The organism is Serratia sp. JSRIV006, assembly GCF_019968685.1.
Taxonomy (GTDB): domain Bacteria; phylum Pseudomonadota; class Gammaproteobacteria; order Enterobacterales; family Enterobacteriaceae; genus Chania; species Chania fonticola_B.
Genome location: NZ_CP074137.1, coordinates 5,517,458 through 5,631,710, shown reverse-complemented (window position 1 = coordinate 5,631,710; position 114,253 = coordinate 5,517,458). Strand labels below are relative to the sequence as shown.

111 protein-coding genes and 2 pseudogenes (2 of these 113 cut by a window edge) are annotated in these 114,253 nt (G+C 54.8%); 50 read left to right on the top strand and 63 right to left on the bottom strand.

All coding sequences use genetic code 11. The features are described 5' to 3' along the window. Nucleotides 1-1,096 carry the 5' portion of an NCS2 family protein gene (locus tag KGP16_RS26090; RefSeq protein ID WP_024527836.1) on the bottom strand. Its footprint begins 302 nt before the window's first position, so only the first 1,096 of its 1,398 coding nucleotides appear in the window; its start codon is at nt 1,094-1,096; its stop codon lies off the left edge, out of view. A gap of 237 nt (nt 1,097-1,333) precedes the next feature. Here KGP16_RS26090 and gltS point away from each other — a divergent pair, with 237 nt between their 5' ends. Further along, nucleotides 1,334-2,545 carry a sodium/glutamate symporter gene (gltS, locus tag KGP16_RS26085; protein ID WP_094981549.1) on the top strand — a complete coding sequence of 404 codons (1,212 nt, stop codon included), beginning with the start codon at nt 1,334-1,336 and terminating at the stop codon, nt 2,543-2,545. Between the two features lie 283 nt (nt 2,546-2,828). Next, nucleotides 2,829-3,428, top strand: a complete 600-nt coding sequence (locus tag KGP16_RS26080) for an ester cyclase (RefSeq protein WP_059201926.1) — start codon at nt 2,829-2,831, stop codon at nt 3,426-3,428. A 244-nt stretch (nt 3,429-3,672) separates the two neighbouring features. Here the strand turns inward: KGP16_RS26080 and recG are convergent, their stop codons facing one another. From recG to gmk, 5 genes are read right to left on the bottom strand one after another with little or no spacing between them, the layout of a single operon-like run. Next, nucleotides 3,673-5,754 carry an ATP-dependent DNA helicase RecG gene (recG, locus tag KGP16_RS26075; RefSeq protein ID WP_209523663.1) on the bottom strand — a complete coding sequence of 694 codons (2,082 nt, stop codon included), beginning with the start codon at nt 5,752-5,754 and terminating at the stop codon, nt 3,673-3,675. Beyond that, nucleotides 5,751-6,449: a tRNA (guanosine(18)-2'-O)-methyltransferase TrmH gene (trmH, locus tag KGP16_RS26070; RefSeq protein ID WP_223500552.1), complete on the bottom strand. Its 699-nt coding sequence runs from the start codon at nt 6,447-6,449 to the stop codon at nt 5,751-5,753. The genes recG and trmH overlap by 4 nt, the downstream gene beginning before the upstream one ends. Nucleotides 6,450-6,454: 5 nt before the next feature. Next, the gene (gene spoT / locus KGP16_RS26065; RefSeq protein ID WP_024482946.1) at nt 6,455-8,569 is read right to left on the bottom strand and encodes a bifunctional GTP diphosphokinase/guanosine-3',5'-bis pyrophosphate 3'-pyrophosphohydrolase; all 2,115 of its coding nucleotides are present in this window, start codon (nt 8,567-8,569) and stop codon (nt 6,455-6,457) included. A gap of 18 nt (nt 8,570-8,587) precedes the next feature. Continuing rightward, the gene (gene rpoZ / locus KGP16_RS26060) at nt 8,588-8,863 is read right to left on the bottom strand and encodes a DNA-directed RNA polymerase subunit omega (RefSeq protein ID WP_024482945.1); all 276 of its coding nucleotides are present in this window, start codon (nt 8,861-8,863) and stop codon (nt 8,588-8,590) included. A 54-nt stretch (nt 8,864-8,917) separates the two neighbouring features. After that, entirely contained in the window at nt 8,918-9,541 is a 624-nt protein-coding gene (gmk, locus tag KGP16_RS26055; protein ID WP_024482944.1) for a guanylate kinase, read from the bottom strand. Between the two features lie 284 nt (nt 9,542-9,825). Between gmk and ligB the strand changes: the two genes are divergently transcribed. Further along, nucleotides 9,826-11,550 carry an NAD-dependent DNA ligase LigB gene (ligB, locus tag KGP16_RS26050; RefSeq protein WP_223500551.1) on the top strand — a complete coding sequence of 575 codons (1,725 nt, stop codon included), beginning with the start codon at nt 9,826-9,828 and terminating at the stop codon, nt 11,548-11,550. Here the strand turns inward: ligB and KGP16_RS26045 are convergent. Next, complete coding sequence (locus KGP16_RS26045) at nt 11,547-12,164, bottom strand: trimeric intracellular cation channel family protein (protein WP_024527839.1); 618 nt, start codon at nt 12,162-12,164, stop codon at nt 11,547-11,549. The genes ligB and KGP16_RS26045 overlap by 4 nt on opposite strands. A 231-nt stretch (nt 12,165-12,395) precedes the next feature. On the opposite strand from KGP16_RS26045, the gene KGP16_RS26040 reads away from it, so the two are divergent. Beyond that, on the top strand, nt 12,396-12,833 hold the full coding sequence (locus KGP16_RS26040) for a DUF3574 domain-containing protein (protein WP_071683772.1): 438 nt from the start codon (nt 12,396-12,398) through the stop codon (nt 12,831-12,833). Nucleotides 12,834-12,878: 45 nt separating this feature from the next. On the opposite strand, the gene KGP16_RS26035 is transcribed toward KGP16_RS26040, so the two are convergent. Both KGP16_RS26035 and KGP16_RS26030 read right to left on the bottom strand, forming a co-directional pair. Beyond that, a complete protein-coding gene (locus KGP16_RS26035; RefSeq protein WP_071683771.1) occupies nt 12,879-14,063 on the bottom strand; it encodes a NupC/NupG family nucleoside CNT transporter in 1,185 nt (394 codons plus the stop codon). Between the two features lie 190 nt (nt 14,064-14,253). After that, entirely contained in the window at nt 14,254-15,333 is a 1,080-nt protein-coding gene (locus KGP16_RS26030; protein WP_223500550.1) for a linear amide C-N hydrolase, read from the bottom strand. A gap of 109 nt (nt 15,334-15,442) precedes the next feature. Between KGP16_RS26030 and KGP16_RS26025 the strand changes: the two genes are divergently transcribed. After that, nucleotides 15,443-16,330 carry a LysR family transcriptional regulator gene (locus KGP16_RS26025; RefSeq protein ID WP_223500549.1) on the top strand — a complete coding sequence of 296 codons (888 nt, stop codon included), beginning with the start codon at nt 15,443-15,445 and terminating at the stop codon, nt 16,328-16,330. Nucleotides 16,331-16,373: 43 nt separating this feature from the next. Here the strand turns inward: KGP16_RS26025 and fdnI are convergent, their stop codons facing one another. From fdnI to fdnG, 3 genes are read right to left on the bottom strand one after another with little or no spacing between them, the layout of a single operon-like run. Beyond that, the gene (fdnI, locus tag KGP16_RS26020) at nt 16,374-17,015 is read right to left on the bottom strand and encodes a formate dehydrogenase-N subunit gamma (RefSeq protein ID WP_024482937.1); all 642 of its coding nucleotides are present in this window, start codon (nt 17,013-17,015) and stop codon (nt 16,374-16,376) included. Beyond that, nucleotides 17,002-17,895, bottom strand: a complete 894-nt coding sequence (gene fdxH, locus KGP16_RS26015; protein WP_115159582.1) for a formate dehydrogenase subunit beta — start codon at nt 17,893-17,895, stop codon at nt 17,002-17,004. Before fdxH ends, fdnI begins: the two co-directional genes overlap by 14 nt. Before the next feature lie 12 nt (nt 17,896-17,907). Continuing rightward, a complete protein-coding gene (gene fdnG, locus KGP16_RS26010) occupies nt 17,908-20,955 on the bottom strand; it encodes a formate dehydrogenase-N subunit alpha (protein WP_223500547.1) in 3,048 nt (1,015 codons plus the stop codon). Nucleotides 20,956-21,421: 466 nt separating this feature from the next. Here fdnG and KGP16_RS26005 point away from each other — a divergent pair, with 466 nt between their 5' ends. Further along, nucleotides 21,422-21,811, top strand: coding sequence for a hypothetical protein (locus tag KGP16_RS26005; RefSeq protein WP_024482934.1), 390 nt, complete (start codon nt 21,422-21,424; stop codon nt 21,809-21,811). Between the two features lie 42 nt (nt 21,812-21,853). On the opposite strand, the gene KGP16_RS26000 is transcribed toward KGP16_RS26005, so the two are convergent. Next, nucleotides 21,854-22,237: a hypothetical protein gene (locus tag KGP16_RS26000; protein ID WP_223500546.1), complete on the bottom strand. Its 384-nt coding sequence runs from the start codon at nt 22,235-22,237 to the stop codon at nt 21,854-21,856. Between the two features lie 224 nt (nt 22,238-22,461). Here KGP16_RS26000 and KGP16_RS25995 point away from each other — a divergent pair, with 224 nt between their 5' ends. The 5 genes from KGP16_RS25995 to KGP16_RS25975 are packed head-to-tail and all read left to right on the top strand — an operon-like array spanning nt 22,462 to nt 25,533. Beyond that, entirely contained in the window at nt 22,462-22,884 is a 423-nt protein-coding gene (locus tag KGP16_RS25995) for a PPC domain-containing DNA-binding protein (RefSeq protein ID WP_179247017.1), read from the top strand. A 27-nt stretch (nt 22,885-22,911) separates the two neighbouring features. After that, entirely contained in the window at nt 22,912-23,490 is a 579-nt protein-coding gene (locus tag KGP16_RS25990; protein WP_021807285.1) for an ECF transporter S component, read from the top strand. After that, a complete protein-coding gene (locus KGP16_RS25985; RefSeq protein ID WP_223500544.1) occupies nt 23,490-24,200 on the top strand; it encodes an energy-coupling factor transporter transmembrane component T in 711 nt (236 codons plus the stop codon). Before KGP16_RS25990 ends, KGP16_RS25985 begins: the two co-directional genes overlap by 1 nt. Next, on the top strand, nt 24,185-24,862 hold the full coding sequence (locus tag KGP16_RS25980; protein WP_371822652.1) for an energy-coupling factor ABC transporter ATP-binding protein: 678 nt from the start codon (nt 24,185-24,187) through the stop codon (nt 24,860-24,862). The genes KGP16_RS25985 and KGP16_RS25980 overlap by 16 nt, the downstream gene beginning before the upstream one ends. After that, entirely contained in the window at nt 24,856-25,533 is a 678-nt protein-coding gene (locus KGP16_RS25975) for an ABC transporter ATP-binding protein (RefSeq protein ID WP_223500543.1), read from the top strand. The genes KGP16_RS25980 and KGP16_RS25975 overlap by 7 nt, the downstream gene beginning before the upstream one ends. 117 nt (nt 25,534-25,650) lie before the next feature. Here KGP16_RS25975 and dinD read toward each other — a convergent pair. Together dinD and KGP16_RS25965 are read right to left on the bottom strand one after the other, a co-directional pair. Then, nucleotides 25,651-25,911, bottom strand: a pseudogene (gene dinD / locus KGP16_RS25970) (DNA damage-inducible protein D); the annotation flags it as partial. Continuing rightward, nucleotides 25,906-26,291: pseudogene (locus KGP16_RS25965) on the bottom strand (IS3 family transposase); the annotation flags it as partial. The pseudogenes dinD and KGP16_RS25965, both read right to left, overlap by 6 nt. 830 nt (nt 26,292-27,121) lie before the next feature. Here KGP16_RS25965 and KGP16_RS25960 point away from each other — a divergent pair. Beyond that, the gene (locus tag KGP16_RS25960) at nt 27,122-27,601 is read left to right on the top strand and encodes an Hcp family type VI secretion system effector (RefSeq protein ID WP_094981559.1); all 480 of its coding nucleotides are present in this window, start codon (nt 27,122-27,124) and stop codon (nt 27,599-27,601) included. A gap of 248 nt (nt 27,602-27,849) precedes the next feature. Here KGP16_RS25960 and KGP16_RS25955 read toward each other — a convergent pair whose 3' ends face one another. Further along, nucleotides 27,850-28,587: a hypothetical protein gene (locus KGP16_RS25955; RefSeq protein WP_094981560.1), complete on the bottom strand. Its 738-nt coding sequence runs from the start codon at nt 28,585-28,587 to the stop codon at nt 27,850-27,852. A gap of 182 nt (nt 28,588-28,769) precedes the next feature. On the opposite strand from KGP16_RS25955, the gene KGP16_RS25950 reads away from it, so the two are divergent. Continuing rightward, complete coding sequence (locus tag KGP16_RS25950) at nt 28,770-28,946, top strand: hypothetical protein (RefSeq protein ID WP_172413921.1); 177 nt, start codon at nt 28,770-28,772, stop codon at nt 28,944-28,946. 32 nt (nt 28,947-28,978) lie between these two features. On the opposite strand, the gene KGP16_RS27615 is transcribed toward KGP16_RS25950, so the two are convergent. Beyond that, nucleotides 28,979-29,113 carry a hypothetical protein gene (locus tag KGP16_RS27615; RefSeq protein WP_256444953.1) on the bottom strand — a complete coding sequence of 45 codons (135 nt, stop codon included), beginning with the start codon at nt 29,111-29,113 and terminating at the stop codon, nt 28,979-28,981. A gap of 421 nt (nt 29,114-29,534) precedes the next feature. Beyond that, nucleotides 29,535-30,398, bottom strand: a complete 864-nt coding sequence (locus KGP16_RS25945) for a YicC/YloC family endoribonuclease (protein ID WP_179248768.1) — start codon at nt 30,396-30,398, stop codon at nt 29,535-29,537. A gap of 126 nt (nt 30,399-30,524) precedes the next feature. On the opposite strand from KGP16_RS25945, the gene rph reads away from it, so the two are divergent. Continuing rightward, nucleotides 30,525-31,241 (top strand): ribonuclease PH, encoded by a 717-nt coding sequence (gene rph, locus KGP16_RS25940; protein ID WP_024482927.1) that lies wholly within the window; start codon nt 30,525-30,527, stop codon nt 31,239-31,241. 82 nt (nt 31,242-31,323) lie between these two features. Further along, entirely contained in the window at nt 31,324-31,965 is a 642-nt protein-coding gene (gene pyrE / locus KGP16_RS25935) for an orotate phosphoribosyltransferase (RefSeq protein ID WP_059199331.1), read from the top strand. 34 nt (nt 31,966-31,999) lie between these two features. Here the strand turns inward: pyrE and slmA are convergent, their stop codons facing one another. The 3 genes from slmA to coaBC form a co-directional block, all read right to left on the bottom strand. Beyond that, nucleotides 32,000-32,596 carry a nucleoid occlusion factor SlmA gene (gene slmA, locus KGP16_RS25930; protein ID WP_021181838.1) on the bottom strand — a complete coding sequence of 199 codons (597 nt, stop codon included), beginning with the start codon at nt 32,594-32,596 and terminating at the stop codon, nt 32,000-32,002. A gap of 257 nt (nt 32,597-32,853) precedes the next feature. Next, nucleotides 32,854-33,312, bottom strand: coding sequence for a dUTP diphosphatase (dut, locus tag KGP16_RS25925; protein WP_039996197.1), 459 nt, complete (start codon nt 33,310-33,312; stop codon nt 32,854-32,856). After that, entirely contained in the window at nt 33,290-34,507 is a 1,218-nt protein-coding gene (gene coaBC / locus KGP16_RS25920; protein WP_021807279.1) for a bifunctional phosphopantothenoylcysteine decarboxylase/phosphopantothenate--cysteine ligase CoaBC, read from the bottom strand. The genes dut and coaBC overlap by 23 nt, the downstream gene beginning before the upstream one ends. A gap of 183 nt (nt 34,508-34,690) precedes the next feature. On the opposite strand from coaBC, the gene radC reads away from it, so the two are divergent. From radC to mutM, 4 genes are all read left to right on the top strand, one after another. Further along, nucleotides 34,691-35,374 (top strand): DNA repair protein RadC, encoded by a 684-nt coding sequence (radC, locus tag KGP16_RS25915; protein WP_037376444.1) that lies wholly within the window; start codon nt 34,691-34,693, stop codon nt 35,372-35,374. A gap of 265 nt (nt 35,375-35,639) precedes the next feature. Further along, the gene (rpmB, locus tag KGP16_RS25910; protein WP_004931195.1) at nt 35,640-35,876 is read left to right on the top strand and encodes a 50S ribosomal protein L28; all 237 of its coding nucleotides are present in this window, start codon (nt 35,640-35,642) and stop codon (nt 35,874-35,876) included. Nucleotides 35,877-35,887: 11 nt separating this feature from the next. Next, nucleotides 35,888-36,055, top strand: a complete 168-nt coding sequence (gene rpmG / locus KGP16_RS25905) for a 50S ribosomal protein L33 (protein WP_004392084.1) — start codon at nt 35,888-35,890, stop codon at nt 36,053-36,055. 79 nt (nt 36,056-36,134) lie between these two features. After that, nucleotides 36,135-36,944: a bifunctional DNA-formamidopyrimidine glycosylase/DNA-(apurinic or apyrimidinic site) lyase gene (gene mutM, locus KGP16_RS25900; protein WP_223498621.1), complete on the top strand. Its 810-nt coding sequence runs from the start codon at nt 36,135-36,137 to the stop codon at nt 36,942-36,944. Here mutM and coaD read toward each other — a convergent pair whose 3' ends face one another. Genes coaD through waaA form a run of 3 tightly spaced genes read right to left on the bottom strand, consistent with a single transcriptional unit; the run spans nt 36,945 to nt 39,485 of the window. Next, nucleotides 36,945-37,430, bottom strand: a complete 486-nt coding sequence (coaD, locus tag KGP16_RS25895) for a pantetheine-phosphate adenylyltransferase (RefSeq protein WP_021807277.1) — start codon at nt 37,428-37,430, stop codon at nt 36,945-36,947. A 3-nt stretch (nt 37,431-37,433) separates the two neighbouring features. Then, the gene (locus KGP16_RS25890; RefSeq protein WP_059199335.1) at nt 37,434-38,207 is read right to left on the bottom strand and encodes a glycosyltransferase family 2 protein; all 774 of its coding nucleotides are present in this window, start codon (nt 38,205-38,207) and stop codon (nt 37,434-37,436) included. Next, complete coding sequence (waaA, locus tag KGP16_RS25885) at nt 38,208-39,485, bottom strand: lipid IV(A) 3-deoxy-D-manno-octulosonic acid transferase (RefSeq protein WP_024527873.1); 1,278 nt, start codon at nt 39,483-39,485, stop codon at nt 38,208-38,210. Between the two features lie 123 nt (nt 39,486-39,608). Between waaA and KGP16_RS25880 the strand changes: the two genes are divergently transcribed. Further along, nucleotides 39,609-40,622 (top strand): glycosyltransferase family 9 protein, encoded by a 1,014-nt coding sequence (locus KGP16_RS25880; RefSeq protein ID WP_094981576.1) that lies wholly within the window; start codon nt 39,609-39,611, stop codon nt 40,620-40,622. Between the two features lie 32 nt (nt 40,623-40,654). On the opposite strand, the gene KGP16_RS25875 is transcribed toward KGP16_RS25880, so the two are convergent. The 3 genes from KGP16_RS25875 to rfaQ are packed head-to-tail and all read right to left on the bottom strand — an operon-like array spanning nt 40,655 to nt 43,959. Next, nucleotides 40,655-41,752, bottom strand: coding sequence for a glycosyltransferase (locus tag KGP16_RS25875; protein ID WP_223500542.1), 1,098 nt, complete (start codon nt 41,750-41,752; stop codon nt 40,655-40,657). A gap of 3 nt (nt 41,753-41,755) precedes the next feature. After that, nucleotides 41,756-42,883: a glycosyltransferase family 4 protein gene (locus tag KGP16_RS25870; protein WP_161711613.1), complete on the bottom strand. Its 1,128-nt coding sequence runs from the start codon at nt 42,881-42,883 to the stop codon at nt 41,756-41,758. Beyond that, nucleotides 42,880-43,959, bottom strand: coding sequence for a putative lipopolysaccharide heptosyltransferase III (rfaQ, locus tag KGP16_RS25865; RefSeq protein WP_094981579.1), 1,080 nt, complete (start codon nt 43,957-43,959; stop codon nt 42,880-42,882). The genes KGP16_RS25870 and rfaQ overlap by 4 nt, the downstream gene beginning before the upstream one ends. Before the next feature lie 215 nt (nt 43,960-44,174). Here rfaQ and KGP16_RS25860 point away from each other — a divergent pair, with 215 nt between their 5' ends. Continuing rightward, nucleotides 44,175-45,131, top strand: coding sequence for a polysaccharide deacetylase family protein (locus KGP16_RS25860; protein ID WP_065683743.1), 957 nt, complete (start codon nt 44,175-44,177; stop codon nt 45,129-45,131). Nucleotide 45,132: 1 nt separating this feature from the next. Further along, on the top strand, nt 45,133-46,227 hold the full coding sequence (locus KGP16_RS25855) for a glycosyltransferase family 9 protein (RefSeq protein WP_223500541.1): 1,095 nt from the start codon (nt 45,133-45,135) through the stop codon (nt 46,225-46,227). Nucleotides 46,228-46,243: 16 nt separating this feature from the next. Here the strand turns inward: KGP16_RS25855 and KGP16_RS25850 are convergent, their stop codons facing one another. Genes KGP16_RS25850 through rfaD form a run of 6 tightly spaced genes read right to left on the bottom strand, consistent with a single transcriptional unit; the run spans nt 46,244 to nt 52,622 of the window. Next, nucleotides 46,244-47,233, bottom strand: coding sequence for a glycosyltransferase (locus tag KGP16_RS25850; protein ID WP_223500540.1), 990 nt, complete (start codon nt 47,231-47,233; stop codon nt 46,244-46,246). Continuing rightward, nucleotides 47,230-48,462, bottom strand: coding sequence for an O-antigen ligase (locus KGP16_RS25845; RefSeq protein ID WP_223500538.1), 1,233 nt, complete (start codon nt 48,460-48,462; stop codon nt 47,230-47,232). Before KGP16_RS25845 ends, KGP16_RS25850 begins: the two co-directional genes overlap by 4 nt. Before the next feature lie 28 nt (nt 48,463-48,490). Beyond that, a complete protein-coding gene (locus KGP16_RS25840; protein WP_223500536.1) occupies nt 48,491-49,654 on the bottom strand; it encodes a glycosyltransferase in 1,164 nt (387 codons plus the stop codon). Then, nucleotides 49,651-50,616, bottom strand: a complete 966-nt coding sequence (gene rfaC / locus KGP16_RS25835) for a lipopolysaccharide heptosyltransferase RfaC (RefSeq protein ID WP_021181855.1) — start codon at nt 50,614-50,616, stop codon at nt 49,651-49,653. Before rfaC ends, KGP16_RS25840 begins: the two co-directional genes overlap by 4 nt. A 2-nt stretch (nt 50,617-50,618) precedes the next feature. After that, nucleotides 50,619-51,665, bottom strand: a complete 1,047-nt coding sequence (rfaF, locus tag KGP16_RS25830) for an ADP-heptose--LPS heptosyltransferase RfaF (RefSeq protein WP_115159603.1) — start codon at nt 51,663-51,665, stop codon at nt 50,619-50,621. A gap of 24 nt (nt 51,666-51,689) precedes the next feature. Next, nucleotides 51,690-52,622, bottom strand: a complete 933-nt coding sequence (gene rfaD / locus KGP16_RS25825) for an ADP-glyceromanno-heptose 6-epimerase (RefSeq protein ID WP_021807264.1) — start codon at nt 52,620-52,622, stop codon at nt 51,690-51,692. Nucleotides 52,623-52,862: 240 nt separating this feature from the next. Between rfaD and kbl the strand changes: the two genes are divergently transcribed. The 3 genes from kbl (at nt 52,863) to KGP16_RS25810 (ending at nt 56,529) form a co-directional block, all read left to right on the top strand. Continuing rightward, complete coding sequence (gene kbl, locus KGP16_RS25820) at nt 52,863-54,059, top strand: glycine C-acetyltransferase (protein ID WP_024482907.1); 1,197 nt, start codon at nt 52,863-52,865, stop codon at nt 54,057-54,059. Between the two features lie 9 nt (nt 54,060-54,068). After that, a complete protein-coding gene (tdh, locus tag KGP16_RS25815; RefSeq protein WP_021181859.1) occupies nt 54,069-55,094 on the top strand; it encodes an L-threonine 3-dehydrogenase in 1,026 nt (341 codons plus the stop codon). 259 nt (nt 55,095-55,353) lie between these two features. Further along, nucleotides 55,354-56,529, top strand: a complete 1,176-nt coding sequence (locus KGP16_RS25810) for an IS4 family transposase (RefSeq protein ID WP_059199164.1) — start codon at nt 55,354-55,356, stop codon at nt 56,527-56,529. Nucleotides 56,530-56,580: 51 nt separating this feature from the next. On the opposite strand, the gene KGP16_RS25805 is transcribed toward KGP16_RS25810, so the two are convergent. The 3 genes from KGP16_RS25805 to gpmM are packed head-to-tail and all read right to left on the bottom strand — an operon-like array spanning nt 56,581 to nt 60,422. Further along, on the bottom strand, nt 56,581-57,531 hold the full coding sequence (locus KGP16_RS25805; RefSeq protein WP_094981587.1) for a divergent polysaccharide deacetylase family protein: 951 nt from the start codon (nt 57,529-57,531) through the stop codon (nt 56,581-56,583). A 2-nt stretch (nt 57,532-57,533) separates the two neighbouring features. Then, a complete protein-coding gene (gene envC, locus KGP16_RS25800; RefSeq protein WP_039996198.1) occupies nt 57,534-58,868 on the bottom strand; it encodes a murein hydrolase activator EnvC in 1,335 nt (444 codons plus the stop codon). A 9-nt stretch (nt 58,869-58,877) separates the two neighbouring features. After that, a complete protein-coding gene (gene gpmM / locus KGP16_RS25795) occupies nt 58,878-60,422 on the bottom strand; it encodes a 2,3-bisphosphoglycerate-independent phosphoglycerate mutase (protein ID WP_021807260.1) in 1,545 nt (514 codons plus the stop codon). 303 nt (nt 60,423-60,725) lie between these two features. On the opposite strand from gpmM, the gene KGP16_RS25790 reads away from it, so the two are divergent. From KGP16_RS25790 to KGP16_RS25750, 9 genes are all read left to right on the top strand, one after another. Beyond that, nucleotides 60,726-61,160: a rhodanese-like domain-containing protein gene (locus tag KGP16_RS25790; protein WP_021807259.1), complete on the top strand. Its 435-nt coding sequence runs from the start codon at nt 60,726-60,728 to the stop codon at nt 61,158-61,160. A 26-nt stretch (nt 61,161-61,186) separates the two neighbouring features. Continuing rightward, nucleotides 61,187-61,435 carry a glutaredoxin 3 gene (grxC, locus tag KGP16_RS25785; protein ID WP_024482902.1) on the top strand — a complete coding sequence of 83 codons (249 nt, stop codon included), beginning with the start codon at nt 61,187-61,189 and terminating at the stop codon, nt 61,433-61,435. An 83-nt stretch (nt 61,436-61,518) separates the two neighbouring features. Beyond that, a complete protein-coding gene (secB, locus tag KGP16_RS25780) occupies nt 61,519-61,989 on the top strand; it encodes a protein-export chaperone SecB (RefSeq protein ID WP_021181865.1) in 471 nt (156 codons plus the stop codon). Then, entirely contained in the window at nt 61,989-63,008 is a 1,020-nt protein-coding gene (gpsA, locus tag KGP16_RS25775) for an NAD(P)H-dependent glycerol-3-phosphate dehydrogenase (RefSeq protein WP_071683747.1), read from the top strand. Before secB ends, gpsA begins: the two co-directional genes overlap by 1 nt. Before the next feature lie 98 nt (nt 63,009-63,106). Next, nucleotides 63,107-63,928, top strand: coding sequence for a serine O-acetyltransferase (gene cysE, locus KGP16_RS25770; RefSeq protein ID WP_021181867.1), 822 nt, complete (start codon nt 63,107-63,109; stop codon nt 63,926-63,928). Between the two features lie 185 nt (nt 63,929-64,113). After that, nucleotides 64,114-64,437, top strand: a complete 324-nt coding sequence (locus KGP16_RS25765) for a type II toxin-antitoxin system RelE/ParE family toxin (protein ID WP_024482899.1) — start codon at nt 64,114-64,116, stop codon at nt 64,435-64,437. Continuing rightward, on the top strand, nt 64,424-64,705 hold the full coding sequence (locus tag KGP16_RS25760; protein WP_024482898.1) for a helix-turn-helix transcriptional regulator: 282 nt from the start codon (nt 64,424-64,426) through the stop codon (nt 64,703-64,705). Before KGP16_RS25765 ends, KGP16_RS25760 begins: the two co-directional genes overlap by 14 nt. Nucleotides 64,706-64,745: 40 nt before the next feature. Continuing rightward, nucleotides 64,746-66,251 carry a PLP-dependent aminotransferase family protein gene (locus KGP16_RS25755; RefSeq protein WP_094981590.1) on the top strand — a complete coding sequence of 502 codons (1,506 nt, stop codon included), beginning with the start codon at nt 64,746-64,748 and terminating at the stop codon, nt 66,249-66,251. A gap of 100 nt (nt 66,252-66,351) precedes the next feature. Continuing rightward, the gene (locus tag KGP16_RS25750; RefSeq protein WP_071683744.1) at nt 66,352-66,807 is read left to right on the top strand and encodes a GNAT family N-acetyltransferase; all 456 of its coding nucleotides are present in this window, start codon (nt 66,352-66,354) and stop codon (nt 66,805-66,807) included. 68 nt (nt 66,808-66,875) lie between these two features. On the opposite strand, the gene trmL is transcribed toward KGP16_RS25750, so the two are convergent. The 3 genes from trmL to cpxR are packed head-to-tail and all read right to left on the bottom strand — an operon-like array spanning nt 66,876 to nt 69,472. Further along, nucleotides 66,876-67,349, bottom strand: a complete 474-nt coding sequence (gene trmL, locus KGP16_RS25745) for a tRNA (uridine(34)/cytosine(34)/5-carboxymethylaminomethyluridine(34)-2'-O)-methyltransferase TrmL (protein ID WP_021807233.1) — start codon at nt 67,347-67,349, stop codon at nt 66,876-66,878. Between the two features lie 57 nt (nt 67,350-67,406). Next, a complete protein-coding gene (cpxA, locus tag KGP16_RS25740) occupies nt 67,407-68,777 on the bottom strand; it encodes an envelope stress sensor histidine kinase CpxA (RefSeq protein ID WP_021181872.1) in 1,371 nt (456 codons plus the stop codon). Next, the gene (cpxR, locus tag KGP16_RS25735) at nt 68,774-69,472 is read right to left on the bottom strand and encodes an envelope stress response regulator transcription factor CpxR (RefSeq protein ID WP_021181873.1); all 699 of its coding nucleotides are present in this window, start codon (nt 69,470-69,472) and stop codon (nt 68,774-68,776) included. The genes cpxA and cpxR overlap by 4 nt, the downstream gene beginning before the upstream one ends. Nucleotides 69,473-69,621: 149 nt before the next feature. On the opposite strand from cpxR, the gene cpxP reads away from it, so the two are divergent. The 4 genes from cpxP to KGP16_RS25715 all read left to right on the top strand — a co-directional run bounded on the left by cpxP (nt 69,622) and on the right by KGP16_RS25715 (nt 73,718). Further along, nucleotides 69,622-70,116 (top strand): cell-envelope stress modulator CpxP, encoded by a 495-nt coding sequence (cpxP, locus tag KGP16_RS25730; RefSeq protein ID WP_024482887.1) that lies wholly within the window; start codon nt 69,622-69,624, stop codon nt 70,114-70,116. 334 nt (nt 70,117-70,450) lie between these two features. Then, nucleotides 70,451-71,353, top strand: coding sequence for a CDF family cation-efflux transporter FieF (fieF, locus tag KGP16_RS25725; protein ID WP_021807232.1), 903 nt, complete (start codon nt 70,451-70,453; stop codon nt 71,351-71,353). Nucleotides 71,354-71,586: 233 nt separating this feature from the next. Then, on the top strand, nt 71,587-72,549 hold the full coding sequence (gene pfkA / locus KGP16_RS25720) for a 6-phosphofructokinase (protein WP_021181876.1): 963 nt from the start codon (nt 71,587-71,589) through the stop codon (nt 72,547-72,549). A 179-nt stretch (nt 72,550-72,728) separates the two neighbouring features. Then, nucleotides 72,729-73,718, top strand: a complete 990-nt coding sequence (locus tag KGP16_RS25715; RefSeq protein ID WP_021807231.1) for a sulfate ABC transporter substrate-binding protein — start codon at nt 72,729-72,731, stop codon at nt 73,716-73,718. Between the two features lie 65 nt (nt 73,719-73,783). On the opposite strand, the gene tpiA is transcribed toward KGP16_RS25715, so the two are convergent. After that, entirely contained in the window at nt 73,784-74,551 is a 768-nt protein-coding gene (tpiA, locus tag KGP16_RS25710; RefSeq protein ID WP_021181878.1) for a triose-phosphate isomerase, read from the bottom strand. A 127-nt stretch (nt 74,552-74,678) separates the two neighbouring features. Then, a complete protein-coding gene (locus tag KGP16_RS25705) occupies nt 74,679-75,266 on the bottom strand; it encodes a DUF1454 family protein (RefSeq protein ID WP_094981607.1) in 588 nt (195 codons plus the stop codon). A 195-nt stretch (nt 75,267-75,461) separates the two neighbouring features. Here KGP16_RS25705 and KGP16_RS25700 point away from each other — a divergent pair, with 195 nt between their 5' ends. Then, nucleotides 75,462-75,881 (top strand): DUF805 domain-containing protein, encoded by a 420-nt coding sequence (locus KGP16_RS25700; protein WP_021181880.1) that lies wholly within the window; start codon nt 75,462-75,464, stop codon nt 75,879-75,881. A 1-nt stretch (nt 75,882) separates the two neighbouring features. Here the strand turns inward: KGP16_RS25700 and fpr are convergent, their stop codons facing one another. Together fpr and KGP16_RS25690 are read right to left on the bottom strand one after the other, a co-directional pair. Next, nucleotides 75,883-76,629, bottom strand: coding sequence for a ferredoxin--NADP(+) reductase (gene fpr / locus KGP16_RS25695; RefSeq protein ID WP_021807228.1), 747 nt, complete (start codon nt 76,627-76,629; stop codon nt 75,883-75,885). Nucleotides 76,630-76,633: 4 nt separating this feature from the next. Beyond that, the gene (locus tag KGP16_RS25690; protein ID WP_021807227.1) at nt 76,634-77,257 is read right to left on the bottom strand and encodes a metalloregulator ArsR/SmtB family transcription factor; all 624 of its coding nucleotides are present in this window, start codon (nt 77,255-77,257) and stop codon (nt 76,634-76,636) included. A 308-nt stretch (nt 77,258-77,565) separates the two neighbouring features. On the opposite strand from KGP16_RS25690, the gene emrD reads away from it, so the two are divergent. Next, nucleotides 77,566-78,750, top strand: a complete 1,185-nt coding sequence (gene emrD, locus KGP16_RS25685) for a multidrug efflux MFS transporter EmrD (RefSeq protein WP_223500534.1) — start codon at nt 77,566-77,568, stop codon at nt 78,748-78,750. A gap of 32 nt (nt 78,751-78,782) precedes the next feature. Here the strand turns inward: emrD and glpX are convergent, their stop codons facing one another. The 3 genes from glpX to KGP16_RS25670 form a co-directional block, all read right to left on the bottom strand. Next, nucleotides 78,783-79,793, bottom strand: a complete 1,011-nt coding sequence (gene glpX, locus KGP16_RS25680; RefSeq protein ID WP_059199387.1) for a class II fructose-bisphosphatase — start codon at nt 79,791-79,793, stop codon at nt 78,783-78,785. A 121-nt stretch (nt 79,794-79,914) separates the two neighbouring features. Beyond that, a complete protein-coding gene (gene glpK / locus KGP16_RS25675) occupies nt 79,915-81,423 on the bottom strand; it encodes a glycerol kinase GlpK (protein WP_021181885.1) in 1,509 nt (502 codons plus the stop codon). 43 nt (nt 81,424-81,466) lie between these two features. Continuing rightward, nucleotides 81,467-82,312, bottom strand: a complete 846-nt coding sequence (locus tag KGP16_RS25670) for an MIP/aquaporin family protein (RefSeq protein ID WP_223500532.1) — start codon at nt 82,310-82,312, stop codon at nt 81,467-81,469. A gap of 521 nt (nt 82,313-82,833) precedes the next feature. Here KGP16_RS25670 and zapB point away from each other — a divergent pair. After that, a complete protein-coding gene (zapB, locus tag KGP16_RS25665; protein WP_021181887.1) occupies nt 82,834-83,073 on the top strand; it encodes a septal ring assembly protein ZapB in 240 nt (79 codons plus the stop codon). Nucleotides 83,074-83,127: 54 nt separating this feature from the next. Here zapB and rraA read toward each other — a convergent pair whose 3' ends face one another. From rraA to priA, 7 genes are all read right to left on the bottom strand, one after another. Then, nucleotides 83,128-83,613, bottom strand: coding sequence for a ribonuclease E activity regulator RraA (gene rraA, locus KGP16_RS25660; protein WP_021181888.1), 486 nt, complete (start codon nt 83,611-83,613; stop codon nt 83,128-83,130). Nucleotides 83,614-83,717: 104 nt separating this feature from the next. Then, entirely contained in the window at nt 83,718-84,635 is a 918-nt protein-coding gene (locus KGP16_RS25655) for a 1,4-dihydroxy-2-naphthoate polyprenyltransferase (protein ID WP_021807224.1), read from the bottom strand. Nucleotides 84,636-84,732: 97 nt separating this feature from the next. Further along, nucleotides 84,733-86,067 carry an HslU--HslV peptidase ATPase subunit gene (gene hslU / locus KGP16_RS25650; protein WP_021807223.1) on the bottom strand — a complete coding sequence of 445 codons (1,335 nt, stop codon included), beginning with the start codon at nt 86,065-86,067 and terminating at the stop codon, nt 84,733-84,735. A 12-nt stretch (nt 86,068-86,079) separates the two neighbouring features. Continuing rightward, nucleotides 86,080-86,610, bottom strand: a complete 531-nt coding sequence (gene hslV, locus KGP16_RS25645; protein WP_021807222.1) for an ATP-dependent protease subunit HslV — start codon at nt 86,608-86,610, stop codon at nt 86,080-86,082. 102 nt (nt 86,611-86,712) lie between these two features. Further along, on the bottom strand, nt 86,713-87,642 hold the full coding sequence (gene ftsN, locus KGP16_RS25640) for a cell division protein FtsN (protein ID WP_223500530.1): 930 nt from the start codon (nt 87,640-87,642) through the stop codon (nt 86,713-86,715). A 195-nt stretch (nt 87,643-87,837) separates the two neighbouring features. Continuing rightward, the gene (gene cytR / locus KGP16_RS25635) at nt 87,838-88,866 is read right to left on the bottom strand and encodes a DNA-binding transcriptional regulator CytR (protein ID WP_024482873.1); all 1,029 of its coding nucleotides are present in this window, start codon (nt 88,864-88,866) and stop codon (nt 87,838-87,840) included. A 280-nt stretch (nt 88,867-89,146) separates the two neighbouring features. Continuing rightward, nucleotides 89,147-91,342, bottom strand: a complete 2,196-nt coding sequence (gene priA / locus KGP16_RS25630; protein WP_223500529.1) for a primosomal protein N' — start codon at nt 91,340-91,342, stop codon at nt 89,147-89,149. 199 nt (nt 91,343-91,541) lie between these two features. Here priA and rpmE point away from each other — a divergent pair, with 199 nt between their 5' ends. Further along, nucleotides 91,542-91,757, top strand: coding sequence for a 50S ribosomal protein L31 (rpmE, locus tag KGP16_RS25625; protein ID WP_021181895.1), 216 nt, complete (start codon nt 91,542-91,544; stop codon nt 91,755-91,757). Between the two features lie 72 nt (nt 91,758-91,829). On the opposite strand, the gene metJ is transcribed toward rpmE, so the two are convergent. Further along, on the bottom strand, nt 91,830-92,147 hold the full coding sequence (metJ, locus tag KGP16_RS25620) for a met regulon transcriptional regulator MetJ (protein ID WP_006317756.1): 318 nt from the start codon (nt 92,145-92,147) through the stop codon (nt 91,830-91,832). A 317-nt stretch (nt 92,148-92,464) separates the two neighbouring features. On the opposite strand from metJ, the gene metB reads away from it, so the two are divergent. The 3 genes from metB (at nt 92,465) to metF (ending at nt 97,178) form a co-directional block, all read left to right on the top strand. After that, entirely contained in the window at nt 92,465-93,625 is a 1,161-nt protein-coding gene (gene metB / locus KGP16_RS25615) for a cystathionine gamma-synthase (protein WP_021181896.1), read from the top strand. Nucleotides 93,626-93,628: 3 nt separating this feature from the next. Beyond that, on the top strand, nt 93,629-96,064 hold the full coding sequence (locus KGP16_RS25610; protein WP_021807218.1) for a bifunctional aspartate kinase/homoserine dehydrogenase II: 2,436 nt from the start codon (nt 93,629-93,631) through the stop codon (nt 96,062-96,064). Between the two features lie 214 nt (nt 96,065-96,278). Further along, nucleotides 96,279-97,178: a methylenetetrahydrofolate reductase gene (gene metF / locus KGP16_RS25605; protein WP_021807217.1), complete on the top strand. Its 900-nt coding sequence runs from the start codon at nt 96,279-96,281 to the stop codon at nt 97,176-97,178. Nucleotides 97,179-97,214: 36 nt separating this feature from the next. On the opposite strand, the gene rihC is transcribed toward metF, so the two are convergent. The 4 genes from rihC to argE form a co-directional block, all read right to left on the bottom strand. Further along, nucleotides 97,215-98,150, bottom strand: a complete 936-nt coding sequence (gene rihC / locus KGP16_RS25600; protein WP_223500528.1) for a ribonucleoside hydrolase RihC — start codon at nt 98,148-98,150, stop codon at nt 97,215-97,217. Nucleotides 98,151-98,214: 64 nt separating this feature from the next. Then, the gene (gene dcuC / locus KGP16_RS25595) at nt 98,215-99,585 is read right to left on the bottom strand and encodes a C4-dicarboxylate transporter DcuC (protein WP_037376433.1); all 1,371 of its coding nucleotides are present in this window, start codon (nt 99,583-99,585) and stop codon (nt 98,215-98,217) included. A gap of 331 nt (nt 99,586-99,916) precedes the next feature. Next, nucleotides 99,917-102,553, bottom strand: a complete 2,637-nt coding sequence (gene ppc / locus KGP16_RS25590; protein WP_021807214.1) for a phosphoenolpyruvate carboxylase — start codon at nt 102,551-102,553, stop codon at nt 99,917-99,919. Nucleotides 102,554-102,868: 315 nt separating this feature from the next. Further along, the gene (argE, locus tag KGP16_RS25585; RefSeq protein ID WP_037376432.1) at nt 102,869-104,014 is read right to left on the bottom strand and encodes an acetylornithine deacetylase; all 1,146 of its coding nucleotides are present in this window, start codon (nt 104,012-104,014) and stop codon (nt 102,869-102,871) included. A gap of 218 nt (nt 104,015-104,232) precedes the next feature. Between argE and argC the strand changes: the two genes are divergently transcribed. The 4 genes from argC (at nt 104,233) to argH (ending at nt 108,723) form a co-directional block, all read left to right on the top strand. After that, a complete protein-coding gene (argC, locus tag KGP16_RS25580; RefSeq protein WP_021181907.1) occupies nt 104,233-105,237 on the top strand; it encodes an N-acetyl-gamma-glutamyl-phosphate reductase in 1,005 nt (334 codons plus the stop codon). 20 nt (nt 105,238-105,257) lie between these two features. Continuing rightward, on the top strand, nt 105,258-106,031 hold the full coding sequence (argB, locus tag KGP16_RS25575) for an acetylglutamate kinase (protein WP_021181908.1): 774 nt from the start codon (nt 105,258-105,260) through the stop codon (nt 106,029-106,031). A gap of 26 nt (nt 106,032-106,057) precedes the next feature. Next, a complete protein-coding gene (locus KGP16_RS25570) occupies nt 106,058-107,275 on the top strand; it encodes an argininosuccinate synthase (RefSeq protein WP_021181909.1) in 1,218 nt (405 codons plus the stop codon). A gap of 74 nt (nt 107,276-107,349) precedes the next feature. After that, nucleotides 107,350-108,723 carry an argininosuccinate lyase gene (gene argH, locus KGP16_RS25565; protein ID WP_021807213.1) on the top strand — a complete coding sequence of 458 codons (1,374 nt, stop codon included), beginning with the start codon at nt 107,350-107,352 and terminating at the stop codon, nt 108,721-108,723. Between the two features lie 29 nt (nt 108,724-108,752). On the opposite strand, the gene KGP16_RS25560 is transcribed toward argH, so the two are convergent. From KGP16_RS25560 to KGP16_RS25545, 4 genes are all read right to left on the bottom strand, one after another. Beyond that, nucleotides 108,753-109,079 (bottom strand): type II toxin-antitoxin system HicB family antitoxin, encoded by a 327-nt coding sequence (locus tag KGP16_RS25560; protein ID WP_021807212.1) that lies wholly within the window; start codon nt 109,077-109,079, stop codon nt 108,753-108,755. Further along, entirely contained in the window at nt 109,066-109,326 is a 261-nt protein-coding gene (locus KGP16_RS25555; protein WP_021807211.1) for a hypothetical protein, read from the bottom strand. Before KGP16_RS25555 ends, KGP16_RS25560 begins: the two co-directional genes overlap by 14 nt. Nucleotides 109,327-109,497: 171 nt before the next feature. After that, nucleotides 109,498-110,946 (bottom strand): dihydrolipoyl dehydrogenase, encoded by a 1,449-nt coding sequence (locus KGP16_RS25550; protein WP_223500527.1) that lies wholly within the window; start codon nt 110,944-110,946, stop codon nt 109,498-109,500. 133 nt (nt 110,947-111,079) lie between these two features. Beyond that, a complete protein-coding gene (locus KGP16_RS25545; protein ID WP_021181914.1) occupies nt 111,080-111,811 on the bottom strand; it encodes a glutathione peroxidase in 732 nt (243 codons plus the stop codon). Between the two features lie 153 nt (nt 111,812-111,964). Here KGP16_RS25545 and oxyR point away from each other — a divergent pair, with 153 nt between their 5' ends. Then, on the top strand, nt 111,965-112,882 hold the full coding sequence (gene oxyR, locus KGP16_RS25540; protein WP_021181915.1) for a DNA-binding transcriptional regulator OxyR: 918 nt from the start codon (nt 111,965-111,967) through the stop codon (nt 112,880-112,882). On the opposite strand, the gene sthA is transcribed toward oxyR, so the two are convergent. After that, a protein-coding gene (sthA, locus tag KGP16_RS25535; RefSeq protein ID WP_021807209.1) for a Si-specific NAD(P)(+) transhydrogenase crosses the window boundary here: on the bottom strand, nt 112,865-114,253 show its 3' portion. It continues 9 nt past the right edge of the window; the window shows 1,389 of its 1,398 coding nt (coding positions 10-1,398); its start codon lies off the right edge, out of view — the gene reads right to left on this strand; it ends in the stop codon at nt 112,865-112,867. The two genes, oxyR and sthA, sit on opposite strands and share 18 nt — an antisense overlap.

The window sequence follows — 114,253 nt, the reverse complement described above, 5'->3', positions numbered from 1 at the left end:
GCCCCAGCAGGATCAGCATCAGTGCTACCACAAAACCGACGTAGCGGCTGGCAACGCCGGTCAGCTGGATCACCCCGTTGTTCTGGCCAAAGCAGGAGTTCGGGAAGGTGTTGAATACCGCAGACAGCATTGAGTTCAGGCCGTTGGCCAGCACCCCGCCTTTCAGGCGCTTCATATATAGCGGGCCACTGACCGGCTGTTCAGAAACGTCGGAGGTGGCGGTGATATCGCCGATGGTTTCTAGCGAAGTGACCATAAAGATCAGCATCAGCGGCAATAACAGGTTCCAGTCAAAACCCAGGCCGTAATACAGCGGGGTAGGAACGGTGATCAAGGTCGTTTGGGTAGCCGGTTCGGTTTCCGGCAGCATACCCATCGCCCAAGCTAGCAGATAACCTATGGCCATGGCGATCACCAACGAAGCGACGCGCAGGTAAGGGTTACGTTGGCGGTTAAGTAGAATAATCACCACCAGCACCGCGCCTGCCAGCAGCAGATTCTTGGGCGCGCCGAAGGTGTGATCGCCCATCGCCGCATAGCCACCACCGATAGAGGTCAGCCCGACCTGGATCAGCGACAGGCCGATAATCATCACCACAATGCCGGAGACCAGCGGGGTAATGATGCGGCGTGCCAGGTGCAGCACGCGTGACAGTAGGATTTCGGTACAAGAAGCCACCATCAATGTGCCGAACAGTGCGGCCATCATGGTGGGCACGTCTGCGCCGCCGTTTTTCAGCGCCAGCCCGCCCATAATCAGCGGTGAGACAAAGTTGAAGCTGGTGCCCTGAATGGACAGCAGGCCAGACCCCACCGGGCCCCAGGTTTTGATTTGCAGTATCGAGGCCAAACCGGAAGCGAACAGCGACATGCTGATGATGTGTTGCGTATCCTGCGCTGGCAGGCCAAGCGCCTGGCAGATCAACAGGGCCGGGGTGATCACGGCAACAAACATCGCCAGCAAGTGCTGACTGGCGGCAAACAGCGTTTGCGGCAGTGGCGGGCGGTCTTCCAGGCGGTAAATCAGTTCACTATTGTGTGAAACGGGGGCTGATGCTTTTTGCGCGGCATCAAGCTCGGCGGTTTGGCTGGACATGGTGTGGCTTTCCCAAAGGCGGCAAAGAAGGCATTTTAATGATCTGTCTCACAAAAGCAAACGGTTGCGCATTAATATTTTTTACGATGCTGAACCCATTAATGTCGCATTTTCGTTCATTTTTTCTTGTGTTATTAGCCGTTTTTACTTTTAATCCCCCCTTCATCAAGTTAAAAAACTGAGTAAATTTTATAACTTATTAATTTATTGGATTTAATCACTACACGGAGTAGCTAGATGTTTCATCTCGATACTTACGGCACGTTAGTTGCCGCTACGCTGGTCCTGCTGCTTGGGGGCAAATGCGTACGCTCCATTCCTCTGCTGAGAAAATATACTATTCCTGCTCCTGTTGCCGGTGGTTTACTGGTGGCGCTCCTGCTCTTGGTTTTGAAGAAAACGGTGAACTGGGAAGTCGGCTTTGATATGTCGCTGAAAGACCCATTAATGCTGGCCTTCTTTGCCACTATCGGCCTGAATGCCAACCTGGCGCGCCTGCGGGCGGGGGGCAAGGCACTGGTCGTGTTCCTGTTCGTGGTGCTGGGTCTGCTGTTGGTACAGAATGCCATCGGTATCGGCATGGCGAAAATGCTGGGCCTGGATCCATTAATGGGGTTGATTGCGGGCTCGATTACGCTTTCTGGTGGGCATGGCACCGGGGCGGCCTGGAGCAAGGTGTTCATCGAGCGCTATGGGTTTGAAAATGCCACCGAAGTGGCCATGGCCTGTGCCACCTTTGGTCTGGTGTTGGGTGGCCTGATTGGTGGCCCAGTGGCTCGCTATCTGGTGAAACACTCCTCAACGCCGGAAGGCACACCGGATGACAGCGTGCAGCCGAGCGGCTTTGAGAAGCCGGAAAGTGGCCGCCTGATCACCTCGCTGGTGATGATCGAAACCATCGCCATGATCGCCATCTGCCTGAGCCTCGGTAACTTTATTGCCGGGTTATTGAATGGCACGGCCTTCGAACTGCCGACTTTTGTCTGCGTGCTGTTTGTTGGCGTGATCCTCAGCAACACCCTGTCGGCAACGGGCTTCTACCAGGTGTTTGAGCGTGCGGTCTCCGTACTGGGTAACGTGAGCCTGTCGCTGTTCCTGGCGATGGCGTTGATGAGCCTGCGCCTGTGGGAGCTGGCTTCGCTGGCCTTGCCAATGCTGGCTATCCTGGCGGTGCAGACGCTGGTTATGGCGTTGTATGCCATCTTCGTGACCTATCGCGTGATGGGGAAAAACTACGATGCTGCCGTGCTGGCTGCGGGGCACTGCGGTTTTGGCATGGGGGCGACGCCAACGGCCATTGCCAACATGCAGGCGATCACCGATCGTTTCGGCCCTTCGCATCTGGCATTTTTGGTGGTGCCGATGGTGGGCGCGTTCTTTATCGATATCGCTAACGCCATCGTGATCAAGCTGTACCTGATGTTGCCGGTGTTCCCGGCGATCGGCTGAATCATCAAGTAGTGGCAGCCCCTCTTCAGGGGCTGTTTTTTATGCGTGCCTCGAACAGCTTTAGAAATTGAGCCTGTGTTCTGCCTACGATGTATACCTTCAATAGCGTTAACCCCACTGCTTATTTAGCCATTTCTCCGTTTGAATATCCCTTCATTATTTTTGAATGACTCAAGCAAATTTACTTGGTAATTTTTTTGTATCGTCTGCTCTACTATATAAATTCAAAAGGAAGTTATCGTATATATAGAGTTAAATGATAAGGAAGATGGAAGGTACCTTTATGAAAAATGAACATCATGTATTAAAAGCAAGCATTGCCTCTCTGTTTATATTAAGCCTTGCCGTGAGTGCAGCAGCAAATAAACCTGATGATTTCTCTTCAATGTCCGATTCCCATGCTGAACAACGCATCAATAAGAGTTTGGAGGAGTTTAAAGCAGAAAGGAAAACTGTCGAAAAAAATCTGCAAAACTTTGATGATCTGGACTTTAATGTCTACAGCCATCAAAAGTGGGATGAAATGCACAGAAGTCATGCAGAGGATATCATTGTTCATTATCCAGATGGTTCGGTGACCCACAATCTAAAAGAACACTTAGAGAAATCCAAGAAGATTTTCGCTTTTGCCCCTGACACCGAGAACCCTATACACCATATACGTATCGGCCAGGATAAGTACACGGCGGTCACCGGCGTATGGCGAGGAACGTTCACCAAACCAATGATACTGTCAGACGGTACGGTTATCCAACCCACAGGTAAACGTTTTGAGATAGAGATGGCCACCATAGGCCGTTGGAATGACAAAGGCACCATGGATGAAGAGTGGCTGTTCTATGACGATTACACCTTTATGAAGCAATTAGGGTTGTTGAAATAATATGTAGAGTCACCTTTAATTATTAATATTACAAAAGCTGGTGCTCCTGATGGGGCACTCTTTTGTATGTTAGTTAAGATTACAAGGGGTACAATTTCTGTATTGATCCAATAATAATATTATTGTTCGTTTTTTGAATATAATGGCTAGACATAACAATAAAGACAAGTTTGGCGTAGGGTAATTCTCCATTTTTCCAAGCGGGCTCCGGTATAGGCCCCCTCTTTCATTAGGGGGAAGATGCTTAAGCGTTTGAGTAGCGAGCCGTTTCTGGTAACCAGCGCTCAATTAAGGCATGTGCATGCTGCGGATACTGCTGGTGAATATGGCGTGCTACGCGCTGGACTTCGGGGATCATGGCCTGATCGCGTAACAAATCGGCCACTTTAAACTCTGCACTGCCGGTTTGGCGCGTTCCCAATAGCTCACCCGGCCCACGGATCTCCAAATCTTGCTGGGCAATAACAAAGCCGTCGTTACTGTCGCGCAGCACCTGCAGGCGTTTTTGGGCGGTTTTGCTGAGCGGGGTTTTATACAGCAGCACGCAGTGAGAGGCTACCGCACCACGGCCAACCCGGCCACGCAGCTGATGCAACTGGGCCAAACCAAGCCGCTCTGGGTTTTCAATGATCATCAGGCTGGCGTTTGGTACATCAACGCCCACTTCAATCACCGTGGTGGCTACCAGCAATTGCAGTTCACCCTGTTTGAAGGCCTGCATTACCGCCTGTTTCTCCGCTGACTTCATGCGGCCATGCACCAGCGCCACCTTCAGTTCCGGCAGTGCAATCTTCAATTCTTCCCAGGTTGCCTCTGCGGCCTGGGCTTCCAGTAAATCAGACTCTTCGATCAGCGTGCAGACCCAATAGGCCTGGCGACCTTCTTCGATACAGGCGCTTTTTACCCGCTGGATGATATCGGCCCGGCGCGTATCGGGGATCGCCACCGTTGTCACCGGCGTACGGCCCGGCGGCAATTCATCGATCACCGAGGTGTCCAGATCGGCGTAGGCGGTCATCGCCAGCGTGCGCGGGATTGGCGTGGCGGTCATGATCAACTGATGAGCATGGAATCCTTGTTCTTCGCCTTTCTCCCACAGCGCCAGCCGCTGATGCACACCAAAGCGGTGTTGTTCATCGATAATCACCAGGGCCAGGCCATTAAACTGCACCTGCTCCTGGAAAATGGCGTGCGTCCCGACCACCATCGACACCTGACCGCTGGCAATGGCTTCCTGTTGGGCGAGGCGTGCTTTGCCCTTTTGCTTGCCAGCCAACCAACCCACCTCAATCCCCAAGGGTTCAAACCACTGGCGGAAGTTATTGGCGTGTTGTTCGGCGAGTAATTCGGTGGGGGCCATCAGCGCCACCTGTTTGCCGTGAGCAATGACGCGTAGTGCGGCCAGGGCAGCAACCAGAGTTTTACCTGAGCCGACGTCGCCCTGTACCAGGCGCATCATCGGGAAACCTTTTTGCAAGTCCGCTTCAATATCTGCCACAACCCGAGTCTGAGCACCGGTAGGAGAGAAGGGGAGCTGGTCCAGGAAGCGGTTTTTCAGCCGATCGTCAGGCGTTAGCGATAATGCCCGGTAGCTTTGCGCACCGGCACGGACGGCCAACATGCTGAGGTTATGCGCCAGCAGCTCTTCAAGGATTAGGCGTTTCTGTGCCGGGTGCTTGCCCTGTTCCAAATCAGCCAGTTGGATATCCGGCGGTGGACGGTGCAGCATATGCAGCGCCTGTGGCAGGCTCATCAAACCGCCGCTTAATTCTGGTGGCAGCAGCTCGGCAATCGCACAGGTATCCAGCAATTCCAGCGCCTGATCGGTCAACTTGCGCAGCGTGGCTTGGCGGATCCCTTCGGTGGTGGGATACACCGGCGTCAGGGCTTCTTGTAGCTCGACCTCACTGTTTTCCCCCTGGACACGGTATTCCGGGTGGATAATTTCTGCTCCGTGGGTGCCGCGTTTGACTTCGCCATAGGCCGTTACGTGGCGGCCAGTAGCCAGGCTGTTCTTCATCGCCGCGTTGAAGTTGAAGAAGCGCATAGTCAGGATGCCGGTGCCGTCGCTGATCTGGCAGGTGAGCATGCGGCGGCGGCCAAAACTGATATCGCTGCGCAGCACTTCCCCTTCCACCGTGGCAAAAATGCCCGGCAGCAGATCGTTGATTGGGTAGAGGCGGGTACGGTCTTCGTAACGTAACGGGAGGTGCAGCAGCAGATCCTGGATGGTATTCAGGCCAATTTTGGCCAGTTTCCCCGCTTGGCTGGCTCCAACCCCGGAAAGAGTAGTGAGTGGGACGGCATCCAGCAGGCGGCCTTTCATCGGCGTACCGTCGTTGCCTGCATGGCTGCCCACCATTCGGCGTCGGCAACCACTTGGCCTTGATCGTCAATCTGCGGGCGCGGCAGCTTTTTGCGCTTGGCCACGTTGGCTAACACCGGATAGCCGCCTTCAAACAGCAGGCGTTGCTGTTCCTGCCCATCTAACGCGCTGAGATCGCGGCGATACATACCGGCGTTTTGCCGCTGGCGTTGGGCCTCATACAGGATCAGTGCCGCAGCGACAGAGACGTTCAGCGACTGCACCATACCGATCATCGGAATGATAATGTCCTGATCGGCGAGGGCTAGCGCCTCTTCGGTGATGCCGGTTTTTTCCTGCCCCAGCAGTATGCAGGTAGGGCGGGTATAGTCTATTTCGCGAAAATCGACGGCGCGGGCAGAAAGGTGAGTTGCCAGGATCTGCATCCCTTGGCCTTTCAGATGCGTGACCGCATCGGCGATGGTGGGGTGGGTTTTGACACTCACCCAGCTATTGCTGCCCGCAGCGGAGGAGACCAGGGTACGCATCCGTGGAGTAGGCCACACGGCATGCACCTGATGTACGCCGACGGCATCGGCGGTACGGATAATCGCGGAGACGTTATGCGGTTTGTGAACCTGTTCCAGGCAGACCGTCAGATCGGGCTGCCGGGTAGCCAGCATTTCACAAATCCGCGCATAGCGTTCGGGGCTCATAGGCGCTAGTTTCGGTTACGGTTAACTTTAATCACATCCGGCATGATACGGATCTTACGCATAATATTTGCCAGGTGGATGCGATCGCGGGTGGTCAGGCGGATAAAGGCGCTGTAGACCCGGCCATCTTTCTCTTCGGTATTCAGGCTTTGAATATTCGATTCGGCCGCGTTAATCGCCGCCGTGAGGTTGGCCAACGCACCCTGATGGTTGAACATGTCCACTTTGATTTCCGCAATGAACTCCTGCTCGGTTTCCATATCCCACTCGACCGCCATGAATTTCTCTGGCTCTTTCTGGTAGCCGCGGATATTACGACAGGATTCATGGTGAACCACCAGGCCCTTGCCCGGGCTGACATGGGCAATAATCGGGTCGCCTGGAATTGGGCGGCAACACTTGGCAAAGGTGATCAGGACGCCATCGGCGCCTTTGATAGCCAGGTTGCGCACGCCGTTCGAGGAGCCCAGGCTGGACTGATCGCCCTGCAGGTTCTTCGCGACTACCACGCTCATGGCGTTACCGAGGCCGATTTCTGCCAGCAGATCGTCCAGCGTGGCCAGCTTCATGCGATCCAGCTCATGCTGGATATTCTCTGGCGGCACTTCCGAAAGTTTGCGGCTGCCCCCGAGTGCATGGTTGAGCAAACGGCGGCCGAGGCTGACGGAATCATCGCGCTTGAGGTTTTTCAACATCTGGCGGATCTTGGCGCGGGCTTTGGAGCTCACCACAAAGTTCAGCCAGGCGGCATTTGGCCGGGCACCCGGAGCGGTGATGATCTCTACCGTCTGGCCACTGGCTAAAGCTTGTGACAACGGATGCGGCTGGCGATCGACACGTGCGCCAACGCAGGCGTGGCCGATATCGGTATGCACGGCGTAGGCAAAGTCGACCGGTGTAGCGCCGGCTGGCAGTTCGACAATACGGCCTTCCGGGGTGAAAACGTAAATCTCATCGGGGAACAGATCGGATTTTACGCTTTCAATAAATTCAAATGAGCTACCGGCGCTTTGTTGCAGCTCCAGCAGGCTCTGCATCCAGCGCTGGGCGCGGATCTGTGCGGTGGTGCCGCCGGTTTCGCCCTGTTCCTTTTCTTTATAGGCCCAGTGCGCGGCGACCCCCATTTCGGCCATCTGATCCATATCTTCGGTACGGATCTGTACCTCAACTGGCACGCCGTGCGGGCCGATCAGTGAGGTATGCAGCGATTGATAGCCGTTGGCCTTGGGAATGGCGATATAGTCTTTTACCCGGCCCGGGCGCGGCTTATACAGGCTGTGTGCCTGGCCCAGCACCCGGTAGCAGGTATCCACTTCTTTGACGATCACCCGGAACGCGTAAATATCCATGATGGAATGGAAGCGCTGTTCTTTCAGATGCATCTTGCAGTAGATGGAGTAGAGGTGCTTTTCCCGCCCGCTGACGCGGCAGGGGATACCCGCTTCGGTCAAACGACCTTCGATCTCGGAGAGGATTTTCTGGATCATCTCCTTACGGTTACCGCGCGCGGCTTTCACCACTTCTTTGATGACGCGGTAGCGGTTCGGGTAAAGCGCTTCAAAACCCAGCTCTTCCAGCTCGGTTTTCAGATGATGAATACCCAGTCGGTGGGCCAATGGGCTATAGATTTCCAGGGTTTCACGGGCGATACGCCGCCGTTTGTCTGGGCGCAGCGAGCCAAGCGTTCGCATATTGTGGGTGCGGTCCGCCAGCTTGATCAGCACGACGCGGATATCCTGCACCATCGCCATGATCATCTTGCGGAAGTTCTCCGCCTGCGCTTCTTTCTTATCCTGGAACTTTAATTTGTCTAGTTTGGATACGCCCTCAACCAGTTCGGCAACGCTTTTGCCAAACAGTTGTTCCATATCCTGATAGGTGGCCGGGGTGTCTTCGATGACGTCGTGCAGCAGGGCTGCCATCAGCGTCTCATGATCGAGACGCATTTCCGCCAGAATACAGGCCACGGCAACCGGGTGAGTAATGTAGGGCTCACCACTGGAGCGTGTCTGTCCCTCGTGAGCATCACGTGCGACGAGGTATGCCTGTTTGAGGCGCTTAATCTGCTCCTCAGGCAAGTAACGTTGAATCAGCAGATTCAGGCTTTCAAACAGGTACAAGGCAGACTCACAGTCTAATTAACGACGACCTTCAGCAATCGCGGTAACCGCCTGGATCTCTGCGGCTTCCTGCTCTTGCTGCTCCTGGCGCTCACGAACATCGAGGATCTGGCTGTTGATCAGGCCTTCTTCGATTTCGCGCAGAGCGATAACGGTGTACTTATCATTCTCTTCAGGTACCAGTGCATCCTTACCACCGGTCTGGATTTGACGTGCCCGACGAGCAGCGACCAACACCAGGTCAAAACGGTTACCAATTTTCTCTACAGCGTCTTGAACAGTTACGCGTGCCATATTTGTGCTACTCCACAGGTGACGAAAAGACTGGGCATAATACTGAAACTGTCTTCAGTCTGCCAATAGTTTGCTGATTAAAGCATCATGCCGCAGCATTTGACGGCCCAAACGCAAGCGTTCGGCGCGAATAATGGTCTTCAGATCGGACAGGGCCAGATCGAAATCGTCATTCACGATTAAATAATCATACTCCGCGAAGTGCGTCATCTCCGCGACGGCCTGCGCCATGCGCTTGGCGATCACGTCATCCGCATCTTGCCCACGGCCACGCAGGCGGCGGCCAAGCTCTTCCTTCGACGGCGGCAGAATAAAGATGCTGCGCGCCTGGGGCATTTTGGCACGGATCTGCTGTGCGCCCTGCCAGTCGATATCCAGGAAGACGTCAACGCCGGTCGACAGTACCTGCTCGATGGCCGCGCGGGACGTGCCGTAATAGTTGCCGAACACTTCTGCGTGCTCAAGAAACGCATCCTGCTCAATCATCCGGCGGAATTCGTCTTTGGAGACGAAAAAGTAGTGCTCGCCGTGATTTTCACCCGGGCGGCTATCGCGCGTGGTGTGTGAAACCGAAACCTGCGTATCGTACAGCGGTTGCGTCTTTAACAAAGCCTGAATCAGACTTGATTTCCCTGCGCCACTTGGGGCAGAGACAATATAAAGCGTGCCTTGAGCCATGATGATGTTCGTTGCTAGCGGTTGATGAGTCAGTGACAGCGGATGTGTAAATTCTCCGCACAGTATACACGGCTAACGGGCGGTATGCAGCGTTAGCTCGCATTTTGGCCGTCGCTTTCTGCTAAAAACAGCGTGAAAAAGTCAATTTGCACGGCGGATCGGGAAATTTTTGCCGTTTTCAGCAAATACGCATTCCTTTTGGGAAGCGTTTCGCACCTCCGGTTTTTGACGTTAGCCAGCAAAGGCGATTGAGTATTTACTGCCGGGAAGCAAGGAGGTACTCAATGTGGAGAGGTATTTATCGGGCGCTTGTGTTGGTTGGAATGCTGTGTAGCACGGCATGGGCTGGAGACTGTCCAGTGTGGTCGCCAGAGCGCTTACAGGTGGAAATTTTTGCGCTGGATGATCAACTCGGGCGCTGGGATGAGGCTTATTATCGCCTGGGCAACAGCCCGATCGACGATGAACTCTACGACAGCCTGCTGCAGCAACTGCAAGATTGGCGGCGTTGTGTCGGTGTAGCAGAAGACGGTACGCGGCCATTGCCAGCGGGCAAAGTACCGCATCCGGTGGCGCACACCGGATTGCGTAAACTGCGCAACTCGCGTGCCATAGAACAATGGATGCAGGGCCGCCACGATCTGTGGGTGCAACCCAAGGTTGATGGTGTGGCGGTCACTTTGGTCTACCGGCAAGGCGTATTGGTGAACGCCATTAGCCGGGGAGATGGGGAGAAGGGTGAAAACTGGCTGGAAAAGGTCAAGGCGATCCCCGCTATCCCCAACGTTTTAGCGGAGGTTACGGCCAATTTGGTACTGCAAGGGGAGCTGTTCCTGATGGTGAACGATCATCACCAGCAAACCCAAGGGGGCATTAATGCCCGCTCCAAGGTTGCCGGGATGCTGATGCGTAATCCGCGCACTGCGCAACTTGAGCAGCTTGGCCTGTTCGTCTGGGCGTGGCCCGATGGCCCGCCAACCATGGCCGAACGCTTGCAACAGCTTGCCGCCATGGGTTTTACGCTGCCGCAGCAATATTCACAACCGGTCACCACGTTGGCTGAGGTGGAGCAGTGGCGGGCAGCTTGGTACAGCGGCCCTTTGCCGTTTGTCACCGATGGCGTGGTGATCCACCAAGGGCAAGAACCTCGGGGGCGCTACTGGCAGGCCAAACCCAATGACTGGGCGGTTGCCTGGAAATATACCCCGGTCCAGCAAGTGGCCAGAGTCACGGATGTTGAATTTGCCATTGGTCGCACTGGCAAAATTGCCGTGATGCTACGCCTGGAGCCGGTGCGTATGGACGATAAATGGATCCGGAGGGTGAACGTGGGCTCGCTGGCCCTGTGGCAAAAATGGGACATCGTGCCAGGCGATCATATTGCGATTAGCCTGATGGGGCATGGCATCCCGCATTTGAAACAGGTGGTCTGGCGTGAAGTTGCCAGGGCGACACCCATTGCGCCAAAACCGGAGGATTATCATGCTTTGAGCTGCTTTACCTTGCAGCCCGGATGCCGCCAGCAGTTTCTGGCGCGGTTGGTTTGGTTGAGCAGCTCCAATGGGCTGAATATCACCGGGTTGAATAAAGCTGGCTGGCAGGTGCTGATCGATCAGGGATTGGTGAATAACCTGCTGGATTGGTTGGAATTAACCCCAGAACAGCTCAGCGCGGTGCCCAGCCTGGGGGCGAAGCGTGCGCAGGCGCTTTATCGTCAATTTCGGCTGGCGCGGCAGCAACCTTTCGAGCGTTGGCCGATCGCCCTCGGCGTGCCAATTTCGTCATCACAGCTGGCAACGTTACAAAATTGGCCGCAGGTACAACAGATGACGTTGGCACAGTGGCAGGAACTTGCTGGCTTGGGTGCGCAAAAAGCCAGAAAAGTGCAGGAATTTGTGCAACACCCTGCCTTTCTGGCACTGGTTCAAACCTTGCAGCAGCACCATATCAGCGGCTTCGATGCGGTTCCCGATCGTGCCGAACCGCTTGGCGATGCGTTCGCGAATTAATGATCGGGATGCTGATAGTTAAACACCGGTAAGCCAAGGCGAAAGCGCAGTGCGATCAGACGAGCGCTGAGGCCAGCGACCAGGGTAATAATTATCACCATGTTATGCGGCAAGTTAAGATATTGCAGGCCGATATACAGCCAGGCAGCGGCAAAAGCGATGCCTGCATAGATTTCCTTCTGGAAAACCAGCGGGATACGGTTGCAGAACATATCGCGCAGCACCCCGCCGAAAACGCCGGTGATCACGGCGGCAATGGCTGCGATCAGTGGGGCATGGCCCATATCCAAAGCCACCTGCGCGCCGATGATCGAAAATACGATCAGCCCAATGGCGTCCAACACCAGGAACAGATGGCGCAGGTGGCGCATCAGCGGAGCCATCCAGGTGGTGATAATTGCCGCTATGGCTATGATAACAATATACTCAGGGTGTTTAACCCAGCTCAGCGGGAAGTGCCCAAGCAGCATATCACGCACCGAGCCCCCGCCAATGGCGGTAGCGGAGGCGATAAAAATCACGCCAAACAAATCCATTTGGCGGCGGCCTGCGGCTAACGCGCCGGTCATGGCTTCTGCGGTGATGCCGATGATATAAAGAATGCTCAGTAACATAGGGAATTCACAGGGTCGGAGGGCTAGAGTGTCAACGCCGGAGGGTAACGAGCCTGGTGGCAACGCACCACTGAGTTTTTTTGTTGGTGTCGCTTTCGAATTACTTTACCTAATGCTAAATAGGTGATTTTTGCTTACTACTAGTCTCTAGTGCTACTTGTGATTTTTACAGCACATTAGAAATTTATCGTTAGTGTCTGTTGATGATTATTTAAGGAATATGAAAGCGAGATGAAAAACACCCCGATATTGGCAGTCGCCGTCGCCATAACCTTGCTGTTGAGCGGCTGCGTAGCGCCAGTGCAACAGGCGTCACCGTTAAAACCAGAAGCAACGTGCAGCATCGGCGAGCCGATGACTCAAACCACGCTCTATTTTGGTTTGAATCGCCCGGCAGGGCCGGTAATTACGGCGGTTGAATGGCAGACCTTTGTCGATCAGCAGGTAACCCCGCGTTTTAAAGATGGGTTATCGGTCTTTGATGCCAAAGGGCAATGGCTGGGGAACGATGGCAAGCTGGCACGGGAAAACAGCAAGGCGTTGATGTTGATCCATAGCCCTGATGCGGGCAGTGAGCAAAACATTGAGGCGCTGCGCACTCACTATAAACAACAGTTTGCCCAAGACTCGGTGATGCGTGTCGATGCGCCGGTGTGCGTCGCGTTCTAATGAATACCCGGCTTGCCGCAACTACAGCAAGCCGGGCTATTGTTTTTACAGCACCAGCCCGGCAACCGCTGCCGAAAGCAGGCTAACCAGCGTGGAACCGTAAACCAGCTTCAGGCCGAAGCGGGAAACCACGTTGCCCTGGCGTTCGTTTAATCCCTTGATGGCCCCGGCAACAATGCCGATGGAAGCAAAGTTGGCGAAGGACACCAGGAACACCGAGAGGATCCCCAAACCACGTGGGGACAGCTCTGCCGCGATTTTTTTCAGTTCAATCATCGCCACAAATTCATTGGCGACCAGCTTGGTGGCCATAATGCTGCCAGCCCGAAGCGCATCAGGCGCCGGAATGCCGATTAGCCAGGCTAGCGGGTAGAACACGTAACCCAGGATCTGCTGGAAACTGATGCCAAAAATGGCAGCAAAAATGGCGTTCACGGCGGCGATCAGGGCGATAAAGCCGATCAGCATGGCGGCAATGATCATCGCAATTTTGAAACCCGCGAGAATATATTCCCCCAACATTTCAAAGAAGCTCTGCTCTTCATGCAGTTTATTCAGCTTGAGTTCCGGCTCGTCGTCTACCTGATAAGGATTGATGATCGAGAGAATGATAAAGGTGCTGAACATATTGAGGATTAACGCGGCCACTACGTATTGTGCGTCGATCATCGCCATATAGGCACCCACGATCGACATCGAAACCGTCGACATCGCGGTGGCGGCCATGGTGTACATCCGGCGTGGGGAGATATCCGCAATGATGCCCTTATAGGCAATAAAGTTTTCCGACTGGCCCAGCACCAACGTGCTGACGGCGTTGAAGGACTCCAGCTTGCCCATGCCGTTCACTTTTGAAAGCAAAGTGCCCACAACGCGGATCACCAACGGCAAGATGCGGAAATGCTGCAAAATACCGATCAATGCAGAGATAAAGATAATCGGGCACAACACGCCGAGGAAGATAAAGGCCAGCCCCTGGTTGCTCATGCCACCGAAAACAAAGTCAGAGCCTTGTGCTGCAAAGGCCAGCAGGATGCCAAAGAAATCGGCCACATGCTTGATAACGCCCAGTCCGCTGGCTGAATGCAGGAAGAAATAGGCCAGTGCGGCTTCAATCACCAGCAACTGAATAATATAACGTGGGCGGATTTTCCTGCGGTCATTACTGACCAATAACGCGAGAACGACAATCACCACCAAGGCTAAAATAAATTGCAAAATTTGCGACATAAACAATCCGAACGGCATACAGGCTAGGAAAGCGCTATTTAGCCACAGCCCGTGGTGCCTTTCATTACCCCGCATGACGATTAGAACAAAATACTTTGGTCGAGAGTTATGCGTTCAGATTATTGCTGGCCATCGGCGGCCAGCAGCGTTTCATCGTGAAATTGCCCCTATAACAATAGTGGGTTAAGCGTTATTTCGCCTGGCCCAGCACGTTACCCTCCCAGCCCTGTTGGGCATAGTCGTTAAGATGGGCGATCTTACGCACCGGCTGCCCTTGGCTGAAGTTGATGTCATGCAGCGGAACCCAAACCTGCGAGGCCGCAAAGGCGGACTTGAAGTGATACTCCGCATGGCTCAGATCCGAAATCGCCGTCCAGTAAGTCCCGATGCCTTTGTTCTGGTCCGGGCGCTTGCTGTATTTGGCATACATGTCGGTGACCTTTTGTTCGCTTGGCTCAGCCGGTGAACCGATCGGATAAGCCACGTTATTAAGCACCGATAAGATAAAGCCCTGTGCCTGGTTTTTATTGTCCGGCTGCGGCAGGTTTTTCAAATCATAGCTGGCGCGCACCAGGCGCTCATCCGCTTCCAAGCCACCAGGGATCTCGCTGCGCTTGGCATTCTGATACTTGGCCAGGTTCTGGAGTTGTTTATCGTAAGACGGGGGATTGGTCATCACCCGATAATTTTTGTCGTGATAGATATTCACTTTACCGTTATCGATCTCAATGATGGCCGAATCACCGCTAACGTCCTCGAGCGCGATGTGTTTGGTGTCTGAAGCGTAATCGATAGGCATATGGGCGGCGGCCAGGCGTACGTCGCTACGGATGGCTTTAACCGCATCATCAACGGTGGCGTAATTATCCAGGATATAGCTCAACCAGGCGCGGCTTTCGATCACCGGCTTGTCCTGATTGTCCTGCTGCACCTGGCTGCCGTTCATATAAAACAGCGTATGGCCCGCTAGCCCCTTTTCATTCATGCCGTCCATTGGGAACACGCCATCGGCGTAAACCACGACGCTGCCGTAGTGGGTTTGCCATTGGGCGGCATTCTTCGCATCCCCGCCGTTATGCGCAATACCGCGTGGTGTGATCACCAGTGAGGGATCTACCGGCCCGAAGAAATCCAGATTGCGTGCGCTGACCATATAGCCTGGGTACATATTCATAAAGGCGCGGGTGCAGGCTTGCGCCCCGGTTGCCAGGCTGGCGCTAAGTGCGGCACCTACCAGTAGGGCTGATACGCTGTGTGTGAACTTTTTCATGGTTATTTTCCTTACCTGAATGAGGTGAACAAAATAATGGTAAGCCCGCGAACTCATATCGTAGAGTGGATGAACGGGGGGAAATCCCCCGCAATTTTGTGGAGGAGAGATGGGGAAGATAGGTTTTTCGTTGGCGCAGATTGAAGCTTTCGCCAGCGTTTGCGAGACCGGCAATCTCACTCAGGCCGCCAAGCGGCTGGGGAAGGATCGCACCACCGTCAGTGAACTGATCGAAAATCTGGAATTGGATCTGGGCTATTCTCTGTGCGATCGCCGTACCCGCCCATTGCAATTGACCGAGGCGGGCCAGCGCCTTTACCGGCAAGCTCGGCTGTTTTTGCAGGAGGCAGAGGCCCTTAGCCTGCTGGCTCAGCATATTCCGCAGCAGGTGCGGCAGAAACTGACGCTGTGCTATGACCCGTTTACTCCGCGCGCTTTTTTAACGGAACTGGCGATGTTTTTGGGCCAGCGTGGCATTCAGCTTGATTTGCTGATGATGGAGCGTGGCGAGGGTGAGCAGGCGTTGGCAGACGATGTGGCGGATATTGGCGTTTATCAGGCGATCAACCGTTCGATTGGCGAAAAATTTAAGTGGCGAGCCTTAGGGGCCATTGAGCTGGCCGTCTATGCTCGCGAGGGTTTTTTCCCCGTGGGTAGCCCGGTCACCTTGCTGTCGCTGGCATCCAGCACCCAACTTATTCCCTTTTATGATCTGCCCGAGCCGATGGCGAAGCGCCTGCAAATCGCCGATCGCATCCAGGTCGTCAATGAACCGGCTTTGCTGCAAACGTTGTTAACCGCCGGGCTGGGATGGGCATTCCTGCCAACGCATCTGAACATGCAGCACTTGCCGCAGGTTGAGCGGCTCGATACGGAATTGGGGAAACAAGGGTTGATGCACCCGATGGTGGCACTGTGGAAGCCTGGGGCCAATAGCGAGTTGCTGAGCCTGATCGAAAGCATGCAGCAGATCTTTGATGGTTCAGTGGTCGCTTGAGGAGAGAGTCGCCCCTTCATGCGAAGGGGCGAATTTCAACGGGTTACTGCTCGTCTTTTTGCTCTTCAGCCTCGACCTTACGGTACCAGCGCGGGTGATGCTTCTTCGCCCAGCGGCGGCTGACCTTGCCTTCAATCATGCCTTTGATCGAGCCTTTCACCCAGAATGCCATATACATATGGATCAGAATGGCGTGGATCAGCACGATCGCCGATGCAGCGTGGATCAACAGCGCATAGCGGATCACCGGGATCGGGAAGTTGTGGGCGAAATAAGGGCGCCAAATGATAATACCGGTGATCAACAGCACGAAAATCATGCTCATGATGCTCCAGAACATCATCTTCTGGCCGGCATTATATTTGCCGACGTCAGCGACCTTATGCTCATTACCCTTCAGCACTTCCACGATGCCTTTGACCCACGGCAAGTCCTCTTTCTCGGGAATGTTATGCTTCACAAAACGGAAGAACATAAACATCAGCGCGATAAAGATCAGTACACCAAAGAAAGGATGCAGGATGCGGCCCATCTGCGGCGTACCAAAGGTCTCGGTCAGCCATTGCAGCGTGGGGAAGAACAGCGCAATGCCGGACAGCGACACCAGAAAGAAGCAGATGACCACCGTCCAGTGACAGGCCCGGTCGATAAACTTGGTGCGAACGATCATTTTACTTTTGCTCATGATGGTCCTCCTCGTCTTCATCATCCACTTCCTTGTTCGGGCCAATGCCGATGTAGTGGTAAATCAAACCGGCAAAGGTGGCGATGAAACCCGCCACGGATAAGGGTTTGAGTACGCTTTTCCACAACCCGATCGACAGATCGATATGCGGGTCTTTTGGCAGATTGTGGTACAGCTCGGGGTTATCGGCATGGTGCAGTACGTACATCACGTGGGTGCCGCCAACGCCTTGCGGGTTATACACGCCCGCATGCTCAAAGCCGCGTTTCTTCAGCTTTTCGACCCTCTCCTGTGCCACGTCCAGCATTTCTGCCTTGGTGCCAAAGTGGATTGCGCCCGTTGGGCAAGTCTTCACACAGGCCGGTTCCTGGCCCACGCTGACGCGGTCAACGCACAGGGTACATTTGTACGCCCGGTTGTCTTGCGGGTTCAGCCGTGGAATGTTGAACGGGCAGCCGCTGATGCAGTAACCACAACCGATGCAGTGCTCGGACTGAAAATCCACGATGCCGTTGGCATATTGGATAATCGCCCCGGCAGACGGGCAGGCCTTCAGGCAACCCGGATCTGCGCAGTGCATGCAGCCATCCTTGCGGATCAGCCATTCCAGCTTGCCGTTCTGCTCCACTTCCGAGAAACGCATCAGCGTCCAGGATTTGGCACTCAGATCGGCGGGGTTGTCATAAACCCCAACGCAGTGTCCTACTTCATCGCGAATATCGTTCCATTCGGAACAGGCCACCTGACAGGCCTTGCAACCGATGCACGTGGAAACGTCAATCAGCTTGGCGACCTCGGCCTTGTAATCACGCGCTTGCGGAGGCGGCGTCAGGGTGTTGGTGGCCGAACGTTTGATAATGTCTTGGGATTGCATGGACATAAATTCGGCTCCTTACACCTTTTCCACGTTAACCAGAAACGCCTTGTATTCCGGCGTTTGCGAGTTGGCATCGCCAACAAACGGCGTCAGGGTGTTGGCCAGATAACCTTTGCGGGCTGCCCCTTCAAAGCCCCAATGCAGTGGAATACCGATGGTGTCGACATCCTGCCCGTTAACCTTCAGGGTTTGCAGACGGCGGGTCACCACGGCTTTCGCCTTGATAAAGCCGCGTTTGCTACTGACCTTGACGGTATCGCCTTGCTCAATCCCTTTCTCCTTCGCCAGCCGTTCACTGATTTCCACGAACTGTTCCGGCTGCATGATCGCGTTAAGGCGCGCGTGCTTGGTCCAGGTGTGGAAATGCTCGGTCAGACGATAGGTGGTACCGACGTAAGGGAACTCGGATTTATCACCCATGCGCTTGGCATCGGACGGATAGAGACGGGCCGCCGGGTTAGAGATCACGTTTGGATGCAGTGGGTTGGTGCCCAATGGCGTTTCAAACGGCTCGTAATGTTCCGGGAACGGCCCTTCGGCCATTTTGTCGAGGGCAAACAGCCTGCCAAGCCCTTCCGGTTGCATGATGAACGGCCCAACGCCGCTGCCCGGTGCGGCGGTGTTGTAGTCTGGAATATCATTCCCGACCCACTTGCTACCGTTCCATTCAATCAGCATGCGTTGCGGATCCCAAGGTTTACCCATTGGGTCGGCGGAGGCGCGGTTGTAGATAATGCGGCGGTTCAGTGGCCATGCCCAGGCCCAGCCCAGCGTGTTGCCCAACCCTGACGGATCGCTGTTATCACGGTTGGCCATCTGGTTGCCCTTGCTGGTCCAACTGCCGGTATAGATCCAACAGGCTGAAGCCGTGCTGCCGTCATCGCGCAGCATTGCGAAGGAGTCCAGCAACTGGCCTTTTTTCGCCAGCAGGTTGCCGTTGGCGTCATACAGATCTTCCAGCGCGTAGCCGTTGCTGTCTTTGGCCACTTCCTCGGATTCAGGGTGATCTGGCCGTTCATAGTGCCAGCCCATTTTCAGTAACGGTTCGACACCTTTACCGCCTTCGCTGCCGTACATCTGGCGCAGGCGATGGTACAGACCGGCCAGGATCTCGCCGTCGGTAATCGCTTCACCTGGGGCATCGCCACCTTTCCAGTGCCATTGCAGCCAGCGGCCGGAGTTGGCGATCGAGCCGTCTTCTTCGGCAAAGCAGGTGGATGGTAGCCGGAACACTTCGGTTTGGATCGACGCGGTATCGACATCGTTCATCTCACCGTGGTTCTGCCAGAAATTGGAAGTTTCCGTAACCAACGGGTCGATGATCACCAGATACTTCAGCTTGGCCAGTGAGGCGACCACCTGATTCTTATCCGGGAAGGAGGCGACCGGGTTAAAGCCCTGGCAGATATAGCCGTTGACCTTATTCTGATCCATCATCTGGAAGTACTTCATGACGTCGTAGGACTGATCCCACTTCGGCAACCAATCAAAGCCCCAGTTATTCTCTTTCTGGGCAGCGTCGCCGTAGAAGCTCTTCATCAGGCTGACGAAGAATTTCGGGTAATTGCTCCAGTAGTTAACCTGGCCAGGTAAGGTAGCTTTTGGCGTATTGGCGGTCAGATAGGTGGTCAGATCGGTCTGTTTATCCGAAGGCAACGTCAGGTACCCCGGCAGGCTGGTGGACAGCAGGCCAATATCGGTTAACCCCTGAATGTTGGAGTGACCGCGCAGGGCGTTGATGCCGCCGCCCGCCATGCCCATGTTGCCGAGCAGCAGCTGGATCATCGCCATGGTACGGATGTTCTGCGCGCCAACCGTGTGCTGGGTCCAACCCAGGGCATACAGGAAGGTGGTGGTACGGTCTGCTGCGCTGGTGGAGGCCAGGACTTCACACACCTTCAGGAAATCTTCCTTCGGGGTGCCGCAGATGTTTTCCACCACTTCAGGCGTGTAGCGGCTGACGTGTGCTTTCAGCAGGTTCCAGACGCAACGCGGATGCTGGAGCGTATCATCACGCAAGGCATAGCCATCTTCACCAAACTGGTAGTTCCAGGTGGTTTTGTCGTACTGACGTTTGTTGTCGTCATAACCGCTGAACAACCCGTCTTCAAACGTAAAGTCATCCCGGACCAACAGGTTGGCGTTGGTGTAATGCTTCACGTATTCAGCGTTGATCTTGTTGTTGGAAATCAGGTACAGCAACACGCCCGACAGGAAGGTAATGTCGGTGCCGGAGCGGATCGGCGCGTAGATATCGGCGACCGATGCGGTACGGGTAAAGCGGGGATCGACGACGATTAACGTGGCGTCGTTGTTGTTTTTGGCTTCCATCGCCCAGCGGAATCCCACCGGATGCGCTTCAGCGGCGTTGCCGCCCATCACCATCACAACGTTGGCGTTTTTGATATCAACCCAGTGGTTGGTCATCGCACCGCGACCAAATGTTGGAGCAAGACTTGCTACCGTTGGTCCGTGTCAGACACGCGCTTGGTTATCAACTGCCAGCATGCCCAGCGATCGGACAAACTTTTGTGTCAGCATGCCGGTTTCGTTACTGGCCGCAGAGGCGCATAACATCCCGGTAGAGAGCCAACGGTTTACCGTCACGCCAGCGGCGTTGGTGGCTTCGAAGTTGGCATCCCGGTCATTTTTCATCAGCCTGGCAATGCGGTCAAAGGCATCATTCCAGCTGATGCGCTGCCATTTATCTGAACCAGGCGCACGATACTCTGGGTAACGCAGGCGGCTATCGCTGTGGATATAGTCCAGCAGGCCCGCGCCTTTCGGGCACAGCGCCCCGCGGTTTACCGGGTGATCCGCGTCGCCTTCGATATGGAAAATCGTCGATTTGGCGTTTTTTGCCCCATCGCCCAGGCTATACATCAATAAACCGCAGCCTACGGAACAGTAGGTACAGGTGTTGCGGGTTTCTTTGGCGCGCAATAATTTGTAGTTGCGCGTTTCCGCTAACGCAGCCTTGGGCGCGAAGCCTAATGCTGCCACCGTGGTCCCAGCCATCCCGCCAGCGCAGATTTTAAAAAACTGTCTGCGATTGACGTCCATTGCTTTCCCTAATGCTTATCAGTGGTTTTTTAGTCATGGCAAACTAACAGCAATAACCCAAGCGTTATTGAGGGAAATCAACATAAGGGAGAGTTAGCGGGAAAATACTCCTTAATAAGTAGCCAGCGGTGCGGTGAGTAATCCTTAATTTATCGCGTTCGGTATAAATTGGGTAAGTGGTTAATTTACCTTATTAATTTCAAGTGAAAACTATCTGTAAATATTGAAGATAAACCTGTTTCACCGATTGCCGGGAGAATTATCGACGGCATTGAGTTACCCATTTCCGAATGGGTATTTTTTTAAGTGGTTATTTTCTTGCAAGAAATAGAGTTAATTTGGAATTTGCTTCGCAAAGTTAATACGCGATCCGATCGAATCGTTGAATAGTTCGTTTTATGAGCAATAATAGGCAGGGAACTAGCCGCGAGAATGACGGATAGATTTTTTAAGGACGGAAACCATGATGCAGACCTACCTGACGTTACGTGCGTTAGCGAGGGGGATTAACCCAGAAACGGGGGAGTTTTTGAATCATACCTCGCTAGTTCATTCTCCAGAGACGATCCGGATGCTGTTTGCCCTGGCAGATGAGTTTTACGCCGAGCGAGAACGGGTGAAAAAGGCGAAGTTATCGCCCGAGGAGCGGCGGCAGAAAAATATTGCCGAGGGTCGGCCTGCCAACTTCAATTTCCCCTGGTCGGAAGAAGACAGGAAGCTATTGGAGGAAGGCTACAGCGCTGGTAAAACGATAGAGGCGTTAAGCGTGGAGTTTGGGCGCTCACTGCGCGGCATTGCGGTTCAGCTTGAAAAAATGGAGCTGATCACCGAAGAGCAGGCCGCCGCTTATAACTGACCGGGTTAAGCCTCCCTTCAGGAGGCCACTTGTCAGCAAGCTTCAATCCACAGGCGAAGTAGGTAGGCGAACGATGTCCTGATTGTCGTTCCCCATCCAATAAACACCTTCTTTTGCCCAGAATGGGCCTTCGACAAAGTCGAGCAGGTCGGAATACTCTTCGTAGAGCAGCTTGCCGTTGCGGTCATAAACCCGCATGTAGCCGGAGTAATGCCCGCCATCGCCAGGCATGGTGAAGCGCGGAATAAACTCGAAGGTTTTATAATTGCGCACCACATACTGTTGGTTGGGGCTCCACTCTTCGTATCGCAGTGTCCCTTGTTTCCACCACTGGTAACAGCCAGCAATGATTATCACCAGTATCGCTAGCACCACCCAGCGCTTACGCTCGCGTACCAGAGTTTCTTGGCTTTTTATTTTTGGCATCAGTGTTCTTTCAGACCCATTCCAATTTCGCTTTTGGCCAGCATACCAGCACCGCCGCTTTTACTGACCTATGTCACATACATAGGCCGCATCAATCTTTATCATGCTGCATAACGTCCGAGGTTCGGAGTTATTTGGAGTCACATCCCTCATGCAGCATCCTACCTTCCCGACGCCATTTCCCTCTTTTCCGTATCACCCAACCCACTGGGGTAAAGGATCTTATCGTGGAGACATCAACGCCGTCTACGGCACGGTTTTATGCCTTGCGTCTGTTACCGCAACAAGACTTGCTGGCTGCACTTCGTGATTTTATCCGGCAGCAGGATTTGCGTGCCGCCTGGATCAGTGGTTGCGTCGGCAGCTTGAGCGACGTGGCGTTGCGTTTTGCCGGTTGCGAAGGCACCACGTTGTTGAGCGGAAAATTTGAAGTGGTCTCACTGATTGGCACGTTGGAGGCCGGAGGCGAACATCTGCATCTGGCCGTGGCCGATGAGCATGGCCATATGACCGGCGGCCATGTGATGGCAGGCTGCACCGTGCGCACCACGCTCGAATTGGTGATTGGGGAATTGAACGATGTCGTATTTAACCGACAACCTTGCGCGCTTTCGGGCTATGACGAATTAAACGTCGAGCAACGCTAATTTTCCTACTAGTTGAGTGAGGTTGTTATGGCACGTAATGGGTTATCGAGTCAGACGTTGGTGTTGATGGTGATTTCAATTGCTATCAACATGATTGGCGGGCAGTTGGTATCGATGCTGAAGCTGCCTATTTTCCTCGATTCTATCGGTACCTTGCTGAGTGCAATTCTCGCCGGGCCGATTATCGGCATGTTGACCGGTTTATTGACCAACCTGATCTGGGGCCTGCTCACCGGCCCGATTGCGGCCGCATTCGCGCCGGTGGCGATGGTGATTGGTTTGGTCGCTGGCTTATTGGCTAGCATCGGTTGGTTCCGGACGTTACCGAAAGTGATCCTGAGTGGCGTAGTGATCACCTTGGCCGTGACGATTGTTGCCGTACCGATCCGAACCTATCTGTTCGCCGGGGTCACTGGCAGTGGCGCAGACTTCTTTGTCGCCTATGTGCATTCAATGGGTAGCAATCTGATCGAATCCGTCGCAATGACTGTGTTGGGGATCAACTTGATAGATAAAGTGCTGGTTGCCATCATCGTCTGGCTATTGGTGCGTAATATGTCGCAGCGAACCTTGCGTAATTTCCCCGCAATGGCTGCCGTGCGTTAATGCACCCGTTCACCTCGCTGGCTCTTTGGCTGGTACTGGGTACCAGCAGCTTGCTGATGCCGTTTGGTTATCCGTTGCTAGCCTATAGCCTGGCGAGCTTTCTATTGCTGATCCTGATGAAAAGTACCCGGCATCGCTGGCGCTATGTGGCGTGGATCATGTTACCCATGGCGGGTGGCTTATGGCTGGTGCATAGCGGTTGGCTGGCATGGTGGCTACGGGGGGAGGCGCGTGATGATAGCGAAATGCTCAACGCTGCCGCGCTCTGGCTACGCTTGTTGGCGTTGCTAAGTTTTGGGCAAATCTGGCTGCAATACGTGCCGCCGCAGCATGTTATTCGCGCTCTGTTTGCCAGCCGTTTGCCGCTCGGGCTGGTCTACCTGCTGGCAGGGCCGCTGCTGGTTGCTGAACAACTGCGAGCGCAACTGGCCGCGATTTATCAGGCACAGCTGGCGCGAGGCGTGCCGCTAGACGGTTATTGGTATCAACGATTGCGCTACATTCCGGCATTGGTTATCCCGTTAACCCACAGTGCGCTGAATGATTTAACCGCGCGCAGCACGGCGCTGGATATGCGCGCTTTTCGGCTGCATCCCAGACGCACAACGCTATGGGCACCTAGCGACAGCCCGCTGCAACGTAGCGTGCGCTATGGCTTGCTGTTGATGGCGGCATTGGAAATAGGAGCCTGGCTGTGGTTGTGGCACTGAATGCGCTGAGCTTTATTCCTCAAGGTAGTCGCTGGCAGTTGGAAAGCATCGAACTACATTGCGAGGTTCCAGGTTTATATGGCATTAGCGGTGGGAATGGCAGCGGAAAAACCACGCTTGCCCAGCTGCTGGCAGGCTGTTTCCCCGACTTCTTACCCGGCACATTACAGGGATCAGGACTGGTCCTCGGTGAGGAAATAGGTTCGCGCCCGCTGGTTGAAATGGCGCAGCAGGTGCAGCTCATTCAACAGGCACCCCAGCTGCAACTTTCCGGCTGTACCTTCACGGTCGAAGAGGAGATCGCCTTCGGGCCGGAGAATCTGTGCCTGGATGAAGCCGAGATAATGGCGCGTATCGAACAGGGGCTGACGTTCACCGATTGCCACGCCTTACGCCATCGTCATCCAGCTACGCTCTCTGGCGGCGAGGCGCAACGGGTGGTGATGGCTTGTGCGCTGGCGATGCGCCCACGGCTACTATTGTTGGATGAAGCCTTTAGCCGCCTGACACCTGAAGCTACCGCCAAGCTGTTACAACAGCTGGCTACTTACGCTAATCAGCAGCAGTGCGTGATTTTGCTCTTTGAGCGGTCACTCACCAAGGTTGCCGCTTATTGCCTGCAAACCTGGGCGCTGGAGCAAGGCAGGCTTTCATTATGCTAACGATTGAATCGCTGGAATATCAGTGGCCAGGCGTGAGCGAACCCATCATTAGCGGTTTGGATTTGACCATTGAGGCGGGGGAATGGGTGGCCCTGATCGGGGATAATGGCGCCGGGAAATCCACGTTATTACGCCTGATGGCCGGGTTGCTAAAACCGACCGGCGGCAAGGTTCTCTTGCAGGGGCAGAATATTGCCACCCTAAAAGCGGCACAGCGTGCGCCGTTGCTGGGAGTATTATTTCAGGAAGCGGAACGGCAGATCTTTCGTAACCGGGTACGCGATGAGATCGCTTTTGGCTTACACCATCAGGGTGTGCGCGGCGATAGTCTGGAGCAGCGTGTTAATCAAACGCTGGCGCTTTGTGAGCTAACGGATGTTGCGGATGCTCACCCATTGGATTTACATGCCGGGCAGCGGCGTATGGTCGCCGTTGCCAGCCTCGCTGCCGTTGCGCCACCTCTGCTGCTGTTGGACGAACCCAGCCGTGACTTTGATAGCTATTGGTTGGGGGTATTTACCCGCTGGTTAGCGGTTTGCCGTTCGCAAGGCACCACCGTGCTGGCCATCAGCCATGATTATGCTTTTGTTAAAACGCACTTTCCGCGTGTGATCCGTTTGGCTGATGGGGTTATTGCGGAGGATGGCGATGCGGGTCGGATAGTGGGCTAGCCTTAAGGCGAACCATTACGAGGATATCCTCGCAATGGCTTAGGCACAGGTTACTGATGATAAGCTTTGCCCTATTCGTGTCGTAGGGGCTAAGCAAAAATGCGCCCGTTAAGTGGTCTATTTCTTATCCAGGCGTTTCGCTGCTGATTCGAGTTGCTTGATGCTTTTTTCCGGCGTAGGGAGATTTTCCGGCATGGTTCCAACTAGTTCTTCAATAGTTTGTCGTACTTTCCTACCTACATCGAAATGGGTCTGATTTGCCTGTTGTTTTGATTTTACCTGGTCGCGGCGCAGTTTTTCTTCCGCTTGGGTTGCTCGGAACAGATTGGCAGCAAGCTCAGTAGAACCCATATGGTCGAGGATTTTTTGGCTCTGTTTTTGCGTGAGGACTTGCCTGGTCGTTTTATTATGACACTGATCTCATAGTCATTTTTCAGCATGTTAACGACAGCATCAAGGAACTCCGCTTTCTGGGTGACCAGCTCAAGCTGTTCTTCAAGTTTCCTGATCCTTTGCTCAGGAGTTAAAGGGGCAGGCGGTTGGCTCATGGGCAACTCCCGGCCGGAGAGATGGGGAAGACCTAGAGCCCAGTTAAGATGGCCATGCTTGCGCGACCAGGTCAGAACGGTGGAACGTCCCTGAATACCATAGCGCAGTTGAGCCTGTTTGTAGGTCATTTCGCCTTTTTCAACCTGCTCAACAACAGCAATTTTAAAAGACAAAGGATAGTCACGTTGTGTGCGTTTAAACTCGGCCATTATCACGTTCTCCGGATTTAAGTCGAAAACGTGTCAACGCTATTCAGGACGGGTCAATCACTACAAAAAGCCCGCTAATGTGCGGGCTCTAAGGTTTTTAGCTATCCAGTGGTAGCGACTGAATTTATTCATTGAGTATTGGCGTCTAAGCCTTGTGGATACTGGATTTCTTATAATGCGTTTTTTGATCGTGTACACCCATGTGTACACGGTAAAACGGAGTGCTATACCATTCCGACTATTTTTTAACCTCAAGCTGTCGCCGCTGCCATTAGGGGGCAACCTGCCTTGCTTTGCTCAACCGATCCCGATACTGAAAATATTACCCAAAGGACATTTTTGTCCCCTGGTACATACGGGATTATCCCGCATCATGGATCTGTTGCCTTTGTGGCTCGATTACCTCTCATGGCTCTACCGGAATCTTTTTCCGGTATCCGCTAAGATAGTACCGATTTGGTGGATACCAAAGTGGATACCCCGCGCACGGATACCAGGTGCACACTCCAAAACAGCCTTTTCGGTGCGAACCAGAGCCGCGCAGATTGCGCGCATCGAGCATGAGCCGGGTAGGTATAGTGATTTCCTCTATACCTTCAAGAGCGGCCAGCACAAAGGCCTGATGCGAATGAAACTACAATTGAAACGTTCAACTCGCTAGAAGAAGCGCAAAAACATATGAACAGATAGCCAGTTAAATAGGAATTTAATATGTATTAACTTAAAGAATATCATCATTGTAAATAGTTGTTTTCATATTTATGTTTTGGCCTGGTACCGTGATAGGATAACATTGGATTTTTCAACGCATTCATTACAAGGAGTTTACCGTGAGCTTTAATATATTTTTAAGTTTATCCGGCCAGCAGCAAGGTTTAATCTCTGCCGGTTGTAACACAATGGATTCAATCGGTAATAGATGTCAAAAAAATCATCCAGACGAAATTCAAGTGCTATCGTTAAATCATGGTGTTACACGCGAACAACATTGCAACCACTTGCCTGTTGATGTCGTAAAGCCTATAGATAAATCATCACCATTAATCGCTCTTGCAGTATCCAATAATGAAAAACTCACCGCTATTTTTCAAGTCTATTGGCTCAACCAATCAGGTGTATTGGAAGTGTTCTACGAAGTAAAATTAACTAATGCGACCATTATAAGCTTAAATTCAACTTACCCGCATGTGGTTAATAGCGCTGGGGTAATGCCATATGAATCACTTTCATTAAAATACGAGTCGATTACATGGGCGCACAAAATAGCGGGAACTTCTGGCTATAGTATCTGGGATGATCGCGTTTATTGAATTGCAAGCTAAAATTAAATTGCTTGTGTGTAGGCAAGCAATTTAAAAAGTGTACATTGGCTACCTGATTTTATTTACTAACACTATGCTAATATAGAGTGAGAACAAAATACCAACAACTGAAAGTGCATAAAAAAGCTTATCAGGAAAGACACTCGCCAACGCTATGCATAATAATGAAAGAACAAGCGCCAACACATAACTTAAGATATCCAATGTAACAGAACGGATCGCTTTAAACATATGCATTACCTCTTGTAAAACACATCAGCCAAGGCAAACATCAGCGCATCTGCGTTTGTGCTGTCATTAGAAAGAGATACTTTTATTAATGGGTCTATTTTTTTTGCAATAATAAAATACAGCATCTCAACCTCTTGAGAGTACAACATATTATAAATAACTCTATTCTCCCGTCTTAGCGCCCTTGCTGCCACGGCTGCTTTATCAAAATAACTATATATTTGGAATGCTGTTAGCATTCTTGCCACGACTTGCCTAGAAGAGATAATTACATCCGGGGAGCTTGATATTCTTAATGTGATCAACTGAACTAAAACCTCTATCAAAGCAATCTTTGCAGCTGCTTTTATAGCTTGCTTCGCAATGGTGTCAGTTACTTTGTCTTCAATCTCTGATCGCCTTTCCGTTAGGTTTTTTTTTGTTCGTTCAGGCATTGTTGCAAATACAAAATTTACAATGGTCAATGTCATCTCATAGATGACATTAGGCTTTTTAACCAGAGAAAAGATAGAGCGAAGCATACGAGAATCTTCTTCACGAATCATATTGCTATGTGCTGAGATAAGATTCATGTACTGTGGGTTGGTGTACCCAATAGAAACCTGTGGCGATATAAGTGCAAGCGATCTAATCGCGCCTGTTTCAATATCTCTCACACCATCACGTAAAGCCCCACTCGCCTTTTCTATAAATGCATCAAAATATTTAGCTAACACTTCATTGGATGATTGATTGTAGTCCATCTATTCACACTCCTTATGATTTTTTAGCATGGTACCCACATCATAGCAAAAAATAACAAATGCTGGCCTATGCCATTTAAAACTTAAGCAGTTACACGTAGCATAATGTAACTATAGCCATGATAAGTCTATCCCTGATTTTAGCATCACTGACCAAGATAAGAAGCTATCGAGGTTCGAGCGTGAGCAAATCCAACTTAGTGGCGTTCCGGGTTCCGGCTGATTTACAGGATGCCTTTAATCAGGCCGTGGCGGCCTCAGGTGGCGATAAGTCGGCTTGGCTTGTCGATGCCATCAGAAGCAAGCTCAATCGCCCTGTGGCTGATTCTGATAAGCGTATGTTGGTGCTGGTGGAATGAATGGAAACGGCTGGGCATTAACGCCAGCCTGATTACTGCCGCCCTGGCGAGATAGCTACCGCCTCGGCGCTGGTGCGGAGATCCAGCAGGTCTTTGCCGTCCAGGGTAAGACCTTGCTGGCGGACTGCGCTGATTAGCGTCTGCTCTATGGCTTTATGGTCTAACATGGCGTTACCTGCAGGTGTGGCCCGTCCTTGCGGTGAGGGGGCTTGAACGTCGCAATTTGTCGCTATGACGAAAACCCTCCGAACCTTATCAAATATTATCATCCGGTGCCGGAACTGAAAGCGCCTGAACGTTATGATTTGTTACTATCTGGCGTGTTTTGTACTCCACACAAAGAGGGGCGCAAGGTAGCGGCCTTAGTTTGAGCAAGGTGTAACTTTCTTGCCTGCTCAAGATCTGCCGGGCGTGACAGCAAAAACTCCGTCTTCAGTATCCCGTTCACCCTTTCCGCCATTATCACGTTCTCCGGATTTAAGTCGAAAACGTATCAACGCTATTCAGGACGGGTCAATAACAACAAAAAAGCCCGCTGTTATGCGAGCCTCATGGTTTTATGCGGTTTTCTTGATAGTTCCTGAATACTTACTCAATGTTCTGAATTTGCTCGCGCATCTGCTCAATCAGTACCTTCAGCTCAATGGCTGAGGTAGTCACTTCGGCATTGATCGACTTGGACGCCAGCGTATTCGATTCGCGATTGAATTCCTGCATCATAAAGTCGAGGCGACGGCCAACGGCTTCTTTCTTCTTCAGGATATTGTGCGTCTCTTTGACGTGCGCTTCCAGGCGGTCCAGCTCTTCGGCGACGTCGATACGCTGTGCCATCAGCACCAATTCCTGCTCCAGGCGAGTGTTTTCCAACTGTACCTGGGCTTCTTCCAGCTTGCTGACCAAACGTTCGCGCTGCCATTGCAGGATATTAGGCATCTGGGCGCGTACTTTGGCCACTTCGGCGCTCACGCCGTCGAGGCGTTGCTCGATCAGGGCTTTCAGCGCGGTGCCTTCGCTTTCGCGTGCCACGATGAAATCATCCAGTGCGCCTTCCAGCGCCTGCATCAGCTCGTTGCTGATGAGGTCCAGATCCTGTTCCTGAGCGGACATCACGCCCGGCCAGCGCAGGACGTCGATCGGATCGATTTCCCCTTCGTCGCTCTGCATTTTGACCCAGTTGGCGGCTTCAACCAGCTGCTTGGCCAGTTTTTCGTTCAGGATCATCGAGCTTTGTGCGCTTGGGTCGAGCTCAAAGCGCAGGTTGCACTCCACTTTGCCACGCGTCAGGCGGCCACGGATACGCTCGCGGATCACTGGCTCGAGGCTGCGGAACTGCTCAGGCAAGCGGATGTAGGTTTCTAAATAGCGTTGGTTAACGGAACGCAGCTCCCAAGCTGCGCTGCCCCATTCACCCTTGATTTCACGCCGGGCGTAGGCGGTCATGCTGCGGATCATTGTGCGTACCCGTAAATAGGAAAAGATGGAACGATTATAGCGTTGCACCTGCGGGCAGGATAGGCATAACGTCACGAAGCCCGTATAATGCGCAGCCAAACGTTAATAAGAAGCCGGAGAGAGCCCATGCGTCCTGCAGGCAGAGCACCACAACAAGTTCGCCCCCTGACACTGACCCGTCACTACACGAAACACGCTGAAGGTTCAGTGCTGGTTGAGTTTGGCGATACCAAAGTTTTGTGCACCGCCACGGTAGAAGAGGGCGTTCCGCGCTTTTTGAAAGGCCAAGGGCAAGGGTGGATCACCGCAGAATACGGCATGTTGCCGCGTTCTACCCACAGCCGTAATGCCCGCGAAGCGGCCAAAGGCAAGCAGGGTGGCCGTACGTTGGAGATCCAGCGTCTGATCGCTCGTTCACTGCGTGCCGCAGTGGATCTGAAAAAACTCGGTGAGTTCACCATCACTCTGGACTGCGATGTGCTGCAAGCCGATGGCGGCACCCGTACCGCTTCTATCTCCGGAGCCTGTGTGGCACTGGCCGATGCGCTGAATGCGCTGGTTGCCGCCGGTAAACTGAAAGCCAACCCGATGAAAGGGATGGTGGCCGCAGTTTCTGTCGGCATCGTTGGCGGCGAAGCGCTGTGCGATCTGGAGTATGTGGAAGATTCCGCCGCAGAAACCGATATGAACGTGGTGATGATGGAAGATGGCCGCATGATCGAGGTGCAAGGCACCGCCGAGGGTGAGCCGTTCAGCCACGATGAGCTATTGGCGCTACTGGCGCTGGCCCGAGGGGGCATCGAAACCATCTTCCAGGCGCAGAAAGCGGCGCTGGCAGACTGATTTTTAAAGGCGACCAAGCAGTCGCCTTTTTTATGCCCGGAAAATAGAACCAAAGTTATCGACCCAATTAGGAGAAGCAGTAATGAAAGCCTACCAGCGCCAGTTTATCGAGTTTGCGCTCCGCAAGCAGGTATTGAAATTCGGCGAGTTCACCCTGAAATCCGGCCGTACCAGCCCCTATTTCTTCAATGCCGGCCTGTTTAATACCGGGCGTGATCTGGCGCTGTTAGGGCGTTTTTATGCCGAAGCGCTGGTGGATTCCGGCATCGAGTTCGATCTGCTGTTTGGCCCAGCCTACAAAGGTATCCCGATCGCGACCACCACCGCAGTGGCATTGGCAGAACATCACAATCTCGATGTGCCTTATTGCTTCAACCGTAAGGAAGCCAAGGAACATGGTGAAGGCGGTACGCTGGTAGGCAGCCCGTTGCAGGGGCGTGTGATGCTGGTAGATGACGTGATCACCGCCGGGACGGCCATCCGCGAATCGATGGAAATTATCAGTGCCCATAACGCCAGCCTGGCAGGTGTGCTGATTTCTCTCGATCGTCAGGAACGTGGCCGTGCCGACATTTCTGCAATCCAGGAAGTGGAGCGTGATTATCACTGCAAAGTGATCTCGATTATTACGCTCAAGGAGTTGATTGCTTACCTGGAAGAGCAGCCGGAAATGGCCGAAAGCCTGGTGGCCGTGAAGGCATATCGCGAGCAGTACGGGGTTTAAAATAATTGCGCCGGGTTGAACCCGGCGCGATTTGTTACTGCAGTTGTGCCGCTAACAGCGGCCAGCGGGCATCGAAATCCTGCGTTGGGCGGTAGCGGAATTCAGAGCGAATATAGCGCGACAGCATCCCTTCACAAAAAGCCAGGATCTGGCTGGCCAGCAAGGTCTCATCGACGATAAAGCCCTTTCCTTCCCGTAGCTTACGTTCCTTCAACACCTGACGCAGTTGCGCTTCAATCCGCTCGAACAGCTGGTTGATCCTACCCTGCAGGCGATCCTGCTCAAACATCAGCGCGTGGCCGGTCATGATCCTGGTAAGGCCTGGGTTGCGTTCTGCAAACCCCAGTACCAACAATACAATCAGGCGTAGGCGGTTGAACGTCTCTTTTTCATCCTGCAAGATCAGGTTGATGCGCGTTATCAGGCTATCTTCAATAAACTCGATCAGGCTATCAAACATCCGCGTCTTGCTGGGGAAATGCCGATAAAGGGCAGCCTCAGAGACACCAACGTTTGCGGCAAGCTTGGCTGTGGTAATGCGCTGGCTGCCGTCGCTGGATTCCAGCATCTGGGCTAACGCCTGCAATATCTCCTCACGCCGATTCCTTTTGGTATTTTCTTTTTCTGCCATGTTTGATTAGACCCTTGCTAAAACGGCTTATCCCCTCAATCTCTTCGGGTATAGATTTGCGAAAACCCGCGCACCGGCCGTTGCAGAGTAAACTCTGTGCGGCTTATAAGATCGCTGTTGTACGGTGTAATGGCTAACAGGTCTTTCAGACCCTTATTCTCCGTGCGTTACTCTCAATTGCCAGACCAACCGTGCCGCATTGCAAGCGGCGCGGTTGCAGGCGCCATCCCTGTAAATCATTCGGTTACGGGCAGGTTCTATTGGCGACCGGAGTGGCCAAAACCACCGGTACCCCGTTCGCTGCTATCGAACTCTTCCACCAGATTAAACTCGGCTTGCACTACCGGCACAAATACCATCTGTGCGATGCGTTCACCCGGCTCGATAGTGAAGGATTTCTGGCCACGGTTCCATACGGATACCATCAGTTGGCCCTGATAATCGGAATCGATCAGGCCAACCAGGTTACCCAGCACGACGCCGTGCTTATGGCCCAGACCGGAGCGCGGCAGGATCACTGCAGCAAGACCGGTATCGGCGATGTGGATTGCCAGGCCGGTAGGCAGTAGAGTGGTTTCGCCCGGAGCCAGCTCAACCGCGCTGTCCAGACAAGCTCGCAGATCAAGCCCGGCAGAGCCTGGGGTGGCATAGGTCGGCAGTGGGAAATCTTGACCGATACGTGGGTCAAGGATCTTAACGTCGATTTTTTTCATCATAACGGCTGACTATCTCGTCTAGTAAACGTTGGCCAAGGAGTGCCTTGTCGCTATGCGGCAGGCGCTTGTCTCCATCCTGCCAAAAAAGATGCAGGGCATTGGTATCACTGTTAAAACCGTGCTCTGCAAGCGATACATCGTTAGCGCAGATTAAATCCAGTTTTTTACGCAGTAGTTTTTGTCGCGCATATTCTTCCACATTCTGGGTTTCAGCCGCAAACCCGACGACAAAGGGACGATTTTTGCTCATCGCGGCAACGCCCGCGACAATATCTGGATTCTTGATCATCTTGAGGATGATTTCATCACCCTGCTTTTTGATTTTCTCATCGGCAATCTGTTCTGCCCGGTAATCCGCCACGGCAGCGCAGGAGATAAAGATGTTCTGCTGCGCGGCGTGTTGTTGTACCGCTTGCTGCATTTCCAGCGCGCTGACAACATCCACACGGGTTACCCAAGGCGGCGTAGGCAGGCTGACCGGCCCGGCGACCAACGTGACTTGCGCACCGCGAGCGGCGGCGGCCTTGGCGATAGCAAAACCCATCTTGCCGGAGCTGTGGTTGCTGACGAACCGCACCGGATCCAGTGCCTCACGGGTGGGGCCCGCGGTGATCATAATCTTTAAATGTTGCAGATCCTGCGGCGCAGAGAAATGAGCGTTAGCCAGTTCCACTATCGCCAACGGATCCAGCATGCGGCCAGGCCCGATATCACCACAGGCCTGGCTACCGCTGTCTGGCCCCCACAGCAGCACACCACGCCCTTGTAGGGTCTGTAGATTGGCCTGAGTGGCGGCTGCGCGATACATCTGTTGGTTCATGGCCGGTGCTGCCGCGATCGGAGCATCGGTAGCCAGGCAGACCGTGGTCAGCAGATCGTTGGCCATGCCGGCGGCAACGCGGGCCAGCAGATCGGCGGTGGCCGGAGCCAGGATCACCAGATCGGCCCATTTGCCCAATTCAATATGGCCCATGGCAGCTTCTGCTGCGGGATCCAGCAGATCGTCGAAAACCGGATAGCCGGAAACGGCCTGCAGCGTCAGTGGGGTAATGAAGGCTTTGGCAGCGCTGGTCATCACCACTCTTACCTCGGCGCCTCTGTCGCGCAGGCGGCGCACCAGCTCAGGGCATTTGTAAGCGGCGATACCGCCACTGATGCCAAGCACAATATGTTTGCCGGAAAGTCCCGTCATCATGATTGTCCGATTGAAATCCGAAAGAGGCGGACATTTTAGCATAACCGCTGCCAGGTGGAGCGATTCTGCTGTGTATGCAGCCAGTTACATGCGGGTTTTCGTAACACTTCGCAATATTATCAATCACCTGTCGCACGATGAAATTCCCCGTGACATGCTGCTGTAGCAGGCAGGGAGGTGGCAATGAGCAATCAGGATATGTCGTTATGGCCTGGGGCTTTGGCACCCAGGGAAAAATTGATGCGTGATGGCGCAGCGGCGCTCTCCGATAGGGAGCTGTTGGCAATTTTCTTGCGAACCGGGCTACCTGGGGTTCACGTCTCACAGCGGGCCGAACAGTTGCTGGCGCACTTTGGTTCGCTGTATCACCTGGTTTCGGCGGACTACGAACAGTTTCATAGTCAGAAAGGGTTGGGGATTGCCACCTATGCGCAGCTGCAGGCAATTTCCGAATTGGCCTTCCGGCTGTTTTCCGGCCCCCATTTGCTGGAAAACGCGCTGCTGAACCCGAAAATTACCCAGCATTATCTGCACAGTTTGCTGGCTCACCACGAGCGAGAGGTGTTTTTAGTGTTGTTTTTAGACAATCAGCACCGGGTTATTCGCCATCAGGAGATGTTTGCTGGTACCATCAACAGCGTCGTTGTCCACCCAAGAGAAATTGTGCGTGCGGCGTTGAAGGCTAATGCAGCAGCCCTCATTCTGGCGCATAATCACCCTTCGGGTAAGGCTGAACCCAGTCACGCCGACCGTTTGATAACCGAGCAAGTGGTTAATGCCTGCCGGTTATTGGAGATCCGAGTGCTCGATCATTTGGTGATAGGCCGGGGTGAATGCGTCTCTTTTGCCGAGCGCGGATGGCTATAAGCAACTTTTTCGCGATCCTTGAGGGATCTTTAGCTGTTCGGGACTTGAGCACTTACGCTTCAGAGCGTATACTACGCCACCTTTGAGAATCTTGGGTTTGGCGTTAAGAGCCTATCTCAGCAGGTTTCCAACCTGATGTGAGGTTTCTGACCTGATGACGAGAGTCTCCTCAGTATGAAGTTTGCTGAGATGGGCTCTAAAAGCCTGACGAGGCGGCCATACCCTATACGAAGCTCGAGCTGATTTGATTTTTGGAGAATAAGACATGTCACGAGTCTGCCAAGTTACTGGCAAGCGCCCGGTGAGCGGTAACAACCGTTCCCACGCAATGAACGCGACCAAACGCCGTTTTCTGCCTAACCTGCACTCACACCGTTTTTGGGTTGAGGCTGAGAAGCGCTTTGTAACTCTGCGTGTATCTGCTAAAGGTATGCGTGTTATCGATAAGAAGGGTATTGAGACGGTCTTGGCCGATCTGCGTGCCCGTGGTGAGAAGTATTAAGGAACTGCATCATGGCTAAAGGTGTTCGCGAGAAGATCAAGCTGGTTTCTTCTGCTGGTACTGGTCACTTCTATACCACCACGAAGAACAAGCGTACTAAGCCGGAAAAATTGGAACTGAAGAAATTCGATCCAGTTGTCCGTCAACACGTGATCTACAAAGAAGCTAAAATTAAATAATTTTAGTGGATTAATGAAAACCCGGCCTCGGCCGGGTTTTTTCATTTTATAGGGGTTGCAAACGGAGAGGGAGCCAGTCATGCCTGAATTACCAGAAGTCGAAACCAGCCGCCGTGGTATCGAGCCTTATCTTGTTGGCCATACCATCCAGTATGCGGTGGTGCGTAACGCTCGCCTGCGTTGGCCGGTCTCCGAGCAGATCCTGGCGCTGAGCGATCGGCCGGTGCGCAGCGTACAGCGCCGTGCCAAGTATCTGCTGATCGAGTTGGACCACGGCTGGATTATCGTGCATCTGGGGATGTCTGGCAGCTTGCGTATGCTGGCAGAGGAAATCGAGCCAGGTAAGCATGACCACGTCGATCTGGTGATGAGCAACGGTTTTATCCTGCGCTACACCGACCCGCGCCGCTTTGGTGCCTGGCTATGGTGTGACGATCTGGCCGCCAGCAACGTGTTGGCTCATCTTGGCCCGGAACCGCTGGGTGAAGAGTTCAATGGCGCCTACCTGTACGAGAAGTCCCGTAATAAGCGTACGCTGATCAAGCCTTGGTTGATGGATAACAAGCTGGTGGTTGGCGTGGGGAATATCTATGCCAGCGAATCGCTGTTTACCGCCGGGATCCTGCCAGATCGTCAGGCGGGATCCTTGACCAAGGCGCAGGCGGATCTGCTGGCCGAAACCATCAAGGCGGTGTTGCTGCGTTCAATTGAACAAGGGGGAACGACGTTGCGTGACTTCCTGCAGTCGGACGGTAAGCCGGGGTATTTCGCGCAGGAACTGCAGGTCTATGGCCGGGCAGGTGAACCTTGCCGCGCCTGTGGCACACCGATCGAGAGCGCCAAACACGGGCAGCGCAGCACCTTCTTCTGCCGCCGCTGCCAGCGATGATTACTGCGCGGCCAGCTTTTCCATCAGCGCTTTGGTGACGACATCCGGCAAGAACGGTGCGATGTCGCCGCCATGGCGTGCCACTTCCTTCACCAAGGAAGAAGAGATAAATGACCACTGCTCGGAAGGCATCAGAAACACGCTTTCCAACGTTGGCATCAGATGGCGGTTCATGTTCGCCAGCTGCAATTCATATTCAAAGTCGGATACCGCACGCAGGCCGCGTATCAGAATATTGGCGTTCTGATGGGCGGCGAAGTGCGCCATCAACTCGCTGAACCCCAGCACCTCGACGTTATCCAGATGAGAGGTCACCTGCGTGGCCAGGGCAACGCGTTCTTCCAGCGAAAACAGCGGTTTTTTGCTCGAACTGGCGGCAATGGCCAGGATCACGTGATCAAACATCAGTGAGGCGCGGGTGACCAGGTCCAAATGGCCGTTGGTCATTGGATCGAAGGTACCTGGGTAGATGGCTTTGCTGCTCATGGTTTACTTCTCTGAATAGTTGCGGCCCAATGCCCACAGTGCGGCATATTTATTGAAGGTATATTGCGCGTTGACCACGGCTAACAGCAAGCCCTGTTTGCCGTCGAGGAAACCGGCCCGCAGCAGCCAGGTTTTGCAGAACGCCCCCAGCGTGTGGGTGAGGATCGACAGATAACCGCAGCGCTTACCGGCCTGGTGGCGTTGGATTGCCCACTGCTCGGCGTAATGCAGTTGTTTGCGCTGGAAGGCAAAAAAGTCACGGCAGGTCAGGTGCAGCAGATCGCCTTGCAGCGGCACGACTTTTGCGCCGCCGGTGTTGAGGGATTCATGGACCAGATCGTCGTTATAGCGATAGCGCTGATTGGCATACAGGCGGTTGACTCGGTCGGGATACCAGCCGCTGTGGCGCATAAAGCGGCCAAGAAACAGGTTACGGCGGCCCAGGCTGTAGACGACGTTATCGTCGGCGTTGGCTAATACCTGTTCGATGGAGTGGCGCAATTCTGGCGTGACGCGCTCGTCGGCGTCGATCATCAGCACGTAATCCTGAGTGGCGTAGCTTTGCGCCTTCTGCCGCTGCTTGCCGAAGCCTTGCCAGTCGGTATGGGTAAACACCTTGGCACCCAGACTTTCCGCCAAAGCAACGGAACCGTCGGTACTGCCGGAGTCGAGCACGATGATTTCATCTGCCCAGGCGACCGATTGCAGGCACTCGCTCAGCAACTCGGCTTCGTTTTTGGCGATCATCACTACCGACAGGCTGTTACGGTGGCTCATTCAGTGGCTCCGTGGCGGCAGGTGTGGCTCCAACAGCTGCAGCAGGCGTTGCAACGCCCCCTGGTTCTGATACAACACTTCAACCGCGTGGCGGCCGTAATAGCGGCGATAATCTTCATCGGTCAGCAGCGTTTCTATCTCTTTCACCAAGGAATCGACATCGCTGATGGTGATCATCCCACCCGCTTCGGAGAGTTTGGCGCAGATATCTTTGAAGTTGAAGGTATGTGGGCCCATCAGCACCGGAATGGCATGGGCGGCCGCTTCCAGGGGGTTATGCCCCCCACGCTCAACCAGGCTGCCACCGACGAAGGCCAGATCGGCAATGCCGTACAGCAGCATCAGTTCGCCCATGGTATCGCCAATCACCACCTGTGTGCTGCTGGAAGGGATTTCGCCGCTGCTGCGGGTGGTGTAACTGAAGCCCGCTTTTTGCGTCAGCTCTTTGGCGGTTGGGAAGCGCTCCGGGTGGCGTGGCACCAGGATAAGTAATAGGTCGGGGTGCTTTTCCAGCAACCGGCGGTGGGCTTCCAGCAGAATGGTTTCTTCACCTTCGTGAGTGCTGGTGGCGATCCATACCGGGCGGCGTGGTGCCCATTGGCGGCGTAGCGTAACGGCTCTGGCCGCCAGCTCTGGCGTTACGGAGATATCGAACTTCAGGCTGCCGGTCACGGTCAACTGTGAACGCTTCAGGCCCAGTTCGATAAAGCGCTCGCCGTCTTCCTGATTTTGCGCAGCGATCAGGGTAATGCGGCGCAGGATATCACGGATAAAACCGCCGATTTTCTTGTAGCCAGCCGCCGAACGGGCGGAAAGGCGCGCGTTGGCAATCACCAGCGGGATTTGGCGCTGATGCAGGGCGTTAATCAGGTTGGGCCACAGCTCGGTTTCCATGATGATCACCAGCTTGGGATCCACCTGGTCGAGGAAACGGCGCATCGAACCCGGCAGATCGTAAGGCAGGTAGACATGATGCACATCTTTACCGAAAGCGGATTGCACCCGTTCGGAACCCGTTGGCGTCATTGTGGTCACAGTAATCGGCAGGTAAGGGTAACGATGGCGCAGGGCGCGAACCAGAGGGATCGCCGCCAGGGTTTCGCCAACAGAAACGGAATGCAGCATAATGCCGCCCGATACTACTTTCCCGGCGCAGAAACCATAGCGTTCCGCCCAGCGTTTACGGTAGGCTGGTGCTTTGCGGCTGCGCAGCAGTAAGCGGAGCCAGATCAGGGGTTGGATAAGGTAGAGTAGTACCTGATATAAACGGAGCAGCATTCTATCAATTTCATTTATATGGGTTATCCAGAATAGTACCATAACCGGAAGGGAAAGGCGCTAACTTGGTGGCTCGGTGTCAGGTTGGGACAACAGGCGAGAGATGTCGCCGATAGGTTTGTAATGAAGAATATTTTAATTATCCGCCGCGACAATATTGGCGATCTCGTGTGTACTACCCCGCTGATTGAAGGGGTGAAAACCGCTTACCCTGACGCCAACCTCTATCTGCTTATCAATAAAGTCAGCCAGGATGTGGTGAAAAATAATCCGCATCTCACCAAGGTGTTTGTTTATAAGAAGGCCAAACACAAGGCCAAGAATGAGACCACCCTTGGGGTCTATTTTGAACGGCTGATGATATTTTTACAGCTGAGAAAAATAAAGTTTGATGCGGCTATTCTGGCTAACCCGGTGCCGTGCAAATATAGCCTGCGCCTGGCAAAAATGGCCGGGGTTAAAAATATTATCGGCGCAGATCTTGGCACCAGTGAAATTCATCACCCTTTCCGCGCGGCGGATTTTCACGGCAAGCATCAGGTGGAACACACCTTCAGCTACCTGTCTGCCATCACCGATCGCTCCATTGCCATTCCTCCGGTGAAGGTCTTCCTCACTGCGGAAGAACAGCACCAAGCGCAGCAACGTTTACACAGTCTGCTGCCCCCGGTTGAGCGGGTATTTGCCGTGCATATCAGCAGCCGCAGTCCGAAACGGCGCTGGCCCATTGAGCGCTACGCCGAAATCATCAACCGCCTGATTGCCGATCCTACCACCGGCGTGCTGATCTTCTGGTCACCGCAGGGAACGCTAACGCCTGATGATATCGGCGATCAAAAGCGGGCGGAGCAGCTGTTGGCTGGCTGCCAGAACGAAAGGGTAGCACTCTACCCAACAGCATCGGTACGCGAGTTACTGGCCGGTTTCGAGCTATGCGACAGGGTGCTGTGCAGCGACGGTGGCCAGATGCATCTGGCCGCGGCACTGAATAAAAGCATGGTGGTCTTCTTTGGCGATACGGATAAAGAGTCTTGGCATCCGTGGAGCGGGCAATATCGGATCCTGCAAACCGAGTCGGGTGATTGCGTTGATGTTACCGTCGATGAGGTGTGGCAAGAAATACAAGCCTTGAATTAATTAACAACCAGGCAGGGTAAACCTGCCTGGACTTATTTCTTTAACGCCAGATACTGTTGGCAAATAGGCTCAAGGCCATAACTCAGCAGTTGCTGGTGATTAATGACCGGCGGCTGGGCATAAATCTCTGCCATTTTCTCCGCCAGTGAGGCTTCATTTAATTCCGCCAATGCACGGGTCAACCCCGCCTTTTCCAGAATTTCCTCAGGCCCGCCAGGGCAACGGGTGCTGACGACCGGCGTGTCGCACAGCAAGGCTTCAACCAGCACGTTACCGAACCCTTCGCTGTCTGAACTGAGCACCAGCATCGCGGCGTGTTTGATCAGGGGATAGGGATTGGCCTGAAAACCGAGGAACAGCACACGATCGCTGATGTTTAACTCTGTGGCAAGGCGTTTGGTCTCGTTGATTTGCGCTTCATTGCCGGCACCCACCAGTGCCAAAGGTGCCTGGATACCAGACAGTGCGTAGGCTTTCAGCAAGCGGTCGTGGCGTTTATGTGGATGAAAACGGCCCACGTGCACCAGATAGTCTTTGCCTGCCAGTTCACAAGGCTCTGCCGCCTGCTGTTCGATGGCGGCGATATCAAACGGGTTGTTGATCACCGCCAGCTGGTTAGGAGCAATCCCCAGATTTTGCTGGAGATCGTTGCCCACCGCTTGCGAGACGGCAACGATATTCTGCTGCTGGTAGACGCCCGCGACCTTGCGGCGTTTCAGCCAGCGATCGAGGCCGGTACGGTGACCGAGGTAGGAGGTGGACAGAATACCGTGAATGCAGAACCACAGCCGGGCGCTGTCCAGCACTTTGCTATGGCTGACGATACGATCGGTCTTATGCAGGTTGGAGAACACCAGGTCGTAGAGGCCGTGCTGTTGCTCGTTGGCGGCAACCGCGCGATCCAACATCGCGGCGCGGCGTGCCAGCTCGGTCAGTTTACGCCAAGGCGATCGACAGTTGTCGCTGAGCACCTGATAATCAATGCCGGTGGGGATCGGGTAGTTGCAGACGTCCCGTAATGAGATCAGGCTGACATCATGCCCCAACTGCTGCATGCCCTGGCACAGCGTCAGTACCACCTTTTCGGCTCCGCCGCCCGGCAGACCGTCGATAATCATCAGAATACGCATAAGTTAGTCCAGCAGTCGGTTATACAACGAGATGAGCTGTTCTGAGAGGTGTGCTGGCGTGGCAGACATGATACGCAGCCGCGCCGCCTCTCCCATGCTCGATCCCAGGGCTTGCCGTGGCAGTGCAACGATAGCCTCGGTGAGGGCGCTGACGTCCAATGCATCACAGACAAAGCCGTTTTGCCCAGGAGTGATGAACTCAGCGCCACCGCAGGTGGTGCTGGTGATCACCGGAAGCCCGCATGACATGGCCTCCAAAATCACATTGGGGAAGGGATCGTACAACGTTGGCAGCAACAGAGCGTCGGCGGCCTGATAGAACGGCAACGTCTGTTTCTGCACGCCCATGAAGCGCACCCGGTCATCACAACCCAGCTTTTGTGCCAGTGAACGGTAACGCTTTTCAGCTTTATCCTTGCCCACCACCAATAGGTAGCTGTCGGTGGCAGCTACGGCGCGAATTGCGGCAGCCAATCCTTTACGTTCAAAGCCTGAACCGACAAAGATCAGGCAATGCGCCTGTTGCGGGAGTTGATACTGCGCCCGCAACTGCTGCCGCTGTTGCTCATTCGCCGGTAAAAATTTCTGATTGTCGATGGCATTGTAGATCACCGTGATCTTATCGGCAGGCACGCCGAAATCGGCGATGATTTCCCGTTTGATCATCTCGGCGTTGCAGATCACCGCTTTCAGCTCTGGCGCGGCATACATGGCGCGTTCGGCACACATCACATAGCGGTGATAGCGGTTGGAGAACAGCCATTTGCGCCGCCACTCCGGCAACAGGCGTGCCCGTTGCAGCAGCCAGCGGCGATGGACACCGTCACCGGCGCGATAGATATCACAACCGGGGATGCGTTCATGGCTTTGTACCAGATCGAAGCTCTCTTTCTGCCACAGGGCCCGAGCCGCTTCGGCAAAACCGCGTTCGCGGCTGATGCGCCCGAATTTCATCGGGTTACACAGGTGGATGTGCCAGTTCGGGTTGACGTCCCCCTGCCACTCGCGGGTGATGACGTTCAGATCCAGATCTTGTTGTTCCAGAGCCTCCAGGGCACGGGAAACGAAACGTTCTGCCCCGCCGTCCGGGCGGTATTTTTGGCGGACAATCGCCAGGCGAAATGCTTTCATGCAAGCGTGCTCCGCGCGGCTGCAATCACCACGTCTGTAGGAATAAGGTCCAGGTAGCGCTCATCGGTACCGGTATTGATGGCATCCGGGTCCGGCAGGCTGCCGTAGTCCCCGGCCCAAATGACCTGGCCGATAACTTGCCAGGGGCGCCAGAATACCAGCTTGGATGGCCCGAACAGCGCCACGCAGGGCGTCTGTAATGCGGCCGCCATATGCATGGGGACAGAGTCTACCCCGATAAACAGTTTGGCATGGTCGATCAACGCCGCCAGCTGACGCAGGGTCAACTGCCCGGCCAGAGAAACCACCCCTTGCTGCGGACACTGTTTCAGTATTTGCGCCACCATGTCCTGCTCTTTGGCATCCGGCCCCGAGGTGATCACCAACTGGTGCCCTTCGGCCTGCAATGCGCTGATGGTGGCCGCCATTTTTTCTTCGCTCCAGCATTTAAAGAACCAGCGCGACGTGGGTTGTACCACGATATAGCTGCCGGTGACGCCATTTTGTTGCAAAAGCTGGTGGCTGGCCTGCCAATCTTGTGGGCTGTAGCTCATGGTGACCTGCTGATTTTGCTCAGGTAAACCCAGAGGTTGCAGCAGAGAGAGGTTTTGTTCAACGGTGTGCAGATGCTCGTGCCCAGCTACCGGCACCAACTGAGTGTGGCAGTAGCGCCACAGAAAACCACGGCGCTTGGGGAAATCGAACCCCAGACGAATGTGTGCACCGGTGAGGCGAGTAATCAACGCGCTGCGCCACTGATCGGCCAGGTTGACCACCAGATCGTAGCGTTGTGCCTGCAATTGACGGATCAGATGCAGTTCATGGCCCAAGTGTGCCTTGGTGCCCTGTTTTTTCCACTGGCGATCGATGACAAAGATTTGCGATAGCGCCGGGTTGCTCGCCAACATCTCCTGCGTTTCTTTGTACAGCAGGATGTCGATCTGAGCATCGGGATAGTTCTGCCGCAGCGTATTGATGACCGGAGTGGTCAGCAGCATATCGCCATGATGGCGCAGCTTGACGATCAGAATACGCTGTATGGGCGTGGCAGAAACAGGGGCTGGCGCGTCGTTCATAGTCAGTCGCTTTCAGGGAAACCAATCTTTGATTCTAAATGACCCGATTGCATGTGGCTACTGTTGCTCGGTTTTCTTGCCTGCGCAGAAAAAAATAGTGGCGTAGGGTGACAATTACGGCTCAATGTTGTCCAAACGAGGCAATAAAGTCGTTTGCCCTGAGGGATCGGGCTGCGTAACATAATGTCAATCTGTGACTATCAGGTTCCCAATGTATGACTAAACCGGCGTTTCTTATCACGATTGATACCGAAGGCGATAATCTGTGGCAAAACCACGACCGCATTTCGACCGAGAACACGCGTTTTTTGCCGCGCTTTCAGGCGCTGTGCGAAAAATACGCCTGCAAGCCGGTTTATCTGACCAACTATGAAATGGCGGTGGATACCCAGTACGTTGAGTTTGCCCGTGACGTGATAGCACGCGGCACCGGCGAAGTGGGCATGCATCTGCACGCCTGGAACAGCCCACCGTTGACGCCGCTCACCGATGATGACTGGCGGCATAAACCCTATCTGATCGAATACCCGGCCGATCAAATTCGTGCCAAGGTCGATCATATGACCAAGCTGCTGGAAGATACCTTCCAGACCAAGATGCTCAGCCACCGTGCCGGGCGCTGGGCGTTTAATGAGTTTTATGCCTCATTGCTGCTGGAATATGGCTATCAGGTCGATTGTTCCGTCACTCCGCGCGTTAACTGGCAGTATTCGCCCGGCAATCCGCAGGGCAACGGCGGGACCGACTATCGCCATTTCCCCTCGCAGGCCTATTTTATCGATCCGGCCAATATCGCCAAACCCGGTAATTCCACGCTGTTGGAAGTGCCAATGAGCATTCAGTATAAACATTCGGCGCTGATGAATGCGGTGAAACAGGGCTATGACCGCCTGCGGGGTAAAAAGCGTTCGCCGTCGGTGCATTGGCTGCGTCCCTCCGGTAACAATCTGGACAAGATGAAGCTGGTGGTCGAACGCTCTCTGGCACAGGGGCACGATTACGTCGAATTTATGCTGCACTCCTCCGAGTTTATGCCGGGAGGCAGCCCGACGTTCAAGACCGAGCAGGATATTGACGCGTTATATCGCGATTTGGAGCAGCTGTTTGCCTGGTTGCAACAGCGCACGGTTGGCATGACCTTGGCTGAATACTATCAACTGAAAGTGAATTAACATGTCAAAAAAATGGAAAATCAAGGCCGCTGACTGGTTCTTGCGGCGCTATACGGCAAAGCACGGCCGTTTCCAGCCGCCAGCGACTTTCGACAGCCGTCTCCAGTTCGAGAATATCGTGATTTATTCCACGACGGCACTGGGGGATTTCATGTTCAATACCCCGGTGTTAAGAGCGATGCGCGAACGCTACCCGGCAGCGCATATCACGCTGGTGGTACATGAAAAGAATAGGGAACTGGTAGAAAACGGCCGCTATTACGATCGCGTAGTCTACTGGAATAGCAAAATAAAGACCCTGGGGCCGCTGTTGAAATCGTTGCGTGAGCATCAGCCTGATTTGGCGCTGATCATGCATTCACATCTGCCTTATGACATTATCAGCGCCATTATGGCCGGGGCCAAATATGTCATCCGGGATAACTACAGCTCGGGGATCTGTGGGCTGGAGCCTTGGTTGACCAACTACGTATTTCATTATTACGGCCACTTTATCCGCCGTAAGCTGGAGCTGGTTTCTATTCTGGGTTGCCGTAGCGACGATCCGACCATGGAAATACCGGCCCCTTATACGCCAGGCAGTAAAAATCCTGATTTCTGCACCATTGGTTTCCAGCTAGGCGCTTCAACAGAATCACGCTGCTGGCCGGTGGGGCACTTTGCCAAACTGGCGGATATGCTGGTTGCTCGCTATGACAACATGCGCTTCGTGCTGATTGGTGCGCCGATGGAAGAAGGAAAAGCCCAGCAGTTCCAGCGGTTGATCAATGCCAATACCCAGGCTTGCGTTGACAACCAGATCGGCAAAACCGGGCTGCAAGGAGCGCTGACGCTGATCAGTAGCCTGGATGTGCTGGTGACCGGAGATACCGGGCCGCTTCATCTGGCGGTGGCCCTGAAAACCAAGACCATCAGCCTGTTTGTCACCGCTGACCCGCGCTCAACCGGGCCGATCCAGGATCACCAACTGCACCGTATCATTCATCAGTCACGCACGGGCTACACCATGTCATTGGAAGCGGAAGGCCCGGTGGGTGTCATACAACCGCAGCGGGTTTTTGATGAGATCGTGGCTCACGTACCACTGAACCCTTGAGAAAAAAACGCATCGGTTACCCGGTGCGTTTCTTCAGCCAGCGACGGATTTTAGACAGGCAGCTATCCACGCGCGCGAAGCGCATCTGGCGGACTTTCTTGTGCGGAACGTCGCTGTTGCTACACAGGGCCGCCGTTTGGCGCAGGATCGCCAGGGTTTCCGGCGGGTAGCGATAATAGCCGTAGACCGCCTTCGACATGGCCTTTAACTCCGAGAAAGCGTTGGCGAGCATCAGGGCAGCCAGCTGCCGCAGTGGCTCATCACCGCGATGAGCGTCCACGAAGCGCAGCATCTTCTGCATGGCAAACAGCATATCTTCACTATCTTTCGCCCGGATGTTGCGGGTGATCCCACGGTCATTATCCCGATATAAGTAGAGCGGGTGGTCGAGATGCGCGATGTGGCGGGTTTTGAAATATTGGAACGGCGTGAAGATAACGTCTTCATAGCGGCGGCCGTTTTCGAACGTTTCCCCAGCCAGCAGCGTACGCCGGTAAATCCGGCTCCAGACGTGCCACATTGAGTGTTCAAACAGCGGCTTCAGACTGGCCAGGCCGTGCTGTTCGAAATCGTAGCTACGGTAGCGTATCTCGCTATTGGCGGGCACTGCTGGCGGGTTTCCAGAGAATTTCTGATAGTTGAAATCAATCAGGTCATCTCTGCCTTTGAGTAACAGCGGGCGCAGGATCGCCAGATAGTCGCTGCTCAGCAGGTCATCGCCGTCCAGAAATGCGACGTAGCGTCCACTGACGTGTTGCAAACCGACGTTACGGGCGTGGGCAACGCCGCCGTTTGCCTGAGTAATGAATTTGCTATGCGGGTGCTGTCTTGCCGCCAGGAATTGGCTCACCAGGGCCGCAGACGCATCGCTTGAGCCATCATCGATAATCACCACTTCAATATCATCACCGATCTGATCGTATAACGAGCTCAGGCTGGCGATGACAAAGTCTTCATTGTTGTATACCGGCACAATAAAGCTGAGCAGCAGCGGTGACGAACTCATACCGACGGTTCCTGACGCTTTTTCACCGACAGCACGCTGGCGATGATGGCCAGGCAGAAGACTGCCGTGCCTTCGGTACTGAAGAAGATAACGTCGCTAAGCCCGTAGACAAACAGGCTGAAGGTCACCCCCAGCAACAGCGCATTGCGATACGGCTTAAATGAGGAGATGAATAGGCCGATGTACAGCGCCAGTAACAACAAACTTCCCCAAAGGCCTTTGAGCGAATAGGTTTCCAGCAGTTCGTTATGCAGATGCACGTTGATGTAAGGCGTTACCCCGTACAACCGCGGCTCCTGCGCAACGATGGCGCGGATCTCCTCCCCACGCTGTTCGGCAGATTGTCCCATTGGCGCAAGCGAGCCGGTGCGTATGGCAATGACCTGCATCGTCAGGCGGGAAATAATCGAGTTATCCACTTCGGGCTGGTCGATCATCTGCAGATTGGTTTTGAAATCGGCAACACGCTGTTCTATCTGTGACTTAAAGGCGAAACCGCAGGCCAATAGCAATAAAGGCACCGAGGCGACCAGTTGGATCTTATGCTTGCGGGTCACCAGGTCTTTGGTTGCCAACAGCGACAGGCAGATGGCAACGGGGTACACCAGTATGGCCGCCCGCGTCCCTGTTAGGATGAGAGTGGAGAAGGTGAGCAGGAAGCCAACCACGTACAGCGGGATGCGATACTTGGTCCGCAGCATCAGTATCGCCTTCATCATGACCAGGCTGATGGCGGTCATCAGGTAGGCAACGACGGTAGCCCGGTCGAAGTTAAGCTCCACGCGCGAGATATCTAACTGCAGGCCCTGATAAAGCGCATAGCCATTGACGGCCAAACCGCAGGCCAACGCCACGACAATAAAGGCACGTTGCATGCAAAGACGCTCGTTCAGTGCGATCAACAAAATAAACGCTGTGGCAATCTGCAGCTTACCGGTCGACATATACGAGCGGTAAATATTGATGTATTCGCCGGGCTGCTTGAAATGGTTCATCCAGAAAATCGTCCCCATGCCTACGCAGAAAAACAGCAGCGGCAGGATCAGGTTTCTTTTGTTTTTCAGGAAGTACCTTAAGTGCAGACAAACGGCAATAAAGGAAATATAGCTGGAGACATAAAACAGGTTACGCCCCGTGTCGAAGCCAAAAGGGATGGTACAAAAGGCAATGGCGCATCCCAGATAGATCATGTAGCTGAAAATCGGGTGCGGGGCTGTTTCTTTAAACATGGAGTAAGGTTTCCGGCTCACATTACGGTTAAGCAATAAAGGATTGCAGCGTGTCGTCGAATTCTGTTTTGAACAGAGCATAGCTGAAATGTTGAGCGGGGTAGTGCCGGGCATTCTGGCTCATCTGGTGGTAGGTTTCTGCCACCAGCAGTTTCTCTACCGCATCCGCACAATCGATATGCGACAACAGCTTCGGCGTGACCAGGCTGTCGGAGAGGGGATCGTAAACCTCGTGTGGGAAATCGACCTTGATGCCGGTTAACCGCTGGTGCTCTTCAATGGATAGCGTCGGCGTCAAGCCAATGCCGCAGTAGCCGTCTTTCACCGCTTCCGGCTGGCCGTCTACCATGGGGAAAATCACCGGTACGCCAAAATAGAGCGACTCCATGCAGGATAAGCCGAAGGGTTCGGTGATCGGCGTGCTCATATAGATTTGTGTGCGGTTGAAAAAATCTGCCACGTTATCCTGAAAGCCGCTGAAAACCACCCGCTCACCGAGCTGCAGCTTGGCTGCCAGGGCTTCAAACGCTGTCCGATCCGGGCCTTTGCCCGCAATTTCCAGATAAACGTCGTGCCCACGGCGCAGTAGCTCCTGCATCATCAGCAGAGAAACGCTGATGCCTTTCAGGCTTACCAGGCGCGAGGCAGTCCCAATCCTGATCGGCTGTACCAATGATTTTGGCGTTTCATCGATCCCGGTAGGCGTTTTGATGCGGTTGATCACCACCGGATTCGGGCAAGGCAGATTAAAGCGCAGCTCCATCACCCGTTTTGAGGCATGGGAGGCAGAAATCACGCCGTCCAGCATGGCGAAGAAGCGCAAGGTCTTGTGGTTTTTGGCGTAGCGCCATGAGCAACCATGATCATAATAGACCAGTTTGCCACGCTTGGGCTTGGCCGCCAGCCCTGGGATCAGATCCCACACGATAATGACGTCGGCGTTTGCCCGCTCGATTTTTCTTTGCAGCAGGTATTTGCGCAGGAACTGTGGGCAACGCAGAGGGAGCGAATTGAACAGCCGGTTGGCAAAGGTGACCTGCTGGTTCGGCATCTGTTGGCGGATCTCTTCGCCAACTTCGCTGCTGACGCAAATCACCTCGTTACTGCCGTCGTGGGTATCATTGATATACTGCAGGAACAGGCGCTCAACCCCGCCCATCTTGCCTAAATTGATAATATGCAGCTTTTTCATGCAATAACCTTTTGCAGTTCTGTCCAAACGGCGTCGGCGGTGAGGGTGGCCATGCTTTTTTCCGGCGAAATCAGTGAGTGCTGATTCTGCCCGTAACCGCCGATCAGCCCCGGATCGGTCGGGCCGAACAGGGTGATATTCGGGCGATCCAGCGCGGCGGTCAGGTGGCTTAATCCGGTATCGACCGACACCACGGCTTTTGCCCCAGCCAGCACTTCGGCAACCTGTTGCAGACTGAGCTTGGGTAACACTTCAACGTGTTCAAACCCTTCTGCCAGCCGTAAAGCGCGTTGGCGTTCGTGCTCAGCCCCCCAAGGTAGCTTGATGTTTATGCCGCTCGGAGCGATCAGCGCGATCAGTTCGCGCCAGTTTTCCTCCGGCCAGTGTTTTTCATCCCGCGTAGTGGCATGCAGGAACACCAGATATTGCCCGGCATCGGCGGGTGGTTGGCTTAGAAAACGAGCGGCAATGGCGTAATCACCCGTGCTCTGCGGCTTTGCATATCCCAGGCTCTTGGCGAACAGCTCGCGAATGCGTTCCACCGCATGCTGCTGCTTGTCGATCTCATGGCGATGATTATAGAACCAGCTGGCAAAAGGCTCGCGGACGCTTTTGCAGTCCAGGCCGTGTTTGCTGCCGTGCGCGATGCGCGTCACCAACGCCGCGCTCTTGATCAGGCCCTGTGCATCGATCACGATGTCATAGTCGCGCTCCTGCACCTGGCGCTTGAAATCGCAGCGCTGTTGGCGTGTTTCACTGCCGAACCAATTTTTACGCCAGCGGCGGATGGCCACTGGGATCACGCGATCCACTGCCGGATGCCAGGTAGGGATCTGGCTGAACCCCTCTTCCACTACCCAATCGAAGCGGATACCGGGGATGGCGTGCATCGCGTCGGTCAAGGCCGGCAGCGTATGGAGCACATCCCCCATCGAAGAGGTCTTTACGATCAGCACCTGCATGATTATTCCTCGCTGGCGGCTAATAACGGCGTCAGCGTGTCTAACACCTGCTGTGGCTGGATGTCGATCAGGCTCTGGTGATAGCCCTGGTCGGCATCGCCTTTGCGTACCTTGTGATAACCACTGATCAGGCGGATCACCTTGGCCTGATGGGACAGCGGCGGGGTGAAGTCCGGGCTGCTTGGCCCGTACAAGGCTATCAGAGGTTTATTCAACGCTGCTGCAACGTGCATCAGGCCGGAATCGTTACTGACCACGGCCCGGCAGGAGGCCAACAGGATCACTGCCTGTTCGAGCTGGGTTTCCCCGGCCAGGTTGAAGCAGAAATCGCGAGACTTTTCTGCCAATGCGTCACGGATCTGCTCACCGGCCTCGTGGTCTTTGGCTGAGCCAAACAGGGCGATTTGATAGCCTGCGTCGATCAACATCTGTGCCAGCGTGGCGTAATGGTAATGCGGCCAGCGTTTGGCTGGGCCGAATTCGGCGCCTGGGCAAAAACCGATAATGGGCCGGTGATCGGTGAGATTAAACGCCGACGTGGTTTCGGCAATCTCTTCGTCACTGACCTGCAACTGCGGCCAGAGTATCGGCTGCGGCAGATCTTCGGCGCGCTGTATCCGCTGCTTGTCATAAGCCAGTGCGACATAGCGCTGCACCATCAATGGGAATGCTGCTTTATCCAGTACGCGGAGATCGTTGAGCAGGCCGTAGCGCATCTCGCCGCGCCAGCCGGTACGCTGCGGCACGTTGGCAAAGAAGGGCACCAGGGCAGACTTGAATGAGTTGGGCAGCACATAGGCACGGTCATAACCATTAGCGCGTAGCGCATGGCCAAGACGGCGGCGTTCGCCCAATGCCAGGGCACCGTGGCCCAGCGGCATTGCCAATGCCTGGTTGACTTCGGGCATCCGCGCCAGCAGGGGACGGCACCAGGCAGGTGCCATCACATCGATTTCTGCCGACGGGTGCTCGGCCTTCAGGGTGCGGTAGAGACTTTGCGACATCATCATATCGCCAACCCACGAAGGGCCAATGACCAGTATTTTCATACCGTGAGTAACTTCCTTCAGCGCTTAAGCGGGACGATTCAACCAGGCCATGTATTCTTTCACGCCTTCAGCCACGGTTTTGAACGGTGCGTCATAACCGGCAGCGCGCAGCTTGGTTTGATCGGCCTGGGTGTAAGCCTGGTAGCGGCCTTTCAGCTTTTCCGGGAATTCAATGTATTCCACGGCACCGGACTGATGGTATTCCACTACCGCATCGGCCACCGCCTGGAAGGTTTCCGCACGGCCGGTACCGCAGTTGAAGATGCCGGATACGCCGTTCTTCCAGAACCACAGGTTGACCGCCGCCACGTCGCCGACGTAGATAAAGTCACGCTTGAAGTTTTCGCTGCCGGCGAACAGTTTTGGATTTTCGCCACGGTTGATCTGGTTGTTCAGGTGGAACGCGACGCTGGCCATGCTGCCTTTATGGCCTTCACGCGGGCCGTAAACGTTGAAGTAACGGAAGCCACACACCTGCGAATCCGCTTCTGGCAGGATTTCGCGTACATATTGGTCGAACAGGAATTTGGAGTAACCGTAAACGTTCAGCGGCTGCTCAAACTGACGCTCTTCGATAAAGTTATCGGTGCGGCCGCCGTAGGTGGCAGCGGAAGAGGCATACAGGAACGGGATCTGACGATCCAGGCAGTAGTGCAGGATGTCTTTGGAATACTGATAGTTGTTATCCATCATGTATTTGCCATCCCACTCGGTGGTAGAGGAACAGGCACCCTCATGGAAAATGGCGTCAATGTCACCCAGATCGTCACCGGCCATGATGCTGGCGATAAAGTCTTCTTTATCGACATAGTCAGCGATATCAAGGTCGACCAGGTTAACGAATTTGGTGCCATCTTTCAGGTTATCCACCACCAGGATATCGCGATATCCGTTTTCATTCAGTGCCTTGATGATGTTGCTGCCAATCATGCCAGCGCCGCCAGTGACGATAATCATTGGGTTTACCCCTGTGTTCTTCCCGGTGGTGCACAATGCCCCACCCTATATGCTGCCTATAATAGCATTTCATGCCATTGGGAACATCGGTACGGCTCTTAATATCCCGTGCCGTTACACTATGCGCCGGTTTGCCGTGATATCTGCTGCAATTTTCAGATTCTCTGCGGCGGAATGTCGTCAGTTTGCCGGCAACGCAGTAAAATATGCCGAAAATGCCCCTATCCTGGAGATGACCGAATGTCTGCGTCTTTTTACCAGCAGCTGGAACAGCAGCTTGCTACCACTCGCGCCGAAGGGCTGTTTAAACAAGAGCGCATTATCACTTCTGCCCAACAGGCCGATATCTCGGTGGCTGATGGTCGCCAGGTGATCAACTTCTGCGCCAATAACTATCTCGGGCTGGCTAACCACCCGGCGCTGATCGCGGCGGCAAAGGCCGGGATGGATAGCCATGGCTTCGGCATGGCGTCAGTGCGTTTTATCTGTGGTACACAGGATAGCCATAAGCAACTGGAACAAAAGTTGGCCGATTTCCTGGGAATGGAAGATGCGATCCTCTACTCCTCTTGTTTTGACGCCAATGGTGGCCTGTTTGAAACCCTGCTGGGCCCGGAAGACGCCATTATTTCCGACGCGCTGAACCATGCCTCGATCATCGACGGCGTGCGCCTGTGCAAGGCCAAGCGCTATCGCTATGCCAATAACGACATGAGTGAACTGGCCGAGCAACTGAAGCAGGCCAAGGCGGACGGGGCGCGCCACATCATGATCGCCACCGACGGGGTGTTCTCCATGGACGGCGTGATCGCCAACCTGAAGGGCGTGTGCGATCTGGCGGACCAATATGATGCGCTGGTGATGGTCGATGATTCCCATGCGGTGGGGTTTGTCGGCGCCAACGGGCGTGGGACGCACGAATACTGCGAAGTGATGGACCGCGTCGATATCATCACCGGCACCTTGGGTAAGGCGCTGGGCGGCGCTTCCGGCGGCTATACCGCTGGCAAGAAAGAGGTGGTGGAGTGGCTGCGCCAGCGTTCACGCCCTTATCTGTTCTCCAACTCGCTGGCGCCGGCCATTGTGGCAGCGTCGATCAAGGTGTTGGAATTGCTCGAAGACGGGGACGCCCTGCGCGATCGCCTTTGGGCCAATGCCAGCCTGTTCCGCGAAAAAATGACCGCAGCGGGCTTTACGCTTGCCGGGGCCGATCACGCCATCATCCCGGTGATGTTGGGTGAAGCAAAACTGGCGCAGGATTTCGCCAACGCATTGCTTAAGGAAGGCATCTACGTTACTGGTTTTTTCTATCCGGTGGTGCCAAAAGGTCAGGCACGTATCCGCACCCAGATGTCAGCCGATCACTCACCGGAGCAGATTGAACGTGCCGTTGAGGCGTTTATCCGCATTGGTAAGACGCTTGGCGTTATTGCATAAGGTAATTCGATGAAAGCATTAGCAAAACTGAAAGCGGAAGAAGGTATTTGGATGACCGATGTGCCTCAGCCTGAGCTGGGCCACAACGATGTCATGATTAAGATCCGCAAAACCGCTATCTGCGGTACTGATGTGCATATCTATAACTGGGACGAATGGTCGCAGAAAACCATTCCGGTACCGATGGTCGTGGGCCACGAATATGTGGGTGAAGTGGTCGCCATCGGCCAGGAAGTCAAAGGTTTCAGCATCGGCGATCGCGTTTCTGGCGAAGGGCACATCACCTGTGGCCACTGCCGTAACTGCCGCGGTGGCCGTACGCATCTGTGCCGCAACACCACCGGCGTGGGCGTAAACCGCCCAGGTTCTTTTGCCGAATATCTGGTGATCCCGGCGTTTAACGCCTTCAAAATCCCGGACAATATCTCGGACGAGCTGGCCTCGATCTTCGACCCGTTTGGCAACGCCGTGCATACCGCGCTCTCCTTCGACCTGGTTGGGGAAGACGTGCTGGTATCTGGCGCAGGCCCAATCGGCATTATGGCCGCGGCGGTATGTAAACACGTTGGCGCACGCCACGTGGTGATCACCGACGTGAACGAATATCGCCTGGAGCTGGCGCGCAAGATGGGCGTGACCCGTGCGGTAAACGTCAGCAAAGAAAACCTGACGGACGTGATGGCCGAGTTGGGCATGACCGAAGGGTTTGACGTGGGCCTGGAGATGTCCGGCGCGCCACCGGCGTTCCGTTCGTTGCTCAATGCCATGAACCACGGCGGCCGTATTGCGATGCTGGGGATCCCACCTTCAGATATGTCGATTGACTGGACTCAGGTGATCTTCAAGGGGCTGTTTATCAAAGGGATCTACGGCCGCGAAATGTTCGAAACCTGGTACAAGATGGCGGCACTGATCCAATCCGGTCTGGATCTGACGCCGATCATCACTCACCGTTTCTCGATTGATGAGTTCCAGCAGGGCTTTGACGCCATGCGTTCCGGGCAGTCGGGGAAAGTGGTACTGAGCTGGGATTGATGTGATACCCCTCACCCTAACCCTCTCCCAAAGGGAGAGGGGACCGATCTGCGTTTGTTGATATTCCCCACTCTTTCCGAAGCCGCGCAGGCTGATCGCGTTCGTTGGTGCTCCCCATACTTTTCGAAGCCGCACAGGTTAACTCGCGACACTGGATCAGCTCCCTCTCCCTGTGGGCTGAGGAATCCCCACAAAAAAATGAAAGGCACGATGAAGTGTGATCTACTGGTTGCGCTAACAAAACAGAAGAGACCTCATCGTGCCTTTACAAACAGTTTGCCAGAAATTTTTCTCCGCGTCTTTACGTGGTATTCATTCCTTTCGGATCAATGTACTTATCTCTATGGCCATTGCACTTTGCAACGGCGCTGACTTGACGCTAACCAGTCTCGGCCGTTCGCTTCCAGGCAGAGCTCACGTCAAAAATAAAATTAAACGTGTCGATCGGGCCCTCGGTAATACCGCTATTCATCACGAACTTCCCCTTATTCAACAGATGCTTACGCGGTCTATCACCTCACTGATGCCGTTCTGCGTTATTGCTGTCGACTGGAGCGGATGGCATGACAAAAACTGGCATCTGCTGCGAGCAAGCCTAGTCTGTAATGGCCGTTCCCTCCCTCTGATGAGCGAAGTGGTGCCCGCCTGGCTGGCACAAAACAGCCAGGTTCAGTGCGCCTTCCTTGACCGTCTCCACGCGGCCATTCCCGACGGAAAACCCGTCACAATAATCACGGATGCGGGCTTCAGAACTGACTGGTTCAGGCACATAAGCCAACTGGGCTGGTGTTTTACGGGCAGGGTCAGAGGGCTCGTCTGCTTCCAGTTGGAAGGAAGCACCCGCTGGATGAAAATCAGTGACTTGCAGGCGGAGAGCACTCCCATAAAAGTCGGTTACGGTGTACTTGCTCGTAAGCCGAGGATGCCTTGTTACGGTAGCTTTTATCTGCAAAAGCGCCCATCGGCGGGACGTCACGGAAAAGGCAGACGGTCAAAAACGGAGAAAGAGCATCGAAGTAGCGCTCAGGAACCGTGGTTGCTGTTCAGTAATGTTGAAGGCCTGGAGCCTCATCAGATAATGACCCTGTACAGTCGTCGGATGCAGATAGAGCAGAACTTCCGCGACGAAAAAAGTCCGCGCTTCGGATATGGGCTGAGACTAAGCCGCAGCCAGGGCTGGGGTCGCCTGGCGGTTCTGAGTGTAGTGGCAGCGATGGCCAGCCTGGTGATGTGGCTGACGGGGTATATGGCGGAAAAGAAACAACTTCATAGGCATTATCAGGCAAATAGTGAGAAAGGGAGACGGATCCTGTCGTATCTGAGGCTTGCTGGTGAGGTCCTGAGAGACAGAGCGGGAATAGTGAGACGGATGAATATAGTTAATATGCTGAAAAAGTTAGGGAATGAGTACAGTAATATGGTCATGGGATGCTGACCATATTACTGGGGATCACTCAGCCCTGTGGGAGAGGGTTGGGGTGAGGGGCTACGGCTTGGTTGGCTCCGAACCTACCCAGTGCTGCCAATGGCGTTTGATTATTACCACCACTGGCGACTGCGCCACGCTTTCTGCAATGATGCCCAGCGCATGGCTGGCATTCACGCCTTCCTGCGGCAATTTAACTTTGCACTGCTTGATGCCACCGGTGAACGGATTTTTCGGCTGCGGTTTGTGTGGCTTGGATGGCGGCACATAGCCGCTTCCGCTCTGCTGAGGTTCATTGAGCAGCGAGCTGGGTTTCACCAGCACGATGTCGGAGGGCAGCGTAGCCAGCATCTGTTGCAGCACTTTTACCGTTGCCGGGCGCGGGTGGCCGATAGCGATGGCCGATCCGTTGCGGCGTGCCAGCTCGACGGCACGATTAAACTGGCGGCGGATATCGTCCGGGTTGGCCGTATCGTCAAGGAACACCTTGCGTTTGATCACCTTCACGCCGGTGCCCGCCGCCGCATGCGTGGCCTGGCTGTTGCCGATGGTCATGCTGTCGAGAAAATAGAGATGGTAGCTTTCCAGCGCCTGCATGACCTTTTGCATGCCCGGCAGGCTGGAGGTCATGGCGCTGCCCATATGGTTGTTCATGCCCACCGCAAAAGGCACGTTATTCACCGCATTACGGATGATACGCTGCACTTCTTCACTGCTCATGGAGGGCTGTAAGGTATCGCGCTCCAGCGGCTGTTTGCTGAGGGGAGCCATGGGCATGTGGATCAGCACTTCACGGCCTTGGCTATGGGCTTTGGTGGCCATCAGATGGGCGTGAGGCGCATTGGGCAGCACGGCAACGGAGATCGCCGTCGGCATTTGCAGTACGGCATTTTCTTCATGTGGGCGATAGCCCACGTCATCGATCACGATAGAGAGCTTGCCTGCCTGCGCTGCGCTAACGCACAGCAGCGCACTCAACAACAGGGCAGTACGCGTTTTGCTATAGTACAAATCTATCTTCCCAACCACGGCTGTGGGTTAACGGCCTGACCCTGGCGACGGATTTCGAAATAGAGCGATGGCGTTCCCTGACCACCGCTGGTACCGACCAGGGCGATAGGCTGACCGGCACGCACCTGCGCCCCGACGCTAACCAAAGCGCTCTGGTTATAGCCATACAGGCTCATATCGCCCTTACCGTGTTCGACCACGACCACCAGGCCATAGCCTTGCAGCCAGTCAGCCAGCAGCACGCGGCCATCGGCAATGGCTTTGACTTCGCTGCCTTCGGCTGCGGAAATCACCATGCCTTTCCAGCGTAACTCACCTTGCAGTTGCTCGCCAAAGCGATGTTCGATGCGGCCACGCACTGGCCATACGGCTTGCCCCGCAGGCTTGCCCAAACCGCCGGTTCGCGCCATCAGTGAACGCTCACCTTCGCTCGGTTTATAGCTGGTGCCGGTTTTCTTTGCCTGCTGCTCTTTGACTTTGACCTGCTCACGCACCTTGGCCGCTTCACGCGCTTCGCGTTCGGCTCGGGCGCGGGCTTCACGTTCGGCACGGGCGATCTGATCGCGCAGACGGCTTTCGTTCTGGCGCAGTTCCACCAGCCGCTGTTGATCTTTTTCCAACGAGGCTTCTAACGCGGTCAGGGTTTTTTTACGGGCGATGCGCGCCTGTTCCAGCTTTTGCTGCTGGGTTTGTTGCTCGCCAAGCAAGGATTTCTGCTGACCCTGTTTGGCCACCAGTGAGCTCTTTTGCTCTGCCAATTGCTTGCGGGTCTGCTTGAGTTGTTCAATCGACTGTTGACGTGCTTCGTTCAGATAGCCGAAATAAGCCAGCATGCGCTCACTGCGCTGGGTTTCCTCGCCGCTGAGCACCAATTGCAAGGCGCTGTGTTGCCCCTGGCGGAAGGCGGCATCGAGCTGTTTGGCGAGGATTTCCTGCTGAGTGGACTGCTGTGTTTGTAGCTTGGCGATGGAGGTGTTCAGCCCGGCAATGTCTTTGCCCAGTATGTCGAGCGTACCTTGGGTATCACGCAGCGAACGGCTGGCTTGCGCGATGGTCTTTTCCTGGAGTTTGAGCTGATTTTGCAGCGAACTGCGCTGTTGTTGCTGCTGTTTAACCGCTTTTTCTTTTTCCGCGATGCTCTGCTGAATATCTTTGAGCTGGGATTTGTTATCTTCCGCGGCGTTGCTGGTGAATGGCAACAACAATGCGCCAGCGAAAAACACGCTGGCGCAGAGTGTGGTTAACTTCCGTGGCGCGGAGCGTTCAGGCAGCGGTTGGCTGCCTGAGTTTGCGCTTCGGGTTACCCTTGATAGTGCAAAATTCGCCTTCTCCCTCATGGGGAAGGATTATTCCACGATGAACAGCGGCTTACCAGTCATCTCTTGCGGGATTTCCATTCCCATCAGTGACAGCATGGTTGGAGCGATGTCGGACAGTTTGCCACCTTCCACCGCTTTGGCGGCTTTACCGATGTAGATCAACGGCACTGGCAGGCTGGTATGGGCAGTGTGCGCCTGGCCGGTGGCCGGATCGCGCATTTGCTCGGCGTTACCGTGATCGGCGGTGACCAGCAGTTGGCCGTCAACGGCTTTCACCGCTTCAACTACCTGCGCAATGCAGTTATCCAGGGTTTCTACTGCTTTGACGGCTGCATCATAGACACCGGTGTGGCCAACCATGTCGCCGTTCGGGTAGTTACAGATGATGGCGTCATATTTACCGCTGTGGATGGCTGCCAACAGCTTTTCGGTCAGCTCGGCGGAGCTCATCTCTGGCTGTAAATCGTAGGTGGCCACTTTTGGCGAGTTGATCAGAATACGGTCTTCACCTTTGAACGGTTCTTCGACGCCGCCGTTATAGAAGAAGGTGACGTGGGCGTATTTTTCGGTTTCCGAAATGCGCAGCTGGGTTTTGTCATGCTTCATCAGCCACTCACCGAAGGTGTTGGCCAGCGAGGCAGGTGGATAGGCACAGGCGGTTTTGATGTCGGCGGCGTATTCGGTCAGCATGACAAAATCACCAAACTTGACCACTTTGCTACGTGGGAAGCCGTCGAAATCGGCATTGACGAAGGCGCGGGTGATCTGGCGAGCACGGTCGGCACGGAAGTTCATGAAGATTAACGCGTCGCCGTCGTTCATCTCGGCGCTGGCTTCGCCCGCAGCCTGGATCACGGTTGGTTTAACGAATTCGTCGTTTTCGTCACGGGCATAGGCAGCCTGCAGCGCGGCCACGGCGTTGTCGGCGGTGAATTCGCCTTTGGCCTGGGTCATCAGATCGTAGGCCAGCTGTACGCGGTCCCAACGATTATCACGATCCATCGCATAGTAACGGCCGATCACCGTGGCGATACGCCCGGCACCCAGCGTGGCAAATTCGTCACTGAAACGTTTCAGTGTATTTTCAGCACTGCGCGGCGGAGTGTCGCGGCCATCCAGGAAGGCATGCAGGTAAACCGCTTTGGCACCGCGCTGTGCGGCCAGCTTGATCATCGCCAGGATATGATCTTCATGGCTGTGGACGCCACCAGGGGACATCAGGCCCATGATGTGTACCGCTTTGCCTGCCTTCACGGCCTTGTCGACGGCGCTGGTCAGCGTTGCGTTGGTGAAGAAATCACCGTCTTTAATCTCTTTATCCAGACGGGTCAGGTCCTGATACACGATGCGGCCAGCGCCGAGGTTCACGTGACCGACTTCCGAGTTACCCATCTGGCCATCAGGCAGGCCGACATCCAGACCGGAAGCGGCAATCAGGGTATGCGGCTGTTGTTGCCACAGACGGTCCATGACCGGCGTTTTGGCGTTCAGGATCGCGTTGTCCTGTTGCTCTTCCCGGTGGCCGTAACCGTCCAGGATCACCAGTACCATGGGCTTTTTCTTGCTCGACATTGCAGTAACCTCTTTATGATCGTTTTAAGTTGTGAATAGCCATCAGCCCGTGGGCACTGGAATGATGGCTATTCACCCTCTGGAACCCGATGATACTACATTGTGACCGACTAAAAAGAGCCCAAAGAGATCAAAGATGCGGTGAACAGCCTCGACTTTCTCAACGTCATGACGGTAATTTTCCAGTGTACTCCGCAGTTTCTGCATTCCCGTTTGCTTATTGGCTGTATTTGACGCATTCGGCAGGTATACTCTGAAACCTTGACTTATTTTTCCCTTAACTGACGGGAGTTGTTACACCCCATGCTGCAAGAAATTATGCAATTTGTTAGCCGGCACCCCATACTTAGTCTGGCCTGGGTCGGTCTGCTGGCTGCCGTGATCGTCATGACCTTCAAGAGCCGTTTCTCCAAGGTTAAAGAGATCGCCCGCGGTGAAGCTACTCGCTTGATTAATAAAGAAGATGCGGTAGTGGTCGATACCCGTACCCGTGATGATTTCCGCAGAGGCCATATCGCCAACGCGATCAACCTGACGGCGAGCGAGATCAAAACCGGCAGCTTCGGCGAACTGGATAAACACAAGGCCCAGCCGGTCATCGTGGTCTGTGCCAATGGCACCACCTCACGCGAACCCGCAGAAAACCTGAGCAAAGCCGGGTTTGAACAGGTCTATACCCTGAAAGACGGCATTGCCGGCTGGAGTGGGGAAAACCTGCCGTTGGCGCGTGGCAAGTAAATTTTAGTGTGATTGAAGGGGTTTCCATGGCTAACATTGAGATCTACACCAAGGCAACCTGCCCGTTCTGTCATCGCGCCAAGGCGCTGCTGAACAGCAAGGGAGCTGCGTTTAGCGAGATTGCCATCGATGGTGATAACGTCAAGCGCGAAGCAATGATCGCGCGCAGTGGGCGAACCACCGTGCCTCAGATTTTCATCGATGGCCAACATATTGGCGGCTGTGATGATTTACATGCACTTGATGCTCGCGGTGGGCTGGATCCGCTGCTGTAAACCAGCGGCGGTCCCACTGCCAAGATGTGGGTATTGCAACCACTGAGTGTCTCTAAGGATAGTTAACCAAGGGTATTACACACATGTCAGAACAAAACAGCACAGAGATGGCTTTCCAGATCCAACGCATTTACACCAAGGATATCTCATTCGAAGCGCCAAACGCTCCGCAGGTATTCCAGCAAGAATGGCAGCCAGAAGTTAAGCTCGATCTGGATACGGCTTCCAGCCACCTGGCAGACGACGTCTACGAAGTGGTACTGCGCGTTACCGTTACCGCCTCTCTGGGTGAAGAAACTGCATTCCTGTGTGAAGTTCAGCAGGCAGGTATCTTCTCCATCTCCGGTATCGAAGGCACGCAACTGGCACATTGCCTGGGTGCATACTGCCCGAACATCCTGTTCCCGTATGCGCGTGAGTGCATCACCAGCCTGGTTTCTCGCGGTACCTTCCCGCAGTTGAATCTGGCACCGGTAAACTTTGACGCGCTGTTCATGAGCTATTTGCAGCAGCAGGCGGAAGGCGAAAGCGCTGAACCTCATCAGGATGCCTGATGAATACCGTCAATGCTTCAATGACTGTAATCGGTGCCGGCTCGTACGGCACCGCTTTAGCCATTACGCTGGCGCGTAATGGCCACCCGGTAGTGCTGTGGGGGCATAACCCCGAGCAGATCCAGATTCTGCAGCGCGATCGCTGCAATCAGGCGTTCCTTCCCGGCGTTCCTTTCCCCGATACCCTGTTGCTCGAAACCGACCTTGCTCGTGCATTAGCGGCCAGCCGTGATGTGCTGGTGGTGGTGCCTAGCCACGTGTTTGGTGACGTATTGCGTCAGTTGAAACCTCACCTGCGCCCGGATGCCCGCATCGTATGGGCGACCAAAGGTCTGGAAGCGGAAACGGGGCGGCTGTTGCAAGACGTGGCTCGTGAGGCTCTGGGGGATACCATCCCACTGGCGGTCGTTTCTGGGCCAACGTTTGCCAAAGAGCTGGCGGCCGGATTGCCAACGGCGATCGCCCTCGCCGCCACCGACGAGCAGTTTGCCGAAGATTTACAGCAGCTGTTGCACTGTGGCAAAAGCTTCCGCGTTTACAGCAACCCGGATTTCATCGGGGTACAGCTGGGCGGCGCGGTGAAAAACGTGATTGCCATCGGTGCCGGTATGTCCGACGGTATCGGTTTTGGTGCCAACGCGCGTACCGCATTGATCACCCGTGGTCTGGCAGAAATGAGCCGTCTCGGTTCGGCATTGGGTGCCGATCCTTCCACCTTTATGGGCATGGCTGGGTTGGGCGATCTGGTGTTAACCTGCACGGATAATCAATCGCGCAACCGTCGTTTCGGTATTATGCTGGGGCAAGGCAAGGGCGTGCAGGAAGCGCAGGATAGCATCGGCCAGGTGGTTGAAGGCTATCGCAATACCAAAGAGGTATTGGCACTGGCGCAGCGCTTTGGCGTGGAAATGCCGATCACCGAACAGATCTATCAGGTGTTGTACTGTAATAAAAATGCCCGCGAGGCAGCGTTGACTCTACTTGGGCGCACCAAGAAAGACGAAAAGCACAGTGCCTGACCTTGGCTGCGGTGCAGCAATGTATCGCGTCACGACAATTTGATTAGGTTACCCTGCCGGGATCAGGCGGGGCAGCCTGTTTTGGCAGAGAGGAAGCGATGTCGTCAGAAGAGTTAGAACAGGTCTGGAGCAGCATTAAATCAGAGGCGAGAGCACTGGCAGATTGTGAACCGATGCTGGCTAGCTTTTTCCACGCGACCTTGCTCAAGCATGAAAATCTGGGCAGTGCGCTCAGCTACATTCTGGCGAACAAACTGGCTAATCCGATCATGCCGGCAATCGCCGTGCGTGAGGTGGTGGAAGACGCCTATCGTTCCGACGCTCAAATGATCGTCTCAGCGGCCCGCGATATTCTGGCGGTGCGGCTGCGCGACCCCGCAGTAGATAAATATTCAACGCCGTTGCTATACCTGAAAGGTTTCCATGCCTTGCAGGCATACCGTATCGGCCATTGGTTGTGGATGCAGGGCCGTCAGGCATTGGCGATCTACCTGCAAAATCAAATCTCGGTTGCCTTTGGGGTGGATATTCATCCGGCGGCCACCATCGGCTGCGGCATCATGCTCGACCACGCCACCGGCATTGTGATCGGTGAAACCGCCGTGGTGGAGAATAACGTCTCTATCCTGCAGTCGGTAACCCTGGGCGGGACAGGCAAAACCAGCGGCGATCGCCACCCTAAAATCCGCGAAGGCGTGATGATTGGTGCGGGGGCTAAAATCCTCGGCAATATCGAAGTGGGCAAAGGGGCCAAGATCGGTGCCGGTTCCGTGGTGCTACAGCCCGTGCCACCACATACTACCGCCGCAGGCGTGCCCGCACGTATTGTTGGCCGCCCGGAGAGCGATACGCCATCGATGGATATGGACCAGTACTTCAACGGTGCCAATCACGGGTTTGAGTACGGCGACGGTATCTGAATAGCTTTTCAGTCGTTATTGCTAATTATCTCTAATACCCACTAAACCCCTTGTAAACCGGCATGTGGAAACAAAATCACATACCGGTTTATCCCTGTGTGTCCCCCTGAAGAAAGACATGAAAATTGCACTACTATGCAAGTTGCATTATAGTGCAATAGTGGCAAAGACACAGGGATGGAAAGATGTTTACAGTAATCTATCACTACGAAGCGGAAAAGGAATTGAAGGCGTTGCCCCCGACCGTTGCGGCAAAACTGTCCCGGATTATCAGCAAGCTTGAAAGTGATCCCCGACAACTGAGAGAACCAGATACAAAGCCCCTAGGTAATGGACTCTATGAGATCCGTTCCATGGGCAAAGATATCGCACGTGGCATGTGGGTTTATCAGAAGGGTGAGAGGATCTTTATGCTCAGAATTTTTATTAAAAAGACGCCAAAAACACCAAGAAATGAGATAGATCTGGCCATGCAGCGACTGGAGGAAATGATCAATGACAAAGTATAAAACACATTCGCAAGTTCAGGCCGAGATGATGGAAAACAGCGAGTTTAAGGCTGCGATTGAGGATGAAATGCGCAAAGAGCGTTTGCAGGCAACCTTGGCAGAGTGGCGAAATATCGCAGGACTTACTAGTGCACAAGTCGCAAAGGCAATGGGTGTGAATGCTTCAACAGTCAGCAGAATGGAAAACAACGTAACGAAATCGAGCGTTGAAACCATTGCTCGCTATGCAAAAGCTTGCGGTATTGATCATGTGACGATTTCCTTCTGATTAACGACAGCGTTATTTTCTCTCTCCGTGGAGCTGCGCCTTGAACCGCCTGACCGAAAAGCAGCTCCAGACTCTCTTGCTGCAAAAAAACCTCGCCAAGCAAACAGTCCCCGAAGTTTCATTAACTACGGCGCTGGCTGCTGCTTTCAAGACGATGATCCAGCAGGGTGAGTTCATCACCGGCCAACGTTTACCGGCCAGCCGTGCGTTGGCAGCCTCACTGCAGTTATCTCGAGGGACCATCGAGAACTGTTATACGGCGCTGGAAACCGAGGGATACGTCTGCAGAGAAGTGGGGCGGGGAAGCTTTGTCGCGCAAAGACAGCAACCTTTGCTGGGCCTGACTAGCGAGCGCTCAGTTGCACCTTTCGGCGGCCAGGTCACATTGAGCCGGAGATCGTCACAGCATATCAGGCCTGAATCAGGCAACTTGCCCCAGCAGCGGGCATTTAGCCCCGGCATGCCTGAAACCCGAAATTTTCCGATCCATACCTGGCTCAGGCTATATCAGCAAACCGTCAAAGAAGAGGGGCTGTCTATCTCGGCGGGCAGCAACTTGCAGGGCAATATTCACCTGCGGGAGGCGATTTGCGATTTCCTGCTGGCCGAGCGGGGCGTGAAGGCGCAGGCCGATCGAATTCTGATTGTGAGCAGTACGCAGCAATCGCTGTCTTTATGTGCGCAGGTCCTGGCGGATGCTGGCGATAGCGTCTTTATCGAAAATCCGGGGTATACCGGTGCGATTAAGGCCTTGCGGGCGGCCCAGCTAAAGCCTATCCCGATTATCGTGGATGAGCAGGGGATCTGTACCGATGAAATCATTCGCTCTCAAGCTAACGGCAAATTTGTCTATGTCACCCCTTCTAACCAATATCCTACCGGGCGAGCACTTTCGCTGGCCAGGCGGTTGGCATTAATTGAGGCGGCTAAAACACGGGATATGTGGATCATCGAAGATGATTATGACAGCGAGTTTCACTACCAAGGCATTGCGACGGCCTGTTTGCAGGGGTTAGACCCCCATCAGCGCACCATTTATATGGGCACCTTCAGTAAAACCCTGTTCCCGGATCTGCATGTGGCTTATATGGTACTGCCAGAAGCGCTGGTAAAACCCATGACCACCGCGCGGGCGAATACGGACAGCCAGGTTTCGGGGATCGCTCAGCGTACGCTGGCAAAATTCATTATGCAGGGACATTATCGAGAACATGTCCTGACCATGAAGAAAATATATTCATCCCGTGCGGCGCTGTTTATTAATGAGATCAACAAGCACTGCGGCTTAAAGGTGAAGGTTATAGTGCCTAACTGCGGCTTGCAAATACTCTGCCTGGTGGAAAGTAAACAGCTTGAGCAAGCTGTTGCCCATCGCGCTTCTGAGTATAATTTAACGCTTAGAAGCGTTGCCGAGTTTTGTACTGCAGATATTCCCTTATCTGGCTGGCTGCTGGGTTTCGCGGCTCTGGATCCTATTGAGATAGCCTATAACGTCGAGCAGTTTTCCCAGTTGCTAACGCGCTGTTTAAACGAGAGGCTTAATTAGCCGCTTGAAATGGTCCGGTGTCTATCACGGATTGGTCCATTAACCCCACCCTATGGCATCGCCTATACTTGCGCCACTTTGAACATGCAGGGGTAGGACTATGTTGATGACTAAAAATGGCGTTACCATCAGGGAAATAATCGCTTCAGATAGAGCGGGTTGGGAACATCTGTGGCAGCAGTATCTGCACTTTTATCGTGCCGATGTCAGCGCCGAAATCACCGAAAAAACCTTTATCCGCCTGTGCCAAAAACAGGATTTGGTCGGCCTGGTCGCCGTTAACGATCAGGGGCAGCTCCTCGGCTTTATGCATTTGGTTTATCACGCCTCGACGTGGAGCGATAAAAACTATTGTTATATTGAAGATCTGTTCGTTGATAAAAGCGCGCGGGGAAAAAACGTGGCGGAGAGCTTATTTAATGAAGCTTATCAACAGGCGGAAGTGAGAGAGTCAAGCCGTGTTTACTGGATGACCCAGGAGTTCAATTCTTCTGCCCGTTCGCTGTACGATAAAATTGGCCAAAGAACCTCATTTATTATTTATAGTAAAAAATAGTACGGCGTTAAAAATAAGGCGACGGGGTTTAACCGTCGCCTGGCTGGCAGGCGATCGCCCAATAGAGATTACTCTTTAAGCAGTGCGCCCGCATAACCCAGTTGGCGCCAGGCTTCGTAAACCACCACTGAGACGGCATTGGACAGATTCATGCTGCGGCTTTGGGCCTGCATGGGAATACGGATCTTCTGCTGTGCGGGCAAGGCATCCAGAATGCTGGCGGGCAGACCACGGGTTTCCGGGCCAAACAGCAGATAGTCCCCAGCCTGATAGCTGACGGCACTATGTGCCGGTGTGCCTTTGGTGGTAAGGGCAAACAGCCGCTGTGGATTTTCGCTGGCGAGGAAGGCGGCATAGTCGGCATGGCGCTTGATGCAGGCAAATTCGTGATAATCCAACCCGGCACGGCGCAGGCGTTTGTCGTCCCACGGGAAGCCCATAGGTTCGATCAGATGCAGTTGGAAACCGGTGTTGGCGCACAGGCGAATGATGTTGCCGGTATTCGGCGGAATTTCAGGTTCAAATAAAACGATATTCAGCATGTAAAAAGCCCCTCATGACGAGGGGCGCAGAATAGCAAAATCTTTGGGTGCTGGCGATTAACGCTGATGCAGCGGCAACCACAACACCAGACGCAGGCCACCTAGCGGGCTGTCTTCCGCTTTCACCCAGCCGCGATGCTGATTGACGGCGGATTCAACGATGGCCAAACCCAGCCCGGTGCCGCCGGATTGGCGATCGCGTGCTTCATCGGTGCGATAGAATGGCCGGAAAATCTGTTCACGATCTTCCGGGCTGACGCCAGGGCCATCATCGTCCACCACGATGGTGATCCCCTGATTATCGGCGCTGAATGCCACCGCGATGCGCGTATTGGAATAACGCAGGGCATTACGCACGATATTCTCCAGCGCACTGTCCAGGGCACCTGCGTTGCCGTAAATCGTCCATGGGCCTGGAGGGGAGGTGACCTCCAGCTGTTTGCCCATCTGTTCGGCTTCGAAACTGGCGTTGTCCAGTACGTCGGCCCAAAGTTCGTTGGCCTTCAGCAGTTCGCGCACCAGCTCGCTCTTCTGTTGGCCACGGGATAGCAACAGCAGATCGTTAATCATCGAATCCAGGCGTTGGGCTTCGGTTTCGATACGCGCCAGCTCATGGCCTTCACCGTGGCGGCGGCGCATCAGGGCGGTTGCCAGCTGCAGACGCGTTAACGGGGTGCGCAATTCGTGGGAGATATCGGAGATCAGCCGTTGCTGGGCCGTCATCATCCTTTCGAGCGCGCTGATCATCTGGTTGAAACTGGCCCCGGTGGCAAGAAACTCCTGCGGCCCGGCTTCCAGCTCAGGGTGTTGCTTAAGGTTGCCACGGGCTACATCATCGGCGGCATTTTTCAACTTACGCGCCGGTTTGGCAAGACTCCAGGCCAGCCACAGCAACAGTGGGGCACTGATCAGCATGGTGACGATCAGCAGCAGCAGCGGCCGGTCGAACATCAGGTTGATAAAATCGGACTGCGAGCTGCTGGCCGGGCGGATCAGGTACAACTGGTAGTTGTCTTCACCATCGCGCACCGAGAACGGGCCAACCAGCTCGACGCGGCCATATTTTTTCTTTTGCGGTTGGTCGGAGTTGTCCGACTGGCCGATAAAGTTGCGCACGATCTGCATTTCGTTGCGCTGCGCGCCGATCACCCGCCCTTCGCTGGTCACCAACAACAGGCGCTGGCCCGGCGGTGCCCATTTTTCGATGGCGCGGAACAGGCGGCGCCACCACATCAGGTCGTTGGCCGGATCGTTTTGCAGTTCGGCTTCGACATGCTGTTCCAGCATCAACCCCTGCCGCTGTTCACTTTCCAGTAGCGTGGTCATTTGGCGGGAGTCGAGTTTGGGCACCATCAACACCAACATCAGCACCAAGGCCAATGTGAACCAGAAAATGGCGAAGATGCGTGCCGTCAAGCTGTTGATCATGCTGCAGATACCATCAAGTAGCCCCGTCCGCGCAGGGTTTTGAACCAAGGATGCCCATCTTTGCGGTCCGGCAGTTTGCGCCGCAGGTTGGAGATATGCATATCAATGGCGCGATCGAACGGCGTCAGGCGTTTGCCCAGCACTTCCTGGCTGAGGAGTTCACGGGATACTACCTGGCCGAGATGCTGTGCCAGCAGATATAACAGGGTAAATTCGGTGCCCGTCAGATCCAGCACCTGCCCGTCGAAGCTGGCTTCCTGGCGGCCGGGGTTCAGCTGCAGGCCGTCAACGTCCAGCGTAGGTGCGCTGGTATCCACATTCTGTTGCTGTTCGCTCCAGTTGGAACGGCGCAGAATGGCCCGGATGCGCGCAACCAGTTCGCGATCGTTAAAGGGTTTTGCCAGGTAGTCGTCCGCACCGAGTTCCAGGCCAAGTACCCGGTCCAATTCGCTGCCGCGAGCGGTGAGCATGATCACCGGAGTCTGGTGGTGCTGACGCAATTCTTTCAGCGTATCGATACCGTTTTTCTTCGGCATCATGATATCGAGCAACAGCAGATCGATGGAGCTGTCCAGTAACGACAACGCCTGTTCACCGTCGTGAGCCACGACGATGTTAAAGCCTTCCATTTCAAGCAGTTCTTTCAGTAGCGAGGTGAGCTCGCGGTCGTCGTCAACTAACAGAATTTTGTGCATATGTGATTTACCTCCTGACGCAAAATACGTCATCAACTGTTGCTATTCCATGACTTTACGTAGTTTTACATGCCCTGACGCATGTTTGCAGGTGCAGCGATACACTGCTCCTCGTTGATTCGCAAAGTGAGAAAGCTCGAGGAGTAAAAATGGTTAAGGTGACCGCAGTAGTTATGGCATCAATTTTGGCAATAGGTTCTACCGCTGCCTTTGCTGCTGATACTACACCGGAAACTGTCCAACCTCCTGCTAATGATGCACTGTTGAGAGCGCTTGGCCAGAATCACATGTTCGACGGCGTTCGCTTGACCGAACAGCAACGCCAGCAAATGCGCGATTTGATGCGCCAGGCCCGTTACGATCTGCCTGGTGTTAATGTAGACGAAGTGGAAACCATGCATAAGCTGGTCACCGCAGATAAATTTGATGAAGCCGCCGTGCAGGCCCAGGCGGAAAAGATGGCTCAGGAACAGGTTAAGCGCCAGGTCGAAATGGCCCGGGTACGCAACCAAATGTATAACCTGCTGACGCCAGAGCAAAAAAGTGTTTTAGACCAGAAGCATCAGCAGCGTGTGCAGTTGATGAAGCAACAGATTTCTGGTTTGCAGCAAACTTCTGCCCAGAAGTTAAGTATGACCGAGTAATCCCCTGTTTTTCCTTGCCATAGACACCATCCCTGTCTTCCCCCTCATGATGAGGGGGTTTTTTTTATTCCTATTAAATAAATTTAATTAAAAAACAATTTGTTGGCTATTTTCTGGAAGGCTGCGGATTTTCAAAAACCGTTGAGTGTGGACAGTATGTGGACGCGCCTTCAAACCTGGATACCTTATGAATTCTTATCTAGGGAGAGCGACATTACTGCACGTTTTGCCAGATTTTTTTGCTTAGCTGACACGCATCCCGTCATGATGGCGGGACTTTTTTTACCCGGCATTCCGTTATACTGAAGCCCATAAACGTTAGTTGGGGTTTTTTATGGAACAGCAATACGCGCGGCTGGTACAGTCCGCTGCTTTAGCCGCCACCGGAATGGCTTCCATTCTACTGTTGATCAAGATTGTTGCCTGGTATCTCACCGGGTCGGTCAGCCTGTTGGCGGCTTTAGTGGATTCGTTGATGGATATTGCCGCATCGTTAACCAACCTGCTGGTGGTACGCTACTCGTTGCAGCCGGCTGATGAAGAGCACACCTTTGGCCATGGCAAGGCCGAGTCGCTGGCGGCGCTGGCGCAAAGCATGTTTATCTCCGGTTCTGCCCTGTTCCTGTTCTTGACCGGCTTCCAGCATCTGTATTCCCCGCAGCCCCTGAATTCGCCGGGCATAGGGGTAGCTGTAACTATCATTGCGTTGATTAGCACTTTCATCCTGGTGACCTATCAACGTTGGGTAGTCAGAAAAACGCGCAGCCAGGCGGTACGGGCCGATATGCTGCATTATCAGTCAGATGTGATGATGAATGGTGCTATTTTGATAGCACTTGGGCTAAGCTGGTACGGATTTCACCGTGCGGACGCGCTGTTTGCCCTGGGCATTGGGGTTTATATTCTCTATAGCGCGCTGCGTATGGGGTACGAGGCGGTGCAGTCCCTGCTGGATCGCGCCTTGCCGGATGAAGAGCGTCAGGCAATTATCGATGTGGTATCGTCTTGGCCGGGTATCAAAGGTGCCCACGATCTGCGTACGCGGCAGTCTGGGCCAACGCGGTTTATCCAGTTGCATCTGGAAATGGAAGACACCCTGCCGTTGATGCAGGCGCATATTCTGGCAGAACAGGTGGAGCAGGCATTGTTGCATCGTTTCCCCGGAGCCGACGTGATTATTCACCAAGATCCCTGTTCTGTTGTTCCTCAGGGCCGACAGGGGCATTGGGAACTATAATCAACTGACATAGGTCAATGTTGGGTGGATTGAGAAAACACGGTGTTAGCACGCCGTGCCATGTGAAGTTTTTTCCTTGATGTTGCGTGACCTGAATCAATTCAGCTGGGTGTTTTTGTTATAATATCCAGCAATAAAAGCCGTAAAGCTGGTTTTGCGCCGTTGGAGAGATACCCGGTGAGTCGGCGAATACAGAATTCTTAAGAAATTGCATCTACAGTTCAGAGGTAGTCATGATCAAGAAAATCGGTGTACTGACGAGTGGCGGTGACGCCCCAGGTATGAACGCTGCCATTCGTGGCGTTGTGCGTGCCGCGCTCACAGAAGGTCTGGAAGTATTTGGTATTTACGATGGCTACCTTGGTTTGTACGAAGATCGTATGGAGCAATTAGACCGCTATAGCGTGTCTGACATGATCAATCGCGGCGGCACCTTCCTGGGTTCTGCGCGTTTTCCAGAGTTCAGGGATGACAGCGTGCGCGCCAAGGCGATTGAAAACCTGAAAAACCGCGGCATTGATGCGCTGGTGGTCATCGGTGGTGACGGCTCCTACATGGGGGCGAAGCGCCTGACCGAAGAGGGTTTCCCTTGCATCGGTTTGCCTGGCACCATCGATAACGACGTTGCAGGCACCGACTACACCATCGGTTACTTCACCGCGTTGGAAACCGTGGTAGAAGCCATTGACCGCCTGCGCGATACCTCTTCATCACACCAACGTATCTCTATCGTGGAAGTGATGGGGCGTTACTGTGGCGACCTGACCCTGGCGGCAGCCATTGCCGGTGGTTGTGAATTTATCGTTCTGCCGGAAATCGAATTCAGCCGTGACGATCTGGTTGACGAAATCAAAGCCGGTATCGCCAAAGGTAAAAAGCATGCCATCGTGGCGATCACCGAGCATATCTGTGATATCGACGAACTGGCACGCCATATCGAGCAGGAAACCAAGCGTGAAACCCGTGCTACCGTATTGGGCCACATCCAGCGTGGTGGTTCACCGGTTGCTTACGACCGTATTCTGGCTTCCCGCATGGGCGCGTACTCCATCGACCTGCTGCTGCAAGGTTACGGTGGCCGCTGCGTAGGGATCCAGAACGAGAAGATGGTGCACCACGACATCGTTGACGCAATCGAAAACATGAAGCGTCCGTTCAAGGGTGACTGGTTGGAAACGGCGAAAAAGCTGTACTAATCCGGCTTGAACGCCGCGAAATAGCCTCCTTTGTTGGGGGCTTTTTTTTATCGGTAGCCGCTATATTCCAGAATGGTCTAGTACAACATTTTTTATTCTTTAATTGTGAGGGAAGTTTCTGGCAGGCTTTGATGCTAAATCAACCGCTTGAGGTTGCGTCATTTTCTGGGGGAACGGCAATGCAAAAATGGGGTGTGGGTCTGACTTTACTGCTGTTGGCATCGGGTGCTATGGCGAAAGATATTCAACTGCTGAACGTCTCATACGATCCTACGCGTGAGTTCTACCAGGAATATAACACGGCGTTTGGTAAGTATTGGCAGCAGCAGACCGGCGATAAGGTTACCGTGCGTCAGTCACACGGCGGTTCCGGCAAGCAGGCGACCTCGGTGATTAACGGCATCGAAGCGGATGTGGTCACGCTAGCGTTGGCATACGACGTGGACGCGATTGCCGAGCGTGGTCGTATTGATAAAGCGTGGATCAAGCGCCTGCCAGACAACTCGGCACCTTACACCTCGACCATCGTTTTCCTGGTGCGTAAGGATAATCCAAAACAGATCCATGATTGGGCTGACCTGGTGAAGCCTGGCGTGTCGGTTATTACACCGAACCCGAAAACCTCTGGCGGTGCCCGTTGGAACTATCTGGCTGCCTGGGGTTATGCTCTGCACAAGAACGGTGGCGATAAAGCCAAGGCTCAGGAGTTCGTCAAACAGCTGTACCGAAATGTGGAAGTGTTGGATTCCGGTGCACGTGGCGCAACCAATACCTTCGTTGAGCGCGGCATCGGTGATGTGCTGATCGCCTGGGAAAACGAAGCCTTGCTGGCAGAGAAGGAGCTGGGTAAAGACAAGTTTGAAATCATCACCCCGAGCGAATCCATTCTGGCTGAACCGACGGTATCGGTGGTGGATAAGGTCGTTGATAAGCGCGGCACCCGTGATGTGGCTACGGCTTACCTGAAGTATCTGTATTCACCGGAAGGCCAGACCATTGCGGCCAACAACTACTACCGTCCACGTGATGCAGCCGTTGCAGCCAAATTCGCCGAGCAGTTTCCAAAACTGAAACTGTTCACCGTGGATGATACTTTTGGCGGCTGGACTGAAGCGCAGAAGGTGCACTTTGCCACCGGCGGGATTTTTGACGAAATCAGCAAGCGCTGATCGCCAATTTTGAGCCATAAAAAACCCCGGGAAACCGGGGTTTTGTCATTTCAGGCCGGATAAAATCAGGCTTTTTTCGCCAGGGCAGCGGCTTTGACGATCACGGCGAAAGCGTCAGCTTTCAGTGATGCGCCGCCAACCAGCGCGCCGTCGATGTCTGGCTGAGCAAACAGCTCTGCAGCGTTCTTATCGTTCACGGAACCGCCGTACTGGATGATCACTTCGGCAGCGACTGCAGCGTCTTGCTTGGCAATATGGTCACGGATAAATTTGTGTACTGCCTGAGCTTGCGCTGGGGTGGCAGATTTACCGGTACCGATAGCCCACACTGGCTCATAAGCGATGACGGTGCCTTTGAACGCTTCAGCGCCCTGGGTTTTCAGCACGGCGTCGATCTGGCGCGCACAAACTTCTTCGGTTTTACCCGCTTCGTTTTCTGCTTCGGTTTCACCGATGCACAGCACTGGGATCAGGCCAGCGGCTTTCAGCACGGCAAATTTCTCGGCGATCGCTGCGTCGGTTTCTTTGTGATAGGTACGGCGCTCAGAGTGGCCGATGATGATGTATTCAGCACCGACGTCTTTGAGCATGGTGGCAGAAACTTCACCGGTGAAGGCGCCAGACAGGTTGATGTCGACGTTCTGTGCGCCCAGAGCGATGCGGCTGCCACCCAGTGCGTGCTTGGCCAGATCCAGATACATGACTGGAGGTGCGATGGCAACGCCACAACCGTCAACGCTGCTCAGTTCTTTACGCAAGGCGGCGATCAGTTCGTTAACCATGTGAACGCTGCCGTTAAGCTTCCAGTTACCCATTACTAATGGATGACGCATGTGTTTTCCTCCAAAAAGGGGACGCGAGAGTCTAAATGACAACTGCCGGACAGGCAGTTTACCTGCCCAACAGTATAGAGATGAATCAGTGCAAAGGCTTTGCTTTTTGTCATTAATTGCTGGGGTATCAGGGTTCAGATAGCGTTAGCTTAATCGGTTCAACGGCGAAGGTTACCCCCTTATCGCCGTTATCTGCTACCACATAGCGTATTGCCCCGACCTGTTGTTGGTAGAAGTAGGAGCCTTTGCCTTTTTCCAGCAGGTTGTTCACCTTGATGATGCTTTCTTCCACGGTGAGTGTCGGTTCAAACTGGCGGCTCAGGGCTGCCATGTAGTTCACCGCGATGGCTTTGGCCGCTTTTTCTTCGCCATCCTGCAACAGCAAATGGGTAATTTGCAGGGTTTTAATCTTACCGGTGCCCTTTTCCAGCGCGGTAGAGGCGTACAGGTTTTCGTTAATCTTACTGGCCGCGCGGGTCAGCAAAGGAGAGTCATCCTCTCTTGAGGGGACTACGCGGAATTCACCAATCGGCAACGTTGGGTTGTCGCGGTTGTACTTCTCGCGAAATTGTACCACCGTCAGATCGAAGGTGGGCGCGCCAGCCAGCAAGTAGGGGGCGTTCGCCGGGGCTTCGGAAGGCGTATCCGTTGGATCGGCCCAAGCACTGCCGATGGGGGGGCACAGGCAGGCTATAACGATGATTTTTTTCAGCATGGTATACGGCATCGGTAACAAAGATGACTCCGATTAAAACGATAACCCGGGGGAATTGTCAAAAATTCCGCGTGATTGTCGTTTGCTGACGCAAGGCGGTGCGATGGTCTGCGCTTTACCGGGGCTAGCTTAACCCGGTATGGCCTATGTTACACTGCGGCGCAGAATATGGGCAGGCCAAGAGTGCATGAATCGATGAGCTTACAGCAATGGTGTTTTTCCTTTAAGGGCCGTATCGGGCGGCGCGACTTCTGGATCTGGATGGCTGTCTGGGTAGTGCTGATGGCGGTGGCTTTCACGCTGGCCAACTACGATGTGGTAGCGATCCAGACCATCGCCTTTTGCATTGTGGCGCTGCTGTGGCCAACGGCGGCGGTGCTGGTCAAGCGCCTGCACGATCGCAATAAAAAGGGCTGGTGGGCGTTGCTGTTGATCCTGGCGTGGATATTGGCAGCCGGTAACTGGCAGATGTTGGCACCGGTCTGGCAGTGGGGCGTGGGGCGTTTTATTCCGACGCTGATTGTGGTGATGATGGCGATCGATCTGGGGGCTTTTCTGGGCACCCCAGGGGATAACCGATTCGGGCCAGAGGCCGAACCGGTAAAATTCCGCTGAACTACCAGTAATGCTCGCTGGTGATATGGCCCGGCTTGCGGCGCAGATGTTTGCGCATCTGATATTTCTCTTTCAGCGTTTGCTGGGTATCTCGCACCATCTGCGGGTTGCCGCACAGCATCACATGGCTGGTTTCGGCATCCAGGGTCAAACCGACTGCCGCTTCCAGTCGGCCGTCTTCCAGCAGAGCAGGAACGCGCCCGGTCAATGAGCCAGCCACCTCTTCGCGGCTGACCACGGTTTGAATGCGTAGTTTGCCGTTAAAACGCTGTTGCAGCTGCTGCATCAGCGGCAGGTAGCTGAGATCGCGGGCAAATCGTGCGGCGTGCACCAGTACCAGGTTGTTGAAGCGATCCAGATCTTTGCCTTCTTGCAGGATCGACAGATAAGGGCCGATGGCGGTGCCGGTCGCCAGCATCCATAAGGTGTCGCAGTCTGGCACTTCTTCGAGCACAAAGAATCCGGCGGCTTCTTTGGTGACCATCACTTCCGCTCCGGGCTGCAACTGATGGAGGCTTGGGCTGAGTTTTCCTTCCGGCACTGTGACCAGATAAAACTCCAGGTTGGGATCGCTGGGGGCATTAACGTAAGAATAGGCGCGCTGAACGCGCTCGCCGCCTATTTCTAGTGACAGCTTGGCAAACTGCCCGGCGGTGAAACTGTCGATCGGGGCATTGACGGTGATGCTGAACAAACCATCGGTCCAATGTTGTACCCCTGTCACTTTGCCATTAACCCATTCAGCCATACTTTTAACGCTCCCGTGGTCGGATCAAATAAGCACAATGTCGTGAGCCGGAGATGGCATGCGCGGTACGTTCTATCCGGTAGCCTTTACCAAACAGGCGATGGAACAGCTGCAGTTCGGAGTTGCACAGGTTGCTGCAAGTATGGGCCGCCACGCCGATCGGACAGTGGTTTTCCACCAGCAACATGCCCTGCGGGCTTTCCAACAGTTCCGCCATATAGCCGTCACGCTGGCGTAGGTTAACCAGGCGGTTGAGCTTGCTGAGATGGTCTTCTTCCTCTGCCAGCTCATCGGCGTACCGGTGATAGAGTTTATCCTCGCGCGCCCGGATCAGCTTTTCTATACCTTCGGCACCGAACAGCTCATGTGCAGACTCCAGCAGGATCGCCGAAAGCCGATCGTGTCCGTCGGCAAACTGGGCATGGCCCTGTTGGGTCAAAGACCAGTAACGCGTCGGGCGGCCTACTTTGGCGCGCGTTTCCTCGTAGCAAACCAGCTCACGTTGTTCAAGGGATTGCAGATGCTGGCGGATCCCCATCGGCGTGATTTCCAGCCGCTCTGCCAGCATTTTGGCAGAATGAGGACCCAAGGTTTTTAACTGCAATAAAATCAGCTCTGGTGTTTTCATAAAACCCAAATCCCTGTGGCGGTATCTTATTTCAAGTTGATGGAAATAATTATCGATTAAGTGTTAAAGCTAATCTGATGCAAGTTTATCATTTTTAACTCTTTCCCGTTATGACAACAGATACGTACAGTTTGATTTACGAGACTGGTAGCGATAGGTGCCAGTGTGACGGCGATCTATATTTGCCCGAAACTCGCTAAAAAAATCAGATTTGTTAGCTTATGCGTCGCTGAGAAGCTGCTCTGTGGTTCCCCCTGGGGTATTGGGCGGGGTTGAGTGTCGCAATACTGAATAAGTTAATGAAGATAATGAGAAAAGTTGAGAACTTCCACCTGCTGGTGATGCTGATCCTGCTGGTTGCCGTCGGTCAGATGGCGCAAACCATTTATGTCCCCATCATCGCCGATATTGCCCGCGATCTCTCGGTGCCCTCCGGCTCCGTGCAGCGCGTTATGGCGGCTTATCTGCTGACCTACGGCTTCTCGCAGCTGATCTACGGACCGCTTTCCGATCGCATTGGCCGCCGCCCGGTGATCCTGGCTGGCATGATGATTTTCCTACTTGGTGCCTTGGGCGCTTTGCTGGCCAACAGCCTATCGATGTTGGTAGCCGCCAGCGCGGTTCAGGGTATGGGCACCGGCGTGGCGGGCGTGATGGCCAGAACCATGCCGCGCGATCTGTATGCGGGGACGTCCCTGCGATATGCCAATAGCCTGCTGAATATGGGCATTCTTGTCAGCCCGCTGTTGGCTCCGGTGATTGGTGGGGGATTGGCGATGATGTTTGGCTGGCGGGCTTGTTATGGCTTCCTGCTGGTGTTGTGCGCCAGTGTAGCGTTTGCCATGTTCCGTTGGTTGCCGGAAACCCGGCCGCAGCAGACGGAAAAACGCCGCATGTTCTCCAGCTTCCGCCAACTGTTGGCGGATGGCACTTTCAGCTGCTATCTGGTGATGTTGATCGGCGCTCTGGCCGGTATCGCCGTCTTTGAAGCCAGCTGTGGCGTGTTGATGGGCGGGGTGTTGGGCCTGAGCGGTTTGACCGTCAGTATCCTGTTTATCCTGCCGATCCCGGCGGCGTTCTTTGGTGCTTGGTATGCCGGGCGTGACGGCAAATCCTTCCACAGTCTGATGTGGCATTCGGTGATCAGTTGCCTGTTGGCCGGGCTGATGATGTGGATCCCTGGTTGGTTCGGGGTGATGAATATCTGGACGCTGATCGTGCCTGCGGCGTTGTTCTTCTTCGGTGCCGGGATGCTCTTCCCCCTGGCGACCACCGGTGCGATGGAGCCGTTCCCTTATCTGGCCGGGGCGGCGGGTGCCCTGGTGGGCGGCATGCAGAATATGGGGTCTGGACTGGCGACATGGTTGTCAGCCATGCTGCCGCAAACCGGGCAGTTCAGCCTTGGCTTGCTGATGTTTGCCATGGCGTTGTTGATTTTGCTGTGCTGGTGGCCGCTATCGAGCCGTATGCAGCATCAGGGACATACCGCCTGATAGAGACGGGGCGCGCTCTGCGCCCCTAGGCGTTAAAGCAGGAATTCGTGCAGCGCTGCGTCTTTGCGATCCAGATAGTGGGTCGAACGGATGCGGCGGATAGTGCGCGATTTGCCCCGAATTAACAGGGTTTCGGTGGTGGCCATATTGCCTTTGCGGCTGATGCCCTCCAGCAGATCGCCCTTGGTGATCCCGGTCGCGGCAAAGATCACGTTATCGTTGCGCGCCATTTCATCCAGAACCAACACTTTACCGGCTTCGATGCCCATTTCTTTACAGCGGGCCAGCTCCTGCTCGCCGATACGGCGATTATCTTCGTTATCCCCTTTGACCTGATGGCGAGCCAGCAGGCGGGCTTGCATATCGCCATCCAACGCACGGATCACCGCAGCGGAGATCACGCCTTCCGGTGCGCCACCGATGCCGTACATCACATCCACTTCGCTTTCCGGCATACAGGTCAGGATCGAGGCGGCGACATCACCGTCGGGAATAGCGAAAACCTTCACCCCGAGCTGCTGCATTTCTGCGATCACCGCATCGTGGCGCGGTTTAGCCAACGTGATCACCGTCAGCTCCGTCAGTGGTTTACCCAGGCAGGCAGCGACGTTGTTCAGGTTGGTGGCTAGCGGCAAGTTGAGATCGATCACCCCACGCGCCTGTGGGCCGACGACCAGTTTTTCCATATACATATCAGGAGCGTGCAGGAAGGTGCCGCGGTCGCCTACCGCCAGGACAGCCAGCGCATTGGATTGCCCCATTGCGGTCATGCGCGTACCTTCGATGGGATCGACGGCGATATCCACCGCATCGCCCAGCCCGGTGCCGACGTTTTCGCCGATATACAGCATCGGGGCTTCATCAATCTCACCTTCACCGATCACGATCCGGCCATCGATATCCACTCTGTTGAGCATAATGCGCATGGCATTGACGGCGGCACCGTCGGCGGCGTTTTTGTCACCACGCCCCAACCATTTATAACCCGCAAGTGCGGCGGCTTCGGTAACGCGGGAAAATTCGATGGCTAATTCACGTTTCATGGCAAACCTGTCAGTGAGAAAAGGGAAGAAAATATCGGCAAAGTTTACCACAGGGGGGAGCTGGCAGGGCGAGGCAATAAAAACGCTGCCCGAAGGCAGCGCTGTTGCAGGGTAAAACGAATCAGTCGTGATCTTCCCAGGCTTGTGCACGAGCCACGGCCTTTTTCCAGCCGCTGTAACGGAAATTACGCTCGGTAGTTTCGATACCCGGACGGAATTCACGCTCGATGTTGGCTTTGCTCTTCACCTCATCCAGATCGCTCCAGTAGCCAATCGCCAGCCCGGCCAGATAGGCCGCGCCCAACGCCGTCACTTCACGCACTTCAGGACGTTCGACACGGGTGCCGAGGATATCGGACTGGAACTGCATCAGGAAGTTGTTGGCTACCGCACCACCGTCCACACGCAGCGATTGCAGACGGGTATTGGCATCGGCCTGCATAGCATCCAGCACGTCGCGGGTCTGGTAGGCGATAGACTCCAGCGTGGCGCGGATGATGTGGTTGCTGTTGACGCCGCGGGTCAGGCCGAAGATGGCGCCACGGGCATACGGGTCCCAGTAGGGGGCACCCAGGCCGGTAAAGGCGGGTACCACGTAGACGCCATTGCTGTCTTTGACCTTGGTGGCGAAGTATTCGGAGTCTGCGGCATCGCTGATCAGTTTCAGCTCGTCGCGCAGCCACTGGATAGAGGCCCCACCAATAAACACCGCACCTTCCAGCGCATAGTTCACTTCCCCGCGTGGGCCGCAGGCGATGGTAGTCAGCAGGCCGTGGCTGGAGCGTACTGCCTCTTTGCCAGTATTCATCAACAGGAAGCAGCCGGTGCCGTAGGTGTTTTTCGCCATACCCGGCTGAACGCAGAGTTGGCCATACAGCGCCGCCTGCTGGTCACCGGCGATCCCGGCGATAGGAATACGCGTCCCGCCTTTACCCCCGATGTTGGTCTGGCCATACACTTCGGAAGAAGGGCGGACTGCTGGCAGCATGGCGCGTGGGATATCCAGCGCCTCCAGCATACGATCGTCCCAGTCCAGCTCATGGATGTTGAACATCATGGTACGTGAGGCGTTGGTGTAGTCGGTCACGTGAACCCGTCCTTGGGTCATCTTCCACACCAGCCAGGTGTCGACGGTACCAAACAGCAGTTCACCGCGCTTGGCACGTTCGCGCGCGCCTTCGACGTGGTCGAGGATCCACTTGACCTTGGTGCCGGAGAAGTAAGGGTCAACCACCAGGCCGGTATTGTGGCGGATATACTCTTCCAGGCCATCACGCTTGAGTTTTTCACAGATGTCGGCGGTGCGACGGCATTGCCAGACGATCGCGTTATAAATCGGCTTACCGGTCTCTTTTTCCCAGACGATGGTGGTTTCACGCTGGTTGGTAATGCCGATCCCGGCGATTTGATCAGAACTGATATCGGCCTTGGCCAGCACTTCGACCAAGGTGGAACTTTGTGAGGACCAGATTTCCATCGGGTCATGTTCTACCCAGCCGGCCTTCGGATAGATCTGCGTAAATTCACGCTGTGAAACCGCAACAATATTGGCATCGTGATCGAGCACTACGGCACGTGAACTGGTGGTTCCCTGGTCGAGGGCGACAATGTATTTTTTTTCGGTTGTCATAATTTTGAGTCCTACTGTGGTTAACCGTTTAAAGCCGTGCCAATCACGCTTTACGTTGTTCTGGTTTAGGGGCGGGTTGCTCTTCCTCGAAGCAAACGTCACAAGGCAGATGGCGACCGATCAGCGCGCGGTAACCAAAGGCACCCAAACCGGCACCGACGATAGGGCCGAAGATTGGCACCAGGAAGTAAGGGATGTCGCGAGCGCCGGTGAAGGCCACCTTGCCCCAGCCTGCCAGATAGGCGAACAGTTTCGGGCCGAAGTCACGTGCCGGGTTCAGTGCAAAGCCGGTTAATGGTCCCATAGAGGCACCGATGACGGCAATCAGAATACCGATCAACAGCGGTGCCAGCGGGCCGCGTGGAATGCCGTTGCCGTCATCGGTCAGTGCCAGGATCAGGCACATCAGGATGGCGGTGATCACGGTTTCTACCAGGAAGGCCTGGCCAACGGAGATATGTGCGTTGGGATAAGTCGAGAAAATACCGGCCAATTCGAGGCTTTCGTTGCTGCCACGCACCATCTGGTGGGCGGCTTCAAAATCAAAGAACAGACTGTAATACAGCCCGTAAACCAATGCTGCCGCGCAAAAGGCCCCCGCAATCTGCGCAACGATGTAAGGGAGTACTTTGCGTCCATCAAAGCAGGCGAACAGCCACAGCGCGAGCGTGACGGCCGGGTTCAGGTGAGCACCGGAAATGGCGGCGGTCAGATAGATGGCCATCGCCACCCCCAGGCCCCAAATGATGCTGATTTCCCATTGGCCGAAGCTGGCACCTGCCAGTTTCAGCGCTGCAACACAGCCTACGCCAAAGAAAATCAACAGACCGGTGCCGAGGAATTCAGCGATGCACTGGCCTTTTAAGGTCGGACTGATGGTTTGGCTCATAATATTATTGTCCTGCAGACGACGGTTATAGGTTATCTAGGCTTGGCGCGTTGGCGTTTTGGCCTTGAGCTACAGAGTTTTTCTTCACGTCCTCTTATCGGTTGAGGATGTGATGTAAATTTATCGTTAACGAGCATAAACGAGAAATAGCGAAATCAAAATGTGTGTACTTCGTCATAAAATTGAGCGAATTCGCGTTGTTTGGTGTTCTTTCTGCACCATAAAACGGTGATCTGACCAGTTATTTTGTCTCTATTTGTTAACAACCCAGCCGTTTGGCAGCGGTGACTTTCAGCTTTGACCGATAGCCAGGGTAGGAAAATTGCAACAGAGTGCGCGTTGGGTCGGTATGTTGCTAGACACTGGGGGGCTGGCTACTTACAATCGTTTTTATTGCGGGAAAGGTTTTATCGAAACAGGCGTTGGGCCTGTTGGTTACGCGAGCATATTCGCAGTCGCTGCAGCTAAGGTTGCGGCGCTACTTATGGATGTACGCCTTGCTATCATGAGGGGACTGAAGAATGTCATTTGAAGTATTTGAAAAACTGGAAGCAAAAGTTCAGCAGGCGATCGATACCATCACGCTGTTGCAGATGGAAATTGAAGAGCTGAAAGAGAAAAACAATTCCCTGTCTCAGGAAGTCCAGAGTGCTGCGGGTAACCACGAGTCACTGGTGCGTGAAAACCAGCAGCTGAAAGAAGAGCAGCACGTGTGGCAAGATCGCCTGCGCGCATTGCTGGGTAAAATGGAAGAAGTCTGATCCATTAGCTCCAACGAAAAGGGCGCCTCAGGCGCCCTTTGTCATTTTCTGCGGTTACTCGATATCGAGCGGATCTTCAGAAAGGATGATGCCGGTGTTGTCGGCATACAGATGATCGCCAGAGAAGAAGGTCACACCGCCAAAATTAACGCGGATATCACTTTCGCCTATCGCTTCGCTGGTGGCTCCTACCGGGATTGCTGCCATCGCCTGAATGCCGATGTCCAGTTCTTCCAGATCGTCCACCTGGCGCACCGCACCGTAAACCACGATGCCTTCCCATTCGTTCTGAGTCGCCAGACGGGCCAGCTCCGCGTCGATCAGGGCACGGCGTACCGAGCCGCCGCCGTCGATCACTAACACGCGGCCACGGCCGTTTTCTTCGAGCAGTTCAAACAGCAGGCCGTTATCCTCGAAGCATTTCACCGTAGTGATTTGCCCGCCAAATGAAGTACGTCCGCCAAAGTTGGAGAACAGAGGCTCAACTACGTTGACCTCTTCCTGATAGATATCGCAAAGTTCGGAAGTATCGTATTTCATAGGATTTTACGTCTGTTTGCCGCTGGAATAACCAGTATATCCCTTTATTCGCCCCGTTGGCAAAATCATCAGTGCCAGAATGCGTTCTGCTACGCAAGTCTCAACTAACTGAGCACCACGCCAATCGCAAACAGCACGTTGGCGAGCAACGCGGCCTTGACCATATGTTCCAGCATTGGACGCATGCCGACGGCCGTAGGGTCACGTAAGACACGCATTCCGTGGCGATACAGAAACGGGATGGCCAGCACAAACAGCCAGCCCCATAGGCTGTGCAGGTTAAGCAGGGTAAACAGGGCAAAGCAGACCACGGCGGCAATCAGCAGCGTTGCGTGGTAATAGCGCGCATTCTGTGGACCAAGGCGGACGGCCAGGGTATTTTTGCCGTTAGCGCGGTCACTTTCGATATCGCGCAGATTATTGATGTTCAACACCGCCGCTGCGAGCAGACCACAGGCGGTGGCTGGCAACATTACGACGCTATCGAAAGTGTGAGTCTGTAGATAGTAAGTGCCTGCCACGCTGAGCCAGCCGAAAAACACCAATACCGAAATATCGCCCAGCCCCAGATAACCGTAAGGTTTGGTGCCCACGGTGTAGGTAATGGCCGCGACAATCGCTAGCCCGCCCAGCACCAGGAAGCCCACCACATCGCTGGGTTTTTCACAGGCGACGGCGATTAGCCAGCAACCGGAAATGGCGATCAGCACTACCGTCAGCATCAAGGCCCGTTTCATCTGGCTTTGGGTGATCATGCCCTTTTGCATGCCGCGCAACGGACCGATACGGTCTTCTTTATCGCTGCCTTTTACCGCATCACCGTAATCGTTGGCCAGGTTGGAGAGGATCTGCAGCAGACCTGCGGTCAGCAGAGCCAACAGCGCCACGCCGGGCTTCAAGCTGCCCTGCCAGGCGGCGATCGCGGAACCGACAACGATGGAGGCAAAGGCCAATGGCAGGGTTCGTGGTCGTAAACTTTCCAGCCAGGCTCTGGCCGGGGTGGTGGTGGTTGATGAGCTCATATTTCGCTTCAGTAAGTCAAAAGACGGTGTCCGTTAAAAATAAATGTGGGAGGCAATGCCTCCCACAAAGATAACTGACAGGACAGTGATAGAGCGATTATAGGATAAAACGACTCAGATCTTCATCCGCTACCAGTTCATCCAGATGATTGCGCACGTATTCGGCGTCAATTGTAATGGATTGGCCGCCAATTTCACTCGCATCGTACGAAATATCTTCCATCAGACGCTCCAGCACGGTGTGCAAACGACGTGCGCCGATGTTTTCGGTGCTTTCGTTAACCTGCCAGGCGGCTTCAGCGATGCGGCGGATACCGTCAGCGGTGAAATCGATGGTGACGCCTTCGGTAGCCATCAACGCTTTGTACTGCTCGGTAAGCGACGCGCTTGGCTCGGTCAGGATACGTTCAAAATCTTCCGTGGTCAGCGCTTGTAGCTCAACGCGGATTGGCAGACGGCCTTGCAGTTCCGGGATCAGGTCGGAAGGGCTGGCAGTCTGGAATGCACCGGAGGCGATAAACAGAATGTGATCGGTTTTCACCATGCCGTGCTTGGTCGATACCGTACAGCCTTCCACCAGCGGTAGCAGGTCGCGCTGGACGCCCTCGCGGGACACGTCTGGGCCGGAGCTCTGGCCACTGCGCTTACAGATTTTGTCGATCTCATCGATAAACACGATACCGTGCTGCTCAACGGCTTCCACCGCCTGCTCTTTCAGCTCTTCCGGGTTTACCAGCTTGGCTGCTTCTTCTTCGATCAGCAGCTTGAAGGCTTCCTTGATCTTCACTTTACGCGGTTTCTGCTTCTGCCCACCGAGGTTCTGGAACATCGATTGCAGTTGATTGGTCATTTCTTCCATGCCCGGAGGAGCCATGATTTCCACGCCCATCGGGGCTGCAGCCAGATCGATTTCGATTTCTTTATCGTCCAACTGACCTTCACGCAGTTTCTTGCGGAATGCCTGGCGAGCGGCAGAGGGTTCTTGCTGCTCTTCGGCCTGGCCCCAGTTGTTTTTGGCCGGCGGGATCAGCACGTCGAGAATGCGTTCTTCTGCCATCTCTTCCGCACGGGTGCGGTTTTTCTCGATCGATTGCAGACGCACCATTTTCACGGCAGCATCGGTCAGATCGCGGATGATAGAGTCCACTTCCTTACCCACATAGCCCACTTCGGTGAACTTGGTGGCTTCTACCTTGATGAAGGGAGCGTTGGCCAGTTTAGCCAGACGGCGGGCGATCTCGGTTTTACCGACGCCAGTTGGGCCGATCATCAGAATGTTTTTTGGGGTCACTTCGTGACGCAGCATCTCGTTGAGCTGCATCCGGCGCCAGCGGTTGCGCAGGGCAATGGCGACGGCACGTTTGGCTTTGTTTTGGCCAATGATGTAGCTGTCCAGTTCGCTGACGATCTCGCGCGGGGTCATTTCAGACATGGTATTCGATCCTTACGCTTTGGAAGGCAATTCTTCAATGGTGTGGAAATGGTTGGTGTAAATACAGATGTCACCGGCGATGTTGAGGGATTTATCCACGATCTCGCGGGCGCTTAATTCGGTATTTTCCAACAGCGCACGAGCGGCAGATTGGGCATAAGGGCCACCAGAACCGATCGCAATCAAATCATTTTCAGGCTGGATCACGTCACCGTTACCGGTGATGATCAGCGAGGCATTCTCATCGGCTACCGCCAGCAGGGCTTCCAGCTTGCGCAGCATGCGGTCGGTACGCCAGTCTTTTGCCAGCTCAACGGCCGCTTTTACCAGATGGCCCTGGTGCATTTCCAGCTTACGCTCGAACAGTTCGAACAGGGTGAAAGCATCAGCGGTACCCCCGGCGAAACCGGCAATCACTTTATCGTTATACAGGCGACGGACTTTTTTGACGTTGCCCTTCATTACCGTGTTGCCCAGTGTGGCCTGGCCATCGCCACCGATCACTACCTGGCCGTTGCGGCGTACGCTTACAATTGTTGTCACGAGCAGACCCTCGTTGCGGACGGAAAGAAGTCCCCGCAGCCTCTGCGTTGGCAGAGACTACGAGGCATATTGAGACTATAGATGGGGGGAGATTGACGCTTTTCAACCCCCGACGGAGAGGGGAATGCAACTTGACATGCCAATGCCTTTCAGGCGCGACAGGGTTTTGTCTGCGGCGGTGCGGCTGCTGTATGGGCCGAGCATCACACGATTCCAGCCACCGCCTGCGGTGACCCGGCTTTCAACCCCTTCAAACGCCAGCTGTGCCCGTACCGACTCGGCCTGATCGGCTGCGCGGAACGAACCACATTGCACCATCCACTTCTGCTTCGACTCCGGTTTGGTTTCCGGCTTGGCCGCTTCCGTTTTTACTTCTTGTTTCACTTCTGGCTGACGGGTCTGCACTTGCGGAGTCACGGCCTGTGGTTTTGGTTGCTGTACCTGCGGCTTCGGCTGTTGTACCGGTTGCTGCTGCACGGGTGCTGCGCCGTTGTTGAACGGGTTGCGAGGCTGAGTGGTCTGCTGTTGCTGTACCGGTGGCGCTATCTGCTGCTGTACCGGCTGTTGTAACTGTTGTGGCCGCCCACCGTTACGCAGCTGTGAAGGATCGTTGTAAGGCACCTCAGACAGTTGCGTTGGGCGCTGCTGCATATCGGCCTGCATCTGCTCCAGCAATTGGCGCTGTTCGTCGGTCAACTGCGTTTTGGAGTTGACCTCTCCCCCGGCGGTTGGCTCGGTAGGTGTCTTGACGCCGATCTGGCGGTTCTCCAGCTCTTTGATGTAACGCCAACGCTCTTCCGGCTTCGGTGGCAGACCGTTGCCCGGGCGTGTGCCATGCGTAGGCAACATCGGCGTTTCATCCGGTTTGTTGTGGGTAATGAAATAAAGACCACCGATAAAGACAACCAGAATGGCGACGGCAAGCGCCACCACGGTTTTGGATACCTTTGGAGAACTGCGTTTTTTACGGCTGGGGGTCTTGCGCCGCGCTGCTCCTGAGCGCCCGCGGCCTACATAGTCTCTCTGTGCCACTATAATTCCGCTGTGTCGTGATGAGGTTAAAACCTATCCTCTAGCTATTTTATCGGCCATTTTGCATAAGCTTACTGCCCTGTAGGTGTAGGCAGGCTCCGGGGAGCGGTTCTGGCAAAATGACCACAACAATGATCATTACGCCGGTTTGGCCGGCGCTGGGTCAGCCATGTTACTTAACCCAAAAATATTTGACTAGCGTTTAGGGGCCGCGGTGCTGCCTCTGATGATCAATTCACTGTCCAGTAACCGGGAACCGCTGTTCACGGTTTGCCCATGCAACTGTTCCAGCAGCAGCAACATTGCCTGCTGACCAATCTGGAAGCGGGGCTGTGCCACGGTGGTCAGCGGTGGATCGCAATACTGCGCCAGCTTGATATCGTCAAAGCCGACAATCGACAGATCCTGCGGTACACGCAAGCCCAGCTTTTTCGCCTGGGACAATACGCCGATCGCCATGACGTCGCTGTGACAAAAGACCGCCGTTGGCGGTTTCGGCAGCGCCATCAGTGAGGCTAACGCCTGCGCACCGGCTTCGTAGGTGAAGTCACCCCGGGTAATATAGCTGCTTTCGACGGTAATGCCATTACGGCGTAGCGCCTGAATGTAGCCTTGCAACCGATAATGGCTCAGCGGCATCTGTTCTGGCCCGGCGATACAGGCGATCTGTTTATGGCCAAGCTGATGCAGATAATGTACGGCTTCAAACGCGGCGGTCAGGTTGTCGATATGTACCGTTGGCAGTTCCAGCTCCGGTGCAAACTCGTTGGCCATTACCATTGGCGGCAGGTTGCGTTGCTCTTCCTTGCTGGCGTCGAAAGGCAGGTTGGAGCCGAGCAGCAGCATGCCATCGATTTGTTTGGTGATGATCAGGTTAACGAAGGTGCGTTCCTGTTGGTTCTGCTGCGCACAGTCGCCGATCAGCACCAGGTAACCCTGCTGCGCTGCCGTTTGCTCGATCCCCTGGATCACGTCGGCAAAAAACGGATCGCAGATGTCCGGGACGATCACCAGGATAGTGCGGGATTCATTGCGTTTGATATTGCGTGTCAGGGCATGAGGGGAGTAACCCACGGCCAGCACGGCCTGTTCCACTTTCTGGCGCGTTGGCGTTGACACCTTTTCCGGATTCATCAGCGCACGCGACACGGTTGCCGTGGAAACGCCGGCCATTTCGGCAACGTCTTTCATGGTCGCCATGGGTAATTCTTGCTTGTGTTCCAACGCCTTTCTCCTTGCGTCAGCACCCGGCTAACGCGGTTACTTCAGTTTGCTCACAAATTCTGGCATGCAGTGGTGGTGGTGTTATTTTTAGCGTCATCCACATTCAAGCATTCCATTGCCTGGCTGAAAAAATGCCTTCACCGACATTCTAAACAGATTACGAGCCGCTTTTGTTACCTAATTTGCATGAAAAGTGTGACGCAGGAAGGTTTTTTCGTGTTCGCTCGCAAATTGTGGTGTAAACGTTTGCTTTTAACCATGGAATTGAGAGTTTTCTTAATCAACTATCAATGGGATCAACGTCTAACGTCCATTTGACTTTACGTGCCTGAGGCAGGGTGCCAATCAATGGCAACGTGCTTTTTATCAGGTGCTGTAACAGTTTTCTGGACGGGTGCTGCAACAACAGTTGCCAGCGGAAGCGACCCCCGCGTTTGGGTTGCAGTGCCGGAACCGGGCCCATTACCCACAGCGAATCATCCTTCAGCGGGCTGGCTTCCAACAGATTGCGTAGCTGCTGTAAGAACAGCGGTGCCTGCTGATTATCGTGATCTTCCGAACGCACGATGATGTGGCTGGTGTAGGGCGGCAGGAAGACGCTGCTACGCTCGGCCAGGGTTTGCTTGGCAAAGGCGTCGTAACCCTGTTGCAAAAGGATTTGCAGTAATGGGTGCTCTGGGTGATGGGTTTGCAGCAGCACTTCACCCTGCTTGCCCGCCCGCCCGGCACGGCCTGAAACCTGAGTATAAAGCTGGGCAAACCGCTCGGCAGAACGGAAATCGGCGGAGAATAGCGCGCCGTCCACGTCGAGCAACGCCACCAGGGTGACATCCGGGAAGTGGTGGCCTTTGGCCAGCATTTGCGTGCCGATCAGAATACGTGGGCCGCCACGGTGAATATCGGCCAGATGCTGTTCCAGCGATCCCTTGCGGCTGGTGGTATCGCGATCGATACGGGTAATGGCGGTTTCCGGGAACAGGGGAGCCAGTTCGTTCTCCAACTGTTCAGTACCGACGCCGACGGAAACCAGGTTGGTGGTACCGCACTGCGGGCACTGATGTGGCACCGGGCGCTGGCTGTCGCAGTGGTGGCAGCGCAGCTGGCGTTGATGCTGGTGGAACGTGTAGTAATGGTCGCAGCGCTGGCATTCGGCGATCCAACCGCACTCATGGCACAGCAGCGCGGGGGCATAGCCACGGCGGTTAAGGAACAGGATCACCTGATTGCCGTTCTTCAGGTGGTGCTGCATGCTTTTCAGCAGAGGCTGAGAGAGCCCGACCTTCAGCGGCAGGCCTTTCAAATCGATCAGATGCTGATTGGCCGGTTTGGCGTTGCCCGCCCGCTGGGTCAGTTTGAGCTGGCGGTATTTGCCTAACTGCACGTTGTGCAGCGTTTCCAGCGCCGGTGTTGCAGAGCCCATCACTAGTGGGATGTTTTCGGCGTGAGCGCGGAATACCGCCAGATCGCGAGCGTGATAGCGCCAGCCTTCCTGCTGTTTATAGGAGCTGTCGTGTTCTTCGTCGATGATGATCACCCCAAGGCGTGAGAAGGGGGTGAACAACGCCGAGCGGGTGCCGATCACAATGGCGGCTTCACCGCTGCGCGCGCGTAGCCAAACGGCCAGCCGTTCGCTGTCGTTCAGGCCGGAGTGCAGGACTTCTACCGGTGCGTTGAAGCGTTCACGAAAGCGAGCGATGGTCTGCGGGGTGAGGCCGATCTCCGGCACCAACACCAGCGCCTGCTTACCTTTCGCCAGGATATTTTCCAGCACGCTGAGGTAAACCTCTGTTTTGCCGGAGCCGGTGACCCCGGCCAGCAGCCAGGCGGCAAACTGCTCGTCTTCACTGCGGATAGCGCCCACGGCGGTGGCCTGCTCGGTATTGAGCCGCAATCGTTCGCCGAGCACGGCAAAGCCTGGCCGCCAATCCTGCGTTGCCACAGTTTGCGAACGCAGGTCGATCAAGCCTTTGGCCCGCAGCGCCTGGAGCGCGCTTTCCGTCAGCTCCAATTCGCTGACCTGATGGCGATACACCGGGCGTTGCAGCAGTGCCGCCAGTGCCTGTTGCTGCTTCGGCGCACGCTTCAGGCTTTCCGGCGGGGTTGCGCGCCCCTGTTCGGTAGCAAACCATTGCCACAGCGGGGCGGCTTCTGCGGGCTTACCCTGACGCAGCAGAATGGGCAGCGCATGGAACAACACTTCACCGATCGGGTAATGGTAGTATTCGCTGGCCCACAGCAGGATGCGCCACAAGCTGGTGGTGAACAGCGAGTCGTTATCCAGCAGGCTATCGATGGGCTTGAGCCTTTCCAGCGGCAGTTCACTGCTCTCGCTGCTGCCGGTGATGATGCCTATCGCCCGTTGCTTTCCCCAAGGCACACTGACGCGCGCGCCGATGACCGGCTGCAGGCCTGCGGGCAGCAGATAATCGAAGGTGCGGGCAAGGGGAACCGGTAGAGCAACGTGTACAACAGGCATGTGGCTGTCCAGGTAGAAAAAAGTGTTGGCTAGTTTACACGGTAGGCTGGCAAATGTACGGATCCGATTGCGCGCTACATTTTATTCTGTATAATTTGCCGCCTTTGGTATAATCCCATATCAAAACCTATTATCAACCACGTGTGGTGTCTGGCGGAACAGGGCTGGATAGCGACACGGCCTTAACTGAGGTTCTCCCATGAAAAAAGGTATTCACCCTAAATACGAAGAAGTTACTGCAAACTGCTCTTGCGGTAACGTGATCAAAATCCGCTCTACCGTGGGTCACGATCTGAACCTGGACGTTTGTGGCGAATGCCACCCGTTCTACACTGGCAAGCAGCGTGATGTTGCTACCGGTGGCCGCGTTGACCGCTTCAACAAGCGTTTCAGCGTGCCAGGCGTTAAGAAATAAGTTTTCTTATCGTCAGATGAAAAAGGCGCCTTCGGGCGCCTTTTTTCGTTTTTGCCTTCGGTGCAGGCAGGATCAATATTCCCAGGTATCAGGGTCGACACCCAATTCTCGCATCAGTACTTTCGCGGCTTCCGGGATTTCATCGCTGCGTTCTTTGCGCAGGTCTTCATCGTTCGGCAGCGGCTGGCCGGTAAAGGCGTGCAGGAATGCTTCACACAGCAGTTCGCTGTTGGTGGCGTGGCGCAGGTTGTTTACCTGGCGACGAGTCCGTTCATCCGTCAGGATTTTCAGCACCTTCAGCGGAATGGATACCGTGATTTTTTTGACTTGCTCGCTCTTTTTACCGTGTTCAGCGTAAGGGCTGACATACTCGCCGTTCCACTCAGCCATGGGACACCTTAAAATTGTCTGAAAAATACAAAATTCTAAAAACCGGCCAATTATGCCCGATCTTCACTGTGCTCACTAAATAAATGTCTACTTTACGCGATAAGGGTCACTGAATCTGATGATTTAATAGGCTATGCCTATGCATTGTTGGGCTGACATCTTATCAATATTACAAACCGCCATAATTTTAGCGGGTATTGTCCCTTTGCTCAATCTATACGCAAAGAAGTTTAGATGTCCAGATGTATTGACGTCTATATCCGCTGCGGTTAATCTTTAAGCCTCATTCCCCCACTTTCCGAGAGCCGAGCCACCCTATGACGCGTAAACCAGCCACGATTGCCGTACGTAGCGGTCTGAATGATGACGAACAGTACGGCTGCGTCGTTCCGCCGATCCATCTTTCCAGCACCTATAACTTCACCGATTTCAACCAGCCCCGAGCTCATGATTACTCACGCCGTGGTAACCCTACGCGTGATGTCGTGCAGCGTGCGCTGGCAGAATTGGAAGGAGGTGCGGGGGCGGTGATGACCGGGAGCGGGATGTCGGCGATCCATCTGGTGACCACGGTATTTCTCAAACCGGGCGATCTGCTGGTGGCCCCTCATGATTGCTACGGCGGCAGCTACCGCCTGTTCGATAGCCTGAGCAAACGCGGGGCGTATCGGGTGCTGTTTGTCGATCAAGGAAATGAAGCCGCATTGCGCGATGCGTTGGCGCAAAAACCGAAGTTGGTGCTGATCGAAAGCCCAAGCAACCCGCTATTACGCGTGGTGGATATCGCGGCCATCTGTAAAGCTGCCCACGAAGCCGGTGCGCTGACCGTGGTAGACAACACCTTCCTCAGCCCGGCGCTGCAACAGCCGATCGAACTGGGTGCCGATCTGGTCGTCCACTCTTGTACCAAATACCTCAACGGCCACTCCGACGTGGTCGCGGGCGCGGTGATTGCTAAAGATAAAGATCTGGCGGTCGAGCTGGCCTGGTGGGCCAACAATATCGGCGTCACCGGCGCGGCATTCGATAGCTATTTGTTATTGCGGGGGATGCGTACCCTGTCGCCGCGTATCAAGGCTGCACAACATAATGCCGAGGCGATTGTCGGCTATTTACAGCAGCAACCCTTGGTCAAAAAGCTGTATCATCCTTCCTTGCCAGAAAACCCTGGCCATGAGATTGCGTGCCGTCAGCAACGTGGGTTCGGTGCCATGCTCAGCTTTGAACTGGATGGGGATGAAGCGCTGCTGCGCCGTTTCCTGTCTGCTCTGGAGCTGTTTACGCTGGCGGAATCCCTGGGTGGCGTAGAAAGCCTGATCTCACATGCGGCAACCATGACTCACGCCGGTATGGCGCCAGAAGCGCGTGCCGCAGCGGGGATTTCCGAAAGCCTGCTGCGTGTTTCCGTGGGGATTGAAGACAGCGAAGATTTGATTGCCGATCTGGAACAAGCCTTCCAGGCGGCGGCTACGAGGTAAGTCATGAATGCAATTGCGGTAGCAGGGCCGGTTAGCGGGCGTCAACTGCACAAATTTGGCGGCAGCAGCCTGGCAGATGTGAAGTGTTATCTGCGGGTGGCCGGGATCATGGCCGAATACAGCCAGCCGGGTGACATGATGGTGGTGTCGGCGGCGGGGAGCACCACCAACCAACTGATCAGTTGGCTGAAGCTCAGCCAAAGCGATCGTCTTTCCGCGCATCAGGTGCAGCAAACGCTGCGCCGTTACCATAGTGAGCTGATCGGCGGGTTGTTGCCGGCGGAAACGGCGGAACCGCTGATTGCCGAATTTATCCACGATCTTGAGCGCTTGGCAATCCTGCTGGACGGCAAGGTTGATGATGCGGTGTATGCCGAAGTCGTGGGGCACGGTGAAATCTGGTCAGCCCGCCTGATGGCTGCGGTGCTGAACAAGCAGGACATGCAGGCGGCATGGCTGGACGCACGTGATTTCCTGCGTGCCGAACGTGCGGCACAACCGCAGGTTGACGAAGGCCGTTCTTATCCGTTATTGCAGCAACTGCTGGCTCAACATCCCGGCAAACGTCTGGTAGTAACCGGCTTTATTTCGCGTAATGACAGCGGTGAAACCGTGCTGCTGGGGCGCAACGGCAGTGACTATTCCGCCACGCAGGTTGGCGCGTTGGCCGGAGTGGAGCGAGTCACCATCTGGAGCGACGTGGCCGGGGTTTACAGCGCCGATCCGCGCAAAGTGAAAGATGCCTGCCTGCTGCCGCTGTTGCGTCTGGATGAGGCCAGCGAGCTGGCCCGCCTGGCGGCTCCGGTGCTACATACCCGAACCCTGCAGCCGGTGTCTGGCAGCGATATCGATCTGCAACTGCGTTGCAGCTATCAGCCGGAGCAGGGGTCGACCCGTATCGAGCGCGTGCTGGCTTCCGGCACCGGTGCCAAAATTGTCACCAGCCACGATGATGTCTGCCTGATCGAACTCAGCGTTGCGCCGCAGCATGACTTCAAGCTGGCGCAGAAAGAGTTGGATCTGGTGCTCAAGCGCGCGCAGATCAAACCGTTGGCCGTAGGGGTTCATCCTGACCGTAACCTGATCCAGCTGTGCTACACCTCTGAAGTGGTGGGCAGCGTGCTGCGCATTTTGCAGGAGGCTGGGCTACCGGGTGAACTGCAACTGCGTGAAGGGTTGGCGCTGGTAGCGTTGGTGGGCGCGGGCGTGTGCAAAAATCCGCTGCATAGCCATCGTTTCTATCAGCAGTTGAAGGACCAGCCGGTGGAGTTCATCTGGCAGGCCGAGGATGGTATCAGCCTGGTGGCCGTGCTGCGTCAGGGACCGACTGGTCTGCTGATCCAGGGCCTGCACCAAACGCTGTTCCGCGCGGAAAAGCGTATTGGCCTGGTGCTGTTTGGCAAAGGCAATATCGGTTCGCGTTGGCTGGAACTGTTTGCTCGTGAACAGAAGAATATCTCTGCGCGCAGCGGCTTTGAGTTTAGCCTGGCAGGGGTGGTGGATAGCCGTCGCAGCCTGCTCGATTATGACGGATTGGATGCCAGCCGCGCGCTGGCGTTCTTTGAAGATGAAGCGCAGGAACTGGACGAAGAGTCGCTGTTCCTGTGGATGCGGGCGCACCCGTTCGACGATCTGGTGGTGCTCGACGTCACCGCCAGTGGGGAGTTGGCGGAGCAATATCTGGACTTTGCCAGCTATGGTTTCCATGTGATCAGCGCCAACAAGCTGGCGGGGGCCTCATGCAGCGCCAATTACCGCCAGATCCGCGATGCGTTTGCCAAAACGGGCCGCCACTGGCTGTATAACGCCACCGTGGGAGCCGGGTTACCGGTGAACCATACCGTGCGCGATCTGCGCGACAGCGGGGATAGCATCCTTGCGATCAGCGGCATCTTCTCCGGCACGCTTTCCTGGCTGTTTCTGCAGTTTGACGGCACGGTGCCGTTTACCGATCTGGTGGATCAGGCCTGGCAGCAGGGGCTGACGGAACCGGATCCGCGTGTTGACCTGTCAGGACAAGACGTGATGCGTAAGCTGGTGATCCTGGCGCGTGAAGCGGGTTATGACATTGAACCTAACCAGGTGCGTGTGGAGTCACTGGTGCCTGCAGGTGCGGAGCAAGGGTCCATCGACCAGTTCTTCGAGAACGGCGACGCGCTGAATCAGCAAATGCTACAGCGTTTCGAAGCGGCCAACGAAATGGGCCTGGTGCTGCGCCACGTGGCGCGTTTCGATGCTAATGGCAAAGCGCGCGTTGGCGTTGAGGCCGTGCGGCCAGAACACCCGCTGGCTTCGCTGCTGCCCTGTGACAACGTGTTTGCCATCGAGAGCCGCTGGTACCGCGACAACCCGCTGGTGATCCGTGGGCCAGGGGCCGGTCGCGACGTGACGGCTGGAGCCATCCAGTCCGACCTTAACCGCTTGGCACAACTGCTTTAAATCCTCGCTTTAGCCTCGGGGGTGGCGCCGCGCTGCCCCCGTTCAATCCTTCAACATGAAATTCTCTCATCTTGCGTGAGGATTAATCATCGTATCTCCCTCACTTTCCTGTTGACTCTTCAGGCAACATCCGGCATTTTCTATCTAGACGTCTAAACGTATAGACGCTTATTATAACGAAGCAAAACAGTGATCGATAAGAGGCGGACAGGGTATGAGTTTTTATCACGCAAACCAGCGGGAAGCGCTGAATCAGAGTCTGGCAGAGTTAAACGGCCAGATTAACGTGTCGTTCGAGTTCTTCCCGCCGCGCACCAGCGAGATGGAAGATACCTTGTGGCAGTCGATCGATCGCCTGAGCAGCCTCAAACCCAAGTTTGTTTCTGTGACCTACGGTGCCAACTCGGGTGAGCGCGACCGTACCCACAGTATCATCAAGGGGATCAAAGAGCGCACTGGTCTGGAAGCAGCGCCTCACCTGACCTGTATTGATGCCAGCCCGGCGCAGCTGCGTGAGATCGCTACTGATTACTGGAACAGCGGTATCCGCCATATCGTTGCGCTGCGTGGCGATTTACCACCAGGCGGTGGCAAGCCGGAGATGTATGCGACCGATCTGGTCACGCTGCTCAAAGACGTCGGCGACTTTGATATTTCTGTCGCGGCCTACCCGGAAGTGCATCCGGAAGCGAAAAGCGCCCAGTCAGACCTGATCAACCTGAAACGTAAAATCGATGCCGGTGCCAACCGTGCCATCACCCAGTTCTTCTTCGACGTTGAAAGTTATCTGCGTTTTCGTGACCGCTGTGTGACTGCTGGCATCGACGTAGAAATCGTGCCTGGCATTCTGCCAGTGTCCAACTTCAAGCAGCTACAGCGCTTTGCCACCATGACCAACGTGCGGGTGCCAAGCTGGATGACCAGCATGTTTGCCGGGCTGGATGACGATGCGGAAACCCGCAAGATGGTCGGCGCCAATATCGCCATGGATATGGTGAAGATCCTGAGCCGCGAAGGAGTCAAAGATTTCCACTTCTATACGCTCAACCGTGCGGAAATGAGTTACGCCATCTGCCATACCCTGGGCGTGCGCCCCGCTGCAGTGGTGGGCTGATAGATAGCGGTTGCCGTTGCGGCAACCGCGACATCATCAAGGGACGGCCGGGTGCGTGAGCATCTCCACAAACCACTGCCGGAATCCTTCGACATCGATTTCTAGACAGACTTCGGCATTGGCTGGCAGTTTCAAACGGTTGGCCAGATCGACGCAGGTCGTTCCTCTGGTCAGCTCACCTTGCGTTTCTACCGCCACATGGCAGGCCTGAGTGGTAAATAGCTCGGGTTTTGCCAGATAGGCCAGAGCGCATAAATCATGCATTTTCAGCCCACGGCTCATACTCCCACCCCGATAGTGTTGGAACAGGCTATGCAGCATGGCCCCGGTGCGGTTCAGCGTCGGTAAGCTGGCTATCATCTCGGCGGTGAGCGTAGCCCGGTTGGTGACGTCCAGACCGCACATGACAATCGGGATACCGCTGGCAAACACCATGCTGGCGGCCTCGGGATCCACGTAGATATTGAACTCCGCGTTTGGCGTATGGTTGCCACGGCTGGCGGAGCCTCCCATCATGACGATCCGCGCGATGGATGGTTTACATTCCGGGTAGAGCGTGAGCAACAGGGCAATGTTGGTTAACGGGCCAATCGGCACCAAGACTATCGGTTCCTTGCTGGCCAGTAGCAGGTCACGCATCACTTCAACGGCATGACCGTCAACGATCTGCCGTGTCGGCTTTTCAAACTCGTATCCATCCAGGCCGGAGTTGCCGTGAATATGGCTGGCATCCTCCAGTTTACGTACCAGCGGAGCCGCTGCCCCGCGAGCTACGGGCGTTGATGCGCCCAGGAAATGCAGCAGGCGCAGCGCATTGTTGGTGGTTTTATCCACGCTAACGTTGCCAGCTACCGTACTTACCAGGCGCAGGTCGATTTTGGGATGAAACAGCGCGGCAACCAGCGCGACGGCGTCATCAATACCGGGATCGGTATCCAGGATCATGGCAATAGGTGCAGAGCTAGAGGACATAATATCTCCCATACAGAGTTAGTGCTGATGGTCAAAATAGCTGATAGTGCTCATTTGCATCTCCTCAGAACGAATAGCGGATCAGCGTGAAAATCAGGGTGGCGATAAACCCGATCAGCAACGGCACCGAGGTTCTTTTGACCACCTCAATCGGGCTGACTTTGACTACTGATGCCACGATGATCACCACCGCAGAGACTGGCGACATCGCACGGATAAGGTTTGACGTCAGCTGCATCGGCAGGGCAATCATCACCGGATCGACGTGAGCCTGAGTGGCTATCGAAGGAATGAGCTCGATAAAGGAGTAGAACACCGCATTACCGCTACCGCTGATCAGCGTGATCAGCGCGGTCAGGCCAGAGAAGATAAACATCAGGCCGATCCCGGCGTTGTTGACCTCTTTAACCAGCGAGGCCACGGTGCCGATGGCCCCGATGACGGTCAACCCGGCCACCAGGGTGCTGGCAGCCACGATCAACACCACCACCTGCGAGAAGCCTTGCCCCATGCCGGTAAAGAACAGCGACGAGTTTTTCATTTGCTCGCGCAGGTCGCCCTTGCGGATCAGTTCCACAATAAAGGCCAGGGCAAACGAGAACAGGGTAATTTCCACCAGGCCGATTTTTATCTGGCGGAAGAACAGGCCAAATACCACGATCAGGAATAACGGGATCAGCGGGAATATGGCGTAGTAAGCCGGAGGGAGCAGGCTGTTGGTGGCCAATTTACTCTCATCGACGTCGGTAAACGCGGCGGCACCCTGGCGCTTATCCATGTACTTTTGCCAGAAATAGTGCGCGATGCCGATAATGACCAGCACCGGCAGTGAGATAACGGCATGGTGCATAGTGACGTAGTCCACCACGTGTTCGAAACCCAGGATTTTGGCTGCGACCACATTATCGCCACCCAGCGGTGTGGGTACGATGGTGGCAGTGGTGGCAATGACCCCGGCGGCGCTGAGTGAGGACATGTTTGCCACGCGCAGAATGGGGTAAAGCGTAGCCATTAAAATCACGGCGAGTGAGGCGGCGCTGGGAATAATCAACGACAGCAGTGACCCTATCCAGAACACGATCGGTACCAGAATATAGGGGGAGCGGATCTTCGCGATGGGTTTTGACATGATTTTAACAGCGACATCGTTTGCGCCAATGTGCGACATATAAGCGGAAAAGCCGAACAGCACCATGATGATGATGCCTGCCCGGCTAAACTGCTTGATGAAATCCAGCTCGATTTGTTTTAACGGATCCAACCAGACGGTGCCCGTCCCCGTTCCGGCGCTCAAAATCGGCAAGCCCAAGGTGGCTGCCGCCAACATGAGTACGATCCCTGAGCTAAACAACACCAGCTTGGTGTCGTAATTCTTGGCAATGGCGTAACCGGCCACGACGAGTACTGCCAAGCTGATTATTAGTGCTACATCCATTTACTTTCCCTGTCATTATCAATCTTCATGATAAATATCTTTCTGTGGGGATATTTTCAAGAAGGTAAGGTCTTTGGCTATTACCAGTAACGAATAGTACCGGTAATTTTGATGTTAACTGCATTATTGGACCACAAGTTCAGCATAATCAATGCAAAAGGTGTGGTCAAACTGAGCATGGACTCAGAATGAGTGTCAGCAATGATAGTCTTGATAACCCGTAGCGAGTGACCGCTGGGGCAAAATATGCAGATTGGGAACGGGGGATCGCCGGGGGAAAATAAGCACCGACGCCGATCGCATCGGTGCTTGCTGCAAAGATGAAGCAATATTAGCCGGTGTTGCGCATCCCGGCTGCCACGCCAGCAATAGTGACCATCAGCGCCTGCTCAACGCGGGCATCCGGATGCTCCTGCTGGCGCGAACGGTGCAGCAGCTCGGCCTGCAACACGTTCAGCGGGTCGGTGTAGACGTTGCGCAACGCGATAGATTCAGCGATCCACGGCAGGTCTTCCATCAGATGGTCGTCGTTGGCAATGGTCAGCACCGTCTTGATATCGCTGGCCAATTGATCACGCAACTGTTGGCCGAGCGGCCACAGGGACTTGTCTACCAGACGCTGATCGTAGTATTCGGCCAGCCACAGGTCGGCTTTGGCGTATACCATCTCCAGCATTGCGATACGGGTAGAGAAGAACGGCCAGTTGTGGCACATGGCTTCCAACTGGTCCTGCTTGCCAGCCTTCACCGCTTCCTGCAGGCCAGCACCGGCACCCAGCCAGGCTGGCAGCATCAGGCGGTTCTGAGTCCAGGCGAAGATCCAAGGAATGGCACGCAGGCTTTCAACACCGCCGTTCGGGCGGCGTTTGGCCGGGCGTGAACCCAATGGCAGTTTCCCCAGTTCCTGCTCTGGCGTAGCGGCGCGGAAGTAAGGCACAAACTCAGGGTTTTCACGCACGTAACCGCGATACATGTTGCACGAGGTTTCGGACAGTTCATCCATCAGCGTGCGCCATTCTGGCTTAGGCTCCGGCGGTGGCAACAGGTTGGCTTCCAACACCGCACCGGCGTACAGCGCCAGGCTGCTGATGGTGACTTCTGGCAGACCGAATTTAAAGCGGATCATCTCGCCCTGTTCGGTCACGCGCAGGCCACCTTTCAGGCTGCCTGGTGGTTGGGACAGCAGAGCGGCGTGCGCAGGTGCGCCACCACGGCCAATGGAACCACCACGGCCATGGAACAGCGTCAGTGCTACTCCGGCCTTCTCACAGGTTTTGATCAGTGCGTCCTGTGCACGGTATTGCGCCCAGGAGGCCGCCATCACGCCAGCATCTTTTGCCGAGTCGGAATAGCCGATCATGACCATCTGTTTGCCCTGAATAAAACCGCGATACCAGTCGATGTTCAGCAACTGGGTCATCACGTCTTCGGCGTTGTTCAGATCGTCGAGGGTTTCGAACAGCGGGGCTACCGGTAGCGCGAATGGGCAACCAGTCTCCTTTAACAACAGGTGCACGGCCAAGACGTCGGACGGGGTACGTGCCATGGAAATGACGTAGGCGGCGATCGAACCTTGTGGCGCTTCGGCGACTACCTTGCAGGTTTCCAGCACTTCCTGAGTGTCTGCACTCGGCTCCCACTTCAGTGGCACCAGCGGACGCTTGGAGTTCAGCTCACGGATCAGGAATGCCTGTTTGTCGGCTTCTGACCAGCTCTCATAATCCCCCAGGCCCAGATAACGGGTCAGTTCGGCAATGGCTTCGGTATGGCGGGTGCTTTCCTGGCGCACGTCGATACGCACCAGCGGCACGCCAAAGCAGCGCACGCGGCGCAGCGTGTCCAGCAGTTGGCCGTTGGCGATAATGCTCATGCCACAGGCCACCAAAGATTGGTAGCAGGCATACAGCGGTTCCCACAGCTGTTCGTTATGTTCCAGCAGATCGTGCGGACGCAGCACGCGTTCACCCTTCAGGCGGCCTTCAAGGTAGGCCTGGGAGCTCATCAGCTGGCTGCGCAGTTGCTTCATCAATTCGCGATAAGGTTCTTGAACTTCGTCACCACCGGCCAATGCCCGCAGTTCCGGGGTACATTCGGTCATCGACAGTTCGGAAACCAGCACCTGAATATCACGGGTGAACAGATCGCAGGCCTTCCAGCGGCTCAGCAACAGCACGTGACGGGTGATTTCGGCGGTCACGTTCGGGTTGCCGTCGCGGTCGCCACCCATCCAGGAGGTGAAGCGGATAGGCACGGCTTCTACCGGCAGGCGGTAATCGATAGAGTTTTCCAGCTGTTCGTTGAACTCGCGCAGGAAAGCCGGTACGCCTTCCCACAGGCTGTTTTCCACCACGGCAAAGCCCCATTTGGCTTCATCAACCGGGGATGGGCGATTCTTGCGGATCTCGTCGGTATGCCAGGATTGCGCGACCAACTGGCGCAGACGGCGCATGATTTTATTGCGCTCGTAGTCGGCCAGATCGTTATGGTCCAGCTGGCTCAGGCAGGTGTTCACCTCAACCAGCTTGTGGATCAGGGTGCGGCGGGTGATTTCCGTTGGGTGAGCGGTCAGGACCAGCTCGATGGAAAGATCGTCCACCGCTTTTTGCAGCTGTTTGTTATCCAGCTTGTTGTCTTTCAGCTTGGTAAACAACTGCGCCAAGGCTTCCGGGTTGCTGGCCGCTTCGCCGTGCGGCGAGATGCTGTGGTATTGCTCGGCAACGTTGGTCAGGTTGAGGAATTGGCTGAAGGCGCGGGCAACGGGCAGCAGCTCATCGTTAGACAGGTTCTGCAGCGTAGAGAGCAGCTCCTGACGATGCGCCTCGTTACCGGCACGTGAAGATTTGGAAAGCTTACGGATAGTTTCAACGCGATCGAGAATATGCTCGCCCAGCGCTTCTTTAATGGTATCGCCTAGCAGTTTGCCGAGCATACTGACATTACTTCGCATTGCCGAATATTGTTCGTTCATATAATCCCTGACCCAGTTCTTTGCATACTTATCATCCTCCGATTGCAGCGTTTTTCACCACTACCTGAACACGATGAGTACGTGATTTTTCATCTTGTAAGTAAATTTCACGTGCCGTCGCAACCTGCCGGTTTTAGCCGATCACGTGCCTGTCCAATCATCAATTGACACTATTTTTAGCAAAAAAACATCAAATTCGGCGTATTTTCTGAAATTTAATTACGCGCTGTCGGTTATCAGTCTGGCTTATCGGCGTAAATTGCTACGTCTTAAGAGGTAGGGGATGGTAACCCATTCCCCTGTTGTTATTAAGGTTTATTGCCGGCAGAAATGGTCGACCAACTGACCCAGCAGCTTACGCGTTGGCTCAATAAACGCGGTATCCAGATATTCATCCGGCTGATGCGCCTGGTTGATCGAACCTGGGCCGAGCACCAGCGTTGGGCATACTTCCTGGACGAACGGTGCTTCGGTGCAGTAATTGACCACTTCGGTGCGTGAACCCAGCAGTTTTTCAATCACCGCCACCATGTGATGGTCGGTTGGGCATTCGTAGCCAGGGATCGGCGGATGCAACTCATCGATCGTCAAGCGGCCAGGCCAACGTTGGCTTACCGGCGCCAGCGCTTCGTGCAGGAGTTCGTTGATGTTATCCAACGTCATCCCCGGCAATGGGCGAATATCCATATGCAGTTCACAGCAGGCACAGATACGGTTGGCCGCATCGCCGCCGCTGATATGGCCAAAGTTCATGGTTGGGTAAGGCACAGCAAACGCCGGGTTGTTGTAGCGCTCCTGTAGCGTTTTGCGCAATGCCATCAGATGCCCAATGGACTCATGCATCAGATCGATGGCATTGACGCCGCGCGCCGGATCGCTCGAATGGCCCGACTGGCCAACGATGCGGATCGCACTTGAGATATGGCCTTTGTGCGCGCGCACCGGTTGCAGCGAGGTTGGCTCGCCGATGATGGCAAAGTCCGGGCGGATTTTGCTGGAGGCAGCAAAGTAACGTGCACCAGCCATCGTCGTTTCTTCATCAGCGGTGGCTAAAATGTACAGCGGCTTGGTCAGCTTGCTGGCATCGATATCGCGTACCGCATCGAGGATAAAGGCGAAAAAACCCTTCATGTCGGCGGTACCCAGCCCGTACAGCTTGTTGTCGTGCTCGGTCAGGGTAAAGGGATCTCGCGTCCAGCGCCCCTGATCGTAAGGCACCGTGTCGGTATGGCCCGCCAGCAGCAGGCCGCCGCTGCCTTCGCCGAGGCTCGCCAGCAGGTTGAATTTGTTGCGGGTGTCCGGCACGGGCTGCACGTCGACGCGGAAGCCCAAATCGTTGAACCAGCCGGCCAGCAAGTTGATTAATGCTTCATTACTCTGATCGAGGGCGCCATCGGTGGCGCTGATCGACGGAGTGGCGATCAACGCCCGGTACAGCTCAATAAATGGAGGTAATTTCATCTTCACTGTTGACAGCCTTTGGTTAGGATAGTATCAATATTCATGCATTTATTTTGAATAAAAATACAGTAAGCTAGAGCGTAAGGGAACCTGTAACCCGGATGTTGATAAAAACATCACGCTCAACCACGTGGGTGAACCGCGCAACAACGCGACCAAGCCCTGCTACCAGGGTCGCCGTGACTCTTAGATTGCTAGCCAAGAAGGTGAAAGGCCACATGTTGAATACGCTGATTGTTGGTGCCAGCGGTTATGCCGGAGCAGAGCTCACGGCTTACCTGAATCGCCACCCACACATGAACATAACCGCTTTAGCGGTTTCAGCGCAAAGTGCAGATGCAGGAAAATTGCTTTCCGAGCTGCACCCTCAATTAAAAGGCATCGTCGATCTGCCATTACAACCGCTGGTTGACGTTGCCGCAGCGGCCAAAGGCATCGACGTTGTTTTCCTCGCGACCGCCCATGAGGTGAGCCACGACATCGCGCCAGCATTCCTGGCCGCCGGTTGCGTGGTGTTCGATCTCTCCGGCGCCTTCCGCGTACAGGATGCGGATTTTTATCAGCAGTATTATGGTTTTACACACCAGCATGCCGACTGGCTGGCGCAGGCGGTTTACGGCCTGGCAGAGTGGCAGAGCGAAAAACTCAAGCAGGCGCAGCTGATTGCCGTGCCGGGCTGCTACCCAACGGCAGCGCAGCTGGCACTCAAACCGCTGCTCGACAAGCAATTGCTGAACCTGGCTCAATGGCCAGTGATCAACGCCGTCAGTGGCGTGAGCGGTGCAGGGCGTAAAGCCAGCGTCACGACCAGTTTCTGTGAAGTCAGCCTGCAACCTTACGGCCTGTTCAATCACCGTCATCAGCCAGAAATCTCTGCTCATCTCGGGGTGCCTGTCATCTTTACGCCACATCTGGGTAACTTCCCACGGGGTATTCTGGAAACCATCACCTGCCGCCTGAACAAGGGCGTCACCGCGCAGGACGTGGCGGCGGCTTACCATGCGGCTTACGATGATAAACCGCTGGTACGGCTGTACGACCAAGGGGTGCCAGCACTGAAATCCGTGGTGGGCCTGCCGTTCTGTGATATCGGTTTTGCCGTTCAGGGCGAGCATCTGATCGTCGTAGCTGCAGAAGATAACCTGTTGAAAGGTGCGGCGGCCCAGGCGGTGCAGTGTCTGAATATCCGTTTCGGCTTCCCGGAAACCCAATCCTTACTTTAAATCAGCGTGAGTAAACAGCAATGAATCCATTGATTATCAAACTAGGTGGCGTGCTACTGGACAGTGAAGAAGCGCTGGAGCGTTTGTTTACCGCGCTGGATGTCTATCGCCAGGAACATCAGCGCCCGCTGGTGATCGTTCACGGCGGCGGCTGCGTGGTAGATGAGCTGATGAAACAGCTCTCCCTGCCGGTAGTGAAGAAGAACGGCCTGCGTGTCACTCCAGCCGATCAGATCGATATCATCACCGGCGCGCTGGCAGGAACGGCCAATAAAACCCTGCTGGCCTGGGCGGTGAAGCACAAAATTAATGCCGTTGGTCTGAGCCTGGCAGACGGTGGCAGCGTTGCGGTTACGCAGCTGGATCCAGCGTTGGGCCACGTAGGCCATGCAGTTCCAGGAACACCTGCGCTGCTCAATACCTTGTTAGGCGCTGGCTACCTGCCGGTGGTCAGCTCCATCGGCATCACTGCCGAGGGGCAACTGATGAACGTGAACGCCGATCAGGCAGCGACGGCCCTGGCCGCCACGCTGGGGGCGGATTTAATCCTGCTGTCGGATGTCAGCGGTATTCTCGACGGCAAAGGGCAGCGCATCGCGGAAATGACAGCACAAAAAGCCGAGCAACTGATTGCTCAAGGCATCATTACCGATGGTATGGTGGTGAAGGTCAATGCAGCGCTGGATGCTGCACGTACCCTTGGCCGCCCGGTAGATATCGCCAGCTGGCGTAATGCCGAAAAGCTCCCTGCTCTGTTTAATGGTGTGTCGATTGGCACCCGGATCCTCGCTTAAATTTAGAATTAAAAAGGAATAACACAATGCAAAACAAAGGCATCAAGAAAATCGTTCTGGCGTACTCCGGCGGTCTGGATACTTCGGCCATCATTCCATGGCTGAAAGAGAACTACGGCGGCTGTGAAGTGGTAGCCTTCGTGGCGGACATCGGCCAGGAGCGCGGCGATCTGGAAGGCGTTGAGCAGAAAGCTCTGCAATCCGGTGCCTCTGAGTGTCATGTTGTCGATCTACGTGAAGAGTTTATCCGTGACTACGTTTATCCGGTGCTGCAGACCGGCGCACTGTACGAAGGCAGCTACCTGCTGGGGACTTCAATGGCGCGTCCGATCATTGCCAAGGCTCAGGTTGAGCTGGCACTGAAAGTGGGTGCTGATGCGCTGTGTCACGGGGCTACTGGTAAAGGCAACGATCAGGTGCGTTTCGAAACCACCTATACCGCATTGGCTCCACACCTGAAGGTCGTCGCGCCTTGGCGTGAGTGGAACCTGCGTTCCCGTGAAGCACTGCTGGATTACCTGAAAGAGCGTAATATCCCAACCACCGCTTCGCTGGAGAAGATCTACAGCCGTGACGAAAACGCCTGGCACATCTCTACCGAAGGCGGCGTGCTGGAAAGCCCGTGGAATGCGCCAAACAAAGATTGCTGGGTCTGGACTGTCGATCCGTTGGAAGCACCGGACAAGCCAGAACAAGTGACCGTGACCGTTGAGAAAGGCTGTGTAGTGGCCGTTAACGGTGAAGCCATGAGCCCGTACAAGTGCCTGGAAGCCCTGAACGTGTTGGGTGCCAAACATGGCGTGGGCCGTATCGATATCGTGGAAAACCGCCTGGTAGGCATCAAATCCCGTGGTTGCTATGAAACCCCAGGAGGCACCATTATGGTTGCCGCGCTGCGCGGGATCGAGCAGTTGGTACTGGATCGTGATAGCTTTAAATGGCGTGAGCAGTTGGGCCTGGAAATGTCCTATGTGGTCTACGATGGCCGCTGGTTTGCTCCGCTACGTCGTTCCATTCAGGCTTCAGCACAAGCGCTGGCGGAAGAAGTTAACGGCGAAGTGGTATTGCAGCTGTATAAAGGCCAGGTGACGGCGATCCAGAAGAAATCGGCCAACAGCCTGTACTCAGAAGAATTTGCGACCTTTGGCGAAGACGAAGTTTACGATCACAGCCATGCGGGTGGCTTTATCCGTCTGTTCTCGCTCTCTTCCCGTATTCGCGCGTTGAACGAGAAGAAAAAGTAACGTTGTTGGTTTAGCGTCAATTAGAGGGGCGCAGCATGCTGCGCCCTTTCGCATACTTATTCAGGAGCAAGATTATGGCACTTTGGGGCGGACGGTTTAGTCAGGCAGCGGATCAGCGGTTCAAACAGTTAAATGATTCCCTGCGCTTTGACTATCGCCTGGCGGAACAGGATATTGTGGGCTCCGTCGCCTGGTCAAAAGCGCTGGTGACCGTCAACGTACTGACGTCAGCAGAGCAACAGCAGCTTGAGCAGGCACTGAACGTGCTGCTGGAAGAAGTGCAGGCCGATCCTCTGGCGATCGTTAACAGCGACGCAGAAGATATTCACAGCTGGGTCGAGCAGAAGCTGATCGAGAAAGTCGGCGATCTGGGCAAAAAGCTGCATACCGGCCGCAGCCGTAACGATCAGGTGGCCACCGATCTGAAACTGTGGTGCAAACATCAGGTTAGTGAACTGCTTCAGGCATTGATACAGCTGCAACAGGCGCTGGTGGAAACCGCCGAAGCCAATCAGGATGCGGTGATGCCGGGTTATACCCACCTGCAGCGCGCCCAGCCGGTGACTTTTGCCCACTGGTGCCTCGCTTACGTTGAGATGCTGGCGCGTGATGAAAGCCGCCTGCAGGATACGTTGAAACGCCTGGACGTCAGCCCGCTGGGTAGCGGTGCCTTGGCCGGAACCGCTTATCCTATCGACCGTGAACAACTGGCTGGCTGGTTGGGCTTTGCCTCTGCTACGCGCAACAGTCTGGACAGCGTCTCCGATCGTGACCACGTGCTGGAACTGCTGTCCAATGCGGCCATCAGCATGGTGCACCTGTCGCGCTTTGCCGAAGACCTGATCTTCTTCAACAGCGGCGAAGCGGCGTTTGTCGAGCTTTCGGATCGCGTGACCTCTGGCTCATCCCTGATGCCGCAGAAGAAAAACCCGGATGCGCTAGAGCTGATCCGTGGCAAGTCTGGCCGCGTGCAAGGGGCTTTGACCGGCATGATGATGACGTTGAAAGGCCTGCCGTTGGCCTACAACAAAGACATGCAGGAAGACAAAGAAGGGCTGTTCGACGCGCTCGACACCTGGATGGATTGCCTGCAGATGGCGGCGTTGGTGCTGGACGGCATTCAGGTGAAGCGCCCGCGTTGCCAGGAAGCGGCACAGCAAGGTTATGCTAACGCCACTGAGCTGGCCGACTATCTGGTTGCCAAAGGCGTGCCGTTCCGCGAAGCGCACCACATTGTGGGTGAAGCGGTAGTGGAAGCGATCCGCCAGGGCAAACCGTTGGAAGACCTGCCGTTGAGCGATTTGCAGAAATTCAACAGCGTGATTGGTGACGATGTTTATCCGATCCTGTCGCTGCAATCTTGCCTGGATAAGCGTGCGGCCAAGGGCGGCGTTTCTCCTCAGCAGGTTGCCTATGCAATCGCCGAGGCGAAAAAACGCCTGTTCTAAGCTACGCCGAGGGCAGCGCAATGCTGCCCTTATCCTGCCAACCGGGCGCACAAATAGCGGTTCAGGCTAACGCCTTCATCCATAGCATTAATCGCCAGGCGGCGATGCTGTTCCGGGGTCATCCGCAGCACCAGTTTCCCACTGAAATTTTTCTCTGCCAGTGCCTCTGGCGGCGTTTCACCTTGGGAAAGCATATCGGCAATCACATCGCGGACCAGCTTTTCAATGCCGTCCAGCGCTGCGGTGCGGGTAGGTGCCAGCCATGACAGAGAAGGAAACTCCGTACAGAGGCCGACATACTCGCTATCCTCCGTTGACCAGGTGATGCGGTAAGTGTAGTGCTCATGTTTTTCCATTTTCTTCCTCCAGTTTGATCAGCGCGCTGATCACCTGTTTGACCTGATATACCTTTGCCATGCCGCTATCTGCACGTTGGATATTCACGCGTGGATCCCCCGGCCAAGGCATTTTGTAAACCTTGTGACTGCCACCGTTCAAGCGGGGTGGGCCAAACCAGTAGGTGCAGATCTTTACTAATGTGTTGAATTTGATATTGGCTTGCCGCTGTTGCAGATCGTCAATGGTTTCTCTGAGTCCTTTCATTTAGCTGTCCCATATTAGTATCAATATTAGTATCATTTCAAGGTGAGGGAGCATAAAAATGACGCTAAAACCAAAACTCGGCAAGCAAGGAGATTCAAGGTTGGAATGCCATACGCAAAAAAACCGGGCGCGAAGGCCCGGTGGATGGTGACTGATAGCAGAGATAAAGGCTTATTCGCCAGGGCAACGCTGGCAGCGTTCGGCCTCAGACTCACCCAGCTTCAGCTTGGCTTGCAGATCGCGTAGCGCGGTTCGCAACCCTTCTTCGATCACCGGATGATAGAACGGCATATCCAGCATTTGGTCGATGGTCATCTGCTGCTGATGTGCCCAGGCCAGCAGATGGGCGATATGCTCCACGTCTGGCCCCATCATCTCTGCCCCCAGGAAGCGGCCAGTCCCTTGCTCGCCATAGACGTGCAAGATGCCTTTATTGCGTAGCATCACCCGGGAACGGCCCTGGTTTTCGAAGGATACGGCACCCACTTCAAAACAGCCGCAGGCGCTGAATTTCTGGTTCAGTTCACGGAAGGTTGAGCCGACCATGGCAATTTGCGGGTCTGAAAACACCACGGAAATCGCACTGCGACGTAACCCTGGCGTTACTTCTGGGAAGCTGCCCGCGTTGTGCCCGGCAATACGAGCCTGATCGCTGGCTTCGTGGAGCAGTGGCAATTGGTTGCTGGCATCGCCGGCGATGAAAATATGCGGCACGCTGGTTTGCATGGTTAAGCGATCGGCCTGTGGTACGCCTTTGGCATCCAGCACCAGGGTGGTATTTTCCAACCCCAGCTTGTCGACGTTCGGGCGGCGGCCGGTGGCGGCCAGCACGTAATCCACCATCATTTCCTGCGGTTGACCGTGCAGATCCTGGTAGCGGATAAACACTTTGTCGCCTTCACGCTGCATGATGTCTACTTTGACATCTGGGTCGAGATAGAACTCTTCACCCAGCGTTTTAGCGGCATATTCCCGTACTATGCTGTCGGTCAGCGGGCCAACCGCGCCACCAACGCCGAACACTTTCGTGGTAACGCCAAGGCGATGCAGCGCCTGGCCCAGTTCCAATCCGATCACCCCTGGGCCAAATACCGCTACGGACTGCGGCAAATCATCCCAGTTAAACACATCGTCATTGACGATCAGGCGGTCGCCAAGGTCGTTCCACGGCGCAGGCCAGCTAGGGCGGGAACCGGTGGCAATCACGATACGCTGCGCGACGATGCGCGTATGCTCGTCAACCTGCAGGGTGTTGTCGTCAATGAAGCGGGCATAGCCCTGAATTTTATCTGCGGCCGGGATGCTATCGACCCCTTCCAGTACAAAACCGACGAAGCGATCGCGCTCGCGTTTGACGCGATCCATCACTTCACGGCCATTAATGGTGGTTTTTCCCGCAGGATGGATGCCAAACCCTGGAGCACGTTCGATCTGATGCACCGCTTCTGCCGCAGCAATCAGCAATTTGGAAGGCATACAGCCAACGCGGGCACAGGTAGTGCCAAAAGGTCCGCCCTCAATCATCACCACGCTCGGGGTAGAAAGTTTTGCTGCGCGGTAAGCGCCTAGTCCGGCTGTGCCGCCGCCAATAACGGCGACGTCGACATTCAACAGTTTCATATCCGCTCCTGAAGGGAATAAAAAAAGGGCGGGTTAGCACCCGCCAAAGGTCACATTACTTCTATTCCGCTAGGTTTTTCAGGCGACAGATTGTTGAACCGTGCCTGAGACCCATCGGGTTTATTTTTATCATTCAGGCTGACAGGAAGTTTTCCAGATCGTCGCTACCACCGATGTGGCGACCACCGATAAACACCTGTGGCACGGTAGCGCGGCCGCTGACAGCGCGCAGGCTGACCGTGGTCGCGTCTTGGCCCAACACGATTTCTTCATATTGGATCCCGCGCTCTTGCAGCATTTGTTTGGCTTTGGCGCAGAACGGGCAGCCCGGCTTGGTAAACAGGGAGACCGATTCCTGCACTTGGAATTCCGGTGCCAGGTACTTCAGCATGGTATCGGCGTCAGAGACTTCAAACGGGTCGCCCGGCTTGTTTGGCTCGACGAACATTTTTTCTACCACGCCGTTACGCACCAGCATGGAGTAGCGCCATGAACGTGGGCCAAAGCCCAGATCGGCTTTCTCAACCAGCATGTTCATGCCCTTGGTGAACTCACCGTTGCCGTCCGGCACGAAGGTAATATTTTCGGCGTGTTGATCGGCTTTCCAGGCGTTCATCACAAAGGTGTCGTTCACCGAGACGCACAGGATGCTGTCAACGCCGTGTTGCTTGAACACGCTGGACAGTTCGTTATAGCGCGGCAAATGGCTTGATGAGCAGGTTGGGGTGAACGCGCCCGGCAAGGAGAACACGATCACGGTTTTGTCTTTGAACAGGTCATCAGTGGTCACGTCAATCCATTGGTCGCCCTGGCGAGTATGGAAGGTAACCTGAGGGACTTTTTTGCCTTCTTGACTGGTAAACATGAATTAACCCCTTAATTAGAAAAATGAATTTTTTATGTTGGCGCCGTTGCGCTTCGTTGGGGGACATTATTCACTGCGGGGCTTGATAGTTCTAATCACTCGTTGCTATCTTATCTATCGCCATGAGCTATCATGGCCAGGAGGGAAACAACAATGAATATTCGTGATTTAGAGTATCTGGTCGCCTTGGCCGAGCACCGCCACTTCCGGCGCGCTGCCGACTCATGCCATGTCAGCCAACCAACATTGAGTGGGCAGATCCGTAAGCTGGAAGACGAGTTGGGCGTGATGCTGCTTGAGCGGACCAGCCGTAAGGTGCTTTTCACACAGGCAGGCTTACTGTTGGTGGAGCAGGCGCGCACCGTGCTACGCGAAGTCAAAGTCTTGAAGGAAATGGCCAGCCAGCAGGGGGAGGCGATGTCCGGGCCGTTGCATATCGGCCTGATCCCTACCGTGGGGCCTTATCTGCTGCCGCAGATTATCCCGACGCTGCATAAATCCTTTCCCAAGTTGGAAATGTACCTGCACGAAGCACAAACCCATCAACTGCTGGCACAGCTGGACAGCGGCAAGTTGGACTGCGCTATTCTTGCCCTGGTGAAAGAGACCGAAGCCTTCATCGAAGTGCCTTTGTTCGATGAGCCGATGCAATTGGCAGTCTATTCCGACCATCCGTGGGCGCAGCGCGAACGCGTGGCGATGGCCGATTTGGCGGGTGAAAAACTGCTGATGCTGGAAGATGGCCACTGTTTACGCGATCAGGCGCTGGGCTTTTGCTTCCAGGCCGGTGCGGATGAGGATACCCACTTCCGCGCGACCAGTCTGGAAACGCTGCGTAATATGGTTGCCGCAGGCAGTGGGATAACGCTGTTACCCGCCTTGGCGGTGCCGCGTGAGCGTGAGCGTGACGGCGTGTGCTATCTGGAGTGCTACAAACCGGAACCGAAGCGCACCATTGCTCTGGTGTATCGCCCCGGCTCCCCGCTGCGTAGCCGCTATGAGCAGTTGGCCGAGGCTATTCGCGAACACATGCAGAACTACCTGGACGCGAACTTAAAACAGGCGGTTTAAGCCGTTTAGCGCTGCCACACGGTAGGCTTCGGCCATGGTCGGATAGTTGAAGGTGGTATTGACGAAATACTCGATGGTATTACCTTCACCTTTCTGTTCCATGATCGCCTGACCGATGTGAATGATCTCTGCCGCACGCTCACCAAAGCAGTGGATCCCCAGGATCTGCAAGGTATCGCGATGGAACAGGATCTTCAGGCTACCCACGTTCATGCCGGCAATCTGCGCCCGAGCCAGGTGTTTGAACTGGGCGCGGCCCACTTCGTAGGGCACTTTCATCGCCGTCAGTTCCTGCTCGGTTTTACCGACGGAGCTGATTTCTGGAATGGTATAAATGCCCGTTGGAATGTCTTCGATCAGATGCCCGCTGGCTTCCCCAGAGGAGATGGCCTGAGCGGCGATGCGTCCCTGATCATAAGCAGCAGACGCCAGACTCGGATAGCCGATCACGTCACCCACGGCATAAATGTGGGATACGGCGGTCTGATACATGCTGTTGACCTTCAGCAGGCCACGGCTGTCTGATTCCAGACCCACATTTTCCAGGCCTAGCGCATCGGTATTACCGGTACGGCCATTGGCGTACAGCAGGCAATCGGCCTTCACTTTTTTGCCGGATTTCAGATGCACAATCACGCCATCGTCGGTACCCTCGATCTTCTCGAACTCTTCATTGTGGCGGATCACCACGCCGTTATTCCAGAAGTGGTAAGACAGAGAATCTGACATCTCCTGATCGAGGAACGCCAGCAGCCGATCGCGGGTGTTGATCAAATCCACCTTCACGTTCAAACCGCGGAAGATAGAAGCATATTCGCAGCCAATCACCCCAGCGCCGTAGATAATCACGTGGCGTGGCTCGTGGTTCAGCTCCAGGATGGAGTCGCTGTCATAAATGCGCGAGTGGTTAAAATCAACGCCGTTCGGATGATAAGGGCGTGAACCACAGGCGATCACAATATGGTCGGCGCGGATGGTATCCTGCGTGCCATCCATATAGCTTACGCTGACGGTGTTGGCGTCGATAAACTTGGCGTTACCGGCGAACAGCTTGCACTGGTTACGTTCGTAGAACCCTTGGCGCATGCGCGTTTGCTGGTTAATCACGCTGTCGGCGTGGCGTAAAATGTCAGGGAAGGTGGCACTAAGGGTGCGGGAGTTATTGTAAAGCGGGTTCTGGTTGAATTCGATAATGCGGCTGACGGCGTGGCGGAGGGCTTTTGAGGGGATGGTTCCCCAGTGAGTACAGCCGCCGCCCACGTTATTGTACCGTTCGATCACGGCCACGCGGGCACCTTGTTTCACCAGACCCATGGCTGCGCCTTCACCACCAGGGCCGGAGCCGATGATAATGGCATCAAATTGATAGTG

Coding starts and splice junctions, on each gene's coding strand:
- gltS (WP_094981549.1), top strand. CDS start 1,334: ATGTTTCATCTCGATACTTACGGCACGTTAGTTGCCGCTACGCTGGTC.
- KGP16_RS26080 (WP_059201926.1), top strand. CDS start 2,829: ATGAAAAATGAACATCATGTATTAAAAGCAAGCATTGCCTCTCTGTTT.
- recG (WP_209523663.1), bottom strand. CDS start 5,754: ATGAAAGGCCGCCTGCTGGATGCCGTCCCACTCACTACTCTTTCCGGG.
- trmH (WP_223500552.1), bottom strand. CDS start 6,449: ATGAGCCCCGAACGCTATGCGCGGATTTGTGAAATGCTGGCTACCCGG.
- rpoZ (WP_024482945.1), bottom strand. CDS start 8,863: ATGGCACGCGTAACTGTTCAAGACGCTGTAGAGAAAATTGGTAACCGT.
- gmk (WP_024482944.1), bottom strand. CDS start 9,541: ATGGCTCAAGGCACGCTTTATATTGTCTCTGCCCCAAGTGGCGCAGGG.
- ligB (WP_223500551.1), top strand. CDS start 9,826: ATGTGGAGAGGTATTTATCGGGCGCTTGTGTTGGTTGGAATGCTGTGT.
- KGP16_RS26045 (WP_024527839.1), bottom strand. CDS start 12,164: ATGTTACTGAGCATTCTTTATATCATCGGCATCACCGCAGAAGCCATG.
- KGP16_RS26040 (WP_071683772.1), top strand. CDS start 12,396: ATGAAAAACACCCCGATATTGGCAGTCGCCGTCGCCATAACCTTGCTG.
- KGP16_RS26035 (WP_071683771.1), bottom strand. CDS start 14,063: ATGTCGCAAATTTTGCAATTTATTTTAGCCTTGGTGGTGATTGTCGTT.
- KGP16_RS26030 (WP_223500550.1), bottom strand. CDS start 15,333: ATGAAAAAGTTCACACACAGCGTATCAGCCCTACTGGTAGGTGCCGCA.
- KGP16_RS26025 (WP_223500549.1), top strand. CDS start 15,443: ATGGGGAAGATAGGTTTTTCGTTGGCGCAGATTGAAGCTTTCGCCAGC.
- fdnI (WP_024482937.1), bottom strand. CDS start 17,015: ATGAGCAAAAGTAAAATGATCGTTCGCACCAAGTTTATCGACCGGGCC.
- fdxH (WP_115159582.1), bottom strand. CDS start 17,895: ATGTCCATGCAATCCCAAGACATTATCAAACGTTCGGCCACCAACACC.
- KGP16_RS26005 (WP_024482934.1), top strand. CDS start 21,422: ATGCAGACCTACCTGACGTTACGTGCGTTAGCGAGGGGGATTAACCCA.
- KGP16_RS26000 (WP_223500546.1), bottom strand. CDS start 22,237: ATGCCAAAAATAAAAAGCCAAGAAACTCTGGTACGCGAGCGTAAGCGC.
- KGP16_RS25990 (WP_021807285.1), top strand. CDS start 22,912: ATGGCACGTAATGGGTTATCGAGTCAGACGTTGGTGTTGATGGTGATT.
- KGP16_RS25985 (WP_223500544.1), top strand. CDS start 23,490: ATGCACCCGTTCACCTCGCTGGCTCTTTGGCTGGTACTGGGTACCAGC.
- KGP16_RS25975 (WP_223500543.1), top strand. CDS start 24,856: ATGCTAACGATTGAATCGCTGGAATATCAGTGGCCAGGCGTGAGCGAA.
- KGP16_RS25955 (WP_094981560.1), bottom strand. CDS start 28,587: ATGGACTACAATCAATCATCCAATGAAGTGTTAGCTAAATATTTTGAT.
- KGP16_RS27615 (WP_256444953.1), bottom strand. CDS start 29,113: ATGTTAGACCATAAAGCCATAGAGCAGACGCTAATCAGCGCAGTCCGC.
- KGP16_RS25945 (WP_179248768.1), bottom strand. CDS start 30,398: ATGATCCGCAGCATGACCGCCTACGCCCGGCGTGAAATCAAGGGTGAA.
- rph (WP_024482927.1), top strand. CDS start 30,525: ATGCGTCCTGCAGGCAGAGCACCACAACAAGTTCGCCCCCTGACACTG.
- pyrE (WP_059199331.1), top strand. CDS start 31,324: ATGAAAGCCTACCAGCGCCAGTTTATCGAGTTTGCGCTCCGCAAGCAG.
- slmA (WP_021181838.1), bottom strand. CDS start 32,596: ATGGCAGAAAAAGAAAATACCAAAAGGAATCGGCGTGAGGAGATATTG.
- dut (WP_039996197.1), bottom strand. CDS start 33,312: ATGATGAAAAAAATCGACGTTAAGATCCTTGACCCACGTATCGGTCAA.
- coaBC (WP_021807279.1), bottom strand. CDS start 34,507: ATGATGACGGGACTTTCCGGCAAACATATTGTGCTTGGCATCAGTGGC.
- radC (WP_037376444.1), top strand. CDS start 34,691: ATGAGCAATCAGGATATGTCGTTATGGCCTGGGGCTTTGGCACCCAGG.
- rpmB (WP_004931195.1), top strand. CDS start 35,640: ATGTCACGAGTCTGCCAAGTTACTGGCAAGCGCCCGGTGAGCGGTAAC.
- rpmG (WP_004392084.1), top strand. CDS start 35,888: ATGGCTAAAGGTGTTCGCGAGAAGATCAAGCTGGTTTCTTCTGCTGGT.
- mutM (WP_223498621.1), top strand. CDS start 36,135: ATGCCTGAATTACCAGAAGTCGAAACCAGCCGCCGTGGTATCGAGCCT.
- coaD (WP_021807277.1), bottom strand. CDS start 37,430: ATGAGCAGCAAAGCCATCTACCCAGGTACCTTCGATCCAATGACCAAC.
- KGP16_RS25890 (WP_059199335.1), bottom strand. CDS start 38,207: ATGAGCCACCGTAACAGCCTGTCGGTAGTGATGATCGCCAAAAACGAA.
- waaA (WP_024527873.1), bottom strand. CDS start 39,485: ATGCTGCTCCGTTTATATCAGGTACTACTCTACCTTATCCAACCCCTG.
- KGP16_RS25880 (WP_094981576.1), top strand. CDS start 39,609: ATGAAGAATATTTTAATTATCCGCCGCGACAATATTGGCGATCTCGTG.
- KGP16_RS25875 (WP_223500542.1), bottom strand. CDS start 41,752: ATGCGTATTCTGATGATTATCGACGGTCTGCCGGGCGGCGGAGCCGAA.
- KGP16_RS25870 (WP_161711613.1), bottom strand. CDS start 42,883: ATGAAAGCATTTCGCCTGGCGATTGTCCGCCAAAAATACCGCCCGGAC.
- rfaQ (WP_094981579.1), bottom strand. CDS start 43,959: ATGAACGACGCGCCAGCCCCTGTTTCTGCCACGCCCATACAGCGTATT.
- KGP16_RS25860 (WP_065683743.1), top strand. CDS start 44,175: ATGACTAAACCGGCGTTTCTTATCACGATTGATACCGAAGGCGATAAT.
- KGP16_RS25855 (WP_223500541.1), top strand. CDS start 45,133: ATGTCAAAAAAATGGAAAATCAAGGCCGCTGACTGGTTCTTGCGGCGC.
- KGP16_RS25850 (WP_223500540.1), bottom strand. CDS start 47,233: ATGAGTTCGTCACCGCTGCTGCTCAGCTTTATTGTGCCGGTATACAAC.
- KGP16_RS25845 (WP_223500538.1), bottom strand. CDS start 48,462: ATGTTTAAAGAAACAGCCCCGCACCCGATTTTCAGCTACATGATCTAT.
- KGP16_RS25840 (WP_223500536.1), bottom strand. CDS start 49,654: ATGAAAAAGCTGCATATTATCAATTTAGGCAAGATGGGCGGGGTTGAG.
- rfaC (WP_021181855.1), bottom strand. CDS start 50,616: ATGCAGGTGCTGATCGTAAAGACCTCTTCGATGGGGGATGTGCTCCAT.
- rfaF (WP_115159603.1), bottom strand. CDS start 51,665: ATGAAAATACTGGTCATTGGCCCTTCGTGGGTTGGCGATATGATGATG.
- rfaD (WP_021807264.1), bottom strand. CDS start 52,622: ATGATTATCGTCACTGGCGGCGCTGGCATGATTGGCAGCAACATCATC.
- kbl (WP_024482907.1), top strand. CDS start 52,863: ATGTCTGCGTCTTTTTACCAGCAGCTGGAACAGCAGCTTGCTACCACT.
- tdh (WP_021181859.1), top strand. CDS start 54,069: ATGAAAGCATTAGCAAAACTGAAAGCGGAAGAAGGTATTTGGATGACC.
- envC (WP_039996198.1), bottom strand. CDS start 58,868: ATGAGGGAGAAGGCGAATTTTGCACTATCAAGGGTAACCCGAAGCGCA.
- gpmM (WP_021807260.1), bottom strand. CDS start 60,422: ATGTCGAGCAAGAAAAAGCCCATGGTACTGGTGATCCTGGACGGTTAC.
- KGP16_RS25790 (WP_021807259.1), top strand. CDS start 60,726: ATGCTGCAAGAAATTATGCAATTTGTTAGCCGGCACCCCATACTTAGT.
- grxC (WP_024482902.1), top strand. CDS start 61,187: ATGGCTAACATTGAGATCTACACCAAGGCAACCTGCCCGTTCTGTCAT.
- secB (WP_021181865.1), top strand. CDS start 61,519: ATGTCAGAACAAAACAGCACAGAGATGGCTTTCCAGATCCAACGCATT.
- gpsA (WP_071683747.1), top strand. CDS start 61,989: ATGAATACCGTCAATGCTTCAATGACTGTAATCGGTGCCGGCTCGTAC.
- cysE (WP_021181867.1), top strand. CDS start 63,107: ATGTCGTCAGAAGAGTTAGAACAGGTCTGGAGCAGCATTAAATCAGAG.
- KGP16_RS25765 (WP_024482899.1), top strand. CDS start 64,114: ATGTTTACAGTAATCTATCACTACGAAGCGGAAAAGGAATTGAAGGCG.
- KGP16_RS25760 (WP_024482898.1), top strand. CDS start 64,424: ATGACAAAGTATAAAACACATTCGCAAGTTCAGGCCGAGATGATGGAA.
- KGP16_RS25750 (WP_071683744.1), top strand. CDS start 66,352: ATGTTGATGACTAAAAATGGCGTTACCATCAGGGAAATAATCGCTTCA.
- trmL (WP_021807233.1), bottom strand. CDS start 67,349: ATGCTGAATATCGTTTTATTTGAACCTGAAATTCCGCCGAATACCGGC.
- cpxA (WP_021181872.1), bottom strand. CDS start 68,777: ATGATCAACAGCTTGACGGCACGCATCTTCGCCATTTTCTGGTTCACA.
- cpxR (WP_021181873.1), bottom strand. CDS start 69,472: ATGCACAAAATTCTGTTAGTTGACGACGACCGCGAGCTCACCTCGCTA.
- cpxP (WP_024482887.1), top strand. CDS start 69,622: ATGGTTAAGGTGACCGCAGTAGTTATGGCATCAATTTTGGCAATAGGT.
- fieF (WP_021807232.1), top strand. CDS start 70,451: ATGGAACAGCAATACGCGCGGCTGGTACAGTCCGCTGCTTTAGCCGCC.
- pfkA (WP_021181876.1), top strand. CDS start 71,587: ATGATCAAGAAAATCGGTGTACTGACGAGTGGCGGTGACGCCCCAGGT.
- KGP16_RS25715 (WP_021807231.1), top strand. CDS start 72,729: ATGCAAAAATGGGGTGTGGGTCTGACTTTACTGCTGTTGGCATCGGGT.
- tpiA (WP_021181878.1), bottom strand. CDS start 74,551: ATGCGTCATCCATTAGTAATGGGTAACTGGAAGCTTAACGGCAGCGTT.
- KGP16_RS25705 (WP_094981607.1), bottom strand. CDS start 75,266: ATGCTGAAAAAAATCATCGTTATAGCCTGCCTGTGCCCCCCCATCGGC.
- KGP16_RS25700 (WP_021181880.1), top strand. CDS start 75,462: ATGAGCTTACAGCAATGGTGTTTTTCCTTTAAGGGCCGTATCGGGCGG.
- fpr (WP_021807228.1), bottom strand. CDS start 76,629: ATGGCTGAATGGGTTAATGGCAAAGTGACAGGGGTACAACATTGGACC.
- KGP16_RS25690 (WP_021807227.1), bottom strand. CDS start 77,257: ATGAAAACACCAGAGCTGATTTTATTGCAGTTAAAAACCTTGGGTCCT.
- emrD (WP_223500534.1), top strand. CDS start 77,566: ATGAGAAAAGTTGAGAACTTCCACCTGCTGGTGATGCTGATCCTGCTG.
- glpX (WP_059199387.1), bottom strand. CDS start 79,793: ATGAAACGTGAATTAGCCATCGAATTTTCCCGCGTTACCGAAGCCGCC.
- glpK (WP_021181885.1), bottom strand. CDS start 81,423: ATGACAACCGAAAAAAAATACATTGTCGCCCTCGACCAGGGAACCACC.
- KGP16_RS25670 (WP_223500532.1), bottom strand. CDS start 82,312: ATGAGCCAAACCATCAGTCCGACCTTAAAAGGCCAGTGCATCGCTGAA.
- zapB (WP_021181887.1), top strand. CDS start 82,834: ATGTCATTTGAAGTATTTGAAAAACTGGAAGCAAAAGTTCAGCAGGCG.
- rraA (WP_021181888.1), bottom strand. CDS start 83,613: ATGAAATACGATACTTCCGAACTTTGCGATATCTATCAGGAAGAGGTC.
- KGP16_RS25655 (WP_021807224.1), bottom strand. CDS start 84,635: ATGAGCTCATCAACCACCACCACCCCGGCCAGAGCCTGGCTGGAAAGT.
- hslU (WP_021807223.1), bottom strand. CDS start 86,067: ATGTCTGAAATGACCCCGCGCGAGATCGTCAGCGAACTGGACAGCTAC.
- priA (WP_223500529.1), bottom strand. CDS start 91,342: ATGCCTGTTGTACACGTTGCTCTACCGGTTCCCCTTGCCCGCACCTTC.
- rpmE (WP_021181895.1), top strand. CDS start 91,542: ATGAAAAAAGGTATTCACCCTAAATACGAAGAAGTTACTGCAAACTGC.
- metJ (WP_006317756.1), bottom strand. CDS start 92,147: ATGGCTGAGTGGAACGGCGAGTATGTCAGCCCTTACGCTGAACACGGT.
- metB (WP_021181896.1), top strand. CDS start 92,465: ATGACGCGTAAACCAGCCACGATTGCCGTACGTAGCGGTCTGAATGAT.
- KGP16_RS25610 (WP_021807218.1), top strand. CDS start 93,629: ATGAATGCAATTGCGGTAGCAGGGCCGGTTAGCGGGCGTCAACTGCAC.
- metF (WP_021807217.1), top strand. CDS start 96,279: ATGAGTTTTTATCACGCAAACCAGCGGGAAGCGCTGAATCAGAGTCTG.
- rihC (WP_223500528.1), bottom strand. CDS start 98,150: ATGTCCTCTAGCTCTGCACCTATTGCCATGATCCTGGATACCGATCCC.
- dcuC (WP_037376433.1), bottom strand. CDS start 99,585: ATGGATGTAGCACTAATAATCAGCTTGGCAGTACTCGTCGTGGCCGGT.
- ppc (WP_021807214.1), bottom strand. CDS start 102,553: ATGAACGAACAATATTCGGCAATGCGAAGTAATGTCAGTATGCTCGGC.
- argE (WP_037376432.1), bottom strand. CDS start 104,014: ATGAAATTACCTCCATTTATTGAGCTGTACCGGGCGTTGATCGCCACT.
- argC (WP_021181907.1), top strand. CDS start 104,233: ATGTTGAATACGCTGATTGTTGGTGCCAGCGGTTATGCCGGAGCAGAG.
- argB (WP_021181908.1), top strand. CDS start 105,258: ATGAATCCATTGATTATCAAACTAGGTGGCGTGCTACTGGACAGTGAA.
- KGP16_RS25570 (WP_021181909.1), top strand. CDS start 106,058: ATGCAAAACAAAGGCATCAAGAAAATCGTTCTGGCGTACTCCGGCGGT.
- argH (WP_021807213.1), top strand. CDS start 107,350: ATGGCACTTTGGGGCGGACGGTTTAGTCAGGCAGCGGATCAGCGGTTC.
- KGP16_RS25560 (WP_021807212.1), bottom strand. CDS start 109,079: ATGGAAAAACATGAGCACTACACTTACCGCATCACCTGGTCAACGGAG.
- KGP16_RS25555 (WP_021807211.1), bottom strand. CDS start 109,326: ATGAAAGGACTCAGAGAAACCATTGACGATCTGCAACAGCGGCAAGCC.
- KGP16_RS25550 (WP_223500527.1), bottom strand. CDS start 110,946: ATGAAACTGTTGAATGTCGACGTCGCCGTTATTGGCGGCGGCACAGCC.
- KGP16_RS25545 (WP_021181914.1), bottom strand. CDS start 111,811: ATGTTTACCAGTCAAGAAGGCAAAAAAGTCCCTCAGGTTACCTTCCAT.
- oxyR (WP_021181915.1), top strand. CDS start 111,965: ATGAATATTCGTGATTTAGAGTATCTGGTCGCCTTGGCCGAGCACCGC.